General features: G+C 45.4%; 81 protein-coding genes and 1 tRNA gene (1 of these 82 cut by a window edge). 48 read left to right on the plus strand and 34 right to left on the minus strand.

Features of this window, described 5'->3' with window-relative positions:
• Positions 1-16, minus strand: the 5' end (the start) of a protein-coding gene (locus QZW47_RS19220; RefSeq protein WP_293129846.1) for a NupC/NupG family nucleoside CNT transporter. It extends 1193 nt beyond the left edge of the window; the window shows 16 of its 1209 coding nt (coding positions 1-16); it begins with the start codon at positions 14-16; the stop codon falls past the left edge of the window.
• Positions 17-87: 71 nt separating this feature from the next.
• On the opposite strand from QZW47_RS19220, the gene der reads away from it, so the two are divergent.
• The 6 genes from der to QZW47_RS19250 all read left to right on the plus strand — a co-directional run bounded on the left by der (position 88) and on the right by QZW47_RS19250 (position 5394).
• On the plus strand, positions 88-1449 hold the full coding sequence (gene der, locus QZW47_RS19225; RefSeq protein WP_293129849.1) for a ribosome biogenesis GTPase Der: 1362 nt from the start codon (positions 88-90) through the stop codon (positions 1447-1449).
• A 159-nt stretch (positions 1450-1608) separates the two neighbouring features.
• Positions 1609-2604, plus strand: coding sequence for an energy-coupling factor transporter transmembrane protein EcfT (locus QZW47_RS19230; protein ID WP_293129852.1), 996 nt, complete (start codon positions 1609-1611; stop codon positions 2602-2604).
• A 313-nt stretch (positions 2605-2917) separates the two neighbouring features.
• Positions 2918-3355 (plus strand): holo-ACP synthase, encoded by a 438-nt coding sequence (gene acpS, locus QZW47_RS19235; RefSeq protein ID WP_293129854.1) that lies wholly within the window; start codon positions 2918-2920, stop codon positions 3353-3355.
• Between the two features lie 42 nt (positions 3356-3397).
• On the plus strand, positions 3398-3667 hold the full coding sequence (gene pipX, locus QZW47_RS19240; protein ID WP_293129857.1) for a transcriptional coactivator PipX: 270 nt from the start codon (positions 3398-3400) through the stop codon (positions 3665-3667).
• 308 nt (positions 3668-3975) lie between these two features.
• A complete protein-coding gene (locus tag QZW47_RS19245; protein ID WP_293129860.1) occupies positions 3976-4641 on the plus strand; it encodes a YggS family pyridoxal phosphate-dependent enzyme in 666 nt (221 codons plus the stop codon).
• Between the two features lie 117 nt (positions 4642-4758).
• On the plus strand, positions 4759-5394 hold the full coding sequence (locus tag QZW47_RS19250) for a cell division protein SepF (protein ID WP_293129863.1): 636 nt from the start codon (positions 4759-4761) through the stop codon (positions 5392-5394).
• Between the two features lie 47 nt (positions 5395-5441).
• Here QZW47_RS19250 and QZW47_RS19255 read toward each other — a convergent pair whose 3' ends face one another.
• Positions 5442-5621 carry a hypothetical protein gene (locus QZW47_RS19255; RefSeq protein WP_293129866.1) on the minus strand — a complete coding sequence of 60 codons (180 nt, stop codon included), beginning with the start codon at positions 5619-5621 and terminating at the stop codon, positions 5442-5444.
• Here QZW47_RS19255 and proC point away from each other — a divergent pair.
• Positions 5611-6456, plus strand: coding sequence for a pyrroline-5-carboxylate reductase (gene proC, locus QZW47_RS19260; protein ID WP_293129869.1), 846 nt, complete (start codon positions 5611-5613; stop codon positions 6454-6456). The genes QZW47_RS19255 and proC overlap by 11 nt on opposite strands.
• Before the next feature lie 379 nt (positions 6457-6835).
• Complete coding sequence (locus QZW47_RS19265; RefSeq protein WP_293129872.1) at positions 6836-6985, plus strand: hypothetical protein; 150 nt, start codon at positions 6836-6838, stop codon at positions 6983-6985.
• On the opposite strand, the gene plsY is transcribed toward QZW47_RS19265, so the two are convergent.
• The 5 genes from plsY to QZW47_RS19290 all read right to left on the minus strand — a co-directional run bounded on the left by plsY (position 6975) and on the right by QZW47_RS19290 (position 10533).
• Positions 6975-7655 carry a glycerol-3-phosphate 1-O-acyltransferase PlsY gene (gene plsY, locus QZW47_RS19270; RefSeq protein WP_293130069.1) on the minus strand — a complete coding sequence of 227 codons (681 nt, stop codon included), beginning with the start codon at positions 7653-7655 and terminating at the stop codon, positions 6975-6977. The two genes, QZW47_RS19265 and plsY, sit on opposite strands and share 11 nt — an antisense overlap.
• Before the next feature lie 136 nt (positions 7656-7791).
• Positions 7792-7959 (minus strand): hypothetical protein, encoded by a 168-nt coding sequence (locus QZW47_RS19275; protein WP_293129875.1) that lies wholly within the window; start codon positions 7957-7959, stop codon positions 7792-7794.
• Entirely contained in the window at positions 7905-9224 is a 1320-nt protein-coding gene (locus QZW47_RS19280; protein ID WP_293129878.1) for a DUF3086 domain-containing protein, read from the minus strand. Before QZW47_RS19280 ends, QZW47_RS19275 begins: the two co-directional genes overlap by 55 nt.
• A 57-nt stretch (positions 9225-9281) precedes the next feature.
• A complete protein-coding gene (locus tag QZW47_RS19285; protein ID WP_293129881.1) occupies positions 9282-9674 on the minus strand; it encodes a DUF3119 family protein in 393 nt (130 codons plus the stop codon).
• A gap of 64 nt (positions 9675-9738) precedes the next feature.
• A complete protein-coding gene (locus QZW47_RS19290; RefSeq protein WP_293129884.1) occupies positions 9739-10533 on the minus strand; it encodes an MlaE family lipid ABC transporter permease subunit in 795 nt (264 codons plus the stop codon).
• A 184-nt stretch (positions 10534-10717) separates the two neighbouring features.
• Between QZW47_RS19290 and QZW47_RS19295 the strand changes: the two genes are divergently transcribed.
• The 16 genes from QZW47_RS19295 to QZW47_RS19370 all read left to right on the plus strand — a co-directional run bounded on the left by QZW47_RS19295 (position 10718) and on the right by QZW47_RS19370 (position 30225).
• Positions 10718-11005 carry a hypothetical protein gene (locus QZW47_RS19295; RefSeq protein WP_293129887.1) on the plus strand — a complete coding sequence of 96 codons (288 nt, stop codon included), beginning with the start codon at positions 10718-10720 and terminating at the stop codon, positions 11003-11005.
• Positions 11006-11729: 724 nt separating this feature from the next.
• On the plus strand, positions 11730-12170 hold the full coding sequence (locus tag QZW47_RS19300) for an Hsp20/alpha crystallin family protein (protein WP_293129890.1): 441 nt from the start codon (positions 11730-11732) through the stop codon (positions 12168-12170).
• Between the two features lie 154 nt (positions 12171-12324).
• A complete protein-coding gene (locus QZW47_RS19305; RefSeq protein ID WP_293129893.1) occupies positions 12325-12642 on the plus strand; it encodes a hypothetical protein in 318 nt (105 codons plus the stop codon).
• Between the two features lies 1 nt (position 12643).
• Positions 12644-13033 (plus strand): hypothetical protein, encoded by a 390-nt coding sequence (locus tag QZW47_RS19310; protein WP_293129896.1) that lies wholly within the window; start codon positions 12644-12646, stop codon positions 13031-13033.
• Positions 13034-13706: 673 nt separating this feature from the next.
• Positions 13707-14108, plus strand: a complete 402-nt coding sequence (locus tag QZW47_RS19315; protein WP_006634220.1) for a fasciclin domain-containing protein — start codon at positions 13707-13709, stop codon at positions 14106-14108.
• Between the two features lie 203 nt (positions 14109-14311).
• Positions 14312-19462, plus strand: coding sequence for a PAS domain S-box protein (locus tag QZW47_RS19320; RefSeq protein ID WP_293130072.1), 5151 nt, complete (start codon positions 14312-14314; stop codon positions 19460-19462).
• A 391-nt stretch (positions 19463-19853) separates the two neighbouring features.
• Positions 19854-20081: a hypothetical protein gene (locus tag QZW47_RS19325; protein ID WP_293129903.1), complete on the plus strand. Its 228-nt coding sequence runs from the start codon at positions 19854-19856 to the stop codon at positions 20079-20081.
• A 217-nt stretch (positions 20082-20298) separates the two neighbouring features.
• The gene (locus QZW47_RS19330) at positions 20299-21381 is read left to right on the plus strand and encodes an amino acid ABC transporter substrate-binding protein (RefSeq protein WP_293129906.1); all 1083 of its coding nucleotides are present in this window, start codon (positions 20299-20301) and stop codon (positions 21379-21381) included.
• Between the two features lie 346 nt (positions 21382-21727).
• The gene (locus QZW47_RS19335; protein ID WP_293129909.1) at positions 21728-22942 is read left to right on the plus strand and encodes an ABC transporter permease subunit; all 1215 of its coding nucleotides are present in this window, start codon (positions 21728-21730) and stop codon (positions 22940-22942) included.
• Between the two features lie 40 nt (positions 22943-22982).
• Positions 22983-23582, plus strand: coding sequence for a hypothetical protein (locus QZW47_RS19340; RefSeq protein ID WP_293129912.1), 600 nt, complete (start codon positions 22983-22985; stop codon positions 23580-23582).
• 27 nt (positions 23583-23609) lie between these two features.
• Positions 23610-24806: an amino acid ABC transporter permease gene (locus QZW47_RS19345; RefSeq protein WP_293129916.1), complete on the plus strand. Its 1197-nt coding sequence runs from the start codon at positions 23610-23612 to the stop codon at positions 24804-24806.
• 208 nt (positions 24807-25014) lie between these two features.
• Positions 25015-25767 (plus strand): amino acid ABC transporter ATP-binding protein, encoded by a 753-nt coding sequence (locus QZW47_RS19350; RefSeq protein ID WP_293129919.1) that lies wholly within the window; start codon positions 25015-25017, stop codon positions 25765-25767.
• Between the two features lie 363 nt (positions 25768-26130).
• Positions 26131-28218: an excinuclease ABC subunit UvrC gene (gene uvrC / locus QZW47_RS19355; protein ID WP_293129922.1), complete on the plus strand. Its 2088-nt coding sequence runs from the start codon at positions 26131-26133 to the stop codon at positions 28216-28218.
• 130 nt (positions 28219-28348) lie between these two features.
• Positions 28349-28419, plus strand: a tRNA-Gly gene (locus QZW47_RS19360).
• Between the two features lie 349 nt (positions 28420-28768).
• The gene (locus QZW47_RS19365; protein ID WP_293129925.1) at positions 28769-29485 is read left to right on the plus strand and encodes an actin-binding WH2 domain-containing protein; all 717 of its coding nucleotides are present in this window, start codon (positions 28769-28771) and stop codon (positions 29483-29485) included.
• Between the two features lie 32 nt (positions 29486-29517).
• Complete coding sequence (locus QZW47_RS19370; protein ID WP_293130075.1) at positions 29518-30225, plus strand: hypothetical protein; 708 nt, start codon at positions 29518-29520, stop codon at positions 30223-30225.
• A 366-nt stretch (positions 30226-30591) separates the two neighbouring features.
• On the opposite strand, the gene mutS is transcribed toward QZW47_RS19370, so the two are convergent.
• Positions 30592-33219 (minus strand): DNA mismatch repair protein MutS, encoded by a 2628-nt coding sequence (mutS, locus tag QZW47_RS19375; protein ID WP_293129928.1) that lies wholly within the window; start codon positions 33217-33219, stop codon positions 30592-30594.
• 475 nt (positions 33220-33694) lie between these two features.
• Here mutS and QZW47_RS19380 point away from each other — a divergent pair, with 475 nt between their 5' ends.
• The gene (locus tag QZW47_RS19380) at positions 33695-33886 is read left to right on the plus strand and encodes a hypothetical protein (protein WP_366930900.1); all 192 of its coding nucleotides are present in this window, start codon (positions 33695-33697) and stop codon (positions 33884-33886) included.
• A gap of 27 nt (positions 33887-33913) precedes the next feature.
• Positions 33914-34129 carry an acetyltransferase gene (locus tag QZW47_RS19385; RefSeq protein ID WP_293129931.1) on the plus strand — a complete coding sequence of 72 codons (216 nt, stop codon included), beginning with the start codon at positions 33914-33916 and terminating at the stop codon, positions 34127-34129.
• Between the two features lie 204 nt (positions 34130-34333).
• On the opposite strand, the gene QZW47_RS19390 is transcribed toward QZW47_RS19385, so the two are convergent.
• Complete coding sequence (locus QZW47_RS19390) at positions 34334-35488, minus strand: AAA family ATPase (RefSeq protein ID WP_293129934.1); 1155 nt, start codon at positions 35486-35488, stop codon at positions 34334-34336.
• A gap of 316 nt (positions 35489-35804) precedes the next feature.
• A complete protein-coding gene (locus tag QZW47_RS19395) occupies positions 35805-36593 on the minus strand; it encodes an RNA ligase family protein (RefSeq protein ID WP_293129937.1) in 789 nt (262 codons plus the stop codon).
• A gap of 247 nt (positions 36594-36840) precedes the next feature.
• On the opposite strand from QZW47_RS19395, the gene QZW47_RS19400 reads away from it, so the two are divergent.
• The 3 genes from QZW47_RS19400 to hpxZ all read left to right on the plus strand — a co-directional run bounded on the left by QZW47_RS19400 (position 36841) and on the right by hpxZ (position 38930).
• Entirely contained in the window at positions 36841-37710 is an 870-nt protein-coding gene (locus tag QZW47_RS19400) for a prohibitin family protein (protein ID WP_293129940.1), read from the plus strand.
• Between the two features lie 236 nt (positions 37711-37946).
• On the plus strand, positions 37947-38366 hold the full coding sequence (locus QZW47_RS19405; protein ID WP_293129943.1) for a peptidylprolyl isomerase: 420 nt from the start codon (positions 37947-37949) through the stop codon (positions 38364-38366).
• A gap of 177 nt (positions 38367-38543) precedes the next feature.
• Entirely contained in the window at positions 38544-38930 is a 387-nt protein-coding gene (gene hpxZ / locus QZW47_RS19410) for an oxalurate catabolism protein HpxZ (protein ID WP_293129946.1), read from the plus strand.
• A gap of 55 nt (positions 38931-38985) precedes the next feature.
• Here the strand turns inward: hpxZ and QZW47_RS19415 are convergent, their stop codons facing one another.
• The 3 genes from QZW47_RS19415 to QZW47_RS19425 all read right to left on the minus strand — a co-directional run bounded on the left by QZW47_RS19415 (position 38986) and on the right by QZW47_RS19425 (position 42179).
• Complete coding sequence (locus QZW47_RS19415; protein ID WP_293129949.1) at positions 38986-40131, minus strand: restriction endonuclease; 1146 nt, start codon at positions 40129-40131, stop codon at positions 38986-38988.
• 5 nt (positions 40132-40136) lie between these two features.
• Entirely contained in the window at positions 40137-40988 is an 852-nt protein-coding gene (yhdJ, locus tag QZW47_RS19420; RefSeq protein WP_293129952.1) for an adenine-specific DNA-methyltransferase, read from the minus strand.
• 66 nt (positions 40989-41054) lie between these two features.
• Positions 41055-42179 carry a THUMP domain-containing protein gene (locus tag QZW47_RS19425; RefSeq protein WP_293129955.1) on the minus strand — a complete coding sequence of 375 codons (1125 nt, stop codon included), beginning with the start codon at positions 42177-42179 and terminating at the stop codon, positions 41055-41057.
• A gap of 446 nt (positions 42180-42625) precedes the next feature.
• On the opposite strand from QZW47_RS19425, the gene QZW47_RS19430 reads away from it, so the two are divergent.
• The 3 genes from QZW47_RS19430 to QZW47_RS19440 all read left to right on the plus strand — a co-directional run bounded on the left by QZW47_RS19430 (position 42626) and on the right by QZW47_RS19440 (position 45182).
• The gene (locus QZW47_RS19430) at positions 42626-42778 is read left to right on the plus strand and encodes a hypothetical protein (RefSeq protein WP_293129958.1); all 153 of its coding nucleotides are present in this window, start codon (positions 42626-42628) and stop codon (positions 42776-42778) included.
• 159 nt (positions 42779-42937) lie between these two features.
• The gene (locus QZW47_RS19435) at positions 42938-44092 is read left to right on the plus strand and encodes a cupin domain-containing protein (protein WP_293129961.1); all 1155 of its coding nucleotides are present in this window, start codon (positions 42938-42940) and stop codon (positions 44090-44092) included.
• Between the two features lie 67 nt (positions 44093-44159).
• Positions 44160-45182 (plus strand): sucrase ferredoxin, encoded by a 1023-nt coding sequence (locus tag QZW47_RS19440; RefSeq protein ID WP_293129964.1) that lies wholly within the window; start codon positions 44160-44162, stop codon positions 45180-45182.
• A 470-nt stretch (positions 45183-45652) separates the two neighbouring features.
• On the opposite strand, the gene QZW47_RS19445 is transcribed toward QZW47_RS19440, so the two are convergent.
• The 5 genes from QZW47_RS19445 to QZW47_RS19465 form a co-directional block, all read right to left on the minus strand.
• Positions 45653-46090, minus strand: coding sequence for a GNAT family N-acetyltransferase (locus QZW47_RS19445; protein ID WP_293129967.1), 438 nt, complete (start codon positions 46088-46090; stop codon positions 45653-45655).
• Between the two features lie 95 nt (positions 46091-46185).
• Positions 46186-47532 (minus strand): TldD/PmbA family protein, encoded by a 1347-nt coding sequence (locus tag QZW47_RS19450; RefSeq protein ID WP_293129970.1) that lies wholly within the window; start codon positions 47530-47532, stop codon positions 46186-46188.
• A gap of 389 nt (positions 47533-47921) precedes the next feature.
• A complete protein-coding gene (locus tag QZW47_RS19455; RefSeq protein WP_293129973.1) occupies positions 47922-49409 on the minus strand; it encodes a TldD/PmbA family protein in 1488 nt (495 codons plus the stop codon).
• 615 nt (positions 49410-50024) lie between these two features.
• Complete coding sequence (locus QZW47_RS19460; protein ID WP_293129976.1) at positions 50025-51506, minus strand: S-layer homology domain-containing protein; 1482 nt, start codon at positions 51504-51506, stop codon at positions 50025-50027.
• Positions 51507-51696: 190 nt separating this feature from the next.
• Positions 51697-52371, minus strand: a complete 675-nt coding sequence (locus tag QZW47_RS19465) for a polysaccharide deacetylase family protein (RefSeq protein ID WP_293129979.1) — start codon at positions 52369-52371, stop codon at positions 51697-51699.
• Positions 52372-52451: 80 nt separating this feature from the next.
• On the opposite strand from QZW47_RS19465, the gene QZW47_RS19470 reads away from it, so the two are divergent.
• From QZW47_RS19470 to QZW47_RS19500, 7 genes are all read left to right on the plus strand, one after another.
• Positions 52452-52745: a DUF433 domain-containing protein gene (locus tag QZW47_RS19470; protein WP_293129982.1), complete on the plus strand. Its 294-nt coding sequence runs from the start codon at positions 52452-52454 to the stop codon at positions 52743-52745.
• Positions 52742-53113 (plus strand): DUF5615 family PIN-like protein, encoded by a 372-nt coding sequence (locus tag QZW47_RS19475; RefSeq protein ID WP_293129985.1) that lies wholly within the window; start codon positions 52742-52744, stop codon positions 53111-53113. The genes QZW47_RS19470 and QZW47_RS19475 overlap by 4 nt, the downstream gene beginning before the upstream one ends.
• 175 nt (positions 53114-53288) lie before the next feature.
• Positions 53289-54056: a ChaB family protein gene (locus QZW47_RS19480; protein WP_293129988.1), complete on the plus strand. Its 768-nt coding sequence runs from the start codon at positions 53289-53291 to the stop codon at positions 54054-54056.
• A gap of 424 nt (positions 54057-54480) precedes the next feature.
• On the plus strand, positions 54481-54642 hold the full coding sequence (rd, locus tag QZW47_RS19485; RefSeq protein WP_293130078.1) for a rubredoxin: 162 nt from the start codon (positions 54481-54483) through the stop codon (positions 54640-54642).
• Between the two features lie 24 nt (positions 54643-54666).
• On the plus strand, positions 54667-55920 hold the full coding sequence (locus QZW47_RS19490) for an NAD(P)/FAD-dependent oxidoreductase (protein ID WP_293129990.1): 1254 nt from the start codon (positions 54667-54669) through the stop codon (positions 55918-55920).
• Between the two features lie 148 nt (positions 55921-56068).
• The gene (locus QZW47_RS19495; protein WP_293129992.1) at positions 56069-56782 is read left to right on the plus strand and encodes a hypothetical protein; all 714 of its coding nucleotides are present in this window, start codon (positions 56069-56071) and stop codon (positions 56780-56782) included.
• A gap of 42 nt (positions 56783-56824) precedes the next feature.
• Positions 56825-57598, plus strand: coding sequence for a class II aldolase/adducin family protein (locus QZW47_RS19500; RefSeq protein ID WP_293129995.1), 774 nt, complete (start codon positions 56825-56827; stop codon positions 57596-57598).
• A 193-nt stretch (positions 57599-57791) separates the two neighbouring features.
• Here the strand turns inward: QZW47_RS19500 and QZW47_RS19505 are convergent, their stop codons facing one another.
• From QZW47_RS19505 to QZW47_RS19535, 7 genes are all read right to left on the minus strand, one after another.
• A complete protein-coding gene (locus QZW47_RS19505) occupies positions 57792-58298 on the minus strand; it encodes a DUF4351 domain-containing protein (protein WP_293129998.1) in 507 nt (168 codons plus the stop codon).
• Positions 58291-58830 carry an Rpn family recombination-promoting nuclease/putative transposase gene (locus QZW47_RS19510; RefSeq protein WP_366930901.1) on the minus strand — a complete coding sequence of 180 codons (540 nt, stop codon included), beginning with the start codon at positions 58828-58830 and terminating at the stop codon, positions 58291-58293. Before QZW47_RS19510 ends, QZW47_RS19505 begins: the two co-directional genes overlap by 8 nt.
• A 49-nt stretch (positions 58831-58879) precedes the next feature.
• Positions 58880-59779 carry an Rpn family recombination-promoting nuclease/putative transposase gene (locus QZW47_RS19515; RefSeq protein WP_293130001.1) on the minus strand — a complete coding sequence of 300 codons (900 nt, stop codon included), beginning with the start codon at positions 59777-59779 and terminating at the stop codon, positions 58880-58882.
• Between the two features lie 50 nt (positions 59780-59829).
• A complete protein-coding gene (locus QZW47_RS19520; protein ID WP_293130004.1) occupies positions 59830-60729 on the minus strand; it encodes an Rpn family recombination-promoting nuclease/putative transposase in 900 nt (299 codons plus the stop codon).
• A 55-nt stretch (positions 60730-60784) separates the two neighbouring features.
• Positions 60785-61531, minus strand: coding sequence for a HEAT repeat domain-containing protein (locus tag QZW47_RS19525; protein WP_293130007.1), 747 nt, complete (start codon positions 61529-61531; stop codon positions 60785-60787).
• 196 nt (positions 61532-61727) lie between these two features.
• Positions 61728-62243: an N-acetyltransferase gene (locus tag QZW47_RS19530; RefSeq protein WP_293130010.1), complete on the minus strand. Its 516-nt coding sequence runs from the start codon at positions 62241-62243 to the stop codon at positions 61728-61730.
• 4 nt (positions 62244-62247) lie between these two features.
• Complete coding sequence (locus QZW47_RS19535) at positions 62248-62451, minus strand: hypothetical protein (RefSeq protein ID WP_293130013.1); 204 nt, start codon at positions 62449-62451, stop codon at positions 62248-62250.
• Between the two features lie 136 nt (positions 62452-62587).
• Here QZW47_RS19535 and QZW47_RS19540 point away from each other — a divergent pair, with 136 nt between their 5' ends.
• Both QZW47_RS19540 and QZW47_RS19545 read left to right on the plus strand, forming a co-directional pair.
• Positions 62588-63958 (plus strand): calcium-binding protein, encoded by a 1371-nt coding sequence (locus tag QZW47_RS19540; RefSeq protein WP_293130016.1) that lies wholly within the window; start codon positions 62588-62590, stop codon positions 63956-63958.
• 406 nt (positions 63959-64364) lie between these two features.
• Entirely contained in the window at positions 64365-65723 is a 1359-nt protein-coding gene (locus tag QZW47_RS19545; protein WP_293130019.1) for a calcium-binding protein, read from the plus strand.
• Positions 65724-65818: 95 nt separating this feature from the next.
• Here QZW47_RS19545 and QZW47_RS19550 read toward each other — a convergent pair whose 3' ends face one another.
• Both QZW47_RS19550 and QZW47_RS19555 read right to left on the minus strand, forming a co-directional pair.
• Positions 65819-67183, minus strand: coding sequence for an MFS transporter (locus QZW47_RS19550; protein ID WP_293130022.1), 1365 nt, complete (start codon positions 67181-67183; stop codon positions 65819-65821).
• Between the two features lie 388 nt (positions 67184-67571).
• A complete protein-coding gene (locus QZW47_RS19555) occupies positions 67572-70175 on the minus strand; it encodes a BsuBI/PstI family type II restriction endonuclease (RefSeq protein WP_293130025.1) in 2604 nt (867 codons plus the stop codon).
• Between the two features lie 110 nt (positions 70176-70285).
• Between QZW47_RS19555 and QZW47_RS19560 the strand changes: the two genes are divergently transcribed.
• Together QZW47_RS19560 and QZW47_RS19565 are read left to right on the plus strand one after the other, a co-directional pair.
• On the plus strand, positions 70286-71905 hold the full coding sequence (locus QZW47_RS19560) for a family 10 glycosylhydrolase (protein WP_293130028.1): 1620 nt from the start codon (positions 70286-70288) through the stop codon (positions 71903-71905).
• A 309-nt stretch (positions 71906-72214) separates the two neighbouring features.
• Positions 72215-72799, plus strand: a complete 585-nt coding sequence (locus QZW47_RS19565) for a Uma2 family endonuclease (RefSeq protein WP_293130031.1) — start codon at positions 72215-72217, stop codon at positions 72797-72799.
• A 121-nt stretch (positions 72800-72920) separates the two neighbouring features.
• On the opposite strand, the gene argF is transcribed toward QZW47_RS19565, so the two are convergent.
• On the minus strand, positions 72921-73841 hold the full coding sequence (gene argF / locus QZW47_RS19570; protein WP_293130034.1) for an ornithine carbamoyltransferase: 921 nt from the start codon (positions 73839-73841) through the stop codon (positions 72921-72923).
• A 100-nt stretch (positions 73842-73941) separates the two neighbouring features.
• On the minus strand, positions 73942-74952 hold the full coding sequence (gene dusB, locus QZW47_RS19575; RefSeq protein WP_293130037.1) for a tRNA dihydrouridine synthase DusB: 1011 nt from the start codon (positions 74950-74952) through the stop codon (positions 73942-73944).
• Between the two features lie 774 nt (positions 74953-75726).
• On the opposite strand from dusB, the gene QZW47_RS19580 reads away from it, so the two are divergent.
• Entirely contained in the window at positions 75727-77319 is a 1593-nt protein-coding gene (locus QZW47_RS19580) for a glucose-6-phosphate isomerase (protein WP_293130040.1), read from the plus strand.
• Positions 77320-77391: 72 nt separating this feature from the next.
• Positions 77392-78132, plus strand: coding sequence for a response regulator transcription factor (locus QZW47_RS19585; RefSeq protein ID WP_293130043.1), 741 nt, complete (start codon positions 77392-77394; stop codon positions 78130-78132).
• Between the two features lie 94 nt (positions 78133-78226).
• Here the strand turns inward: QZW47_RS19585 and QZW47_RS19590 are convergent, their stop codons facing one another.
• The 5 genes from QZW47_RS19590 to QZW47_RS19610 all read right to left on the minus strand — a co-directional run bounded on the left by QZW47_RS19590 (position 78227) and on the right by QZW47_RS19610 (position 83645).
• A complete protein-coding gene (locus QZW47_RS19590; protein ID WP_293130046.1) occupies positions 78227-78688 on the minus strand; it encodes a low molecular weight protein-tyrosine-phosphatase in 462 nt (153 codons plus the stop codon).
• A gap of 130 nt (positions 78689-78818) precedes the next feature.
• Entirely contained in the window at positions 78819-79169 is a 351-nt protein-coding gene (locus QZW47_RS19595) for a YbaB/EbfC family nucleoid-associated protein (RefSeq protein WP_293130049.1), read from the minus strand.
• Positions 79170-79605: 436 nt separating this feature from the next.
• Entirely contained in the window at positions 79606-80562 is a 957-nt protein-coding gene (gene murB / locus QZW47_RS19600) for a UDP-N-acetylmuramate dehydrogenase (RefSeq protein WP_293130052.1), read from the minus strand.
• Between the two features lie 158 nt (positions 80563-80720).
• Positions 80721-82277: a UDP-N-acetylmuramate--L-alanine ligase gene (murC, locus tag QZW47_RS19605; RefSeq protein WP_293130055.1), complete on the minus strand. Its 1557-nt coding sequence runs from the start codon at positions 82275-82277 to the stop codon at positions 80721-80723.
• 195 nt (positions 82278-82472) lie between these two features.
• Complete coding sequence (locus tag QZW47_RS19610) at positions 82473-83645, minus strand: RNA-guided endonuclease TnpB family protein (protein WP_293130058.1); 1173 nt, start codon at positions 83643-83645, stop codon at positions 82473-82475.
• A 206-nt stretch (positions 83646-83851) separates the two neighbouring features.
• Here QZW47_RS19610 and nadD point away from each other — a divergent pair, with 206 nt between their 5' ends.
• The 3 genes from nadD to QZW47_RS19625 all read left to right on the plus strand — a co-directional run.
• On the plus strand, positions 83852-84703 hold the full coding sequence (gene nadD, locus QZW47_RS19615; protein WP_293130060.1) for a nicotinate (nicotinamide) nucleotide adenylyltransferase: 852 nt from the start codon (positions 83852-83854) through the stop codon (positions 84701-84703).
• A gap of 172 nt (positions 84704-84875) precedes the next feature.
• Positions 84876-85895 (plus strand): type I glyceraldehyde-3-phosphate dehydrogenase, encoded by a 1020-nt coding sequence (locus tag QZW47_RS19620; protein WP_293130063.1) that lies wholly within the window; start codon positions 84876-84878, stop codon positions 85893-85895.
• A gap of 338 nt (positions 85896-86233) precedes the next feature.
• The coding region (locus QZW47_RS19625) for a GDP-mannose 4,6-dehydratase (protein ID WP_293130066.1) at positions 86234-86487 on the plus strand (254 nt) is incomplete at its 3' end.

Here is an 86487-nt window from a genome sequence, read left to right on the forward strand (position 1 = left end):
AAATAAGTCTTTCCATTTCAGTCACATTCCCTTATAATCAAAGACTCAACCTCAAAATTACGGCGCAGCCTAATTGCTGCTACTTTTATGCCTCTACCTATAGTTGCTATTATTGGACGCCCCAATGTAGGCAAATCGACGATCGTCAACCGTTTAGCCAACAGCCAAGACGCGATCGTCCACGACGAACCGGGAATTACGCGCGATCGCACGTACAGGCCAGCATACTGGGGCGATCGCGAATATCAAATCGTAGACACCGGCGGGCTAGTATTCGACGACGAAACCGAATTTCTGCCATTAATCCGCGAACAAGCAATGGCGGCCCTTGCAGAAGCCAGTGCAGCCATTTTCGTAGTAGACGGAAAAACCGGACTCACCGGCGGCGACGAATCCATCGCCTCTTGGCTGAGACTGCAAAAAGTCCCCGTCATTCTAGCAGTCAACAAGTGCGAATCAGAAAATACCGGACTCACACAAGCAGCAGACTTTTGGACATTGGGACTGGGAGAACCTTACCCTATTTCCGGCATTCACGGTAACGGTACGGGCGAATTGCTAGACCAATTAATGACTCACCTTCCCACAGAAGTAGAGCCAGAAGTAGACGAAATTAAAGTAGCAATTATCGGTCGTCCCAACGTCGGTAAATCGAGTTTACTCAACGCATTTCTCGGAGAAAACCGCGCCATAGTCAGCCCAATTTCCGGCACAACCCGCGACGCAATCGATACCATAGTAGAACGCAACGGTCAAACCTACCGGCTGATCGACACAGCCGGAATTCGCAAAAAGAAAAACGTCGAATACGGCGCCGAATTTTTCGGCATCAACCGCGCTTTCAAAGCAATCCGCCGCGCCGATGTGATACTGTTAGTAATTGATGCAATTGATGGCGTTACCGACCAAGACCAAAAATTAGCCGATCGCATTAGCCAAGAAGGTCGAGCCTGCATCATCGTCATCAATAAATGGGATGCCATAGAAAAAGACAATGAGACTATCTACGAGTACGAAAGAGTAGCAAGAACCAAACTTTATTTCCTCGACTGGGCAGAAATGATCTTTGTCAGCGCCATGAGCGGACAGCGAGTTGAAAAAGTCATAGAATTAGTAGACAAAGCCTCCGACGAACACAAACGTCGCGTTGCTACCGCCGTGATCAACGAAGTGATAGAAGAAGCCACAACCTGGCACTCAGCGCCAGTTACCCGCCAAGGAAAACAAGGTAAAATTTATTACGGCACCCAAGTGCGATCGCAACCGCCAACAATCGCGTTATTCGTCAACGATCCCAAACGCTTCACCGAAAACTACCGCCGCTACATGGAAAGCCAATTCCGCAAACACCTAGGCTTTACAGGTACACCAATGCGGCTGCTGTGGAGAGGCAAAAAAGTTCGCGCCACCGAAGTCAGTACCACCAACAGAGCACTGCGTGTGAAGTAATTTTAGATTTGGGATTAAAGAAAAAACGCAGTTTAATAATATAAGCAAATTGCGTTTTTTTCTTAACTCTTCCTTCTTTAACTCTTCCTTCGTGTCCTTTGCGTCTTCGCGGTTCAATAAATTGATATTCTTAAAAATCTAAAATCTAAAATATACAGCATGGATTTATTGCGATCGCTTCCCATTGGACTTTATCTCGAACAACCCGTAACCTGGCTGCACCGGCTAGACTCGCGCGTCAAACTAGCCTGGTTGATGACATTTCTAATCGCGCCCATACTCGCCAATCCCATCTGGCGGTTGATGCTAGTCGCAATGTTAATCATACTGACACTTAGCGCAGCTATTCCCTTCCGCGTGTGGAAACAGCAAATGGGACTGTTGCTGCTATTCTGCTTTTTAATATTTTGCCTCAGCGCGATCGCCCCCGACGCACTTCCATCAGAACATCAGCCCCGCATCCCCGCCGACGAATTAACCTTTTCCCAACAGCCCGCAACCCTTCCGCCGGCTCAAGAGCCCAAACCCTGGTACAAACCTTTTAATTTAGGCTCGAAATCCCCAACCCAAAATCCCCAATCCCCAATTCCAAATAAACTCCCCCAACCCACAAGCTACAGTTACGTTGTATTCAAACAAGGCCCGATTAAAATCACCCGCAAATCCATAGATTTAGGTATCAACGTCAGTACATTATTTTTTACAGTAATTTACAGCACCAACCTCTACCTCCTCACCACAGCCAGCGAAGAAATCACCGCCGCTATCGAAAATTTAATGCAGCCGCTGCGCCGCTTGCGCTGGCCTGTCACGGAAATAGCACTAACATTAACGTTATCTCTGCGGTTCATTCCCCTAGTATTGGAAGAAATACAAAATTTAGTGCGATCGGTCAGCACCAGAGCGATAAACTGGAAAAAACTCGGATTTCGCCGCGCTTCTCAAGTTTGGTTAATGATTGCTGAAAGGCTATTAGAAAACTTGCTGTTACGAGCTGAACAAATGGCTAGTGCAATGACAGTTCGTGGCTTCACCAGTCCCGATCGACACCGCGTAGAATGGCATCAGTTGCATTTCAAAATCCGAGACTGGATCGCCCTCGGCTGCTTGCTCGCCCTCTGGAGTGCCCGCTTAATTTGGGGGTGGGACAGTTGACAGTTGACAGTTGACAGTTGACAGTTGACAGTTGACAGTTGACAGTTGACAGTTGACAGTTGACAGTTGACAGTTGACAGTTGACAGTTGACAGTTGATAGTTGACAGTTGACAGCTCGCGCAAGAGAAGGGTTGACAGTTGACAGTTTCCAACAAGAATGCAGATGTAGGTAGACTCCAAAGCCATATCCAGTCAGTCATCCCCTATTCTTCAATTCTTCTATCTCAAATCTCAAATCTCAAATGGTATGAGATACTTCGACGCGATAGTGCTGCTAAAGTAATGGATGCAAATATTTAGAGATCCAAGACTTTGAACATCTATCTGGGGACAGATATTGTATATGTGCCCCGCATTCAAGCTGCATTAGACCGGTTTGGCGATCGCTTCCTGGAAAAAGTTTACACCAGGGGCGAACAAAGTGACTGCGGGCAACTAAATTCTCAAGACAGCAATATTAAAGGTAAAATGAATCGAGTTTCCTGCAACCAGCTAGCGGGGCGCTGGGCAGCCAAAGAAGCCGTTGTCAAAGCCCTAGGCACGGGATGGCGGGGAATACGGTATGCAGATGTGGAAATTCGGCGCTCCGAAAACGGTGCTCCTAACGTGCAACTGCACGGAACCGCCGCAGCACGAGCCTCTGTTTGGCTCAATTGCCAGTGGCAGTTGAGCCTCAGTCACGATGGAGACTATAGCATGGCTACGGCGATCGCCCTTTGCACCCCGCGATCGAGCGAAACTCAAATCTAAAATCTAAATCTTTAATCTAATATCGATCGATTGTGAGCGTGAATGACTACCGAAACCTACCTGAACCATCCAAACTTTGGCCTCCTCTTCAGGGTATCCCAGGTTGAAGACAGCCAAGAATTATTTACCACCCTATACGCCCAGCGCCTATTTTTCTTAGTAACCAACGGCCCTGGCGGTCTGAGATTTGAACCCATCAGCCGCTCCGACGCTCGCCTCATGGTCGAAATTCGCCTGCGAACCCTCCGTCGCAGCGGTCAATATCACGAGTACGACGAATTGCAGGCCGTTCACAAGCGCACTTTTCAATAGCCAAAATCGGTCATTAGTCATTAGTCATTAGTCATTGGTAATTGGGAATTAGCTCGTTACCAGGTAGAGCCTGGTAATGCAGATCCCGAGGAAGAGCCTCTCTTTACCTCTTTACCTCGCCTTGCGGTGGAAACACAGAAGTGTAGCAGATGTTTAAATTAAGTAACCAGGCACTATTAATTACAAAAAGACTCTTGACGCTGATTCGGCCCTGGGGCGATATGCAAGTGTAATTAATTCAGTAGGCCCTACCTATTAAATTTTCGTTCTTAATTTTCCTTTCCTCCACTTCCCAGTATTGAGAACCCATGACCATTACCTCTCGAATTAACAGCATTCGCCAACAGTTGCCGGAATCAGTGCGGTTAATTGCCGTTACCAAACAGGTACCAACTGATGCTATCCGCGAAGCCTACGACGCGGGCATCCGGGATTTTGGTGAGAGTAAGGTTCAAGAGACTGCCGAAAAACAAAGTCAACTGCAAGATTTGCTTGATATCAACTGGCACTTGATCGGCCACTTGCAAGCCAACAAAGCAGCTAAAGCCCTAGAGCATTTCCAGTGGATTCACTCTGTCGATAACTTAAAACTGGCTCAGCGGTTGTCGCGCATAGCTAGTGAAATGTCCCGTTCGCCCCAAGTCTGCTTGCAAGTCAAAATGTTGCCCGATCCCGACAAATACGGGTGGAGCGTCCCAGAACTGCTTGCCGACATCCCAGAACTCAATAAATGTGAGCATATCAAAATTCAAGGTTTGATGACAATACCTCCGCTGGGATTAAATGACTCGCAAATCCTAGAATTGTTTAACAGTACCCGCGAACTTGCTGATAAAATCCAGCAGCAAAATTTGCCAAACATTCAGATGCAGCAGCTCTCGATGGGGATGTCGGGAGATTATCATTTGGCAATTCAAGCAGGTGCTACTATGGTACGGCTAGGACAAACCTTATTTGGGTCTAGGAGGGGATAAATTGTTGAAATCTTCTGATAAGCACAACTTAGGTTAAATATAGAATAGTCAGCCACCCGCGGCTAACCCGCAACGCGAGTATAGTCGGGGCAGTACAGTCGTGAAGGAACGTGAATCATGAACATTGTGTCTAAGCTGCGAGATTTTATAGGCTTCAACAATGAGCCTGAATACGATTACGAGTATGACGAAACGGAAAGCGAGCGCTTTGGGAACGTCTACCAACCGCCTGAAACGAACGCCGCCGCCACTGCTGCTGCTGTCGCCGCAGCAGAAGAAGAACGCCGCCAAAATCGCAGAATGCGGGAGCGGTCAGTAGTAGGATCGACAGGTACGGATGTTGTTGCACCAACCGGGGGAGTAGGATCAGTAATGAATAACGTGATTGGAATGCCTGGATCTATGAACGGGATTTCGGAAGTAGTAGTGATGGAGCCGCGCACTTTTGAAGAGATGCCGGCAGCAATTCGAGCTCTGAAAGAACGCAAATCTGTGGTTTTGAACCTGACGGTGATGGACCCAGACCAAGCACAAAGAGCTGTGGACTTTGTGGCGGGCGGTACTTACGCGCTTGACGGTCATCAAGAGCGCATTGGCGAAAGCATTTTCTTGTTTACGCCTAGCTGCGTGCAAGTAAGAACTCAGTCTGGTGTGGTTCACGAAGTACCTCCAGCTCAAGGACGCCCGCGCCCTGCTGCGACGACTCCTGCACCGACAGTCTGGCCGGCTGAACAAGCTCAAATGGCTCAGTAGTTAAGAGCGAAGGAAGAGGGAAGAAGGAAGAAGGAAGAAGGAAAGAATTAAGAAAAATAGCGAAGAATAAATGAGATTGTCTGTTGGTTTATAGTTTTAAACTTGCCGAAATCGGGCGATCGCATTCCGCTTATTTTTATTCTATTCTTAGAACTTATTCGTGTTTCTTTTGTTTTTCTTCCTTCTTCCTTCTTCCTTCTTCCTTCTTCCTTCATAATGACTAACATCAAATTTGGTACGATCGGCGGCGGAGTAATGGCAGAAGCTCTCTTATCCCGCCTCATAGCACAAAAAGTTTATTTGCCATCAGAAATATTGGTGAGCGATCCGCAACCGCAACGGCGCGAATTTTTGACGGAAACCTACGGAATCGGCACGACAGCCAGCAATCTCGAAGTTGCTACCGCTACAGAAGTGCTGTTTTTGGCGATTAAACCGCAAATTTTTGAGAAAGTAGCTTTGGAATTGACGGTGGCGATCGATCGCCAACAAGGAAACAATGGAGAAACGGCTGATTCGCAGCCATCCGCAGTGGTTGTGTCAATTTTGGCAGGAGTTCCCCTCAGCAAGCTCGAACCGGCGTTCCCGGGGCGCTCAGTGCTGCGGGTGATGCCAAATACTCCGGCAACGGTAGGCGCGGGCATGAGCGCGATCGCCCCAGGCAAACTCGTACAACCTGCCGATCTAGAATTAGTCAAGCGGATGTTTCAGGCTGTGGGAGAAGTGGTAGAAGTGCCTGAGAGTATGCTGGATGCGGTGACAGGGCTTTCGGGTTCTGGGCCCGGTTATGTTGCGATTTTTATCGAAGCCTTGACAGATGGCGGAGTTTGTGCTGGCTTGCCACGGGCGATCGCCTCGCAATTAGCAATCCAAACTGTATTCGGTACAGCGAAGCTATTACAAGAAACGGGAATGCACCCAGCAGAATTAAAAGATCGAGTGACAAGTCCCGGCGGCACAACTATTGCTGGAATCGCTACATTAGAAAGTAACGGCTTTCGATCGGCATTAATCGAAGCAGTGAAATCAGCTTGTTTGCGTTCTCAAGAATTGGGTAAATAAGTCGGGAATTAGCTACAGAAACTATATTTAGACTGGAAACTGTGCACCTTGTGGGCGATCGTTTTTTCAGTCGTTGAGATTTGCTAGGCTCGCATTTAGTGCAAAATCTCAAGCATTGATCTACGATCGAGAAGTAAGAGTCAAGTTTAAGTGAGGACGATCGCCAATGCCAGAAAAGTTAGAATAAAGGGTTGCGCTCTAGGAAGCTGAAGTTGCTCGCCTCAAAGACAAAGTAGAAAATGACTCGTTTTCTAAACCTTGGTAGGAACGAATTGCTGGAACATTTGCTGACAATCCGGCCTATAATGAGGCGATGCAGTTGGCTAAAGAATACCGTGACTCTCTGCGCTCAAATTACACCGAACAATCCGAAGATTAAATGTACATTCTTGATACGGATCACCTCAGTGTTTTAGATCGCGGAGGAGTCGCGTCACAACGTCTGCTGCAAAGATTAACCAACATCAATATTTCGATGCAGCAGAAACGGTATGAAAAGCGATCGCACTCTGGTCAAATTAATCGCTAACTGCTGTTTCCAACTTCTGTCCTATTTTCGGCTCAGTACCCTTCAAAAGCCGCTGAATATTGCTGCGATGCCGCACGATGACAAACACGCCACCCGCAAGTCCAAACAATACATAAGCCAGCGGTTGATGGAAAGCAAACATCAATCCAAAAACGCTAATTGCTCCGATAATCGAGCTCAAAGAAACAATTCGCGACACCGCAAAAACCATTCCAAAAATCCCGAAAGTTCCCAACCCAACTGGCCAGTACAAACCGAGCAAAACTCCCAAACTGGTAGCCACAGATTTACCACCAGTAAACCCCAGCCAGATAGATTTGCTGTGGCCTAAAACTGCAAACAAACCCGCTAAAGTCGCCATCCAAGGGATGACTGTTGCGGTATTTTCTAAACCGGCGCCGATCGCGAGTTGGCTGGTAAACTCTAGAGAGTAGATGTAGCGGGTTAGGACGATCGCACTTACGCCCTTCAACACATCAACCAGCAACACCGCCAACCCCGGCCCCTTCCCCAAAGTCCTGAGTACATTAGTCGCGCCTGTCGAACCCGAACCCACTTCGCGAATATCAATTCCCAGCATCCATTTACCCAAGGCGTACCCAGTCGGAATCGAACCCAGCAGGTAAGCTGCAATTAACAATACGCCATTTAAACTCAACCACTCACCCATAATAAATTCCCTCATTCATTACTTTTGAGAACTCAAGTCCTCACTACAAACTTAATGATAATTCTTTAATCTCCCGCCCTCAAACATCTTCCTAAATTAATTTTTATTTCTCGAATTACAAGAAATTGAAACTAATTTAGGAAGATGTTCCTTCTTCCTTCTTCCTTCTTCTTTCTTCCTTCTTCTTCCTTCTTCCTTCTTCCTTCTTCCTTCTTCCTTCTTCCTTCTTCCTTCTTCCTTCTTCCTTCTTTAAAAATCCTTCGCAGCCATCAAATTTTGCGGATCTGGAGCAAAGGCCAGCCACAGCGGAAATTGCAGCATCGACAAACTAATTAAATCTTCAGTTTCATCAATCAGAATTAACGGCAACTTGCCATCTCTCACCAGTCGATCGGCCTTTTGAGCCAAAGCCTCCGCAGACTCAAACATAATAATGCCACCTTCCGGGCCAAAATCGGTGCGAGTAATCCCCAAACAATCCTGCAAACCGCGGCGCCACTCACCCAAACGTTCGGGACTGTTGGCGAGCACCAATGTCCGCACCCGTCCGCCGTAGACGCTTCTGAGTACAGAAATAATGGTCGAACTAATCAAGATATTTTGCAACCGCGAACCCATTGTTCGCAATGCGCCCCTTCCTCCTTGGGTGAAAAACCAGTTAGAAACTCGTTCCGCGTGGATGGGTTCAAAGGTGCGGCGAAGTTGCCAAGGCGGGCCGTAATAGTCGGGGAGAGTGCGATATTGATCGAGGGTGCGGCGAATTTGTTTGGCTTGTTCTTGAAATCCTTGTTCGGCAAATCTGGGATTGACTGGGGAAGAAGATTGAGACTCCTCAACGGATATTTGTTTGGGAGTTTCTTGCACCGGTGGCGTCAAATCTAAGAGTTCGGCGGTGGCTGCTAAATCCTGCAAACTGCCAACTAGATAGTCTTTGAAACCTTGGACTCTGATTGCTAAATCTTGGGAAACTCCGGCAAAAGTTGTCCGCATTTCCTTTTGAATTCGATCGCGCCTGCGTTCCAGTTTTTCTACTTCGATTTGTAGTGCTTGTTTGCGACTATCTAGTTGGATCAAGCCGTCTTGTACCAAACGCCCGATCGATGCTTGAGCCTCGCCCAATGCTTCTAACGCCCTAGCTTTATCGGCTTCCAAGGCGGCAATTTTTACGGTCAAATCTTGTTCTTGCTGCTGCAATGCTTGAACTCGTGCTGCCAAATTGTCGGTAACTTTTTCTGGTATGGGCGTTACCGTTTCTGCGGTTGTTGTTGGCTCGATTTGCTCGATTTGCTCGATTTGCTCTCGCGCACTTTCAGATTCGCGATCGTCTGTTTCTGGCTCGATTTGGGCGATCGGGCGCGTTTCGTCCACCACAGGGGTTCCAAGGGGATTTTCATCGTTCCAGGGGTCTGTTTCGGGCCCGAGTTGGGATGTGAGCTCATTTTGGGCGATCGACAATTTCCGTATTTGAGATGGCAATCGATCGTCCGTCTCATTCACAGGTAAAGTTGGTTCGCCGTCAGCGGCTGGTTGTGATTGCGGTTTTTGGGTGGGAGATTCGTCTGAATTCATGGGAAATTTGGTTCGGCGTGGGCACAGAAAGTTAAAAATTAAAAATTAACAACTTGTTTAGTCTTGACGGGGACAGCGCTGTTCTAAGCACGTCTGTAGCATTTTACGATCGAATAGAACCGGGAGAAAGTGAATGCTGTTAATTTCTTTGAAATAGAACAAAATCGGTACAGCGGGCCAAAATATCCGCCAATTTTGCCATTGTCGGAAAGGAAATTGGCGAATCAACTTGGACGATCGATAAATATCCAAATCCGTTGGGGTAAACTGTAGCCGGATGGTGGCGGCTTGGTACATCAGAAACAAGCCGAACAGTAAAAGGGGCAAACTCACCCATTTCTGCACAAACAGCAGCGGTACGGCGGCCAGTACCAGGACTAGGGGAATCGCATAACTCGGCGCGAGTTCGATCGTATCTGTGGGCGCAGTCGCAGAGGTAGTTGTAGTCACGAGTTTAAATCAAGGGTAGTTAAAGGAATGTTGCCCATTATTCATATTTTATCCGTTTCCTAGCTTACAAGCCTTTGAGCACGCTAGAGCCAGTACCCTGAAACATCAGCCAAGTCAGGAAAAAGTTAACAATAAAAATAGCCAGCAAAGCCGTCACCACCGCCGTAGTAGTCGATTGGCCGACGCCTTTTGCGCCGCCGGTAGTCGTCAAACCCCAGCTAGTACCGATGACAGCAATCAAAGCACCAAACACAAAAGCCTTAATACCCGCGCTGCAAATGTCCCACAGAGTCAGGAAATGGCGGACTGATTCTAAAAACACGGTTTGAGAGATGCCGTACATTGTCGTCGCAATCAGCAACCCGCCTCCGATGCCCGTGACGAGGGACAATATTGTCAGAATTGGCAGCATTAAGGAGCAAGCTAGAACGCGGGGAATTACTAAATAGTCGATCGGGTCTGTTCTGAGCATCAGCATGGCATCTATTTGCTCTGTGACCTGCATCGTGCCGATTTCCGCCGCAAAAGCCGAACCAACCCGTCCCGTGACAATTACGGCTGTTAAAACGGGGCCGAGTTCGCGAGTCAAAGACAAAGCCAAAACCCCACCGACGACATTGCCGGCGCCCAGGTTAATAAACTCCCTGGCTACCTGAACCGTAAATACCATGCCGACAAAACCCGCAGTCAGCAAAGCAATCAGCAGCGATTCCGGGCCGACTGCTGCCATTTGATCGAGGGTGTTGCGGCGGTGAATTTTGCCGCTAAGCAAGTGCAGCATGACTTGGCCGCCCAATAAAATGGCTGCGAACAACCGCTGACTCCACAAACTAAGACTCGATGGTGTAGTTGTGCTCAAGGGATTTCGACTGTAAAACTATTGTAAAAATGAAATCTATCTACAAATCTTAAACAAGTTTCTTCTCTAAGATTTAAGATTTCTGACAGAGTTGGCCGCTGAGGGCGATCGCTGCCTATCGTAGAAAAGGACAAGTTTGTTTTACTTGCACCTTTCGGCAGTTTAGCTGAATTTACTGACTATTATGAGCATTTTTCCTAATTTTCTTCGCTCTTTACTCATAACGAGCCTGTTGAGCTTTGTAGCTCCCTTATTGTTAATCGGTGCCGGATTGACTAGCTGTTCGTTGCTTTGTCACGTGCCTGCCCTGCAAGCAGTCGGTCGTTCTGGAGAAGACCAGATTGTGCAGTTCTTAGCTACTTTCGGCAGCGGGTGTCCCCTCCAGGGATTTTTGGTGATTGGTCTAGCTTTTGGTTTGGTGGGTGCTTTGTTTGATACCTACGCTGCTTATCAGCATTCGCGGTGGAGTTAATTGTGTTTCGATTTGATAGCTGGGATTTGAGATTTTAGGTTGGGAATTCTACATTAAATCTAAAATCTCAAATTGCTGGGTTGCGGTGCGTCGAATCGTGCCACCTGCAATAATCTCCCCCAAAAACGGATATTTGCTTTCCCACAGGAGTCGTGGAAAGTGAAAAAAATCAGGTCGGAGTTCAATCTCCCAGATTCATCAGTAAAGTCTATTCTAAAATCTAAAATCTAAAATCTAAAATCTAAAGTCGAATCGTGCCACCTGCAATAATCTCCCCCAAAAACGGATATTTGCTTTCCCACAGGAGTCGTGGAAAGTGAAAAAAATCAGGTCGGAGTTCAATCTCCCAGATTCATCAGTAAAGTCTATTCTAAAATCTAAAATCTAAAATCTAAAATCTAAAGTCGAATCGTGCCACCTGCAATAATCTCCCCCAAAAACGGATATTTGCTTTCCCACAGGAGTCGTGGAAAGTGAAAAAAATCAGGTCGGAGTTCAATCTCCCAGATTCATCAGTAAAGTCTATTCTAAAATCTAAAATCTAAAATCTAAAATCTAAAATAGTTTGACTGGCTCAGCATTAACGATCGCAAATGTTCGGAAATGCGATCGGCAAATTCGAGAAAACCGAATTCCACACTTTCTGGATATTGAATATATTAGATACAGGTTGAATCAAGTGTTTCTCAACCTTTAGAAACTTAACAGATTCGAGGTATCAATTATGGCACTTATTCGTTGGGAACCTTTGCGAGAAATGGACTCCTTGCAGCGAGAAATGAATCGGTTGTTTGATAGCTTGACCCCGGCGACAGATCGCGCATCTAACAGTGTGGCTTTTGTACCACCCGCCGAACTAGATGACACTCCCGAAGCCATCCACCTTAAGTTAGAAATTCCCGGCATGGAAGCTAAGGATTTGGACGTACAAGTCACCGCAGAAGCTGTTGCAATTAGTGGCGAAAGGCGATCGGAAACCAAGACAGAAGATAAAGGCATGACTCGCTCTGAATTCCGCTACGGTTCCTTCCGCCGGGTGATTCCCCTACCCACACGGGTGCAAAATGACAGCGTACAAGCTGAGTACAAAAATGGGGTTTTGCACCTGAATTTGCCTAAGGCAGAAGCCGAAAAGAACCGCGTGGTTAAAGTTGAACTCAGCTAATCAATAATTGTTAGCTAATTGCTGATAGGGCGTGCGGCGCGCGCCCTATTTGCTTTGACGGACGGTGCGCGGTTCTGATTCTCCAACCGTGCTAAACTAAAATCAGCAATGGTTGGTGAGGAGACTGGCGTGCCAAGTCAGGGAGTTGGAGGAAATGGAACTGCATCGGAAGAGAGGAGACTTAACCGGCATGACTCGCGAAGAAGTCGATGACTTTTTGCGCGGACTGGGTGCAGAAATCAGACCGACCAAAGGTGGTTATCTTGAATACGAATTTGCCGATCGTTCGCGAGTCAATATTCGTACTGATGGTGAAGTTATACGCACCCCAGCACCTAGATACGGTTCTGATGGCAGAAGAATAAACAAAGGTTTACGTCTTGATAAAGACGGCAGCTTAGTCAAAACACGCGATGAGTTTGGCAACCAAATTCTGGGGACACACAATACGGGAGAAAAAGTGACGAATTAATATGCCGGATGACTACAACTTGCTTAATTTAGGTGGACTTACATCCCTCGTAACTAATGTCAATGTCAGTTTGTGGGGCAATGAAATTTTATTTGAATGTATTTACGATCCTACACGGGAGCGATTGCCTTATACTATCGTATTTCATGACTGCCGAGATATCAGTTGGGAGGTTTTTCATCCCGAAGATGTACAAGATCCAGAAGCTGATTTGATTGGTATTCATTTGGGTGAGGACGCGCACCGAAAAGCAGCTTTAATCCACACGGATATTTTTGAAATCTCAATTTTGTATGGCAGTTTCAGTATTCATAAGGGAGAGGATTTAAATTCAGAACTAGGAGAATTAGAAATAGAGGTTTTACAATCGCAAGCGCAAGCAGTCTTGTAGCAATTTAAATGAGTGATTGGAAGGACGACTATAACTTACTTGGCTTGGGTGGCTTGACCTCTTTAGTCACAAATATCAAGGTATTTTTTTGGGGAAACTAAGTATTAATCGATCGAATATGAGGTTTGTAGTGAGGACTTCAGTCCGCAAAAAAAGATAGGACTGAAGTCCTCACTACAAACCTTTTCCAACCAGGTTCCTAGGTTTTGGTATCACAGCCGCCAGCAGTATTGTAGCAATTTAAAAGTACCGCGCGGTTAAAGTGCAAATCCCTTATTAATATAGGATCTGTAAAATAACTATTATGAGGTTAGTAGTGAGGACTTCAGTCCGCAAAAAAATAGAGGACTTCACTCCTTAAGCAACTTTTTCCAACCAGGTTCGATCGTTCGGACTTCAGTCCGCAAAAAAATACAGGACTGAAGTCCTCACTACCAACGAATTACAGGTTCGATCGTTCGGACTTCAGTCCGCAAAAAAATACAGGACTGAAGTCCTCACTACCAACGAATTACAGGTTCGATCGTTCGGACTTCAGTCCGCAAAAAAATACAGGACTGAAGTCCTCACTACCAACGAATTACCAATTTTTTAACAAACACAGTAGGTATTGTTGCCCGCATCAGTTTACGATACTTAATAGAACTTTTTATCCTAGACGAGGTAGAGGACAATGCCTGATATTGTTGATATTGCCGTAGGTGCGGGCTCGTTCCAAACCCTGGTAACGGCGGTGCAAGTAGCTAATTTAGTAGACGCGCTCAAAAGTCCCGGCCCTTTCACTGTTTTTGCACCGACTGATGATGCTTTTGCGAAATTGCCGCCGGGAACTATCACAACCCTAGTGCAGAATGTTCCCCAACTGACTAGGATTTTGATGTTTCACGTCGTCTCTGGTAAGTTTATGAAGGCTGATTTGGCAAAACTCGGTTTTGTTACTTCTTTAGAAGGTTCCCCGATTAAAATTGATTGCTCTGACGGTTTCGAGGTGAAAAATGCTACTGTTGTCGCTGCTGATATCGAAGCTGACAACGGCGTCATCCACGTGATCGATAACGTGATTTTGATGGGATAATTTCGCCTTTAAACCTCGCTGCGGTAGCGAAGCAGGTGCCTTCTGCTGCCGCTTCGCGGACGATCGCGCTACTATTTTTTAGCAATTGAATGTAATATAAATATAAAAAAGTTGTTTTTTCGCCAGATGTATTTTAAGATGATTGTTTAAAAAAGTTTGAAAATGAATAATTATAATATAAGCAAACCAGTGTGGTGAGCACTATGCAAATCCTAGCCGCCAGCCTCAAAGCAAAAGTCCGCCAGCGTACCTGGGAACTGCAAGTTCTCCACGAACTTACGGAGAATGTACAAATTGCGGCGGTTGCTGATGAAATTTTGTCTGCGTGTATCGAATACATCGGGCGCCTGATTCCTGCTGAGACGATCCTCTTCGTTGGCGTAGCCCCCGTAGGGGCGGGCTTCGCTAACGCACTTTTGACTCTACCGGACGGTAGAATATACCTCGAACACTTGCAGCCGTTAACTGCACGGTCAAAATCTGAAATTGAAGCCTGCTTGCAAGCTGCCCGCCTGCAATGGCTGGCGGGAAATCGGGACTGGGCGCACAACCTCGCCGCCCCACCAATTGCTCAGTTTAAGTCGGTGTTGATGGCACCGGCTAACCAGGATGAAAGTGAAGAATTGTTGGGGGTATTTTTCATTGGTGCAGAGCAGGCAAATGCTTTTAATTTTGAACACCTTTGTTTGCTCCACACGGTGGCTCAAATATGTACTAAATCGCTAAATAATTTAGCATCTAAACAGACGGATGTCAAGGAGAAAACAGAAAATAATTTTGCCCTAGATTCCGCAAGCCAAGAGCTATTATTGCGGGCTTTGATGGAGGGTGCGCCGGACAGGGTTTTTGCCAAAGATCGAAATTTTAGATATATTTTTGTCAATCAAAGTTTTGCTGCCTATTTAGGAAAAAATATTGAAGAAATTATCGGCAAAGATGACATTGAATTAGGATTTTCAGCAGGAGCAGTATTTGGCGATCGCAATGGCTTTCTTAGGGGCATTCGCGAGGAAGATCGAGCTGTACTCGCCGGGGAGATGGTTCGCAATCCCCACGAGGCGATCGCCTTTGCAGGCGACAAACAGCAGGTTTTTGACACGCAAAAACTGCCGCTGCGCGATGCCGAGGGCAATATATTTGGGGTTTTGGGTATTTCTCGGGAGATTTCAGGATACTCGGCGGCAGAGGAAGCCCGGAATCAAAGCCAAGCCAAACTGCAAAAAATTACTGCTAGCGTACCGGGTACGGTATATCAAGTTGACTTGCATCCAGACGGCTCGATGGTGTTTTCGTTTGTCAGCGCGGGCTGTCGAGAATTGTATGAAATAGAACCCGAGGAGGCTCAGCAGGATATTCATGTAATTGTTGACATGATTTATCCCGAAGATCGAGATGGTTTTCACAATTCGGTGACGCTGGCTGCTGAAAATTTGCAGCCTTGGCGGTGGGAAGGTAGAATTGTCAGCCCGTCGGGAAAACTGAAATGGATTCAAGGGGATGCACAGCCGGAAATGCAAGCATCAGGGGCAGTAGTTTATTATGGCTTGTTCACGGATATTAGCGCCAGGAAACAAGCTGAGTTAAAACTGCAACTTTATCAAGAAATATTTTTAAAGTCCAATGATGCGATCGCCATTTTAGACCCGCAAGGCTATTACTTGGAAACAAATCAAGCTCACACGGCTTTGCTGGGTTACAGTCCATCGAAATTGTGGGGAAAAACCCCTGCTGCTCACATGGGAGAAGAGACATTTGCTTCGGTGATCCAAAGCTTGGCCGAAACTGGGAGTTACCGAGGCGAAATGACCTGTGTTAAGGCTTTAGAAGGGGGAACAGTTGAGGTAGAGCTTTCGGCTTTTGCGGTTCTTAATGATGCTGGGGATGTGGTTTGTTACGTCAGTGTTAAAAGGGACATCACCGAACGCAAGCGAGCTGAGGAAAAACTCAAACTTTACCGAGAAATATTTCTCAACTCCAACGATGCGATGGTGATTATCGATGCTGATGGGTTTTTTCTAGAACAAAATCGCGCCCATCAATCGCTGCTAGAATACACCGACGCAGAATTAGAAGCAGAAGCACCGCCGCTGGTGGCGGGGGAGCGCTTTTCGGCAATTTCCAAAAGTTTAGCGAAAAGGGGAAATTTTCGGGGAGAAATTACTAACTTTACTAAAAAAGGTCGCACTTTGGCGATCGACGTGGCTGCATACTCTGTGATTAATAACAGCGGTGATGTAATTTGTCACGTCTGCGTCAAGCGCGATATTACTGAACGCAAAAAAGGTGAAGAAGAACGGCAAAAATTTGTATCTTTGATTGAAAACAGCAGCGATTTTATCGGTATGGCTACTCTGGAAGGTCAAACGCTGTTTGTGAACGAAGCAGGACGAAAAATGGTGGGGTTAGAAAATCCTTCGGAAGTGCTTTATACGGAGATATGGGATTATATAGGTCAAGACTTTAAACGGGAATTTAGTAAAAAAATTCTGCCAATCATTATCAGTCAGGGTCAGTGGCAAGGAGAAGGTCAAATGCAGCACTTGCGGAGCGGCAAATCCATTGATGTGGTCATGAATGCTTTTATGGTGAAGCACCCTCAAAGCAATGAACCTCTGTGCTTTGCTGCGGTAATTCGCGATGTCACCGAACGCAAGCAAGCTGAGAAAATGCTGCGGGAACAAGCAGAACGGGAAAGGCTGGTTTCGGCGATCGCCCAGCGAGTCCGACAGTCCCTCAACCTGACTCAAACTCTGAGCACGGCTGTACAAGAAGTGCGGGAGTTGCTGGCAACGGATCGCACGGTAATTTATAGTTTTGATTCTGATGAAACTGGGGTTGTCGTTGTGGAATCTGTAGGCGAGCCTTGGATGCCGATGCTGGGGAGAAAACTTCAGGAGAAATCTTTTGGGGAAAGTTATACGTCGATGTACCGTGCTGGCAAAATTCAAGCAATTTCAGATATTTCTACGGCTAATTTGAGCGAGCTTCACCGAGATTTACTGGCGAGTTTGCAGGTAAGGGCGAATTTAGTTGTACCAATTTTTATCGGTGATGAAAGTCAGGAGTCGATCGCCCAAAATGTGCCGGAAAATCCTCGAATTTGGTCGCAGATCGAGACTTTGGCAACAAATCAAAATCGGTTGTGGGGATTGCTGGTTGCTCACCAGTGCAGCGGCCCGCGGGCTTGGACTGATTCTGAGGTGGATTTGCTAGGAAGGTTGAGCGTGCAGTTGGCGATCGCCATTCAGCAATCTACTCTGTTTGAGCAAGCGCAGCAAGCCCGAGAAGTCGCCCTCGAAGCGTCTCGAATGAAGTCGCTATTTTTAGCAAATATGAGTCACGAAATCCGCACTCCGATGAATGGAGTGATGGGGATGACCGATCTGCTGCTAAAAACAAATCTTACTCCCGAACAGCTAGACTTTGTGCAGACGCTGAAACTCAGCGGTCAAAATTTGCTGTCCATCATTAACGATATTCTCGACCTCTCCAAACTGGAAGCAGGAGAAATGCGCTTAGAAACGATCGAATTTGACCTCAGTATCTGTCTGGATGAAGTGCTGGATTTGTTGGCAACTCCGGCACAAGAAAAAGGTATAGAATTGGTAGCACTGATTGAGAGCGACGTGCCGCTACAAATTAGAGGAGATGCAGCGCGGTTGAGGCAAATCCTTACTAATTTAATTAACAATGCGATTAAGTTCACCGAAGCAGGAGAAGTAGTAATTGAGGTGTCTACAGGTCGGATTCCGGGGAGAGTTGTAGCGACGGAAGAGCGAAAGAAACTAGAAAATATCCAGCCGTTAAAACTCGGGATTAATCGCTCGCTGTTCCTGCTGTTTAAGGTGAGAGATACAGGTATTGGGATTGCGGCAGAAGACCAAAAAAAATTGTTTCAATCTTTTACTCAAGTAGATGCTTCTACTACTAGAAAGTACGGCGGTACAGGTCTGGGTCTGGCTATCTCTAAGCAGTTAGTAGAGCTGCTAGGGGGTGAAATTGGTGTGGAAAGTACCCCCGGCAAAGGCTCGACTTTTTGGTTTACAGTACCGGCAATTAAGGAAAATTTAACTGCTGCTGGGACAACGTGCCAAGTTAATTTGCAAACGGTGCTGGCGGGGCGGAAAATGTTGGTTGCTAGCGATAAGCCGACTGTGCGAAAAGTGCTGCGGAGAATGGCTGTTGTGTGGGGGATGGAAGTTGAGGAGGTGGAAAACGGTTGGATGGCGATCGCCTCTTTGTACAAAGCTGTCAGCGTTAATTGCCCTTACGATATTGTTTTGGTGGATATTCAGTTGCCAGAAATGGTGGCGGGAAGTATGGAACGTTTGATGATTGCTGAGCAGGCTATGCAGCAAACAAAGTGGGTGGTGCTGACTTCAATGACTCAGATATCTGAGGCGAAACGTTTGGTAGATATCGGTTTTAGCGGTTATTTAACTAAGCCTGTCAAGGCTCACCGACTGTTTGATTGCTTGGTGAATGCGATCGCCCCTGGTGAGGCGGTTGACTCGCCGCTAGCAAATCCCAGCGAAAATCCAGCCGTCCCTATTGACAACCGGCAGTTAGCAAGCTTAAAGATTTTGTTAGTTGAAGATACTCCGATCAATCAAAAAGTTGGTCTCAATCAACTCAAAGTTTTGGGATGTGCGGCGGATGTGGCGAATAACGGCGCAGAGGCGCTATCTATGCTGGCTATCAAAAAGTATGACATTGTGTTGATGGACTGTCAGATGCCGGTTTTGGACGGTTACGAAGCTACGCTGGAATTGCGCCGCATGGAAGCGACAGGCGCTGCGGCTGGTTCGAGGGAACCGGATCGCCAGACAACAGTGGTGATTGCGATGACGGCGAATGCTTTGAAGGGCGATCGGGAAAAGTGTCTGGCGGCGGGGATGGACGATTATATTAGCAAGCCGATTTCGATCGAAAACTTAAAATCTGTACTTGAAAATTGGTCGGTACAGTTAAAAATTGAAATTCCCAAGTTTCAGGGCGAGTTCGTCAAAAACTCTGCTCCGGATCTAGAATCAGTAGTTGATATGGCACGTTTGCGCGAAATTGCGGGCGCTGATTTAGACTTTGAGCGGGAAATACTGCAAGCTTTTGTGGTGGATACTGGCAGTTATTTAGAAGCTGCTAAGGGGGCGATCGCCTCTGGAGATTTGGATACACTGGTGCGCCGCGCGCATCAAATTAAAGGTGTCAGCGCTACGGCGGCGGTACGGTTAATGCCCGAGATGGCTGCACAGCTTCAAATCCTGGCCGAATCAAACGATTTGGAGGGGGCTAGCAAAATCATCGCTGAATTAGAAACAGTTTTGGCGGGGGTTCAAAAGTTGGTGGGTGAGTAAGGGGAGATGGGGAGAGGGGAGAAGGGGAGAGGGGGAGATGGGATTGTGAAATATGCAATTTCCATGCAGTACGGCTGAGTTAATTTTCTGGCTCTGTGGACTCTCAAACCCGATCGCCCCAAGCGGTTGCTGGTAGCCCGAGGGCTCAGTATGTAAAGATTATTAACTTTTTATCAAGATATTTATCTCTATGTGACGAGATTGGAAACTCTTATAACATCTTGTGTGTTGTAGCTTTTGACACTACTGTATTAAGTTATTATGGTCAAATATAAAATAATCATTAAGCCAATGACTCTTAGGGTGTTTTTCGTCTACAGGCTTGAAAAACCAAGAGCAGCTTCTGTCCCAACCAGCCCATTCAGTGCGTATTTACGCTCAACGAGGTTTTATGACTCCAGTGATGTTACGCCAACTCTGGTCATTGATTGAGACCACCCAAGCGACTCTGTTAGTCAATTTGGATGATGCCACCCTGGTACAGTGGCTGCTGAAGCAGATAAAGACTAGCTCTGCGCTTAATGGTAACGAAACAGATTTGTTGAACGAGTACATAGAATCTCGGCTGTCGTTAATCCGCGATTTAGCCGAGCAGCGCTTAGCACCAGAGCGCTTCTGAGTGGATTCTCATCAAAATTGGATGATAAATATCGCAGGAAAAGTCGATCGCCCGCAGCGGACAAAAAATAATAGGTCGTGAGCCGGTACACTTGTCAGGGTGCTGCACCGGGTTGAAAATAGTTAATTTGAATCCACAGCGTGTTCTATATTGTCAATCCCAACAGTTCTCGACAACTACAAGCTAGGATCGTCGAGAAAGCGTTCTACGAAAATTTATGCGTAAATGGGGATTTCTGTTGTTGGCAAGTGTGTTAGTTGTGGCACCACTAGCATCTTGTAGGGATCGATCGGCACCAGCCGGACAAACACCAGCTACAACTGCTGAAGGTAAATCGCAACAAGGGCCGAGTCGGATAGATACAATTGTCAGCCGCGGTAAACTGATTTGCGGCGTCAGCGGCGAACTGCCGGGTTTTAGTTTTGTAGACGAAAAAGGCAAATACTCAGGGTTGGATGTTGATGTTTGCAGGGCTGTGGCGGCGGCAATATTTGACGATCCCGAAAAAGTGGAGTACCGAAAGCTGAACGCCAAAGATAGATTTACAGTTTTGCAAGCCGGAGAAATCGACATTCTTAGCCGCAATACCACCTTCACGGCCAGCCGCGACAGCACTACCGGACTGGAATTTGCCCCAATTATCTTTTATGACTCTCAAAGCATTATGGTCAAAAAAGATAGTGGCATCAAAAGTTTAAAAGATTTTGCGGGCAAATCGATCTGCGTGCAAACGGGTACGAGCACCGAACAAAATTTGTCCGACCAAATGCGAAAATTAGGAGTTAAATACACTCCTGTGGTGTTTGAAGATGTAAATGCTACCTTTGCGACGTATCAAGAAGGTCGCTGTCAAGGTGTTACTGCCGATCGATCGCAATTGGTATCGAAGCGCACAACTCTACCGACTCCGGAGAATAATGTTGTTTTGCCGATCGTGATGTCAAAAGAACCGTTGGCGCCTGCGGTGAAAACCGGTGATGCGAAATGGGCGGATGCGGTGAGATGGATTATTTTTGCGGCGATTGAAGCTGAAGATTTGGGAATTAATTCAGCAAATGTAGACCAAACTGTGGCCAGCACTACAGACCCGAATGTCAAACGTTTGCTAGGAAAAGAAGGAGATTTAGGTAAAGGTTTCGGACTTCCGAACAACTTCGCCGTCAGTATTGTGAAGAAAGTGGGGAATTACGGGGAAATGTACGATCGCAACCTCGGCCCGAACAGTACACTTAAGCTAGACCGGGGTCAAAACAAACTCTGGAAAGATGGCGGTTTGATGTACTCGCCACCCTTCCGCTAATTTTAGGGCGATCCGATCCTAGAAAGTTGGGTAAAGCACTAGCATTACCCAACTGATAAGTAGCTCAATATCAACCAACTTAAATGTGTCATTGCGAGGAACGAAGCAATCGCCTGACTTTTTAGTTAAACTTAAATATGTCATTGCGAGGAATAAAGCAATCGCCTGACATTGGGAACAGCTTAGTTAAACTTAAATATTTTATTGCGAGAAACGCAGCAATCGCCAGCTAACAAACCGTAGGGTGCGTCAGGGTAAAAATTGTTAGTCTCCGATCAAAACATTTTGACCTGACGCACCCTACAATAAATACAGTTAGATATAGCTCGATCTACATTAAACAATTATGAATACAGAACCTCAACCGGGCCAATCCGAGAAATCATCGAAATTTCAAGATATATCAACTTGGCTGCGGGACGATCGCTTCTGGAAAATAGCCGGACAGGCGATCGCCCTGATCTTAGTAATCACAGTCATCGCGATTTTCTGGGACAACCTCAGCGCTAATTACGCACAACTGGGGATTGCATTTGGATTTGACTTTCTCAATTCCCAAGCATCCTTCGACATCGGCGAAAGCGTGATTCCCTACAGTCCCGAAAACAGTTACAAACAAGCTTATTTTGTCGGATTAATAAACTCGCTGCGCGTAATGGGTCTGGGGATTGTGTTCGCAACTATTGCGGGTTTGACCGTAGGAATTGCGCGCCTTTCGGACAATTGGCTGCTGCGGAATTTGGCAGCTTTGTACGTAGAAATCCTGCGAAATACGCCGTTATTGCTGCAATTATTTTTCTGGTATTTTGCAGTATTCATTTCCCTACCCAAACTGGAAGACAATCAACAGATGCGCGGCCCGATTTACTTGACAAATCGCGGCATTGCTGTACCTTGGCCTGCGCCTTTGCCAGGTTTTGAGATTTGGTTGATTTTGCTAACTGTGGGAGTTTTGGCTGCGGCGGGGCTGTGGATGTGGCGGGCGCGGGTGATGTTGGAACAAGCTAAGCCGGGAAGACAGTTATTTTGGGCTGCTGGCGCGATCGGCCTCAGTGCAATCTTAGCTGGAATTATCACCCAAAATCTACCTTTTCGCCTAGATTTCCCCCGCATCACACCAGCATTGCAACTCGAAGGAGGATTAAAACTAACTCCAGAATTTGCATCCTTGCTTACAGGACTCAGCTTGTATACTGGCAGTTACATTGCAGAAATTGTCCGCGCCGGAATTCAGTCAGTCTCCCGGGGCCAATGGGAAGCAGGAAAGTCTTTAGGGCTGAAATCTGGAACCCTGATGCGGATGGTAATTTTGCCGCAAGCCTTGCGGGTGATAGTGCCGCCTTTAACCAGTCAGTATCTGAATTTAGCGAAGAATTCCAGTTTAGCCGTGGCGGTGGCTTATCCCGATGTTTACTTTGTGGTGGGTTCTCCGACGCTGAATCAGACCGGTCGGGCGATCGAGACAATGCTAATTATTATGGGGACATACCTGATAATTAGTTTGATAATTTCTCTGTTCATGAATTGGTACAACAGCACGGTACAACTCAAAGAACGGTAAAAAGTTAATTATTTTTTTTACTGGCTAAAGGAGAAACAAAATGGCTTACAGTGACTTTAACTTAAGCAGCGTATTGAAAACATTTAAATTAAGTTATTCTGAAACCGCTGATTTATTTGCCAACGAACAGGAATTAGAAAGCAGTCCATCTCTCGCGGAAAATTTGCGGCGATATCTCCCGATAGCTGTCGGTAGCAATACAGAAAAATCGCGTTCTGAAATGATTATTGCGCCAGTATTATTAGAACTGAGAGCGCAATTACAAGATCAGATAGGTTTATTTTCAGGAATAGACTTTACTGTTAATCCTGAAATTGGTTTAAATGGGATGTGTGATTTTCTAATTACCCGTTCTCCAGAATTGCTAATTGTGAAATGCCCAGTAATTGCAATTGTCGAAGCCAAAAAAGAAAATATAAGTTCGGGATTAGGACAATGCGTGGCAGAAATGTTAGCGGCTCAAATATTCAACCAGCTAGAAGGCAAGGAAATTAAAGTAATTCTGGGAACTGTAACTACGGGAACAGTATGGAAATTTCTTAAGCTAGAAGGAACGGCCGTAGAAATTGACACTAGCGAGTATTTTCTGAGCAATATCAATAAAATTTTAGGGATTTTAGCAAGTGCAATGAGAAATTAACCACTAACCAATAACCACTAACAACTCATGGAAACTCACCCCATCTTACCGCCTCCCGGCACCGAATCGCCCACCCCTTGGAATTGGGCGCGCAAAAACTTATTTAGTACGTGGTACAACAGCATTCTGACAGTAGTTTGCCTGATTGTCGCCTTTCAAACTATCACAGGAATTATCGTTTGGGCAACTACAAAAGCTCAATGGCGGGTATTAGAAGCCAACTTGCCGCTATTTTTCGTCGGCAGATTTCCCAGCGAATCCTACTGGCGGCTGTGGATAGTAGCGGGAATAATTGCCTTATTGGGCGGTTTAACTTGGGGAAATATTCAGCGAGATGAACGTTTGTGGAATCAGCCTACACTGATTTTAGTCGGTGCTGCGGTTGTTGGTGCGGTCATTTCGCCGATCGACCTTACATCTCGCTTCTACCTCTTAGGAATTATTATCGCAGCGACTGCGGGGTATGTCGCCGCCAGACAAATCAACCCCAAAATCCTGGGTTGGATGCCCGGAATTTGGGCTCTTTCCTTCCCGCTGATTCTGTGGCTAATTAAAGGCGGGTTAGGTTTGAGAGAAGTCTCGACAAATGATTGGGGCGGTTTAGTGCTGACGCTGTTTTTAGCAATTATTAGTATTGTGCTGTCGTTTCCCTTGGGAGTATTGCTCGCCCTCGGGAGACAAAGTTCTTTGCCAGTCGTCAAACTGCTTTCAACATTGTACATCGAAATAGTCCGCGGCTTGCCATTAATTGGCATTTTGTTTTTAGGTCAAGTCATGCTGCAATTATTCTTGCCGCCCGAATATCCCAAATTAGATAGAGTGATTCGGGCGATCGCCGGATTAACATTATTCAGTGCAGCATACTTGGCAGAAAACGTCCGCGGAGGCTTGCAAGCCGTACCCAGGGGACAAATAGAAGCAGCAAAGTCGATCGGGCTAAACACACCCCTATTGACCATTCTGATTGTACTACCTCAAGCGTTGCGAACAGTCATTCCGGCGATCGGCGGTCAATTCATCGGATTATTCATGGATACATCGCTACTTTCCCTATTCGGAATGTTAGAATTAATCGGCATCTCCCGCGCCGTTTTAGCAAATCCATCCTACATCGGCAGGTACGCCGAAGTTTACATATTCGTCGGCATCATTTACTGGGTATTTTGCTACTCAATGTCACTCGCCAGCCGCAAAATAGAAAGAAGTTTAGAGAAGAGTCATTAGTCAGTTGTCATTGGTCATTGGTCATTGGTCATTAGTCATTGGTCAGTTGTTTGTAGGGGCGGGTTCACCAACAAAATAAAACTCCCAAGCCAAATATATATAAACCCGCCCCTCCCAACCCGAATATATAAAAACTCCCCCTCCGCTGAATTAGTCATCATTCAACAGTCATGACGCAAAAATTATCATTAATTTAAAAAACAAAACTATGCAAGATACACTAACAGTTCCCGAAACAGTCATCGTCGCAGAAAACGTCCATAAATGGTACGGACAATTTCACGTACTGCGTGGCGTCAGCATGAACGTCAACCGAGGCGAAGTTGTCGTCGTGATGGGGCCTTCAGGTTCCGGCAAATCGACGTTTATTCGTACTTTCAACGCTCTAGAGGCTTATCAACAGGGCAAAATTACGATCGACGGAATTGAACTTTCCCACGACTTGCGGAACATCGACAAAATTCGCCAAGAAGTAGGAATGGTATTTCAGCAATTCAACCTATTTCCCCACCTATCAGTCCTGCAAAACGTCATGCTAGCACCCGTATGGGTGCGCCGCTGGCCCAAGAAAAAAGCCGAAGAAGTGGCGATGCAACTGTTAGAAAGAGTAGGAATTTTGTCACAAGCACAAAAATATCCCGGACAGTTATCTGGCGGACAGCAGCAGCGAGTTGCTATTGCACGTTCCCTAGCAATGCAGCCGAAAATCATGCTATTTGACGAACCGACATCAGCATTAGACCCGGAAATGGTGCGGGAAGTTTTAGATGTGATGCGAAATTTGGCGAAAACAGGAATTACAATGGTAGTAGTAACTCACGAAGTCGGGTTTGCGCGCGAAGTAGCCGATCGCATTGTGCTAATGGATGGCGGCGTTTTAGTAGAAGAAGCCAGGCCAGAAGAGTTTTTCCAAAATCCGAAAGAAGAACGAACCCGCAAGTTTTTATCTCAGATATTGTAACAGTTGACAGTTGACAGTTGACAGTTGACAGTTAAACAAAGTTCGCCTTCACAGACAGCATTTTATCGAATGATAGAAATAGGTTCGTAGTGAGGACTTTAGTCCGCATAATGCCAGAGAAAAAAACTCATCACTAAAAAAATAAACAGGTTCGTAGTGAGGACTTTAGTCCGCATAATACCAGAAAAAAAACTCATCACTAAAAAAATAAACAGGTTCGTAGTGAGGACTTTAGTCCGCATAATATCAAAGGCCTAAAGTCCTCACTACGAACCCTTCTCGGGTTGTAATTTCTGATTCATTCCCTTGACTAGGATAACAGCGTTACAATAGTAGATATCAGCCATAAAATCTAAAATTTATATGCCGTCCACAAAAACGCTGCCGCTGATTAAAGATGCAGAACGCCTAGAAAGCCGCCTCAAAGAAATTCCGGCAGTTCCTGGTGTATACTTAATGCGAGACGAGAGCGATCACATCCTGTACATCGGTAAATCCAAAAAACTCCGAAACCGCGTCCGTTCCTACTTCCGCGAAAGCCAAAACCTCAGTCCGCGCATCGCGATGATGGTACAGCAAGTGCGCGAAATTGAATTCATCGCCACCGACACAGAAGCCGAAGCTTTAGCCCTAGAAGCCAACCTCGTAAAACAGCACCAACCTCACTTTAATGTCCTCCTCAAAGACGATAAAAAATATCCTTATTTGTGCATAACTTGGTCGGAACAATACCCGCGCATTTTCATCACCCGCAAACGCCGCGCAGGTAATGCCAAAGACCGCTACTACGGCCCCTACGTCGATACAGGCGCGCTGCGAACTACGCTGCATTTAATTAAGCGGATTTTCCCCCTGCGCCAGCGCCCTCAGCCGCTGTTTAAAGACCGTCCCTGCTTGAATTACGACATCGGCCGCTGCGTTGGCGTTTGTCAGGGACTAACTTCCCCAGAGGAATACCACAAAATAATTCAAAAAGTGGCGATGATTTTCCAGGGAAGGACTCAGGAATTGCTGGAGATTCTGGAACCGCAAATGGAACAAGCAGCAGAAGATTTGAACTTTGAAACGGCGGCCAGGATTCGCGACCAAATTAAAGGTTTGCAGTCTTTGAGTGCTGGTCAAAAAGTGTCTTTACCAGATGATACCGTTTCCAGAGATGCGATCGCCCTGGCAGCAGACGCGCAGCACGCTTGCGTTCAATTATTCCAGATTCGCGCCGGTCAATTAGTAGGCAGATTGGGATTTATGGCGGAGATACCCTCCCAACCGCCCCTTCCTAAGGAGACGCAAGAGTTGTCTCAATCCCTGATTAATGGGGGACAAGAATTATCTCAACTTGCTCTTTCCTCCCCCCCTTGGCAAGGGGGGGAACGAGGGGGGGTAGAGGCCGGGGCGATTTTGCAGCGGGTGTTGGAAGAACACTATCAAAATGTCGAATCCGTAGAAATTCCCAGCGAAATTTCTGTGCAGTACGACTTACCAGAAGCCGAAATATTAGCAGATTGGTTGAGCAACCGCAAGGGGCGAAAAGTAACGATTTTGACGCCGCAGCGCCAAACTAAGGCGGAGTTGATCGAGATGGTGGAACGGAATGCTGAGTATGAATTGGCGAGAATGCAAAAATTGGGCGATCGCAATTCTCAAGCAATGGAAGATTTAGCCGAAATCCTCGATTTGCCAGAACTACCGCACCGCATAGAAGGTTACGATATTTCCCATATCCAAGGTTCGGATGCAGTAGCTTCCCGCGTGGTATTTATTGACGGTTTACCCGCAAACCAACACTACCGCCATTACAAAATTAAAAATCCTGAAATTAAATCCGGTCATTCTGACGATTTTGCCAGTTTAGCAGAAGTTCTTGGTCGTCGATTTCGAGACAAGAAGGAAAAAGCAAGTTCGGCAACGAGCAATGTACGGGATTTAACGGATAGAAGAAAGAAGGAAGATGAATTGAGTAATGTAGGAGAACCGGAAGAAATTAGTAGTTTGTCTTCAGTTTCTCATACTATTTCTGACAAACCAGATTTAATTATGATAGATGGTGGTAAAGGCCAACTATCAGCAGTTGTGGCTGTTTTGCGCGAGATGAATTTGTTAGATGAGTTGCGGGTTGTCAGTTTGGCAAAGCAGCGAGAGGAGATATTTTTGCCTGGGGAATCTTTGCCGCTACCCACTAATTCTGAGCAACCGGGTGTACAATTACTGCGGCGGGTGCGGGATGAGGCGCACAGGTTTGCTGTGAGTTTTCACCGGGATCAAAGAAGTCAGAGAATGAAGCGATCGCGCTTAGATGAGATTCCGGGATTGGGACACCACCGCCAAAAACTGTTGTTAGCGCATTTTCGGTCGATCGACTATCTGCGTTTAGCAACTCCCGAACAGTTGGCGGAAGTTTCTGGAATTGGCCCGCGTCTGGCGCAGCAAATCTACGATTATTTCCATCCCTAAAGCCTTTTTAGCCTGGAAGAGGCGATCGGGCTACAAGCCCGATTCAGCAACTTTCAGGGATAAATCGAGAAATTTTGCACAGACCTATTGCAATTATCCGAAGCTTGTGGTAAGTTTAGGTTCTGTGTGTGCGGGCATAGTTTAGTGGTAAAACTTTAGCCTTCCAAGCTAACTATGCGGGTTCGATTCCCGCTGCCCGCTTACCAAGATAAATACCTCAAACCTACGAGAAATCAACGGTTTGAGGTTTTTTATTGCCCAGATTACGGGTGAATCAGCGGTTGGATTGACTAAAAATTGACTACGGATTGACTACGAAACAACCAAATTGAGTATCAAGTGAGTATCAAATGATTGTGCGGCCCTTTTTTGAATACAATTTGAATACAATTTGACTAGAAATATCCAGCCGACAGTCAATAACACTAAGGTTCAGTCTGCATGAAACCCTAGATAATGGGAGTTATGTGAGTTTTGTATCTAGAATAATAATGGGTTAACATAGAGTGCCCTCAGTTGGCAAGATTGGCGATCGCCCTCAGCTTGAGTTATGACTGATTCGGAGTCGCATCAGTTACAAGGAGAACCCGTGAAATATTTTTCAGTAGTAATGTATTTGCTGCGGGAACGGCAACAATTTCTCGAAGAAATTCGCGACGGTGTTAAGCTCAAATCTAAAATTTTCGGTTTGTTAATTTCCAGTACCATATTTTTTGGTATTTACGGAGCAATATTAGGCGCATCCAGTACGTGGATGCAATGTTTGGTTTCAGCAATCAAGTTACCAGCCCTTTACTTGCTGACACTGATTATCTGCTTTCCCACACTGTATTTTTTTAATGTCATGTTTGGTTCAAAACGAACTTTTGAACAGTATTTGACATTGTTAATGACATCGATGGCAATGATTAGCGTTTTGCTGTTTGGATTTGCACCTGTCAGCTTATTTTTTCTGATCAGCAGTACCAATTACAATTTTTATCTGCTGTTGAATGTTGCGATCATGGCAATTACAGGATTTTTGGGGGTAAGCTTCATTTATCAAGGAATGCACTTTATGTCCGAACAAGATGCCGAAGGCAAAGACATCAGGCTAAATATTTTGCGCTTCTGGTTGGGACTTTATGCCTTTGTCGGCAGTCAGTTGGGATGGACGCTGAGACCGTTTTTTGGCGCGCCGGGAAAAGCTTTTCAACTGTTCCGAGCGAGAGACAGCAATTTTTATCTGAGTCTCTGGGATTCTATTAGGTCTCTGGGAGGATTTTAATTAATGTCAATTTAAGGAGATTTGCCATAGTGATGCAAGCGGATTTGGATGGGTTGATAATTCCTGAAAAGGAGTTGGAAGATTTGAGCGGAATAGCTTTGAGCGACGGTTTTTCAGGTAATTTTTATCGACCTGCAACACTCCGGGACGGCAAAAAGCTGTTTGCTCTTTTGTTCCATGAGTTGCTAATATTTTGCGTGACACTTGTTGTCTCGCTCCCTGTTGCTTTATTGGCGAATAAACATGAAGTTAGTTCCGTTAGCGATGCTGAGATATTTGTCCGGGTTTTACAAATAACTTTGGGTTTATCGCTGGCGATTACGGTTGCTTGGAATGTCTATCAATGGCTGAAAGCCAAGCCTTTAGAAACCCTGGCGGGTTTGCTGGACGAAGTTGAGAAGTATCATGAGGTGATTAAGGCTTTAGATATTATCGATCGCCTAACCGCTGCTGGCAATTTACAAGCAAATTTGATTAACCGACAAGATGCAATTGAGGCATTACAAATCACTAGAGAAAGTTTGGTCTGTGCTTTAAAAACAGAGAGGATTCTCCGGGAAAACCAGCAATTTATCGGTCGCCGTTACGAGTTATTTGCTAATATTGAAAGTAATTTGGCGGCTTTGATGGCATTGGATGTGAGCGATCGGGCCAGCGAATACGGGCGGTTGCTAAATGAGGCTTTAGAAATTGGGATGAGCGTGCACAAAGAGGTAAGAAAGTTGCAAAATGGCAAATGATACAGGTTCGTAGTAAGGACTTTAGTCCTTCCATCTAAGTTTCAAATGACAGGTTCGTACTCAGGTTTGTAGTGAGGACTTTAGTCCTTCCAGGTTTGTAGTGAGGACTTTAGTCCTTCCAGGTTTGTAGTGAGGACTTTAGTCCTTCCAAGTTTGTAGTGAGGACTTTAGTCCTTCCAAGTTTGTAGTGAGGACTTTAGTCCTTCCAAGTTTGTAGTGAGGACTTTAGTCCTTCCAAGTTTGTAGTGAGGACTTTAGTCCTTCCATCTGAGTTTTAAATGACAGGTGTGCAGTCATGAATTTAGCCATTAAATCTGAGTTTTGAAGGACTAAAGTCCTTACTACGAACCTTTTTTGGTGACAATTTTAATCATCAAAGATATCTAATTGTTGGCCCTCAGACTCTTGTTTCCCTTCTTTTTTAACACCCTTCCGCAGCCCGATCGCAATTTTGCTATGTTTCTCAATCTGCTTCATCACCTGTCTCGCCCTGTCAATCACCGACGGCGGTAAACCCGCTAATCTCCCCGCTTCAATTCCGTAGGACTTGTCAGCACCGCCGGGATGAACTTCGTGCAAAAATACTATTTGATCCGGCAATTCCTTCACCGTCACCTGATAATTTGCCACATTATCCAAAATCGAAGCTAACTCGTTCAACTCGTGATAGTGAGTCGCAAAAATTGTCCGCGCCCGAATCTCGCTGGCTAAATATTCTGCCACAGACCAAGCAATCGAAAGTCCGTCAAAAGTCGCCGTTCCCCTACCAATTTCATCTAACAACACCAATGATTTCGGCGTGGCGTGATTGAGAATATTCGCAGTTTCGTTCATTTCTACCATAAACGTAGACTGACCGGTTGCTAAATCATCGACGGCGCCGACACGGGTAAAAATGCGATCGCAAATTCCCAAAGTTGCAGCCTTCGCGGGGACAAAACTGCCCATCTGCGCCATTAACTGGATCAAACCCACCTGCCGCAAATAACAACTCTTCCCACTAGCATTCGGCCCGGTTAAAATAATTAAATCTGGGCGACTTAGCGCTGCTTCCCGACCCAAAAAAGCCGAATTTGGGACAAAAAATCCCGGCGGTAAAGACTTTGCTACCACCGGATGACAACCTTCAATAATTTTAATTTCCCGACTTTCAACCATCGTCGGGCGACAGTAATCTTGATAAACTGCTACTTCCGCCAAACCGCACAAAATATCCGCCGCCGCCACCGCACGGGAAACGTTGCGAATAATTTCCGAGTGCTCTCCTACCTCCGATCGCAATTTCGCAAAAATATCGTACTCCAACTGATTCAAATCTTCCCGCGCCGTCAGAATGCGGACTTCCCTTTCTTTTAATTCTTCAGTGCTGTAGCGTTCTTCATTGGTAAGAGTTTGCTTGCGGGTGTAGTCGTTCGGTACTTGGTCAACTTTGGATTTGGTAATGCTGATGTAATAGCCAAAAGCTTTATTGTAGCCTACTTTTAAATTAGAAATTCCGGTACGTTTTCTTTCATTTGCTTCTAGATTTGCAATCCATTCTTGGTCGCCTGAAGCAGTTTGGCGCATTTCATCAAGCATCGGATTGATGCCCGGTTTAATCAAACCTCCTTCTTTTAAATGAATCGGCGGTTCGTCAACTAAATGAGTGTGAATTGTAGTTGCTAATTCTTCGAGAAGTGGCGGGACATTTTGCAATGCTTTCAAATAGGGCGAGAACCCTTCAGTGGCGATCGCAGCCAATTGCGGCAATTTCGAGAGAGAATCGGCTAAAGCGACCAAATCTCGGGCGCTAGCGCTTCCCGAACCGGCGCGCCCCGTGAGTCTTTCGATGTCATAAATTTGGCGCAGCAACTGCTGCAAATCTTGGCGCAGGGGATTGTTGTCTACTAATTCTTGAATCGTGTCGTGGCGGGCGCCAATGCCTTTAATGCTGAGCAAAGGTTGCAGCAACCAGCGGCGCAAAGCGCGGCCTCCCATGGCGGTGCTGGTTTTGTCTATAGCCCACAGCAGCGAACCGTGAAATACGCCATCTCTGACGGTTTGAGTTATTTCGAGATTGCGGCGAGTTTGGTAGTCGAGAATCAGAAAATCGGTGATAGTGTAAGTGTGCAATCTTTGCAAAGCAACTGCTTTTTCTTTTTGAGTTTCTTCGAGATATTGCAGCAAACCTCCGGCGGCGCGCACTGCGAGGGTAAGGTGGGCGCATCCCAGGCCTTCGAGCGATCGCACTTTGAACTTTTGCAGGATGCGCTGTTTGGCTTCGGATAGAGTAAACGGGATTTGCGATCGCAAAGAATAGCAAAACGAATTCGGCAAACAATCGGGTAAATGTTCAGATTTCTCTCCCGGCCTCAACATCGTCACCAAATCCGGCGCATTAGTCGGAATTAGCACTTCCGAAGGCTGCAAGCGCAGCAATTCTAGGGTTAATTGTTCCAAACTATCGGCTTGGGTAGTGACGAATTCTCCTGTAGAAATATCAGTATAAGCCAATCCCCAATGTTCGCCAGCGATGACAACTGCTGCTAAAAAGTTATTCTGTCGGGGTTTGAGCATTCCGTCATCAGTCAAGGTTCCGGGAGTGAGAATGCGGGTAATTTCGCGCTTGACTTGGCGGCCTTCACGGGCGGCGATTGAAGCATCTTCAACTTGGTCGCAAACTACCACAGCATAGCCTTTTTCAACTAACTGAGAAGTATAGCGATCGAGGGCGTGGTGCGGTACTCCTGTCATCGGCACTCGACCGATTTCTTTGCCGCTTTCTTTGCTAGTACAAACCAGTTCTAATTCCCGCGAAATAGTCACGGCGTCTTGAAAAAAACACTCAAAGAAATCTCCGACTCGAAACAATAAAAGTGCGTGAGGATACTGTTCTTTCACTTCCACATACCGCTGCATCATCGGCGTCAGCTTGGTGAATTCTAGTAAGCGGTGGTCGGCATTGCGGATGTTGGCTTGATTGGGGTCTGTTGGGGTAGATGCAGTGTAAGGCATAAAAGGGATTGATAAATTTTTATCTTTAACAACTTTAGCGCAAGCTCGGCTTTTAGCTATAGCTAATGATACAATTTTTGACGATTAATCCTCCTTCAGCAGGGTGCGCGATTCTCAAGATGCGGGCCCCGTTACATGGTTCGTAGTGCGTCCTGGCGTCCGCAGCATTGAAGCGGACTGAAGTCCGCACTACGAACCCGATCGCCAAAAACAACCTCTGCCATGCCGCTCTGAGCTGTTAACTGTTAACAGAATAACCCAAAAGCTTCTGCAATTTATTCAGGTTCTGAGTTAACTTTTTTATATTTTTAAAACAGCCGAAAGATGGATTTATAAATTATACCTCGGATAGAGACCTGCTAGATTTTATATGCTTAAGATTAAAACATTCAGCCCAGTGATTTAGCTGCTGAGTGAATTTAAGATTTAGAACCAAAATCTGCTAGAAGTTAACGAGAGGAGAACCAAATAATGAATGCTCTTTGCTGGCAAGGGAAAGATGCACGTTCACCACTATTTGAAGCCTTTGCTCGATCGGGTTCAAAAAGGCGAAATTGACCCGTCATTCGTGATTACCCACCGCATGAAATTGGATGAAGCGCCCGACGCTTACGAGATTTTCAAGCAGAAAAAAGACAACTGCATCAAAGTTGTTCTCAAACCCTAACTCACCATTAATTGACAAGGAGAAACTATGCTTTTACAAGAAAAAGAATCCGGCGACTTGGTAGAAATTCTCGATATCGAGACTTTAATCAGCCCTAGCCAAAATCAAGTACCGGGACGAATTCAAGCTGGTGAAGAAGAGCAAGATCCCGCACATTTTGAGAAGGATAAATTGGTTTTTCCTTCCGGCGAAGTGCTGCCCCGCTGCTGGACTGAGGAAAATTATAAAACTACCGGTTCGTAGTAGGGAATTCAGTCCTCGATTGACTCATTCACTAATTCGGGACTTAAGTTTTTACTACGAATCTCGGAACGGACTTAAGTCCTTACTACGAACCTTAGGTTTGCAGTGGGACTTTCATCCCATATATTTTAATTAATCAATGAACTCCTTAAGACAAACCATATTTTTGCAATCAGTCTAATGAATTGATTAAAACGACTGAGGTCAGAAATCTACAATCCATTCTACCTCATGGGCTTCGGTGATATCTGGAATATCCAGGCGATTAGCCAATCTTTGAATTACGGCTTCTGGTACTGCTGCTGCGCGCGATCGATTCCGCCGCCATACTTCCTCCAAGGGAACTTCGAGATAAACAATCCGAATTCGCACTTGATAACCAGCAAAGAAATTAATTAATTGCTGGCGCATTTGTTGAGTTGTATTTGTGGCATTCCAGACAAAAGAACGTCCCAATCTCATGTATTCCCGCGCTCGATTTTTAGCGGTCACGATTACTTCTCCGGGAGTTTCATCGGGAGGAACGTTCATCTCTTTTCGCAGCGCGTCCAAGGAAATAACAGGCCAATTGGGCCGATTTTCTTGAATCCAATAATCTTTACCGCTTCCGGGCAATCCCGACATCAACACAACTTCGCATCGAGTATCATCAAATGCTGTATAATCGGGGTTGCCGTTCTCTTTCCGGAAGTAGATAAATCGGCTATGTGCTGATGGGAATTGTCGCGGAGAATCTAAACAATTATTTTCTTGACAAAACTCCCGAAATAGTTCTATTTTATCCAGAATTTCTTGTCTGTCAGCACACTCTCGGCCGCGCACGTCTGCTTCTGCTAAAAGTGCGAGGAAATCGCAGCGGACAACTTGACTGGCTTTGATTACAGACTGCTGCGGGTTGGGTTTGTCCAGCAGCCAGATTGGTAAACTGCCGAATTGGACGATCGCACAAACAGTCTCTCGAATGCTAAACTGCACAGGCGGGTCAAATTGAGATAAAATTTGTCTGACCATCCTCGCACCTTGACGGGCGTGACCTTTCGAGCTAATTCTCCCATTTTCATCTATCTTAGTAAAAGCCGGTTTTGCCACATCGTGTAGCAAAGCCGCAGCAAACAGCATCGAACGTTCTTGAACAGGAAGCTGCCGCCAATTCGGGGAAGATATTAAGGCTTCGCAGACCATTTTGGTATGAATTAACACATCTCCTTCAGCATGATAAATCCGGTCTTGCTGACATCCTTCTAAGTTTTGAATCCAATCGAAATAATTATAAATCTTCTCCCAATCCAAGAACCAATCGGGCGGTTCCGAACAAAAAGGAAAACTCCAAGTTGCAGATTGTGATAATAAAGTAGTCACGGTTTCACCTGTTTCTTAATAAAATCGTAAGGTGTGCAACGTGCACCTGTATTCTTAAGTCCGTGGAGGTGGTCGCTGAGCTTGTCGAAGTGCGGACATTGTTTGTATAGGATCGGTTTCAACCGCCGAGTCTTATTTATTAATATCTTAATTTCTTGAGTCCGCGGAGGCGGACATTGTTTGTGTGCTCGCGTTGCTAGCGGTTTCAACCGCCGAGTCTTATTTGTTAATATCTTAATTTCTTAAGTCCGCGGAGGCGGACATTGTTTGTGTGCTCGCGTTGCTAGCGGTTTCAACCGCCGAGTCTCAAAAATTTTCAACTAAAATTAAATAAATCAGCACCAGGACGCAAAACATTAGGTACAATCGGACGATTCAGCCAATGTCCCTCCGCGTTTTTTATCGCAGTCAAAAAGCTAGCCCGCACGTACTTGTAACGCGCCTTAACAATTCCATCTGCTTCAACTTTAATATACAAACCCTCCATAACATCACTCTTATCAGTCTCTTTCAAACACCTCTCCTCATCTAACCCCAATTCCTGACACTGCAAGCGCAAATGCTCCAAATGTCCGGGCAAAATAAAATTAGATTTCTCCATCAACTGCATCATTTGTTTGGGCGATTGTAGCATTCCAGAAAACAGCACAGGAGCTGAAACTAACGGCAATCCACTTAACAAATGGCGGCGGACTTCTGTACTCAAAAACTGACGAGTTTCCAAATCCAACACGTCATATTCCATAAAATAGTGCGGCAGAAAATTGTAAAAAACCGTATGTTTTGCATACAGCCATTCGCCGTACAAAATATAACGATTTCCCAGCACTTCTCCCAGAGTTCCGCTGAGACTAAAAGCCCACTGTTTGAACAAGTTAAAATGTTTTTCTCTGGGGCCGCCGGTGAGATAGTGGCCGCGACTTTGTAGCAGCATTTGCCCGTCTGGAGCGAAGCTGATGCCCGTATTAGCGCCGTCTACCTTTTCTTCGATGATTAAATGGCGATCGGCAATAGCGCTAAATGGCACGCTGTCGAGGTCTTCATCACCAGGCTGGAAACGCGAACCTTCGATATGATAAGTTCTGGGATATTTAACAATTTCCACAATCGATTTTAGATTTTAGATTGGAGAGCCAATTCATTAGACAAGATTGTAAAAGTCCTTTGAATCAATTTTTTGGACAGGCTAGAAGCCCGTCCCACAGAAAGTGCTTTGAATCAATTTTTTGGACAGGCTAGAAGCCCATCCCACAATAAAAAAAAATGTGGGATGGGCTTCTAGCCCGTCCCGATCGTTTTTGCAAGATGTCTATTAACCATTATAATAGATGTATCACAAAGGAGCGTGTATTTTGAAAAGTCAAAGTTTCCAGAGCGTAACCTCAGCGATCGCTGGGATTCTATTAGTAGTCGCACTGCTTCTAGGCTTCAACTCTTTTGTTGTCATCAATCCCGGTGAAGCAGGGGTGGTCAGCATTTTAGGCAAAGCCACCGATGGAGCATTGTTAGAGGGATTTCACCTGCGACCCCCGCTGATATCCAAGGTAGATATCTACGATGTAACAGTGCAAAAATTTGAAGTTCCCGCCCAGAGTGCTACTAAAGACCTTCAGGATTTAAATGCTAGTTTTGCGATCAACTTTCGCCTCGATCCTGCCAAAATAGTAGATGTCAGAAGGACTCAAGGAACATTAGAAAATATAGTTTCTAAAATTATTGCTCCGCAGACGCAAGAAGCATTTAAAACAGCGGCTGCGCTGAGAACTGCCGAACAATCTATTACTCAAAGAAGCGAACTGAAACGAGACTTTGATAGTGCGCTGAAGGAAAGGCTATCAAAGTATGATGTAATCGTGCTTGATACAAGCGTTGTCAACATTCGATTCTCCACAGATTTCGCGAAAGCGGTTGAAGAGAAACAGGTTGCTGAACAGCGGGCGCAAAGAGCTGTTTATGTTGCTCAAGAAGCAGAACAACAGGCTCAAGCTGATATTAACCGCGCTCAAGGTAGAGCAGAAGCTCAAAGACTTTTGGCGGAAACTTTGAAAGCTCAAGGCGGCGATTTGGTGCTACAAAAAGAGGCGATCGAAGCTTGGAGAAGCGGCGGCGCTCAGATGCCAAAAGTGCTGGTTATGGGTAGCAATTCGAGTCGAGTTCCTTTCATTTTTAATATGAACGACATTCAGGAAGAAGCCCCTCGCCCAAAACCGGTCGATAATTAAAATAGCACTTACCCTCTGAAACCCTGTTTCTCGGAAAATGTTGGCTTTGCTAACGAGAAATCTAGCCAGAAACCGGGTTTCAGAACAAGGGGCGCACCAGTCCTATCAGATTTGTCAGAGTGTGGTACACTTCTGAAAGTCAAAATATAGCGACAGCTTAAAACCAGTCGCTATGCAAGCAAAGTCCGCAATTAACACGCAGACAGCACATTCATTTTAGGAAGCAAGGAGAAATCATGACCCGCGCTATTATGGAAACAGACAAAGGTACAATCAATTTGGAACTGTTCGATGCGGATGCGCCGAATACAGTGAAGAATTTTGTTGACTTGGCGGAAAAAGGTTTTTACGACGGACTATTGTTTCACCGAGTCATTCCTAACTTTATGGTTCAAGGTGGCTGTCCTAAAGGTACTGGAACCGGCGGCCCCGGCTACAAAATCAAGTGTGAAATCAACTCGAACAAACATCTAGATGGTACTTTATCGATGGCTCACGCAGGCCGCGATACTGGTGGAAGTCAATTCTTTATTTGCCATTCTCCCCAGTCTCATTTAGACGGAGTTCACACAACTTTTGGCAAAACTGAAGATATGTCTGTCGTGAATGCAATCCGCCAAGGCGATAAGATTATTTCTCTGAAAATCGAGCATTAATTTCTAGAATACCGGGCGGTTGAAACCGCGTCTATACAAGCAAAACCCGCCTCCGCGGGTTGAAGAGAATAAGTTAAAATTACGTTATTTTCTTTACACTGCGGAGGCGGATAAAAGTTTGACCGTTACGTGGTTTCAACCGCCGTATTATCTTTTTTAACCCAAGCGTATTGATTGATGACTCTAATAAATGATGCTGCTGTGGTGGCGCAGTTAACTGAATTGTACTTAAAATATGAAAAAGCTCTTTGTACGAATGATATTGAAACTCTCGATAGTTTGTTTTGGGATGCGCCGGAAGTCGTGCGGTTTGGGGTGACGGAGAATTTGTATGGGGGCGATGAGGTGAGGGCTTTTCGTCAAGGGCGTGAGGTTGTAAATCTCGATCGACAAATGTACAATCTAAAAGTCGTGACTTTCGGTGCAGACACAGCGGCTGTAACGCTGGAATTTCGGCGCGTAGTCGATGGAGTGGTGCGGCTGGGGCGTCAGAGTCAGATGTGGCGGAAGTTTCCTCAAGGGTGGAAGATTGTTTCAGCTCACGTTTCTTTGTTACCAGTGTAGGTGTGAAACGTAAGGAAATAATAATTCTATCACATAAGCTGATTTTATTACTGAATTATTCATCTTCTAGAGCAACTTCTAATAGTTCAATTTCCAGACTTTCTTCCTCATCTGCATAATTAAATTCCAATCTGCTCTGCTTAATAATTTCGCTCAATATACTGCTTAAATATCCTTGGGCTACAGCTTGTTCAAATCTTCCTATCAGAATAGGAACATTGATTATTTCCTCGATACATTCCATATACTGCGAGACTATAGCATTAATTGAATACTGCTTTCGAGCTTGTGCTTCAATCTTTGATTTAATTTCAATATCTGAATCTAAAGATTTAACGACAAATGTGATCGGATACCTTTCAATTTTATCAATATCTAGGAAATATTTATTCACATCTATAGTTTCTGTCACCTGAAAAAAACGTCCGAGGGGTTTCATTACAAAGTCAATTCCCCCATCATTAGCATTTGTCCTACCTGTTTTAAACAGCTTTAAATTTTCTGGCTGGAGTGTGTCTAGTTGATAACCCCAATAAATAACTTGGTCGTTGTAGTAGTATTTTAAGATACTATAGCTCACAATCTCGAATATTCTAGCATCTACAGTTGGCGCTACCATTTGTTGAATAAATTCTCTGACTTGAGTCTCTGTCAATTTTTGAGCATCTTTACAAAGTTGAAGAAATTTTTCAAAGCTATCTCTCTTAGCTTCCACGTAAGCGTCAATTATATCGATTATTGTTTCTGCTATATTGTATTCATTCTCACTAATCTTAACTTTTAATAAATTTTCGTTAAACCAATACCTATTATTTTTCTGATTTATCAAAATTGGGATAAACTCACAAGTGGGAAAATATCTTTTAAATTCTTCATTCATTCTATGATTCAAACCATGATTTTGAAGTTTTTGCCCAAACGGTAATTCACGCTGTCTGTTAAAAATATTTGTATAAACTGCACCTTCATAATCTGAATACATCCCTGTTAGATGAAAATTTTTGACAAGATAGTCTTCAACCAGAACATAAATAGCGTATAAATTGGCAAAACTTCCTCTAGATTTTGAGCCTTTATTTGCAGATTTAGTCTTGATGTTCAAATATAAAACTAGGTGACTTTCAGCCAATATTTGAGTACCTATTTCGCCAAAATGATTTTCTAAAATTTTCTTGATTATTTTGGTAAATTCATGTTCCATTTTAATTATACTTGTAAATTTAGAGTTAGCTGTTTTGGGGAAATTTCACCGGATTCGACTTCAGACATCAGCTCCTCTTCACTATCATTCGTGGTAATTTCCAACCTCCGCAATCCTATTTGTAGATACTTTTCTTGCAATTCTATCCCAATTGACTGTCTTTTAAGTTGCTTCGCAACATATGATGTTGTAAAAGTTCCCGAAAATATATCTAGTACAACGTCGCCCTCATTACTACTTGCTTTGATAATTCTTTCTAACAACGATGTTGGTTTTTGGGTAGGATGATCCTCATACTCAGGCATACGATATCTGACTCTCGGAAACTCCCAGACATTACCAGGAACTTTTTCAGAATTATATACTGATGGTATGGACTTGCGGTAGTCAATTAGTTTTCTCACAGCTCCGGTTTTGGCTTCTACCAGAATATCTGAGGAATTAAATGTATAATTTCTTTTGTCTTTGACGCAATATAAAATTGGTTCGTACAGAGAACCGTAATAGTTTTTTGCTTGTACGCCAGAACTATCATAATACCACACTATTCGAGAAAGAACTGTTAAGCGCTCGCGCAAATACAAATCAAAGTATGGCATACTTTGAGTTGATGCCATTAGATACAAGCTGCCATTATGTTTGAGCTTATTAACACATAAGTTCAACCACTGATAACTCCATTCTAAGTAGTCGCTTTCAAATTCCCATTTGTCTTGAAAACCATTGAAGTTTTTGCCAATATTATAGGGAGGATCGGCAAAAATCAAATCGATTGAGTTGTCTTTGATTTCACTTTCGATCACTTCTAGGACATCTCCTAAAATCAGCTTGTGTCCTTCGATTTCAAAGATTTGCATTCAGCCTAACCTCTTTTAATTAATATTGGCTAGTGCCAATGGTAGTGACCTATGTTGTACAAATATTCAATACAGTTCATACTTGAGCAAGGTACAGGGAATCGAGCCATTAAAAACCGGAATCCGCTTCGATGTTCTGAGTCCCACTTGTTTCCCCAACTCCTTATTTCCTGTCAAAATAAACGCATTCCAACCTTTAAAACGCTGCTTGAAAATATCGCCTAACATCTTATAAAGTTCTCCTAATTCCGCCGCATCTCCCAGCCGCTCTCCGTAGGGAGGATTGCAAATTAGAACGCCTCTATCTGTCGGTGCTTCTAATTCGGATAATTCGGTACGAGCAAACTTGATTTTGCCTGCAATACCTGCTTGCTGCGCGTTGGTGCGAGCTTGATCTAACATATCAGAATCGCGATCGCACCCGGCGACCATTTCAGGAAGTTCTGGCAATTCGCTGTTTTCAGCTTCGGCCCACAATTTATCCCACAAAGGCTCGTCAAAGTCCCGCCAACTCATAAATCCAAACTTGTCGCGAAACAGTCCTGGCGCAATATTTAAGGCTTTTAAACTCGCTTCTAAAGGCAAAGTTCCTGAACCGCACATCGGGTCTAAAAATGGTAAATCTGGCGTCCATTCTGCCATCTCTAATAGGGCCGCAGCGAGGGTTTCTTTGAGCGGAGCTAAGCCCATTGCGGGGCGATATCCCCGCCTGTGCAAACTGCCGCCGGAACTGTCTAAACTCAAAATACCGTGGTCTCGATGGATGTGCAGGTTAATTAGTAAATCGGGATTCTCGACATCTACATTGGAACGTTTGTTAAATTGGTGGCGCTGTTGGTCGGCGATCGCATTTTTGACCTGCAAAGCTGTAAAGTGGGTGTGATTTAATTTGTCGTTGCCGCCGGTACAGTTGACTGCTAATGTATTGTCAGGATCTATGTATTCGTCCCAAGGGATTTTCTGGACTTCGCGGTAGAGTTTATCTGAGTCGTAACACCGGAATTCGGCTATGGGAACGAGGACTCGAAAGATTGTTCTCGACCACAGGTTTACACGGTACAATAAAGCGCGATCGCCTGCAAAGTAAACTCCTGTAAAGTCGGGCTTGACATCTTGCGCCCCTAAGCTTTCTAATTCTTGGGCGGCAATTGTTTCTAAACCGCGCGCTACTGTAGCAAAATATTGATTCATTGATAATTGGGAATTGGGAATTGGGGATTGGGAATGGGTTTTTCTCGATCGCCCCAAATTAGATAGTAGCTCGTTTCAATCCTCAGTCTCACAAAAAACTCTCTATCTTAAGGTAGATGCCTCGGTTCAGAAATACTGATATTTTCAGAATTCATTCTCAATAGGCGATCGCCAGTCTAGCACTGTATGTGTAAAAGCGATCGATCTAACTCGCACCCGTTAAACTCTCAAAAGTAGGCATTGCAAGGGAGTTAGTTTAATTCTCAGCTCGGCTAGAGACTCATATTCAGCATTTTTCCAGCAGCTTATTGAAAATTATTACTAACTACTTGCGTACTTTATTGACTTCATGTTAGGCTTCTACTCAAAGCTGAAAATGCAGCCCTAACGTCAGAGTCTGGGCATATTTCAGCGAAATGGGTGTCATACAACAATTGGAGACCATTATGTCAAAGGAAATCAACGGATCGGCTCTAAAACTGTCCCGGGCTAGCAAAATCCAAGTAGAAGTCAAGGAAATTGCCAAGCACGCCACAGCTAAAAACATCTCTTCTGCGCTTAATGTTGATGCCGATGGCAGCGATGTTACTAACGAGTAATTGCAGGTTTTTTCATTAGACTTCGCATCCCCAAGCAAGAAGTAGTAAATTTTACTGTTGTCTGTCGGGAAGTGTGGAGTAATTGAGGGCAAGCTCAAAGCATTGTCCTCAATTATTCAATTGTTCAAAAGTTATTGAGAAGTTTTATCAATATAATTTATGCGATCGATCGCGAATCTACTCAAACCATACAATTTAGAAGATTTTCTAGATAACAACTGGACAAACAAAGCAGTTGTTATTCCTAGCGAAGGAAACAAAGACTTTGCACACCTATTTTCCTGGGAAAAACTCAACTACATTCTGAACTTTCACGAATTAAAATATCCCGACATTCGCTTAGCAGTAGCAGGAAAAATTCTCGACGAAAGCGAAAACGCAAATCTCATCAAACTTTGCCAATCTGGAGCAACTTTAATAGTCAATCAAGTTCACAAACTAATTCCAGAAATAGCTGAATTTGCGGCCGAACTAAAAGCAGATTTAGGCTATCCAAACCAAGTAAATGCCTACTGTTCCTGGCCCGAAAAACAGGGGTTTTCTTCCCACTACGACACCCACGAAGTTTTTATCTTACAAACAGACGGCATCAAGCAGTGGTATGTATTTGCAGACACAATTAAATACCCGCTTACAGACCAAAAATCCTCCACATTTCCGCCACCAGAAACTCCACCGTATTTAACCTGCACTTTGCATCCCGGAGATGTGCTTTACATACCGCGTGGACATTGGCATTATGCCGTTGCTTCCGATGAACCATCGCTGCATTTAACATTAGGAATTCACGGGAAAACAGGAATTGACCTTTTAGAATGGTTGGTAGGCGAATTGCGGCAACAAGAAGAGTGGCGTAAAAGTTTACCGCTGCGAATCAACCCAGATTCCATTGATGTAAGTGTAAATAATTTAATTGCCCAATTGCACCGCTACGCAAACACCAAAAATCTTGGAGACGAGTACAGCAGCTACCTAGATAGTTTAGCGAAACCGGTGGCGAAATATTCTCTCCCTTATCAAGCAGGGTTCAACATTTTCCCCTGCGGCATCCAAACTAAGTTTAGAATTCCCAAGTTTCTGCGGGTAAAAATTCGCGAATTACCTGACGGATGTGGATACAAAGTTGTTGTTGGAGGTAAAGAAGTATCTCTGAAAGGAGTAACGGATAAATTCATGGACAATCTATTCAGTACAGAATTTTTTACAGGAGAGGATGTGATGGATTGGTTGCCGGATTATGATTGGGAAATAGATGTAGTGCCGCTTTTGTCTAGGTTAGTAGTTGACGGAATTATTTTTGTTGGTTACAACTAGAGAAGGGTACTAGCTGTAATAAATGGGTTGTTAAAAGAGTAATTTATGACACATAATGAGGTAGAAAATGCCGGATACTTTTTTTTGCGCCGATGCTTCTAAATGCGTTCAAGAGGATATTATTGGGACTGGTACTAATTACCAAACCTATGTATTGATTGAATGCTGTTTGCCTTGGGAATCAGAAGCTTTTAATTCTAAACAAGTTCCCCAGAGTCTCAGGGATTTGGTGGAGGAAGTAGAGCATTTTCAGCAAAAAATTAGATTTTTGTTGATAAATAGCGACCAAACTAAATGTGCTGATCAGCGCAAGGTTTTGATTTATGACAACAAAAGTCAAGAACTTTTTGACGGTTACGAAAAGCACGAATTTAATGTAGATGACATTGACAAAGTAGCGGGAATTGTCAAAAGCTATTTAGCTGGCGAAGTCCCAGATTGTGAAGTTGAAGATAACGCAAGTAGAGATATTTTGGTTTGCACTCATGGGAGTCATGATAGATGTTGCGCGAGATACGGCAATCCTTTTTACGCGGAAGCAACAGCTTTGGTTTCGGAGTTAGAATTGAGTGGTGTTCGTGTTTGGAAATCTAGTCATTTTGGCGGACACCGCATGGCACCGACTGCGATTGATTTGCGTGACGGCAGATATTACGGAAATCTCGATCGCACTTCGTTCAAATCTATTCTAACGCGAACTGGCGATATTGAATGTTTGAATCAGGTTTATCGGGGTTGGGGGATTTTGCCGAACCAAATTCAAGTTTTGGAACGAGATTTTATTATGCGCTATGGGTGGGATTGGTTCAATTACAAAGTTTCAGGCTGCATTGTAGAGAAAAATCTTGAAAATGATGGTTTCGTGGCTGAATTAACTTTTGAAAAAGTTGATGGTACTTATGTCTATCGGGCTGAGTTGGCTAAAGATGAAACTAAAACAGTTCGACTTAAAGGTTCCTGTGGCGCTAAACAAGAATCGGAGTTTGTTAAGTATTTGGTAAAGGATTCTTACTTTTACTCGAAGAAAGAGGAGTTAAAGTTTGTGATTTATCCGGTAATTCCGCAGCCGATATTAGTAGAGATAATGTGAAGCTGCATCTCAATATTTGGGCGAGATTAAACAATCACAATTAAATAGGTTCGTAGTGAGGACTTTAGTCCGCATCCATCCGAGGACTAAAGTCCTCACTACGAACCTTTTGATTACGGGTATTTTTTATTACAAAGAAGGACTAAAGTCCTCACTACGAACCTGTTTTTTGTGAGAGTTCAATTTCTTGAAAAGAAGGACTAAAGTCCTCACTACGAACCTGTTTTTTGTGAGAGTTCAATTTCTCGAAAAGAAGGACTAAAGTCCTCACTACGAACCTGTTTTTTGTGAGAGTTCAATTTCTCGAAAAGAAGGACTAAAGTCCTCACTACGAACCTGTTTTTTGTGAGAGTTCAATTTCTCGAAAAGAAGGACTAAAGTCCTCACTACGAACCTGTTTTTTGTGAGAGTTCAATTTCTCGAAAAGAAGGACTAAAGTCCTCACTACGAACTTTATATTATGACAGGGATTAGAACTCTAACTGCATGAATACGTGCGGGATTCCCAGGTAATCAAAGGGATTTTCTTGTTCGACAAATCCGAGGTTTTGGTAAAAATGAACGGCGTTAATCCGAGACATCAGTCTTAGGCTTTGGAAATTCTTTTCCTTAGCTTGTGCGATCAATTTTTCCATCAACTTAGTGCCGATTCCCTGGTTTTGAAACTCAGGAAGTACGGCAATATAAGAGATGCTTCCCAATTCTGGGGATAATTCTCGGAGTCTGCCTGATGCGATGATTGTGCGATCGCCCTTTGCTGCTATGATATGACAAGCACCGTTCTCGTGATTGTCCCTTTCACTGCCCCTTTCCATGCCCAGGGGCGATCGCAAAACCAACCACCGCTGGTAAAACATATCCTCTAATTCTTGTGCGTTTTGAACCTGACGTATATCTATATTTGGCATTTTTTCTCATAACTTACTATAGGTTCGTAGTGAGGACTTTAGTCCTTCTTCTGGAAAAAACTAAAGCCCTCACTACAAACATCCGCAATTGCGAGTTACAAACTATCAGTAATACTCGTGAAATTAAAAGCTTTGACGCGCACTCCGGGCACGACACTACCGCCGTAACGTTTCACCTTGCTAACAGCATCGATATCGCGCAACATATCAGGTAAAACTTGATTGAAGCGGAAATTTTTAATCGGGTAAGCAATCTTACCGTTTTCAATCCAGAAAGTACCGTCGCGAGTCATTCCTGTTACTTCCGATGTTTTCGGATTTACGTAGTTGACATACCATGCGCGACTGACGAAAATTCCGCGTTCAGTTTGAGCGATTAAATCTGCTATACTTTGATCGGAACCTGTCATCACCATCGGGTAATAAGCACCTTTTGCTGATTTGCCTTTTTGGGCTGCCCAATAGCGGGAATAAGATAAACTTTGAGGAATGCCATTTTTGATGATTTCCAAATAGTTATTGCTTAATCCGTCACCGAAAAAATTATTCGATCGCAATAAAGGATGATTCGGATCGCGCTGTACCTGCACTAAAGGGCTGAAAAGTTGCTCTCCAGCGCGGTTTCCAGCGGGTTTTCCTTCTGCATCTGCGATCGACATAAACGATCGCCCTTCATCCGCCGCCCGCGCATCCATTCCCCAAATAATCCACGGTAGCAAATCCGCAAAAGCAGCGCCATCAAAGATTACAGGATATATACCGGGAGTGACTTCGCGGGGGTTGCGGGAGGCTTGCGCGCGATCGACAACTTGTGCTGCTAATTCCGCCACTTGTAGTTGATTGATACCCCAAGCCGTGCTTTCCGTCCAGCTAGAACCGTCTCCAATGCGGGCTGTGAAGCCGAAATTCGCCTCTGTAGACTGGTTGCAGGCCCGGAGTCCAGTTGACGAGGCGATCGCGTACAATGACGCCTCAGCGCTCAAAGTACCGGAAGCCTCTGCACCTTCCTGAGAGGCGATCGCACAGGCTTGTCGCACCATCTCAGCGCGCGCTAGAGGCGATACAGCGGCCGTTGCTGCATCGAACGCCGCCGGCGGTAAATCGTAGGTTTGAGGCGGCAACAAGGGCATCCATTCGGGGTCTGCGGGGGCAATGCGGGCGAGTTCTTGCGATCGCTTGATGGTTTGGGCGATCGTATCTTCATCAAATTCGGTAACAGATGCAGAGGCGCTTTTGTTGCCGAAATAGCTAGTAATGTTGAGGCTAAATACAGTCTTGCTAATATTTTGGCTGATTTGATTTTCCGAGAAACGGGAAAGAGATTCTTCGCCAGTTGAGAGACTGACAAATACTTCCTCGGCTGCGGATTGTTTCACAATAGAATCTAGCAAAAATAATGCTCTGTCTTCGGTTAAGATTGCGGGCGATGTTGTTGCAGTCATAGTTTATCATCAAAGGGCAATTTATTTGTAACATATTCGTTCGTAGTGCGGACTTCAGTCCGCTCTTGGGATGCGGACTGAAGTCCGCACTACGAACCGTTTTGGTTATGGTAATCAACCGGATATGATATCAGTATCTGTAGGGTGTGTCGCCATCGACAATCTCTAAAAAACCGCGAAAATCTTAGAGCGACGCACCTTATATCATGCCATAAACAAGCAGATTCGTTCGTAGTGCGGACTGAAGTCCGCTCTTGGGATGCGGACTTCAGTCCGCACTACGAACCGTTTTGGTTTAAGTTAAATTTAGGGATTCTTCTCAGGCGACACACCCTACGAATACTCTCTCTCTGTGTTCTCTGCGCCCTCTGTGGTTAAATCATTCCGAATTAAGACCTTCCCCCAATTTGAATATCCCTGACGCGCACCGGTACACAAGCGTGAGTCATCTGAGCAACCTGCATCGGCTCACCCTTACCACACATATTAGTACCGCACTGAACCCGTTCAGAAGCAGGGCCGATCGCATCTACTTGATTCCAGAAATCAGTGCTCATTGAATGATAAGTTACATCCTTCAACATACCGACAACTTTACCTTTTTCCACCTTCCAGAAAGCATTACCGCCGAATTGAAAATTGCGCCGCTGTTGGTCGATCGAAAAACTGCCAATCCCATCAATTAAAATCCCATCTTCCGTATCAGCAATCATCTCATCCAAAGTAGCAGTATGACTGCCGCCATCCGGGCCCGGTTCCAATCCCAAATTAGGAATTCTCACCATCGGCACACTCGACCAACTATCAGCGCAGGCGGAACCATTGCTGCTATCACGTCCGAGGCGGTAAGCTGTTTCTCTGTCAGTGAGATAATCGACTAAAATTCCATCCTTGACAACGTACCAATCCTGGGATTTTACGCCCTCATCGTCGTAACCCATTGTACCGCGACCGGCGGGTTGAGTGCGATCGCACTTAAAGTTCACCCAAGGTGCAGCGTATTGCAGCTTATTCAATTTATCAGTAGTAGCAAAACTCGTACCAGCAAAATTAGACTCGTAGCCGTAAACCCGGTCTAATTCCGTTGGATGTCCGACGGATTCGTGGATTGTCAGAAACAAATTTGTCGGCTTCAGAATCAGGGATTTGCAAATACCAGCCGGAACCTTAGGCGCGGCGACTTTTTCAATCACTTCGGCCGCCACTCTGTCTATTTGACTAAGCAAATCATCGGGATTGATGTGTTCGTAACCGATATTTAGCGGCGGGCGTTCGTAACTGCGACTTTGGGCATCGCCGCCCGCAATTGCCGTACAGCCAAAACCCGGATAGCTGCGGTAGATTGTTTGTTCGATCAGCGAGCCTTCTGTGGAGGCAAAAACCTTGTCTTCGCGGTTAAATGTCAAAAAAGAATAAGCTTTTTTGATGCCTTGGGATTCGTGCGATAGCAGGCGCTCGTTGATGGTTAATAGGAGTTCGGCTTTGTCAGCGACGGGTACAGAAAACGGGTCAATTGCGATCGCAGTAATGTAAGTATCGACATATTTTTCGACGGGAACTAAGCGTACCGGTTCCTTTTGAGTCAAGCGGCTTCCCTTAGCGATTTCAACAGCCAAAGCGACGATTCGGGCTACCTCTGCGGGTGTTTTGCTGTGACTGGCGGCAAAGCCCCAAGCGCCGTCTAGCAAAACTCGCACGCCAAAACCGGAACTTACATTATCGGAGATATTGCTTAAAGATCGATCGCGCGCATACAAACTTTGCCTCCGGTAACTGCAAAAACGCACGTCACCGTATTCGCACCCAGATTTCCGAATCAAATCTACAGCCAAATTTGCCAACTCGTTAGCAGAAACTTTTGCGGTTAACAGTACCATAGTGATGAGTCATTCGTCGTTCGTTATCAATCATTATAGCGCTATTTAAGGATTTGAACGAACCGCGAAGACGCGAAGAGCGCGAAGGAAGCTTGGCGAATAGAATTCGCAGCTATACAAATATGCAGGTGCTTACGCAGGTTAAATAAATGCTTTTCTTTTTTTGAGTCCGCAGGCGAGTGGAAATCGTTTGTGTAGACGCGAATTCGATTGGCCTTGACTCGGCGGTTGAAACCGCAGCTATACAAACATTCACGTGCCTGTCCAGGTTAAATAAATATCGACTGCATTGGGTTAAAGATGTGGCGCTAAACGAAAATAACGATATTTTTAGGGGTGGGAATTCACCTGATAATTGGGCAATGGGCGTGACAATTTTTAGTTCCATTAGCTCGCATTAAAGGAACTCATACTTTCCCCGAAGCTCTAAGATTGATGGCTAATCAAATTGAAGATTTGAGTGAGTTACTTTTTGATTTATCTAGTACAGATAAACCTGTTAAATGCTTCGCATAATGTCGATCAATAGCCTTGATAGCCTTGAAACACGCCTCTCGACAATTAATCCACCGCGCTACTCCCCCTTGGGAAGGGGGATGCGAGGGTGTTCTTTATCTACTTACTCGCATAACCAGTGTTCACCAAAAACTCGCGCAACTTCCCAAAGAATTGAGTGCGATCGCGCCCTTGATAAACTCCCTCCAACAACCGCCAACCTTCCGCCTCCTGGCCCGCGACATACTTACTCGCCATGAAGGCCGCCAACACGCCTTTCACCTCTGCATCTTCGCTCGATCGCTTGCGAGATTCCAGCCACAGCTCAGCAGAGTTCGTGTATACTTCCACGAGATACTGTTTGGTAACATCTTCCATTTTACCTTGGCGGTACTGCCAAATTTGCAGCGGCAAGCGAGAATCCGCATAATTTGTAAAAGCCTCGGCAAATCGCCCGTCCTGACTCTTGAACTCTGGGATATCATTTTTGCCAAAATCGACAATTTCGTAGCTCACATTGCCCCAGAAATGCTTGATGTGAGTGTATTTCTTCGCCGCCGAGTCGTAGCGGTAAATAAACGAATAATTGCAGCAGCGGACGCCGCTTTTGATTGAGACTAAATCTGCCAGCACTTCCGGTTCCTTGTCACCATCTAAATCGCGGATTCGCACCGATAACAAACGCCCTTCGGATACTTCGTCGCTGGCTTTTTTGTCGGGATTGTCTGCGAGAGAACGAGTCGGAATCAGCACTGGTTCTTCTAATAAAATTTGACCGTTACGGATGATTTTGATGCGGATATTTTTAGCATTTTCTGCTTCTTTAACGAAAGAAACTTCCGCCCTAATTTTCCCCGATTCCGAGATTTCTGTGGTTCTCGGCGGGCCGATATCCGGCGGAACTTGGGCGATGTATTGCGAGGGAACTAAGGCTGTTTGGCTGGGTTTGGCGATCGCCTGACACAAGAAAGTTGCTACTTCGGCGCGTGTCGCATTGCGTGTAGGTTCAAGCTGTTTGACGGCGGGATAATTGACAACCAGTCGTTTTTCGGCGGCGGCGGCGATCGCATTTCTCGCCAATTCGGGAATGTCTCGCGCATCTTCAAACGTCGCATTCAAAATTTCAGGCGCTGAACCCGTAGGCGTATATTTCAAACCGCTGCTTAAGGCTACCAAAACCTGCCAGCGCGGAATATTTAATGTGGCGTTAAAAATACTGCCGCTGTATCCCGATAGAAAACCCGTCTGATAAGCTTCTCGAATTGGTTTATAACCCCAGTAATTCGTGGGAATATCTGCAAAGTCGATCGGATTGCGGACGGTTTTGGCATCAGGAAAAGCCCTCCGCAGCATCGCTGCAAATTCCGCTCGGCTGACTGGGCGGTTCGGGCGAAAAGTGCCATCTTCATAGTAGCCGCTGATGATTTTTTTCTCGGCTAACTCCTCAATACAAGCTTGAGCCCAATGGTCTTTGACATCCTTAAATTTGGCTTCTGCCAATGCTGGCGCTACATTTAAGCCGGGAAACACTAAATTTCCGATGATTATGCCCAGGGCTACCACTAAAGCGATGACAGCTTGACGTTTGTGCGATCGAACCATACCACAGCCTCCTCTACTTGCTTTGTTTGCGATCGAAGCTTTCGCAAGCTTTACATAATATCAGGTAATTTACCCTGTTTCTGTTAACATACTCATGACTTGCACATTCACAGCGGCGGAGTGATTCCGAGTCCAAGCGAACAAATTTCAAATGAGGGCGATTACTTAGTTTGGGTTCCCAGTGACGCCATCAGGCATAAATTTGTTGCCACAGGCGATCGATTGTTACAAATTTGTAACCTTTATACAACAACAATGGAATAATTTTATCAGCAGAATCAGCCACATCTTCGCCGCCACAATAGCCGTCATGCAGTACAATAATTGAACCATTTTCAGCTTGCTGCACGACGCGACTCATAACTTTCTTCACCCCCGGCCGCACCCAATCTTCCGGGACAACACTCCACATTACCGGGCGATATTCCCACTGTTTCAATAACTCCAATGTTCGCGGCGTAAAAATGCCATTGGGCGGCCGCACGTCGCGGATTAATTTTGGGTCTAAATCGCAAGCTTTGCTAATTGCTTTTTGCGTGTCTTCTAAACTGTGTTTGAGTTCGTGGGTTTTGAGTTTAGCAAAGGATACGTGCTGGTAGCCGTGGAGACCGATCCAGTGTCCGCTTGCGTACACTTCTTTAGCTATTTCTGGATGCCTGTCAACGCAAAAACCCAGCCAGAAAAAACTCGCTTTAATGTCGTATTTGTCTAAAACTTTTAGCAGTTGAGGTGTGTGCAGTCGGTGTGGCCCGTCGTCAAATGTCAGGGCTATTTCTTGGCTGTTGATATCTCCCATCCACAGACATCCGGGAAAAGCAGATTTGAGAATGGGATGAACTACAGGAAACAGTGGTGCTAGTGGCATTGGTTAATGTTGCGAAAGTGCGATCGGGTAGAATTGAAGCTGCGTTACAATAGAATAAAGTTAACTCAATCGAGGCAAATATGACAACTGCCGTTGATATTGGAACCCTAATTGTCAGCACGCCGGGAACTTGCGGTGGCCGCCCCCGCATCGCAGGTACAAGAATGTCCGTGCAAAGCATAGCGATTGACTATAAAGCGGGAATGACCCCTGAAAAAATTGCTGAAGAATTTCCGCACTTGACGTTAGCACAAATTTATGCGGGTTTGGCTTATTATCACGCTAATAAAAATGAAATCGAGGCTGACATAGCAGCGTACTACCAAGAGTGCAAGTATTGGGAAGCTGAATATATGCCAGGTAATTTATCGTGAGTCAAATTCGTCTCTATATTGATGAAGATTCTGGCAACCTGTCGTTGGTAGAAGCTTTGCGGAATTCTGCTGTAGATGTGATGACTACTCCAGACGCGAACAAACTTAGCTCTTCAGATGAGGAGCAGCTAATCTGGGCAACTGAGGAAGGACGGGTCATTTACACTTCTAATATGGGAGATTTCTGCCGTTTGCACAGAACTTTTGCTGAACGAAAGAGGACTCATTCAGGAATTATTGTTGCAACGCGACAAAGTTACTCAATAGGCGCTCAATGGCGAGGAATTTTGAATTTGATGGCTGCCAAGTCAGCGGAAGAAATGATAAATCAATTGGAGTTTATGGGAGGTTATATTAGAGCTGAATAAATCTCGGTAAAAGATGAGCGATCGCCAATTACAAACATCCTTAACTCTTTTGATAGATCCTCTAACAATCTCCGATCGCACTTACCTCTATCTCAAGATCGATGCGATCGCCCTATAGTGTCCTCCTATACTGAAAACAAGCATAAAATAATCGATAAACCGTTAAGGAGGAACAATGTCAGAGGAATATCTAGCAGAACGCACAGTTTCAGCCGTATTTAAGGAAGAAGAACAATTAGACGGCGTAATTCGGCGGTTGCTCGATCGCGGAGTCTCCCGCGACCACATCTCAGTCATGGGCAAAAACTTTCAGTCCAAAACTAAAATTGCCGGCTTTCTGACTAAAAAAGATGTGATTTTAGGCGGCCTGAGAAGCGGCGCAATTTTTGGTTCCTTATTCGGTTCTTTTTTGGGCTTGTTAACCGGCGTCGGCGTGCTGTTTATTCCCTTTGTCGGTGCAGTAGTATCGGCCGGCCCGCTGGGTGCTGTATTGTTGGGTGCAGCTAGCGGCGCGATCGCAGGTTCAGCCGGTGCGGGCTTAGTTTCGGCATTAGTCGCTTTGGGAATGCCCGAAGACAAAGCAACTATCTATCAAACCCGCGTAGAAGCAGGCGAATTTCTCGTGATGGCAGAAGTTCCAACCGACAAATCCGGCGAATTTCAACTGTTGCTAGAAAGCGCAGGCGGCGAAGAGATAACTACTAGCGAAATGACGCTACCGCGCGCCGTCAAAGGTCGCTGCAACAGTCCGGCTGACTTGTCTCCCGAAGTGCGATCGCACCTGTCGGAACCAGCACAAAAAACCTTTATGGAATCTTACAACGCCGCATTTGACGAAAGCAATGACTCGATCCAAGCCGAACACGCCGCTTGGGAAGCCATTGACAAGGAGTACGAAGAAGATGAAAGTGGCGTTTGGACTAAGCCTTTAGCAAAAGTCTAGTACCCCGATTGTGGTTAACTAATAAAAGATAGAATGCAGCCTCTAAAACCGAAGTTTTAGAGGCTTGTAATATTTAAAAGTTTACATTAGATAGACAATATTGTCTCAGTCCTTTTATATCAAATCCGGTAGCATCGTCCTGTATTCATCTCTCTATGCTCTCTCTGTGTTCTCTGCGCTCTCTGCGGTTAAATCATTCCGATACAACCGGAAACGATAGTAATCAAATTTGGGCACGATGCTCAAAACCCATCCCACAATAAAAAAAATTGTGGGACGTTGCTCTGAGCAGCGTCCTATTTATTTTTGGAAGAGAGCTATTTTATAATTGTGAATTGTGAAAAACTTAATTACTCTGGTATTGCACAAAGTTGCGCGATCGAGTACAATCTACAAGCTGACAATATACAATTGGGCTAAGCAAATGCAAAAATACGTTTGTACAACTTGCAATTACGTCTACGATCCAGAAGAAGGCGACCCCGACGGAGACATACCGCCCGGTACTGCCTTTGAAGATATCCCCGACGATTGGGTTTGTCCCACTTGTGGGGTGACAAAATCCGATTTTGAACCAGAAGAATAAGCGAGAATAAATTTGTCCGATCGAATGCTAAAAATTACAGTCATAGGTGGTGGTGCAGCGGGTTTTTTTAGCGCAATTACCTGTGCTAAAACCTATCCCCAAGCCCGCGTCACTCTACTAGAAGCAGGCCGCCAACTCCTAGCAAAAGTTCGCATCTCTGGCGGCGGACGCTGCAACGTCACTCATGCTTGTTTTGACCCCGGTGTTTTAGTGCAGAATTACCCCAGAGGAGGGAAAGCTCTGCGCGGTGCTTTTACTCGATTTCAACCCCGCGATACGGTTGATTGGTTCGCCAGTCACGGCGTGAAATTGAAAACAGAAGCAGACGGGCGAATGTTTCCAATTACAGACGATTCGGAGACAATTGTTAACTGTTTGATCCGCGCTGCTGAGGATGCAGGCGTGAAAATTCGCACGGGCGATGCAGTTGTTTCAGTCAAGAAATTAACCGGGAATACCACAGAGGGCGAGGGCGGGCACGGGGGCACCGCCCCTACGTTTATAATTGAGTTGAAATCGGGGGAAGAGTTGAAGTGCGATCGCATTTTACTCGCTACAGGTAGCAATCCGTCGGGTTTCAAGTGGGCAAAAGAGTTAGGAAATACTGTAGAAGTGCCTGTTCCTTCTCTATTTACTTTTAATATTGCTGACAGCCGCATCAAAGATTTAGCCGGGGTTTCGGTTCCGAATGCTAAGGTAAAATTGGCGGGAGCAAAATTAGAACAAAGCGGGCCTTTGTTAATTACTCACTGGGGTGTCAGCGGGCCTGCTGTACTCAAACTTTCGGCTTGGGGTGCGAGATTTTTGCACGATCGCCATTATCGAACATCTGTCCTAATTAATTGGCTTCCCCAGTACAATGCAGAGGTTTTGCGGCAGCAACTGGTAGCGGTCAAATCGCAGTTGTCGCACCGATTAATCGTCTCTAGCTGTCCGTTTCCGATGCCGCGTCGCCTCTGGGAACGTTTGACAAGTTCGATCGGCATTGATGACCAAAAACGCTGGGCTGACTTATCCAACAAAGCCCTCGATCGCCTGTTACAAGAACTCGTCCAAGGCGAATATCAGATTTCAGGAAAGGGCGCATTTAAGGAAGAATTCGTCACTTGCGGCGGTGTCAATCTCAAAGAAGTCGATTTCAAGACGATGGAAAGCCGCCGCTGTCCCGGACTTTTCTTTGCTGGCGAAATCTTGGATATCGACGGCGTGACGGGCGGTTTCAACTTCCAAAGTGCTTGGACTACGGCGTGGTTGGCTGGAATCGCGATCGGCAAATGATACGATTTTTGATCGATCGAGGTTTGGGAGTGGCGATCGGGCGATCGTTAAAATTTGTGTTATTTTAAAATTAAGGTGTACCAATGTGCATCAACTTTAGATTGCAGACAAAATTCGCTGTTTTGCCAAATTAACCCGGGTGAGAGACATGAAAAACTTGAATCTACCAACCCTAAGATTAGACAACAACCTCGACAGCCACCTTGACTCACCATTCATCGAAAAAAGTGGCTTGCTGGAATTCAACCCCAAATTTATTAATCCCGAATTTTTGACAACCTGGATATTTGAGACAAAGCTGTACGGAGAATTAGTATCGATAGACCACTTTGTCATCACATTTCGCGATCGCACTCAACTCGAAAACTACGCCGACTCTTTTCGATTCTTCGGCGCCAAAATAGTTGAAGGCCCCGACTTATTCCCCATTAACTTTTGTACCGGAAACATCAACATTCCCTCAGATTTGTGGCTGCATTTAATGACCTTATTAATGCCAGCCGGCGGCCTAGTAGTATTGGATGCGCCCCACGCCACAGGCGACCAAAAAAACCGCTTCCAACAAGAAAGGGGATTAACAGCAGTTCACCACGTCGCGATTCGAGTCGAAAACGTGCAGAATGCTGCTACAATATGGCAAAACAAAAACTTTCAACCGCTATCCGATCGACCTTTAGACTACGGCTCGTTAACCCAGTGGTTTCTGCAAAATCCTGCCGGACAAATCATCGAATTAATCGAACGCCACCCCGGCAATAACGCCACTTTCGACTGCAAAAACATAGCAGGTTTGCGATTGAGTGAAGGAAGAAGGAAGAAGGAAGAAGAAAGAAGGAAGAAGGAAGAAAGTTATAGGCTTTAACTTCTAGATTACCAATTACTGATTACCAATTACAACACAGATATGATAGCAATAAAAGTTCCAAAAGTCACTTTCCAACCCCCAACATTCAACTCAATTGAAGAAGAACGCCGCCACCGCAAACAGCGTTTAGCCGCCGCACTTCGGTTATTTGCCCGCTTCGGATTCAGCGAAGGAATTGCCGGACACATCACCGTCCGCGACCCCGAACACCTCGATCATTTCTGGGTCAATTCCTTTGGAATGCACTTTAGTTTAATTCGAGTCAGCGACCTAATTTTAGTCAACCACAAAGGCGAAGTTGTTGAGGGAAATAAACCCGTAAACGAAGCAGCATTTGCCATTCATTCCCAAGTACACAACGCCCGCCCCGACGTAATCGCAGCAGCCCACGCCCATTCACCCTACGGCAAAAGTTGGTCGAGTTTGGGTCGCCTCCTCGACCCCCTAACGCAAGATGCTTGCTCTTTTTATGAAGACCAAGCTTTATTTGACGATTACACCGGAGTTGTTTTGGAAATCGAAGAAGCCAAACGCATCGCCAAAACTTTAGGTGACAAAAAAGCCATTATTTTACAAAATCACGGACTGTTAACAGTAGGTGAAACAGTAGATGAAGCAGCTTGGTGGTTTATTGCGATGGAACGTTCTTGTCAAGCGCAGTTAATGGCCCAAGCAGCCGGAAAACCGATTCTCATCAAGCCAGAATGTGCGCGTTTGACACAGCAGCAAGTCGGATCGCACCGCATGGGATGGTTTAGCTTTCAACCGCTTTATGACATGATTGTGCGCCGGGAACCAGACTTGTTAGATTAATAGCTTTGATATTATTCACAATAAAAATGGTTCGTAGTAAGGACTTTAGTCCTGATTGACTCATAGACAAAAAGAGGACTTGCATTCCTCACTGCAAAAAAAAATGGTTCGTAGTAAGGACTTTAGTCCTGATTGACTCATAGACAAAAAGAGGACTTGCATTCCTGACTACGAACTTAATCAGTTTATAGATTTATCTAGAAGCCGATTCCAGCCAAGCAATCAAATCCTGTTGACTGGTAAAATCTAACAAAATTTCACCTAAATCATTCAATTGTTCAGGAGATAGCTGCTGGATGCGAGTTTGAATTTCTGGGGATATCTCACCAGTCCGTCGCGCAATTTGACGCAATATTAATGCCATTTGCCCCTCGATTCTACCTTCTTGACGACCTTCTCGGATGCCTTTAATCACAGCACCACGCTGGTCTTCAAAGAACATTTCTCGTTTTTCTAATGCTTGTAATTCCTCAAGGTTTAAACTCGACCTGTTGGCGATATTAAAAGCTGTTTGAAGTTCGGGAACTGACGCAAATTTCTCCGGTATTTCCTCCAAATCGGGAGCATTTTTGATGAAATAAGCCCAACTTTGAATCAAACCTTCAACTTCTTCTAGTCTTTTATTGAATTTGGGCAATTCCAGAAAAAATAACTCTATTTCTCTGTAATACTCGATGTTTTCTTCGACTTCTTTAAACACAAAAATAAGCCCAACTTTGAATCAAACCTTCAACTTCTTCTAGTCTTTTATTGAATTTGGGCAATTCCAGAAAAAATAACTCTATTTCTCTGTAATACTCGATGTTTTCTTCGACTTCTTTAAACACAAAATGGGTGAGAAATTTCTCTGTATTCTCAAACAGAACAAAATCGGTAATTGTTAAAGCAATCAAAGGATTTAATTTTGAGTAGCCTTCTCTGGGTTTGAGTTGAGTTGCGTAGGTTTTGGCTGCATTAAATATGACGCGCTTGGTAAAAGCTTCTACATTAATTACCTGCATTTCGATAATCACAGTTTTGTCGCCTGTAATTTTGGCTTTGACATCCAGGTAAGTGTCTTTTAAACCAGTAATTGCTGGTGCGGCGTAGGGGTCGATGATTTCTAAGTCGGTAATTGTTGGCTCTGCGTTGTAGAGCATCGCATTCAAAAAGCTAATCAAAACTTCTTTATGCTGAGGTGATGCAAAGATTTTTTTGAAGCCAAAATCTGTTTTGGGATTGATGAAGTGCATAATTGGTAACGGTAATGGGTATTTGGTAAATCATGTTGCAGATCAAGAATTATGCTGACACGGATTCGAGCCAAGAAATCAAATCTTCTTGATTGGTAAAATCTAACAAAGTTTCACCTAAATCATTCAATTGTTCAGGAGATAGCTGCTGGATGCGAGTTTGAATTTCCGGCGAAATCTCACCAGTAAGTCGCGGGAGTAAACGCAATATTAATGCCATTTCCCCCTCGATTCTACCTTCTCGGATGCCTTTAATCACAGCACCACGCTGGTCTTCAAAGAACATTTCCCGTTTTTCTAAAGCTCCTAATTCCTCAAGGTTTAAACTTGACCTGTTGGCGATATTAAAAGCTGTTTGCAGTTCTGGTACTGACGCAAACTTCTCTGGTATTTCCTCCATGTCGGGAGCATTTTTGATAAAATAAGCCCAACTTTGAATCAAACCTTCAACTTCTTCTAGTCTTTTATTGAATTTGGGCAATTCCAGAAAAAATAACTCTATTTCTCTGTAATACTCGATGTTTTCTTCGACTTCTTTAAACACAAAATGGGTGAGAAATTTGTCGGTATTCTCAAACAGAACAAAATCGGTAATTGTTAAAGCAATCAGAGGATTTAATTTTGAGTAGCCTTCTCTGGGTTTGAGTTGAGTTGCGTAGGTTTTGGCTGCATTAAATATGACACGCTTGGTAAAAGCTTCTACATTAATTACCTGCATTTCAATAATCACAGTTGTGTTTCCTGTAATTTTGGCTTTGACATCGAGGTAAGTGTCTTTTAAACCAGCAATGGCTGGTGCGGCGTAGGGATCGATGATTTCTAAGTCGGTAATTGTTGGCTCTGCGTTGTAGAGCATGGCGTTCAGAAAGCTAATCAAAACTTCTTTGTGCTGAGGTGATGCAAAGATTTTTTTGAAGCCAAAATCTGTTTTAGGATTGATGAAGTTCATAATTGGTAACGGGTAAGGGGTAATTGGTAAATCATGTTGCAGATCAAGAATTATGCTGACACGGATTCGAGCCAAGAAATCAAATCCTGTTGACTGGTAAAATCTAACAAAATTTCACCTAAATCATTCAATTGTTCAGGAGATAGCTGCTGGATGCGAATTTGAATTTCCGGCGAAATCTCACCAGTCCGTCGGGCAATTTGACGCAATATTAATTCTATTTTTCCCTCAACTTTACCTTCTCGGATGCCTTTGATCACAGCACCACGCTGGTCTTCAAAGAACATTTCCCGTTTTTCTAATGCTTGTAATTCCTCAAGGTTTAAACTCGACCTGTTGGCGATATTAAAAGCTGTTTGAAGTTCTGGTACTGACGCAAATTTCTCGGGTATTTCCTCCAAATCGGGAGCATTTTTGATGAAATAAGCCCAACTTTGAATCAAACCTTCAACTTCTTCTAGTTTTTTATTGAATTTGGGAAGCTCCAGAAAAAACAACTCTATTTCTCTGTAATACTCGATGTTTTCTTCGACTTCTTTAAACACAAAATGGGTCAGAAATTTCTCTGTATTCTCAAACAGAACAAAATCGGTAATTGTTAAAGCAATCAGAGGATTTAATTTTGAGTAGCTTTCTCTCGGTTTGAGTTGAGTTGCGTAGGTTTTGGCTGCATTAAATATGACACGCTTGGTAAAAGCTTCTACATTAATTACCTGCATTTCAATAATCACAGTTGTGTTTCCTGTAATTTTGGCTTTGACATCGAGGTAAGTGTCTTTTAAACCAGTAATTGCTGGTGCGGCGTAGGGATCGATGATTTCTAAGTCGGTAATTGTTGGCTCTGCGTTGTAGAGCATGGCATTCAGGAAGCTAATCAAAACTTCTTTGTGCTGAGGTGAAGCAAAGATTTTTTTGAAGCCAAAATCTGTTTTAGGATTGATGAAGTTCATAATTGGTAACGGGTAAAGGGTAATAAGTAAACTTTGTTTAATTATGAACTTTTTATCATAACAATCCTTCCATTTCTAAGTCTTCAATAATCTGCAAGCCGCGCGGATCGCCGACTCGTAATAGGGAAGATTTAGCATCTTCGCGCACGCCCATATCTTGGTCTTCTTCTAATGATTCAATCAAAGCGTCGATCGCCCCAGCGTACACTACATTATTCGGCAACTCCCGCGCCAGTTGCCCGATCGCCCAAGCCGAGTTACTACGCACCGCAGATACAGCATCTCCCCGCAGTGATTCAATCAACGGCGGAATCCCCGCAATCACCACATAGTAACCAACTTTTGCCATTTGACCGAGGGAACTCGCCGCCCACAAACGCACCGCCGAAATATCAGTTCTCAGAGCATCAATTAAGGGGGCTAAAGCGCGGTGATCCGTGCAATTTCCCAGGGCCCAAACTACCCCTTTGCGAACATAACCATTCCAATCGCGGTTAAGCTGCTCGATCAGCGGTTCCACAGCATCGGGACTCGGATTTCGCCCCAAAGCATAGGCCGCACTCACCCGCACCAAGGGGCAACCGTCTCTCAATAAATTAATTAAATGCGAAATTGCGCGATCGTCCTGCAATTCGCAAAAAGCCCGGGCCGCCATCATCCGGTGCTGAGGTTCCGGGGATTCCAGCAAAGGCAGCATTTCCTCTGGATCTGGTAGTGGGGGTTCGGACTCATCAAAATGATCCAAAGGGCTTTCCAGTTCCGTATCAAGATCGAGGGCGTTGGGGTAGTCGTTATTGTTCATAAAAAAACTTTACCGCACAGAGGATGCTACGGGCGCAACTCAGTCAACGGTCAATATAAATTAGCATTCCGGGCAATAAAAGCATTCCGATTCAAGACTCAAGTCCTCCTCTTGTTCGCCCTGCAGGACGAAGAGCCATCATAATTTAGATGAATCCGAACTCTAGTTTTGACTGCAAACAAATAGCTGTTGTTTTTCAAAGAGATTTGATCATCCACACAGAATGACTCTCATAGCCTAATTTTTGATAGAGATTCATCGCCGGCTGATTGCTCAAAAAAACTTGCAAACCAATTTGCCGATCGCCCCTTGAACGCGCCCAATTTTCTGCCTGAATAACTAAAGCTGCACCGAGTCCTTGACGGCGATGTTCCGGTGCTATGTAGAGCAGAAAAATATGGCCGTGGCGTTCTCCAGTAGTTTGGTCGATCGCATTTCCCAACCACAAACATCCCACAACAGATTTGGGATTTGCCGACTGCGAGGGCAGCCCGGAAAAACTTTCTCCCTCTTTCGGGCTGTTTTTCAGGCACTCTACCCACCAAAGCGGCGTCTGATTAGAAAAATACTGCTCGACAGTTTGAGCCAAATGTCCCAATTCGCGATCCGGGTAAAGCTCTCGGTAAGTATGGTGCAGGAACTTTAGCAGTTTTGCGCGATCGAGCCCAGAACCCGATCGCAGCCAGTAGCCCGGTAATATCTGGGCTGACATCCGTTTAGCGGACACGGAGAGGGGAATAATTTAGCCCCAAGAAAATCGGATTCACTGCTGCCGCTTGCTTTTGGGGGATCGCTTCCTCAATCGGTGCTGGGGCAGCCATGTCAGCCGGCAAAAAGATGCGAGCGCTGACTGCTACCAGAGCCGCCAAAAATACTAATATCGCTATAAATGGAGCAATGTATTGACGAATGATAGCCATAACCGCAAAAAAATGATTCTTGAGTAGATATTATCAAGTGTACCATACAAATCTGGTCAGTTATAATTGCTGGCAGTGCCAAATTAGCTCAAAACCAGAGCGACCGCCAATACCAACAAACACAAAATAAAATATTATGAGTGCATCGCCTGCCGTTTATGAAGCTCTAGCTAAGTCAATTGTTTTTTTGAATCAAAAGCCAAGCGCCCAAAATCAAGTTTTGCGGTTCCTGGATACTAACGGCTACTATATAGATCGCGTATTCGACGACCAAGAAACAGGCTTTTACGCGATCGGCTTCGGTTCCTCCGATCCCAAACAACCGCCAGTCCTGGTATTTCGAGGTACAGACTTCATCGACGGCGACGCTACGTTTTCCGACTCCCCGGACATTGGCCTGCCGGAATTTGAAAACAACAAAGATAGTATCAAAAACTGGCTGACACAAATCGGTCAAGATACAGCTAAAAACCCCAGCAAATTATTGCCCGATGTCGTGGGCCACAGTTGGGGCGGAGCGATCGCTCAAATCGTAGCCACAGAATACACATCAATTACCGGCGATATCTTTACATTCAACTCTCCCGGAGTGTCAGCAAGCATCGCCAACAATTTTAGGAGAAACCTCAGCAGAGCCGGCAACAAAAATGTCAGTCACTACATTGTCAGCGGAGATATCGTCAGCTTGTTTGGCGAAGCATTTATACAGGGAAAAGTATTTCTTCAAAGTTTTATTGACCCGAGCATTAATCCCTTAACGGTTTTGGCAAAACATCGAACCGAAAATTTATTAACAACTCCGCCCCCAGATTTTGTCCAAAGACAAATTTCCCTAGAAGACTTAAACAGTCCCGCCTTTGCCTACACCAATAACGACTCAGATTTTAACGAATTTATCGCGGCGCTAAATTTGCCACTGCCCAACGTGTCAGTCGCCATTAGATACCGAGGAGGTGCAGAGAGTTTGAGAACAGCACCAGAATTTTCTTTTGTGGACTTAATCAGACAAATGCAATTCGGTTTAGCTCCCTTGCAACCGAATTATTTATTAGGCGATGCTCGCAACAATACTGCTACCGGCGGCCGTGGAGAAGATACGATTATCGGCAATGCCGGCAACGATACTCTCAGAGGCAATCGAGATAATGACAGCATCATCGGCGGCCCTGGCGACGACTTCTTGTACGGCGGCAGAGATAACGATTATTTGGAGGGCGGCGAGGGCAACGATTTGCTTTCCGGCGAGTTTGGCAACGATTTTTTAATTGGCGGCGCGGGGCGCGATCGATTTGTCTTGGAATCCGGCGGCGGAGCAGATGTGATTGCCGATTTTACAAAAGGTGAAGATTTAATTGCATTATCGCGGGGTCTAACTTTTGCTCAAATTAGAGTCAGCCAAGGTGCTGACGGAGCTTTAATTACTATCCCGGTTACTGGTGAAATTCTTGCTACTCTTAGAGGCTTAGTGGCGAGCGACATTACCCGACCGGATTTTGTGCAGCTTTAGTAGCCTGAAATTAGGTATTTTGACAATTGGCAGTTGGCAGAAAAGCAGTTGACAGTTGACAGTTGACAGTTGACAGTTGACTCCGAAAGCAGTTGACAGTTAACAGCTACTTATCCTTAAAAGCAAGAGGATTAAAATAGTCAATATTTTTGTTTGATTTGCCGATAGAAGGAGGAGTCTTTCAGCCGATTCTTATTGCTTGCTAAAAAAAAGCGACTTTTGCTCATAAAAATATTTACAGCGAGTATCTTATGTTGCTAAATCCGCTTCATAAAGCCTACTTATTAAGAATTTTACTATCTAAAAATAGGATAATTTAATCTTGTTAATAAGCGGAGTTTACTGTAAAATGAATTGACTAGCTTTAAAAGCCAATCCCAATCATACGACAGGAAAAAATAAGAATATGCCCTCCTCTCCCGCCGCTTACGAAACCATAGCCAAGCAACTTGTTTACCAAGATAACAACCCTCAGTTTCAAACTTTAGTTCAAAGTGGTTTGGCTGCTGCTGGTTACCAGATCGATCGCACTTTTGACGATCCGCTAACTGGGTTTCACGCGATCGGCTTAATTTCCACCACCCCAGACAAACCGCCCGTATTAGTATTTCGCGGCACCGACTCGATCGTAGACGATGCTGCCAATGGAGACAGGCGCGGCGTCGGTTTCAACCAATTTGAAGCCAACAAACAAGCCTTAGGAACTTGGCTGACACAAATCAGTCAAGACGCAACAAAAAACCCCCGCCGCCTGCCACCAGACCTACTCGGACACAGCTTGGGCGGTGCTTTAACCCAGCTAGCAGCCACCGAATTCACATCTACTGTCGGAGATATTGTCACCTTCAATTCTCCCGGAATCGCTCAGAGTAGCGTCAATACATTTAAGCAAAAAGCCGGCGCAGGTAAAAATGTAACTCACTACATAGTTAGCGGCGATTTTGTCAGCTTGGGAGGAGAAGCTTTCATTCCCGGAAAAGTAATGTTGGAAACATATACAAGCCCTATTATCAACCCGTTACTTGTCTTAGACAAGCACACACAAGCTGGTTTATTAAGCTCTCCTCCTCCCGGTTTGACTAAAACAGATATCTCTGTAGACCAGTTAAACCGCCCGGATTTCACTTTCACCGACTCCGATTATTTAGAGCTGTTAGCAGGCTTAGACTACGCACTGCCAGGTCAGGGAACAGCGCTGCGAACGCGCAGCAGTTTAGAGCAATTAAGAACCTCTCCGGGAAGCTCTTTTCTCGGCAACGTGGTAGCAATAAAAGCTGCTCTAGATCCGTCTCGCTCTAACAAATTAGTAGGGGACGATGCCAACAATACAGCCTCAGGTTTGGGCGGAGACGATATTATCATTGGCAATGGCGGAAACGACACTCTCAGCGGCAACGGTGGCATGGATAACATCAGCGGTAGCGCCGGCAACGACCTGCTATATGGCGGCAAAGGAGATGACGTTTTGAACGGTGGAGAAGGAGACGACACGCTGATTGGAGGACTGGGTGCAGACCTGATAATTAGCGGCGCTGGACGCGACGTATTAGTGTTAGCAACGGGCGCTGGCCCCGACACAATTTTAGACTTTCAACAGGGTCAAGATTTAATCGGTTTAAGCAAAGGTTTGACCTTCAACCAACTGAAAATCACTCAAGGGGATATTTCTACAACCATCGAACTTGCAAGTAACGGTCAAGCTCTTGCCAGTATTCCCGGTCTCCGAAGGAGCCCGCTAACAGCCAGCGATTTTATTGTGATTTAGTTGGCAGTTACAATACAGATATTCGGTAGGGACACAACATTTGTTGTGTCCTTATTTATCGAGTATCCTAATTCAATCTGCAATCTTGCTGTATATTAATCGAAATCATCGAGTCCGGGTCTGGGCATAGATACTAATTTTTGCTCATCTTCTAGCGGCAAAAAGAAAATCGTCAACATACCCGGAATCACAGCCAGTGAACTGAACAAAAAATAATTTTGATAGCCCAAATCAGTCTGTAAATAGCCACTAAAAACGCCTGGAATCAGCACTCCGGCGGCCATAAAAGCCGTTGTAATCGCATAGTGTGATGCTTCGTATTCAGGGCGGACAGTCCGCATCAAAAACACTGTATAGGCAGCTACACCAAGTCCGTAAGTAAATTGCTCGATCGAATTTACAACATAAGCCCATTGAATCCCCGGTTGATTGATTGCCAACATCCAATATAAGACGTTAGTCGAATTTTGCAGAATTGCCGTCGGCCACATCCATTTTTTCAATCCTTGTGTTGCAATCAAATAGCCGCCCAGCAACCCTCCGATTAACAGGAAAATCACGCCGATAGTACCCGATAGCAATCCCATATCCGACGTAGAAACTGCTAATCCCCCCTTCTCAACTTTATCCATTAAAAAAGGGGCAGCCATTTTAAATGTCAAGGCATCGCCCAACCGAAAAATCAAAACATAAGTTACAATCCAACCAATCTTATCTTGCTGGAAATAGGTTTTAAATGACTCAAAAAAGCTGGTTGTCCGCTGTGGCGCGCCATCTTCGACAGCATAATTTCTAGGATAGGGAAGATACCAGCGCTGGAACAGATAAATCAGTACAAATAGAATGGCACAAATCCCAAAGGCTGTCGCCCAGCCATATTTCAGCGCAGACACGCTAAAAGACGAGCCCAAAAGTGACAACTGAATGTCCTGATATACCTTTGTATCGCCAGCGGTTCCTGTGACTAAATGCTGTTCTGCTATTTTCCCTGCTAAAAATACCAATAAACCGCTGCCAGCAATGACTGCGCCCCTGTAGGCGGTGTTGCGAACGCCGACAAATAGGGCTTGTTTGTCTTTATTGAGAACGTTTAAGTAAAATCCATCAATGGCGATGTCGTGAGTAGCGGACACAAAGGCGATCGCCGTAAATATCACAAGTGATAGAATAACAGGCTCCGGCGTCAATACGCCAAAAGCCAGCAAAGCAAACAAAAAAATAGAAATAATTTCTGTTGTTAAAATCCACTTGCGTTTAGTGGAATACATATCAACGACGGGGCCCCACAAACCTTTTAATACCCAGGGAAAAGACAACAAACTTGTCAATCCGATCATCTCGTTGCTGGTTCCCATCCCTTTCAAAAAAATCACCGACATTAAATTAACGACGGTGTACGGGAGACCCTGAGCGAAGTACAATACAGAGACCCACAATCCATCGATCTGTTTTTTTTCCATTGCAGACATATTTGGGCTAACTACTGATCTAATTTACTGATTTGGTTTACTGAGTGCGATCGACAATTTCCGGTCAACGCAACCACTCGCATCACAGTATATTAGTTTTGGACGCACGAGTAGCGAGAAACCGGGTTTTTTAGCAAAATATTTCATTCGGGCGAGTACAATTGGTAAAAACCCGGTTTCTTTATCGGAAATGTGTAATTCTTATATTTGCGATCGTGATGACAGCGCTAGCCATATAAACAATATATTTTTTGCAAAAGTCTTTTTAATCAACTTTTGGAACGGGCAAGATGCCCGTTCCACAGAAAAAAATATTTTGTGGAACGGGCATCTTGCCCGTTCCTAAGTATTTTTGCAAGAGGTCTAATCTGTTTTAGCATCATTCTGACTCACAAATATTTTCATCTTTTGAATAAGCTTGCAACAGATGTTGTCCGTTAAAATGAATCAGGTGAGTAGCTTCTTCTGCTACCCAGACATCGGTTTCCCAGGAAATATCAGATAGATATTCCGCCATTGCCTTGCGGCTGAGGAAAGCTGTCACCATCACCAAAGGTACTGTCGAACTTCTAAAAAGATTCTCAAGCTCAGTTTTGCGTTTGGGATTAATCGGGCCGTGAGAAGTAACAGCTTCAATCAACACCAACCAGTTTCTTTCAGTAAAGTGAATAATTACATCTGGCATCTTACCGTGAGCATCAACTGTAACGCCTAGTGCAGTTAACGATGGTTCGTTGAAATGAGCAAACTTTTCATCGGTATCTCCGACATAAAGCAGCCTACCAGCAGGAGTAAACCGAGTCGCAAACTCACTAATAATTTTGGCAATTAAAACGTTGTGTCCCCCTGGTGAAAGAGTTTTAATCTCGCCTTCAATTGTAATTGGAATTCGCGCCATTTCTCGCTCTTGTGCATATCGTTTTTTGAGCGTTTCGACGGATGCGAGGTAAGCACGAACATTCTTCTCCCAGTCAGAACTTTCATAAGTTCGTAGCAGTTCCAAAGCACTGTCTTCTATCCGATATGCTGTTTTGGGACTGTTCACCGGACGTTCGGGACTGTCAGGATTAACAACAATTAAACCTGCATCAAGAAACTGATGCACAGTCTGGCGGCGCACACTTTCCCGCGTATTTGCTGCATATTTTTTACCGTACTCCTGCTTCATAAATTCCATAATTGGTGTGATTCCCAAAAGTGGAGATTTTGCCGATTCCCAAGTATCCTTTGGCTTGATGTCAAGCAAAGCCAGAAGAGTTAAGGCTGAACGTTCGTTAAGCTGACCTTTTGGAAAACCCAGCGTTGCAAGTATTTCTAAAGATTCATCGATACGGTTTTTGATTGTCATCGGGCTATTTTCTAATGGATTTGTCACCTTCAGCAGTTGTCTCTCGACAAGTTGATCAATCTCTCGTTGTGTAGGAAATATTTCTCCTATTTCAGCACCAAGTAGAAATAGTTGTTTTAAACTAGGATACTTCAAATTACGCAAATCAGTAGCATTAACTTGAGTGTTTCCATTAAAAAGTCGAAAAAAATCATCGATCAAGCTCGAATTTAGATAAACTGCCAATCCCCGCGCGAGAGTGAGGTTTAATCCGCGTCCTTGTTGGTGAAAATAATTTAAATGGTTCTCAAAACCAACGCTAGAACTATTAATTTTATTGCCATCCCAGACAACGGCAACAATTCGCTTTTTCTCTTCCTTGGATGAGAAGCGCTTGGTCAAAACATAATGTTCGTTAGCTACTAGCTGTGGAGCAGTTTTTTCCGTAACAGCTAAAGCTTGATGCTTTCTGGTTGCTGTCGGATATTCAACGCCGCCAGCCGAGAAGTGTGCTGGATAAATCAGCGGAACTGTATTGTTTTCTAGTTCTAACCGCAAATCAGAGCGAACGCGAAAATCTACAACTTTTCCGGTGGAGACTGTTAAGCCTAATTCTTGTAGATTACAAGTGAATTGAGCCATTTGCTCGACTACTTGCTGGCTGACTGAATCCGGTAGAATCCGAATGAATTGGTCGGAATCTTTGGGGTTAACGACATCAGCATATCGTAAATTATGAGATAAAATTAAGTCGTCCTCAGCAATATTGCTGGAAGTTATAAGTACAGTATCTGGCTTTTCTATTTGTTGGGTAGCTCGCATAATAATAGTTTCTTGCAGCACCGCATCATCGCGAAATATTTCCTGTCTGGATTCAAAGATGTGTATTTGGCGTAAAGCCATCATTTGCAGGAAGACTTGGCGGAAATCTCGAAAGTATAAACCGTTGCAAAAGCTGCGGGGAGTTATCGAAACTAATTCACCGTTTGGTTTGAGCAGTTTAGCTGCTGCAATGGTGAATCCAGCGTAGAGATTGCTGGTTTCTACTCCTATAGCACGCAGCAATGTTCTGACTTGGGATTTAGCATCTATTTTGGCGTAGGGAGGATTGATAATTGCATTTGTGAATTCTAGTTTTACAGACTGTGTAAATAAATTGGGATGCAACATATCCGCCGCGTCTTTGATGAAATCTACTTCACGAATTTCACTGGTGAAAAATATGCCGGAGTTCTGACATTCAATTCTGCATAACTCTAAAGTTTTCTTGAGGTAATCACTCAAAATAATGTCTATTTCATAGGCTATAATGTGCAGGCTTCGTGGTTTGTTTGGGCGTTGGCAAAGCTCGCAAACAACTGCGGCTAATAGGGAGCCAATACCTGCACCTGCATCTAAAAGCGATATATCAGAACAATTAAATTCAAACATTCCAGCCATCAAAATTGCCACAGAGCAAGGTGTTAAAAATTGTCCCTTTTCTCCCCTCTGGCTTTGCTGCAACTTCTGGGTTGCTTCTAACCGGAATAAATCTATTTTATTGAGTAAATTTTTTGCTGTTGTTTGGCTGTCAGCAGGAATGATTAGGGTTTGAAAGTGCGGTGCTATCATTTGTTGAGAAAAGTTCGATCGCCAGTTCAGTCTATTTTCGTCCAAACTTGCACTAATGTGCGAAAATGTCAAGCGGACGCTCAAACCAAATGTCCGTAAAGGACAGTTAAACGCTCTCTCACACATTCCTCATGCGAAAGACCAAAACATTCTTTTTGTCAAGCTTATTCTCGATCGGCTTAACAATCAGTTTTCTGCTGACTCCCGGTTGGTTATCAAACTTTTTCCCTTCACGGGCGATCGCCATTATGCCCCCACAACAAACCCGAACCAGCGAATTTCGCGCCTTCTGGGTGGATGCCTTCAACCCCGGTTTCAAAACGCCTCAAGAAGTCACCAAGTTGATTGCAGACGCCCAGAAAGCCAATGCTAACGCGATCGTCGCCCAAGTCCGCCGCCGTGGCGATGCCTTTTACACAAGTACGATCGAACCCCGCACCACCGATCCCAATGTTCCAGCAGGTTTCGATCCCCTCCAAGATTTGATTGACAAAGCTCACGCCGCAGGTATAGAAGTACACGCTTGGATGGTGACGCTACCAGTAGTTTCCGGTGGCAAACTTCCCGCAAATCACATTTGGCAAGAACATGGGCCTAATGCCCCAGGAAAGGACAATTGGGCAATGCTGACTTCGGGTGGCGAAGCAAAGGGTTTCCTCGATCCAGGCAATCCAGACGCGCTAGATTATACTGTTTCCGTCTATTTGGACTTGTTGAAGCGCTACGATGTGGACGGCGTACAGTTGGATTACGTGCGCTACGGCGGGCCGAATTGGGGCTACAATCCTACTTCGATCGCCCGTTTCAACCAACAAAACGGTCGATCGGGCAAACCGTCAGCCAGCGATCCGCTGTGGATGCAGTGGCGGCGCGATCAAGTGACAAATTTAGTGCGGAAGCTTTATGTAGAAGCGATGGCGATTAAACCGCGCGTTAAAATTACCGCAGCGACGATCGCCTGGGGAGACGGCCCAGCTAACGATGCAGGCTGGTATAAAACGCAACCGTACCAAGAAGTATTGCAGGATTGGCGCGCTTGGTTGGAAGAAGGTATTCTCGATATGGCGATGCCGATGACTTACCAGCGTGAGTACAAGCCGCAGCAAAAGCTGGGTTACAACCACTGGATCGAGTACGCTAAAGACCACCAGTACAACCGCCAAATCGCGATCGGCCCTGGCAATTACCTCAACTACATCGAAGACACCCTCGCCCAAATCCGCCGCGCTGAAGCGCCTTCAGCCAAAGGAAATAACGTTGCGGGTACGGTTTTGTATTCCTACGCTAGCAGCAATATTTACACAAACGGTGAACTGCGATCGGGTGGTAGCGGAGATTTGCCCCGCCAGCCTTGGAAATACGTTCCGCAAACCAACGATTTGTTTTACAGCGCGCTGTCGCAACCGAGTCAATACGTTGACGCTGCGACGGGCAGAACTATTCAAACTCAGCCGGTGTGGACTTTGCCAGCAAAGGTTCCTGATATGCCTTGGAAGTCGCGGCCGACTGCTGGGGCGATCGCCGGAAATTTCCAACGGTGCGATTCCCTACGGGATAGCTTCGCCGCGCGTACTTGCGACGGTGCGAGCTTGACATTACAGGCGATTAATGCTGGTGGCAATGTGCGCCAACTGCGCGCGGATGGTAAAGGATGGTTTGGGGCGATCGAGCTTTCGCCCGGTTCCTATCAGTTGAAAGTTGACGGAAGTCAAATTCAACAAATAGTTAATGTTGTCGCCGGTGAAGTCACAAAAGTGAATTTCGCAGCCTCTTAATCAGTCTGTAGGGTGGGCGCCGCCCACCTTACAGACTGAATTGTAATCTTTTCTTCAGTCCGCGGAGGCGGACTTCGTTTGTGTAGACGCGGTTTCAACCGCCGAGTTTTCTCTGCCCACATTACCTCCTAAATTGTCATCTTTTCTTCAACCCGCGGAGGTGGTCGCTGAGCTTGTCGAAGTGCGGGTTTTGTCTGTGTAGACGCGGTTTCAACCGCCGAGTCTTCTCCAATTTTCCTTGTATTAAACTATAATCCCAAGCTATAATCAAATTATCCTGCATCAAATTGTGATTTTTCTGGTGAAGCTATGCTAATAACAGAAGCCCCTTTCACGCTCCGTAAATGGACAGTAAAAGAATATCGCAAGCTGGGAGAAATGGGATTTTTTCACCCAGAGGAACGAGTCGAATTAATTTCAGGAAATATTATCAGAATGAGTGCAAAAGGAACTGCCCATACTTCTGCCACTAGACGCACTTCGACGCTGCTGCGCGATCTTCTCGAAAACCTGGCTGCTGTCTATACTCAAGATCCGATCGCCCTTGATGACAATTCCGAACCCGAACCGGATATCACCTTAGTCAGAATCGATCCCTTTGACTACGCCACTCACCATCCGACTCCCTCAGAAGTATATCTAATTATCGAAGTGGCAGACAGCAGCTTAGCTTACGATCGCGAAATCAAGGCCAAAATCTACGCGCGATCGGGAATTGCCGATTATTGGGTATTAAATGTAAATGATAGACAACTACACGTTTTTCGGGAACCCGCTGATGATCGATATCAAAGCGAAGTCATTCTTGGGGAAACTGCGAACATTTCACCGCTACAATTTCCAGATTTTAATATCGCAATTCAAGAAATGCTGCCACCAATTATATCAAATTGACAACCACTATCAAACTAATACAATAATTGCAGTCGGTTTTAACCGACTTAAGCTTTGAGCCAGGGGTTTTAACCCCTGGCGGAAGGACTAAAGTCCTCACTACGAACCTAATTCCTAATTCCTAATCGCTTTCGAGAATGCTGGCTAGCAAAGCTTGCTGGGCGTGCATCCGATTTTCCGCTTGATCCCAAACGCGCGATCGCGAACCTTCAATCACCGCATCGGTAATCTCTTCATCTCGGTGTGCCGGCAAACAATGCAGTACAATCGCATTTTTATCCGCCATCTCTACGAGTTTTTCGTTTACCTGATAAGGTTCAAACAAAGGAATCCTGAGTTTAGCTTCCTCTTCCTGTCCCATACTTGCCCAAACATCAGTATAAATTACTTGAGTATTCTTAGCAGCAGCTTCCGCATCAGCAGTCACAGTAACTTCTGTTTGTCCATTAGCAATCGCCTTAGCTTTTTCGACAATCTCAGGATTTGGCAGGAAATCTTGAGGACAAGCAATTCTGACATTCATTCCCATCATTGCACAGCCCAACATTAGCGAATTAGCCATGTTATTGCCGTCACCAAAATAAGTTAATGTCAGTCCTTCTAGCTTACCGAAACACTCTTTTACTGTCATCAAATCCGCCAATACTTGACATGGATGTTCGTCATCTGTCAGCGCATTAATCACAGGGATTTTGGCATAATTGGCAAAAGTTACTAAATCCTTTTGCTCGAAAGTCCGAATTGCCAAAATGTCTAAATATCGGTCTAAAACCCTTGCTGTATCGACCAATGGTTCACCACGGCTGACTTGCGTAACGTTAGGATTGAGGTCAATAACTTGCCCTCCTAATTTATACATTGCCACCGTAAAACTCACCCGAGTTCTTGTCGAAGCTTTGGAAAATAATAAGCCGAGAACTTTATTGCGTTTCAGCTTCACCATTCCCGATTTTAAACTGGTTGCGAGATCCAGCAAATAATTTAATTCGTCAATACTTAAATCTGCCAGACTTAATAAATCTCGTCCTTTTAATGAGTCCATGCTTTCCCCTACACACAAATTTCTAACTGTGTCTTAAATCTTAGCCGACAGAGGCGGGTTTTGTTTCTGCAACCCGCTGGTTGACATCTGCGGGTAAGGTTTATGCGGGCAATTGCTCGATCGCGCGATCGATCAAATTGCAACCTTGCTCAACCGTTTCTACCACAGCCAACACACCCCGCAATTCCGCAGCACCGGGGAAGCCCTTAGCATACCAGGTTAAGTGCTTGCGCGCTTGAGTGACACCGCTTTCACCTTTATATTCCCACAGAGCCCGCAGATGTTCCTTAGCACATTCCAGGAGTTCAATTGGTGTCGGAGGTATCTTTTCTACACCAGTTTTCAAGAAATAATCGACTTCTCCCACCATGAATGGATAGCCCAAAGTTCCCCGCGAGCACATCACTCCGTCAGCGCCAGTTTCTTCGAGACAGCGCACCGCTGCTTCCACTGAAAAAATGTCTCCGTTACCAATCACAGGAATCGATAAAACTTCCTTAACGCGACGAATCCATTCCCATTTTGCCGGGCCGGTGTAACCTTGCGATCGCGTGCGGCCGTGGATGGTAATCATTTTTGCTCCCGCATCCTCCATCCGCTTGGCAAATTCCAAAATATTAATTTCTTTGTCACTCCAACCGATGCGAGTTTTCACTGTCACAGGAACATCTACAGCTTCCACAACCGCCCGCACAATTGCCTCGGCATTTTCGGGATCTCGCAGCAGAGAAGAACCGCCGCCGTTTTTAGTGATTTTGTTGACGGGACAGCCCATATTAATATCAACTGTATCCGCTCCTTCTGCCACAGCTTTCTGCGCCGCTTCTGCCAAGAAATTCGGCCGACAGTCAAACAATTGAATGCTAATCGGGCGCTCATTTGGATCGATTTCCATAATTCGCGGTAGTTGCTTCACGTAGTGCAAACCCGTAGCATTCACCATTTCGGTGTACATCATTGAATCTGGGGCGTAGCGACGCACCAGGCGGCGAAATACCAAATCGGTGACGCCGGATAAGGGCGATTGCAGGACGCGACTTTTGACTTCAAAGTCGCCGATTTTCAGCGGAGTTGCTAATCTTTCTTTTAATTCGGGTGATAGAGTAAGCATAGTGGATCGCACTTTAATTCTAATATCTGTATATTCTACTACTCTTTCGCTAATTCATAGTTGTTAGTTGTATTTTTAGCCGATGATCGATCGCTCTCTGTTTCGGCAAATTAGTTGCGCGATTGTCATTGCGAAAGTAAGTGAAGCAATTGCAGGGGCTTGAGATTAGTTCCCTCTGCTATCCCATCGCTTTGGAATCATGGGTATTGAGACTGACTATGACAAAAAGTATATTTAACCAGACTGCAATGCCTATTTTCAACGGACTTGCCAGAATTTAACTGTTGTGAAACCAGAACCCAAAGCCGCACCCTGACAAAACTCATAGGATTTTAGACTTCGACTTCGCGAGCGTCGAACGATTTTAGACTTCGACTTCGCTCAGTCGAACGATTTTAGACTTCGACTTCGCGAGCGTCGAACGATTTTAGATTGATAATGCCTGATGACTACTATGGTTTGCAGCACTGCTGTGCAGTGGCGTTCTTTGTTGGAACTGGTATAGAACTATCTGTCGTTGCCGCTTGACTTTTGCTCTATCTATGGGGCTTTGCCACTAATGGGCGATCGACCTACTAAGACTGTCGCGCAAGTCACTTTTTTATTCCTTAATTATGCCGCAACCTTCTGCCTGTCGCAGCCTTCCGCCTTCAGACGACTAATGCTTAAATTTATTGGGATTCTGCAAAAGCCATCCATAACATCGTTTTAAACTACAATTGGTTGATTCCCGACTAGCCCGATCGAACATTATAAGAATCGTAGAGAATTTATATGGACGCCGCAGCACTCTGGCAACGCTATCAAGACTGGCTTTACTATCACCAGGGATTGGGACTTTATCTCGATATCAGCCGCATGGGATTCGACAACGATGCGCTAACAGCACTGAAGCCCAAATTTGACAAAGCTTTCAAAGACATGACAGCTTTGGAAGCAGGTGCGATCGCCAATCCCGACGAACACCGCATGGTTGGTCACTACTGGCTGCGAAACCCCGATTTAGCTCCCACTCCAGAATTAAAACAAGAAATAGTCGCAGGCATATCACAAGTAGAAGAATTTGTCAAGAAAGTTCAAAACCGCGATATTAAACCGCCATTTGCTCCGCAATTTACCGATATTATCTCGATCGGCATTGGCGGTTCTGCCCTCGGCCCTCAATTCGTCGCCGAAGCCTTATCTCCAGACATTCCGCCCCTAGCAATTCATTTTATCGACAACACAGATCCCGCTGGGATCGATCGCATCCTCAACAAAATCAAAGACAAACTCAGCAGCACCTTAGTAATTACTATTTCCAAATCCGGCGGCACCCCCGAACCCCGCAACGGCATGATCGAAGTTCAAAAAGCCTTCGCAGCCCAAAAACTCGACTTTGCCAAACAGGCAATTGCCATCACCGGCACAGACAGCCAACTAGACAAATTAGCCAAATCACAAGGCTGGATTACCAGCTTCCCCATGTCAGACTGGGTGGGAGGACGCACTTCGGAACTCTCAGCAGTAGGACTTTTGCCAGCAGCTTTACAAGGAATCGACATTCGAGCGATGCTCGATGGCGCTAAAGTCATGGACGAAGCTACCAGAATTCCCGACATTAAAAACAATCCCGCCGCCCTTTTAGCCATGTCCTGGTATGTTGCGTGCAACGGACGCGGCGAGAAAGACATGGTAGTTTTGCCTTACAAAGATTCCCTACTATTGTTCAGCCGCTATTTGCAGCAGCTAGTCATGGAGTCGATCGGCAAAGAAAAAGATTTAGACGGCAAAACAGTTTATCAAGGAATAGCAGTCTACGGCAACAAAGGTAGCACCGACCAACACGCCTACGTCCAGCAACTACGAGAAGGCGTGCCGAATTTCTTCCTAACATTTATCGAAGTTTTGGAAGACAGACAAGGCATTTCTGCTGAAGTAGAAACAGGCGTCACCTCGGGAGATTATTTATCTGGTTTGTTGCAGGGAACTCGACAAGCTTTGTACGAAAATCACCGAGATTCAATCACCGTCACAATTCCCCAAGTCAACCCTCGGACAGTAGGAGCCTTAATCGCCCTCTATGAAAGAGCCGTAGGTTTTTACGGTTCCTTGGTGAATGTCAATGCGTATCACCAACCAGGGGTCGAAGCAGGCAAAAAAGCGGCCGCTGCTGTGTTGGAGTTGCAGCAACTGGTATTGGAAGCGATCAAAAATACTCAAACACCTCTGTCTGTAGCAGAAATAGCCAAAAAAGCAGGAAAGCCAGAGCAAATCGAGACAATTTACAAAACTCTGCGGCATTTGGCCGCCAATGGGCGTGGCGTAGCTTTGCAGGGAACATTAGCGCAGCCTGGTACTTTAACTGCAACTTATCAAGAGAATTAAACAGTAGAATTAAAAATTAAAAGTGACTAATTTCACTTTTAATTTTTCATGTTTAATTTTTAATGTCCGCCCATGCCCTTGACGATTCTGGTTGCTGACGACGATTTCGCGACGCGCTTGTCGATTACCGACTATCTGGAAATTACTGGATACTCTGTAATCGCTGCTGAGAACGGCAAAGAAGCTTTAGGCTTGGTAGAGGAATATCAGCCCCATCTGATTGTCACCGACATTACAATGCCCGAGATGGATGGCTACGAATTTGTACGCCGAGTTCGGACTCGTCCCGCTTTCCGCTTGCTACCGGTGATTTTTTTGACGGAACGGACGAGCACGCAGGAACGGATTCGCGGCTATCAGATGGGGTGCGACAATTATCTGGCTAAGCCTTTTGATCTCCCGGAATTGGGGGCGGTAATTCGCTCTTTGCTCGATCGCTACGCTCTAATTGCTCAATCACCGTCTCGTTCCCCCGAACTCAAACCGATGCCAGCAGAGGCAGGAATCATCACCAATGACAAGCCTGAAGCGGATTTTTCAACTCAAAAGCCAGAAACTGGGGATTCCCTACGGGATAGCTCCTTAGCGCGTGCATTTGGCAGCCGCGATGCTCCGACTTTGACGCAGCGAGAGCAAGAAGTGCTAGATTTGCTGACAGAAGGTCTTTCTAATATTCAAATCGGCGATCGGCTTCACCTTAGCCACCGAACCATCGAAAAGCACGTCAGTAGCTTGTTCAGAAAAACTGAAAGCAACAACCGCGCAGAACTCGTGCGTTTTGCGATGGAACACCATTTGGTCGGTAATTGGTAATTGGTAATTGGGAATTGGGCATAGGGCATCGGGCATCGGGCATGGATTATTTTGATCAACCAATAACCAATAACCAATAACCAATAACAACTGACTACTTGACATACTCCAACAAACCCTCGCAAGCATCCAGCAATAAATCAATTACTCGATCAAATCCCTCTGGGCCACCGTAGTAAGGATCGGGAACTTCCTTCAAGTCGTGCGCTCGGCAAAACTCGCACATCAAGCGCACTTTATCTTTATATTTTCCCGCAGTATCAACAGCAAGAATATTGCGATAATTGTCTTTATCCATCGCCAGAATCAAATCAAAATTTTCAAAATCTTGCCTCTGAAATTGGCGGGCTTCGCCTAGCAATTCAATCTTGCGCTTCTTTGCTGCCAAAGCCATGCGGCTATCAGGTGGGCTGCCAATGTGATAGCCACCAGTTCCCGCTGAATCGCAGGTGATGCGATCGCCCAAACCAGCTTTTTTGATTAAGTGATTCATAATATTTTCTGCTGAGGGCGATCGGCAGATATTTCCGAGGCAGACAAACAATAATTTAGTCATTAGTTATTTGTTATTTGTTATTTGTTATTTGTTATTTGTTATTTGTTATTTGTTATTTGTTAACAGTCAACAGTCAACAGTCAACAGTTAACTGTTGACTGTCAACTAACAACAGTCAACAGTCAACAGATTAACCGAAACCGGGGAGATTGAGTCCACCGGTGAGTTCTTCCATTTTCTCCCGCATCGTTGCCGTAGACTTAGTGTAAGCATCCAGCATCGCCACAGTGACGAGTTCAGAAACCACATCAGCACCTTCACCGATCGCATCGGGGGAAATTTCCACGCGGCGGGGTTCTTGGTTCCCGCTGAGAAAAACCTTAACCAAGCCGCCGCCGGCTGTTCCCTCAATTTCCATTACATCCAACTCTTCTTGAAGCTTTTTAGCTCCTTCTTGAACCTGCTGAGCTTTTTTGAAAGCTTCAGTCAGTTCTTTCATTTTACCCAGGCCGAAGCCAAATCCTTGTCCTGATTTTGTCATAAAAAGAAATACGGTAAGTGGGAAACTCGGCGACTTTAGTCCCGAGAGGGAAACGACCCGGGGGACTTTAGTCCCCGTGAACCCCCTTGCGGGGTTGGAGGGGTATGGTTGCCCCTCCAATGGAGATCTTGTGGTCTCCTTTCTCCCTTGCGGGGTAATGTTGGCCTCGACCTGGTTATAAAGGCTTGTTAGACCTGCAACACTGTTTCAGTGACTTTAAAACTGTTTAATTGCAGATGACAGAGCGAAAAACTGGCGTCGCATTCTCCGGTGTCGTGACCTAAATAACGGCTCCTCGCGATCGAGGGGTCTGGTCAGTACAGCTTGCTCGATTTCTCTTACAAGCTCAGTCCCTAAAGGGCTGAGTTACTGACAGTTACTTTGTGGTGGTGTGTGGGCTGACAGTCTGCCGTTGCCGCATTACTTCAATGATGCCTTAGGAGGGAAACTCTCCTAGTATTCTAACTTCTGGCTCCAACAACAGCGACCACCGCTGCTCGACTTGCTGTTGAACGTGGCGGATCACTTGAAAAATATCATTAGCCGTTGCTGACCCGCAGTTAAGAATAAAATTAGCATGGCGCTGGGCTACTTGTGCGCCGCCGATCTGATATCCCTTGAGTCCCGCTTGTTCGATCAGCCAACCCGCCGCCTTCGGGCTGGGGTTGCGGAAGACTGAGCCGCAGCTAGGCAGGTGGTAAGGTTGACTCGTCCGCCGCTGGCTGAAATTGTTGTTAGTTTCTGCCATGACTTGCGATCGATCGAATCCCGGCTGCAACTGGAACGTCGCTTCTGTTACCAGGCGATCGCCCCCTTGCAGCACCGAAGTCCGGTAACGATATCCTAAATCTTTTGGTGTGAGAATTTCCACCTTACCATTAGGAGATAGCAGGCGAGCGTTGACCAGAATATCAGCAGCACAGCCCCTGTGAGCCCCTGCATTCATCACCACAGCCCCTCCGACGGTGCCCGGTATGCCGACTGCCCATTCTAGACCTTTCCAGCCTCGTTTGGCAGCCAACCAAGCAAGGCGGGGAATTGACTCTCCCGCCCCGGCTGTAACTTGACCTGTTTCTGCATGAAAATTTACCTGTTTGAGGTAGCGAGTGGCGACAACCAACCCGGGTAAACCCCGATCGCTCACCAACAAATTAGAACCAGCACCCAGCAGAGTCACCGGTACCCCCTCATCGTGTGCCCAGGCAAAACTAGCTTGCAAAGCCTCCATGCTGCGGGGAGCAACGTACCACTGGGCCGGGCCACCGACTCGGAAGGAAGTCAGCCCCGCCAGCGCAACTTGAGAGTTAATTTTACAATCAGTTCCCCACAAAGAAACAGGAGAATACACTCGCCGATTTTCCTTAACAGAGGAGTCATTCGAGATAGTCACCATCTTGAAAATCCTTAAAAATATCTTCTATTCCAGACTTGGTTGAAAATTCATTTACCTGTGGTTGTGCCGGTCGAACGGACAATTAGCCGAACAAAAGTATCGGTACAATCTGCACCGCCGTTATCTCGATCGACTCGGCACTCAGTCCCAAAGGCGATCTAATCCGGGCGATCGGCTTGTTGGTAGAAAGCCATAACCTCTGGAATAATCTGATTCAGATTGCCTGCGCCCAAAAACAAAGCCAAATCTCCCGGTTGAAGGTTTTCGGTTAAAAACTTGGTGACAGACTCTAGGGAAGGGCAAAACTCAACGTCTCGGCCTTCTTTAGCAATCAAATCAGCAACCTGCTGCCCGGTAATCTCTCCTGAATTGGGTTCCCCAGCACTATAAATATCGCAAGTTACAACCAAATCTGCATCCCCAAAAGATTGAGCAAATTCTGGCAAAAATGTCAGAGTCCGGCTATAACGGTGCGGTTGAAAAATAGCAACTACTCTTCGAGATTTGGAATTCTTTTCGCTACCTTCGATCCGCAAGCGAGCAGCGGCCAAGGTAACGCGAATTTCGCTAGGGTGGTGGGCGTAATCGTCCACAAACAAGATGTCATTCTGAAAGCCCCGTACCTCAAAACGGCGGCGAGCGCCTTCAAACCCGGCAATCGCTTTGGCGATCGCCGAAAACTCCAACCCTAACAATCGACCCACTGCTACCGCAGCTAGTGCATTGCTGAGATTGTGTTTCCCCAGCAATTTCAACTCCATTTCCCCGAGCAAAGTTCCTCGCTCCGAAATTGCAGCCTTGGTACTTTCGGCTCCGTACTCTACCCCCGAGGCCGTGTAATCAGCATTGCTTTCGGGATGCAAGCTGTAGCTGACATTGGGAGCAAGGCAGTCTTTGACAATTTCGTCATCTATGCAGCCGACCAAAGTTTGACAGTTTTGGGCAAACACCTTAAATGTGTCTATTACCTGGTCTAGCGTATCGTAATGGTCTGGATGATCCAGTTCCACATTCGTCACTATGCCAATTTTGGCTATCAGGTTGACGAGAGAACCGTCGGATTCATCAGCCTCGGCAACTAAGTAAGGGCCTTCCCCTAAACGAGCATTGCCTTCCCAAGCATTTACCTCGCCTCCTACTACGATCGTCGGGTCTAGACCTGCTGCCATCAGCATGAAGCCGATTAAGCTGCTAGTAGTAGTTTTGCCGTGAGTCCCCGCTACAGCTATGCTTTGGTAATCTTGAATTAAGGCTGCCAACACATCCGAGCGATGAAAAATCGGACAGCCCAAATCTAAAGCAGCTCGATATTCGGCATTTGCCGGGTGAATTGCCGTCGAGCATACAACTTGAGGCAATCCCGAAGTTGCCGTAGCGCCCGAACCGTTGCCGTTCAATTGCAGAGCTGCGGCTGTCGCCACGGAAGTTCCTACCGTACCAGCGACTGCCGAGGATGCGGCTTTTTCCGGCGCCCCGCGATCGGGACTGCTACCGTTGACCGTCGTTTGAAATACTTCAAAATTGCTGGCATCTTGATGCCAAAAAATGTGAGCTCCCATTTCTTGCAAGCGCTCGGTTATATGACTCGATTTAATGTCGGAGCCGTACACAGGCAACTTGCGTTTCGCTAGAATGTAGGCAAGGGCTGACATTCCAATCCCACCAATGCCGATGAAATGAAATGGTCTCCCGCTGAAATCAACAGAACTCGGCATCTTCGCTCCTCACACACCACGCCACGCCAATAACACGCGATATTATATCAAGAATTATTTTTTCAGGATACAGTTCGCTATAGATTTTTGTACACAATACTCTGCGCTTCCCTAAATTTCGGGATTTGTAGAGAGGTTTGTCTTGTATCCTATTTGACATCCTCCCCGACCTAAAAGGTGCGGGGATTCCAAGAATCACTTCTTGGAACTTTCTGCTTCAAAGCAACTGCCATCAGACTTATGCCTATCCGGTCTTACGTTCGCTCCACAGACTTTCACCGCAAGCCCTGCGGCAAGAATATTCTGAGCCGCATTGATATCTCGATCGTGGTGCGTTCCACACTGCGGGCAATCCCATTCACGGATGTTCAAAGGCAACTTTTCTACAATGTGACCGCAAGGCCCGCATCGCTTAGAACTCGGAAACCATCGGTCAATCTTAATCAGAGTGCGATCGTACCACTCGCACTTGTATTCAAGTTGTCTGACCAATTCACGCCAACTCGCATCACTGATAGAAAGGGACAGCTTCCGATTCTTGACCATATTCTTCACAGCCAAATCCTCGACGGCGATGGTTTGGTTTTCACGCACCAATCGAGTTGTCAACTTGTGAAGGAAATCTTTTCTGGCATCGCTAATTTTTCCATGGACTTTAGCGACTTTAATCCAGGCTTTGTATCGGTTTTTAGACCCTTTCTGCTTACGGCTCAAGGCTTTCTGAGCTTTTTTGAGTTGAGCGCGTTTTGCTCCAAAGCCTTTGGGGTTAGCAATTTTTTCGCCCGTGGAGAGAGCAATTAAGCTTGTGATACCCAAATCAATCCCAACTTGATTCGGAGATTTTGGCAATGGATCAATTGCAATATCCACCAACAAAGATATTGTCCATCTACCAGCGGACGATAGCTTTACCGTGACGCTGGAAGGAATCGCCCTAGAGGGCAATGCTCGACTCCAGCGGATCTTGAGTGGTTCAAAACACTTAGCCAAGTAGACTTGACCATCTTTGAATTTAAACGCAGACTTGGTAAACTCTGCGCTTCCCCCATTCCGCTTCTTTTTGAAGTTGGGATACTGCGCCCTACCTTCAAAAAAATTAGAGAACGCCTTTTGGAGATGTCGCAATCCTTGCTGCAATGGAACACAGCTAACTTTATTCAGAAAGTCGAGTCCCTCTTCTTTCTTCCATTCCGTCAACATTGCCGAGGTATCGCTGTAGCCGACTCGTTTCTTGTCGTTATACCAAGCTTCGGTTCTGACAGCCAAAGCACGGTTGTAGACAAGACGAGTACAGCCCATCGTTCTCCGCAGCAAGGTTTCCTGCGACTGAGTTGGATAGAAACGGTACTTGAAGGCTTTCTGTGTCATAGCTCACATTTTAGCAATTATTCTGTAAAATTGTTAGCTCGAAGAGTAAAGCCGTCCTTTAAGGACGGGGTTTCTACCCACTATTTCTATTGACTTAGTACCGAGTCGATTTCCGGAACGGTCACAACTATAAAATTGCAGGTTAGAGAGGATGGGGTTTGGGGTCTGGGGCAACAGACTGATTTTGGGCGATCGCATATTCCTGTATGATTTTTTTCCATCCCCTTGCTGTGCTGGGATACCGCAGCGTATTCCCCACGATATTTTTACGCCCGATGTGGGGTGAAACCCACAAAGATTTACCAAGACTACCACTTTGTATGGAAAAAATAGCGATTTTGGGGGGGACTTTCGATCCGGTTCACTGCGGGCATTTGTTGATGGCCGAGACGGCGGTGAGTCAATTTGGGATCGATCGAGTCATTTGGGTGCCCGATCGCGTTCCTCCTCACAAGAGCCGCCCGGATTTGGCAAGTTTCCAGCAGCGGCGGGCAATGCTGGCTCTGGCGATCGCCGATCGCCCTGACTTCCAAATTGCGCCACCAGAGGCAAATCAGTCAGTCAGTTCCTTTGCGATCGACACTTTACTGTACTTGCAACAAATGTATCCAGGCGATCGGTTGCACTGGATTATTGGCAGCGATGCTTTCAAAACTATTCCCAAATGGCACCGCTCCGCCGAAATCGGTAGGTTGTGCCACTGGTTGGTGGGCCCGCGTCCGAGTCAGGGCGATCGGCAGACAGAAGCAAGCAGGGACATCGGGGCAACCTTGACGTTTGAGTGGGGGGAGAGTCCGAGGGATGTGCCGATCGATGCCGGCGGCCGCAGGATGCAGGTTGAGACAAATGCTGTAGGGATCGAAGTTGCCGCACAAATGGCCCTTCTGGGCGTGGAGATTCGCTGGGAGGTGCTGTCGATGAGGGCGATCGATCTTTCATCGAGCCACATCCGCCACCTCGCGGCCGAAAATCGCGACCTCCGCTACCTCATCCCAGAACTTGTCCGGGGTTATCTGGCCGCCCACCAGCTTTACCAACAACCAGCGGCCCAAAGCTGAACGCCTTGGGCTTTGCGATTTCTACCTGATAAAAAACTTCCAGCTTTTTTGATTAACACAAAAAGTTAGAAAGGATCGAGCTTTGCGATATGATCTGGTGTCAGAAGTCAATTCTTAAATTTTTCCAAAATTTAAGCCTGAGTTAAGGGCTGCCATCGTTAGGAGGTACAAGGTGATTAGAGTCGCGATCAATGGTTTTGGGCGTATTGGGCGCAGTTTTGCGCGTTGCTGGCTGGGTCGAGAAAACAGTGAGCTAGAGCTAGTAGCAATTAATGACACTTCCGATCCAAAAACTAATGCCCACCTGCTGAGATACGATTCCATGATGGGAACGTTGAAGGGTGTGGACATCAGTACGGATGAAAATTCGATTATTCTCAATGGCAAGACAGTTAAATGCGTGAGCGATCGCAATCCGCTCAACCTGCCTTGGAAAGATTGGGGTATTGATCTGATTATTGAAGCAACAGGCGTCTTCGTTGACCAAGCTGGTGCATCGAAGCATATCACTGCCGGCGCTAAAAAAGTGTTGATTACTGCTCCCGGTAAAGGGCCAGAAGTCGGCACCTATGTGATGGGAGTCAACCACCACAACTACAAGCACAGTGACTACACAGTCATCAGCAATGCTAGCTGTACCACTAACTGTCTAGCTCCCGTGCTGAAAGTGCTTAACGACAATTTTGGCATCGTCAAAGGCATGATGACCACTACCCACAGCTATACTGGCGACCAGCGCTTGTTGGATGCCAGCCACCGCGACTTGCGGCGGGCGCGGGCTGCGGCGATGAATATTGTGCCGACATCTACTGGTGCTGCTCAAGCTGTGGCTTTGGTGATTCCAGAATTGAAGGGTAAGTTAAACGGTATCGCGATGCGCGTTCCGACTCCTAATGTGTCGGTAGTTGATTTTGTGGCTCAGGTAGAGAAAAAGACTTTTAGCGAGCAAGTAAATCAAGTTTTCAAAGAAGCAGCCGAAGGCTCGATGAAGGGGATTTTGGAGTACAACGATTTGCCTCTTGTGTCTTGCGACTATCGCGGAAACGATGCTTCTTCGATCCTGGATTCCAGCTTGACGCTGGTGATGGACGGCGACATGGTGAAGTTGTTGGCTTGGTACGACAATGAGTGGGGCTACAGTCAGCGCGTAGTTGACTTGGCTGAATTGGTCGCCCAACGGTGGGAAGCCTAGTATCAGAAGCCAGAAGGCATTAGCCAGCAGGTAAAAGGTAAAAAAGCTGATTTTTTTTACTTTTGAGTCAATCTCTAACTGGCTGGCGATCGCACGGGCAGACAGAAACCGGGTTTTTTCACCCAAATCTTTGGTTCAAACCCTTAATATGGGTAAAAAAACCGGTTTCTGTAGTCAAGAGCGTAAGTCCTGAAATTTGTTTGTTGTCAAGACTTAAACTCGCCCTCTCTAGTCCTCGCAAAATCCCAAATATTAAAAATAATAAAAATTATGATGGTAAAAGTTAAACAACTGGAAAAATAGCAACAGCTACGGTAGAGTTTTGCCAAAAAAAATATATGAAAAAAGCGCTAATTTGTGGTATATCAGGTCAAGACGGAGCTTATTTAGCAAAACTGCTGCTCGATCGGGGTTATGAAGTTTGCGGCACCTCCAGAGACGCCCAAATGTCGAGTTTCCGAAACCTAGCTCGTTTGGAAATCCGAGACAAAGTAAAATTAGAGTCAATGTCTCTCAACGATTTTCGCAGCGTCTTGCAAGTATTGGCAAAAATTGCACCAGACGAAGTGTACAATCTCGCGGGTCAAAGTTC

This window comes from Microcoleus sp. bin38.metabat.b11b12b14.051 (genome assembly GCF_013299165.1).
Lineage (GTDB): Bacteria > Cyanobacteriota > Cyanobacteriia > Cyanobacteriales > Microcoleaceae > Microcoleus.

Coding starts and splice junctions, on each gene's coding strand:
- QZW47_RS19460 (WP_293129976.1), bottom strand. CDS start 51,506: ATGGTTCGATCGCACAAACGTCAAGCTGTCATCGCTTTAGTGGTAGCC.
- QZW47_RS19580 (WP_293130040.1), top strand. CDS start 75,727: ATGGACGCCGCAGCACTCTGGCAACGCTATCAAGACTGGCTTTACTAT.
- QZW47_RS19385 (WP_293129931.1), top strand. CDS start 33,914: ATGCTTTTACAAGAAAAAGAATCCGGCGACTTGGTAGAAATTCTCGAT.
- QZW47_RS19370 (WP_293130075.1), top strand. CDS start 29,518: ATGCAAGCGGATTTGGATGGGTTGATAATTCCTGAAAAGGAGTTGGAA.
- yhdJ (WP_293129952.1), bottom strand. CDS start 40,988: ATGCAAATCTTTGAAATCGAAGGACACAAGCTGATTTTAGGAGATGTC.
- QZW47_RS19365 (WP_293129925.1), top strand. CDS start 28,769: ATGACTGATTCGGAGTCGCATCAGTTACAAGGAGAACCCGTGAAATAT.
- rd (WP_293130078.1), top strand. CDS start 54,481: ATGCAAAAATACGTTTGTACAACTTGCAATTACGTCTACGATCCAGAA.
- uvrC (WP_293129922.1), top strand. CDS start 26,131: ATGCCGTCCACAAAAACGCTGCCGCTGATTAAAGATGCAGAACGCCTA.
- QZW47_RS19300 (WP_293129890.1), top strand. CDS start 11,730: ATGGCACTTATTCGTTGGGAACCTTTGCGAGAAATGGACTCCTTGCAG.
- QZW47_RS19595 (WP_293130049.1), bottom strand. CDS start 79,169: ATGACAAAATCAGGACAAGGATTTGGCTTCGGCCTGGGTAAAATGAAA.
- QZW47_RS19440 (WP_293129964.1), top strand. CDS start 44,160: ATGCCGGATACTTTTTTTTGCGCCGATGCTTCTAAATGCGTTCAAGAG.
- QZW47_RS19480 (WP_293129988.1), top strand. CDS start 53,289: ATGTCAGAGGAATATCTAGCAGAACGCACAGTTTCAGCCGTATTTAAG.
- QZW47_RS19425 (WP_293129955.1), bottom strand. CDS start 42,179: ATGAATCAATATTTTGCTACAGTAGCGCGCGGTTTAGAAACAATTGCC.
- QZW47_RS19450 (WP_293129970.1), bottom strand. CDS start 47,532: ATGACTGCAACAACATCGCCCGCAATCTTAACCGAAGACAGAGCATTA.
- argF (WP_293130034.1), bottom strand. CDS start 73,841: ATGGACTCATTAAAAGGACGAGATTTATTAAGTCTGGCAGATTTAAGT.
- QZW47_RS19335 (WP_293129909.1), top strand. CDS start 21,728: ATGAATACAGAACCTCAACCGGGCCAATCCGAGAAATCATCGAAATTT.
- murB (WP_293130052.1), bottom strand. CDS start 80,562: ATGGTGACTATCTCGAATGACTCCTCTGTTAAGGAAAATCGGCGAGTG.
- QZW47_RS19230 (WP_293129852.1), top strand. CDS start 1,609: ATGGATTTATTGCGATCGCTTCCCATTGGACTTTATCTCGAACAACCC.
- QZW47_RS19320 (WP_293130072.1), top strand. CDS start 14,312: ATGCAAATCCTAGCCGCCAGCCTCAAAGCAAAAGTCCGCCAGCGTACC.
- QZW47_RS19380 (WP_366930900.1), top strand. CDS start 33,695: ATGCTCTTTGCTGGCAAGGGAAAGATGCACGTTCACCACTATTTGAAG.
- mutS (WP_293129928.1), bottom strand. CDS start 33,219: ATGCCTTACACTGCATCTACCCCAACAGACCCCAATCAAGCCAACATC.
- nadD (WP_293130060.1), top strand. CDS start 83,852: ATGATTTTTTTCCATCCCCTTGCTGTGCTGGGATACCGCAGCGTATTC.
- QZW47_RS19435 (WP_293129961.1), top strand. CDS start 42,938: ATGCGATCGATCGCGAATCTACTCAAACCATACAATTTAGAAGATTTT.
- QZW47_RS19255 (WP_293129866.1), bottom strand. CDS start 5,621: ATGTTAGTCATTATGAAGGAAGAAGGAAGAAGGAAGAAGGAAGAAGGA.
- QZW47_RS19250 (WP_293129863.1), top strand. CDS start 4,759: ATGAACATTGTGTCTAAGCTGCGAGATTTTATAGGCTTCAACAATGAG.
- QZW47_RS19455 (WP_293129973.1), bottom strand. CDS start 49,409: ATGGTACTGTTAACCGCAAAAGTTTCTGCTAACGAGTTGGCAAATTTG.
- QZW47_RS19315 (WP_006634220.1), top strand. CDS start 13,707: ATGCCTGATATTGTTGATATTGCCGTAGGTGCGGGCTCGTTCCAAACC.
- QZW47_RS19585 (WP_293130043.1), top strand. CDS start 77,392: ATGCCCTTGACGATTCTGGTTGCTGACGACGATTTCGCGACGCGCTTG.
- QZW47_RS19525 (WP_293130007.1), bottom strand. CDS start 61,531: ATGAACAATAACGACTACCCCAACGCCCTCGATCTTGATACGGAACTG.
- QZW47_RS19590 (WP_293130046.1), bottom strand. CDS start 78,688: ATGACTAAATTATTGTTTGTCTGCCTCGGAAATATCTGCCGATCGCCC.
- der (WP_293129849.1), top strand. CDS start 88: ATGCCTCTACCTATAGTTGCTATTATTGGACGCCCCAATGTAGGCAAA.
- QZW47_RS19330 (WP_293129906.1), top strand. CDS start 20,299: ATGCGTAAATGGGGATTTCTGTTGTTGGCAAGTGTGTTAGTTGTGGCA.
- QZW47_RS19265 (WP_293129872.1), top strand. CDS start 6,836: ATGTACATTCTTGATACGGATCACCTCAGTGTTTTAGATCGCGGAGGA.
- dusB (WP_293130037.1), bottom strand. CDS start 74,952: ATGCTTACTCTATCACCCGAATTAAAAGAAAGATTAGCAACTCCGCTG.
- QZW47_RS19510 (WP_366930901.1), bottom strand. CDS start 58,830: ATGCACTTCATCAATCCCAAAACAGATTTTGGCTTCAAAAAAATCTTT.
- pipX (WP_293129857.1), top strand. CDS start 3,398: ATGACTACCGAAACCTACCTGAACCATCCAAACTTTGGCCTCCTCTTC.
- QZW47_RS19350 (WP_293129919.1), top strand. CDS start 25,015: ATGCAAGATACACTAACAGTTCCCGAAACAGTCATCGTCGCAGAAAAC.
- murC (WP_293130055.1), bottom strand. CDS start 82,277: ATGCCGAGTTCTGTTGATTTCAGCGGGAGACCATTTCATTTCATCGGC.
- QZW47_RS19550 (WP_293130022.1), bottom strand. CDS start 67,183: ATGGAAAAAAAACAGATCGATGGATTGTGGGTCTCTGTATTGTACTTC.
- QZW47_RS19430 (WP_293129958.1), top strand. CDS start 42,626: ATGTCAAAGGAAATCAACGGATCGGCTCTAAAACTGTCCCGGGCTAGC.
- QZW47_RS19535 (WP_293130013.1), bottom strand. CDS start 62,451: ATGGCTATCATTCGTCAATACATTGCTCCATTTATAGCGATATTAGTA.
- proC (WP_293129869.1), top strand. CDS start 5,611: ATGACTAACATCAAATTTGGTACGATCGGCGGCGGAGTAATGGCAGAA.
- QZW47_RS19540 (WP_293130016.1), top strand. CDS start 62,588: ATGAGTGCATCGCCTGCCGTTTATGAAGCTCTAGCTAAGTCAATTGTT.
- QZW47_RS19470 (WP_293129982.1), top strand. CDS start 52,452: ATGACAACTGCCGTTGATATTGGAACCCTAATTGTCAGCACGCCGGGA.
- QZW47_RS19520 (WP_293130004.1), bottom strand. CDS start 60,729: ATGAACTTCATCAATCCTAAAACAGATTTTGGCTTCAAAAAAATCTTT.
- QZW47_RS19305 (WP_293129893.1), top strand. CDS start 12,325: ATGGAACTGCATCGGAAGAGAGGAGACTTAACCGGCATGACTCGCGAA.
- QZW47_RS19465 (WP_293129979.1), bottom strand. CDS start 52,371: ATGCCACTAGCACCACTGTTTCCTGTAGTTCATCCCATTCTCAAATCT.
- QZW47_RS19515 (WP_293130001.1), bottom strand. CDS start 59,779: ATGAACTTCATCAATCCTAAAACAGATTTTGGCTTCAAAAAAATCTTT.
- QZW47_RS19530 (WP_293130010.1), bottom strand. CDS start 62,243: ATGTCAGCCCAGATATTACCGGGCTACTGGCTGCGATCGGGTTCTGGG.
- QZW47_RS19280 (WP_293129878.1), bottom strand. CDS start 9,224: ATGAATTCAGACGAATCTCCCACCCAAAAACCGCAATCACAACCAGCC.
- QZW47_RS19415 (WP_293129949.1), bottom strand. CDS start 40,131: ATGGAACATGAATTTACCAAAATAATCAAGAAAATTTTAGAAAATCAT.
- QZW47_RS19565 (WP_293130031.1), top strand. CDS start 72,215: ATGCTAATAACAGAAGCCCCTTTCACGCTCCGTAAATGGACAGTAAAA.
- QZW47_RS19445 (WP_293129967.1), bottom strand. CDS start 46,090: ATGCCAAATATAGATATACGTCAGGTTCAAAACGCACAAGAATTAGAG.
- QZW47_RS19245 (WP_293129860.1), top strand. CDS start 3,976: ATGACCATTACCTCTCGAATTAACAGCATTCGCCAACAGTTGCCGGAA.
- hpxZ (WP_293129946.1), top strand. CDS start 38,544: ATGACTCTAATAAATGATGCTGCTGTGGTGGCGCAGTTAACTGAATTG.
- QZW47_RS19500 (WP_293129995.1), top strand. CDS start 56,825: ATGATAGCAATAAAAGTTCCAAAAGTCACTTTCCAACCCCCAACATTC.
- QZW47_RS19295 (WP_293129887.1), top strand. CDS start 10,718: ATGAGCATTTTTCCTAATTTTCTTCGCTCTTTACTCATAACGAGCCTG.
- QZW47_RS19545 (WP_293130019.1), top strand. CDS start 64,365: ATGCCCTCCTCTCCCGCCGCTTACGAAACCATAGCCAAGCAACTTGTT.
- QZW47_RS19495 (WP_293129992.1), top strand. CDS start 56,069: ATGAAAAACTTGAATCTACCAACCCTAAGATTAGACAACAACCTCGAC.
- QZW47_RS19405 (WP_293129943.1), top strand. CDS start 37,947: ATGACCCGCGCTATTATGGAAACAGACAAAGGTACAATCAATTTGGAA.
- QZW47_RS19610 (WP_293130058.1), bottom strand. CDS start 83,645: ATGACACAGAAAGCCTTCAAGTACCGTTTCTATCCAACTCAGTCGCAG.
- QZW47_RS19490 (WP_293129990.1), top strand. CDS start 54,667: ATGCTAAAAATTACAGTCATAGGTGGTGGTGCAGCGGGTTTTTTTAGC.
- plsY (WP_293130069.1), bottom strand. CDS start 7,655: ATGGGTGAGTGGTTGAGTTTAAATGGCGTATTGTTAATTGCAGCTTAC.
- QZW47_RS19340 (WP_293129912.1), top strand. CDS start 22,983: ATGGCTTACAGTGACTTTAACTTAAGCAGCGTATTGAAAACATTTAAA.
- QZW47_RS19345 (WP_293129916.1), top strand. CDS start 23,610: ATGGAAACTCACCCCATCTTACCGCCTCCCGGCACCGAATCGCCCACC.
- QZW47_RS19310 (WP_293129896.1), top strand. CDS start 12,644: ATGCCGGATGACTACAACTTGCTTAATTTAGGTGGACTTACATCCCTC.
- QZW47_RS19325 (WP_293129903.1), top strand. CDS start 19,854: ATGACTCCAGTGATGTTACGCCAACTCTGGTCATTGATTGAGACCACC.